80 protein-coding genes (2 of these 80 running past the window's edge) are annotated in these 115,343 nt (G+C 45.4%); 27 read left to right on the top strand and 53 right to left on the bottom strand.

Going from position 1 to position 115,343, the window contains the following annotated elements:
* The 9 genes from HYN43_RS03890 to HYN43_RS03850 all read left to right on the top strand — a co-directional run.
* Positions 1 to 2,767, top strand: the 3' portion of a protein-coding gene (locus tag HYN43_RS03890; protein ID WP_119408210.1) for a SusC/RagA family TonB-linked outer membrane protein. 311 nt of this gene lie to the left of the window's left edge; the window shows 2,767 of its 3,078 coding nt (coding positions 312-3,078); its start codon lies off the left edge, out of view; the stop codon is at positions 2,765 to 2,767.
* Positions 2,768 to 2,778: 11 nt separating this feature from the next.
* Positions 2,779 to 4,146 carry a RagB/SusD family nutrient uptake outer membrane protein gene (locus HYN43_RS03885; RefSeq protein WP_119408209.1) on the top strand — a complete coding sequence of 456 codons (1,368 nt, stop codon included), beginning with the start codon at positions 2,779 to 2,781 and terminating at the stop codon, positions 4,144 to 4,146.
* 93 nt (positions 4,147 to 4,239) lie between these two features.
* Complete coding sequence (locus HYN43_RS03880) at positions 4,240 to 5,832, top strand: flavin monoamine oxidase family protein (protein ID WP_119408208.1); 1,593 nt, start codon at positions 4,240 to 4,242, stop codon at positions 5,830 to 5,832.
* A gap of 44 nt (positions 5,833 to 5,876) precedes the next feature.
* On the top strand, positions 5,877 to 7,175 hold the full coding sequence (locus tag HYN43_RS03875; protein ID WP_119408207.1) for an aspartate aminotransferase family protein: 1,299 nt from the start codon (positions 5,877 to 5,879) through the stop codon (positions 7,173 to 7,175).
* A 95-nt stretch (positions 7,176 to 7,270) separates the two neighbouring features.
* Positions 7,271 to 8,701 carry an NAD-dependent succinate-semialdehyde dehydrogenase gene (locus HYN43_RS03870; RefSeq protein ID WP_119408206.1) on the top strand — a complete coding sequence of 477 codons (1,431 nt, stop codon included), beginning with the start codon at positions 7,271 to 7,273 and terminating at the stop codon, positions 8,699 to 8,701.
* Between the two features lie 312 nt (positions 8,702 to 9,013).
* Complete coding sequence (locus HYN43_RS03865) at positions 9,014 to 10,384, top strand: Na+/H+ antiporter NhaC family protein (RefSeq protein WP_119408205.1); 1,371 nt, start codon at positions 9,014 to 9,016, stop codon at positions 10,382 to 10,384.
* A gap of 12 nt (positions 10,385 to 10,396) precedes the next feature.
* On the top strand, positions 10,397 to 11,056 hold the full coding sequence (locus tag HYN43_RS03860) for a GNAT family N-acetyltransferase (RefSeq protein WP_119408204.1): 660 nt from the start codon (positions 10,397 to 10,399) through the stop codon (positions 11,054 to 11,056).
* 136 nt (positions 11,057 to 11,192) lie between these two features.
* A complete protein-coding gene (locus tag HYN43_RS03855; protein WP_119408203.1) occupies positions 11,193 to 12,536 on the top strand; it encodes an aspartate aminotransferase family protein in 1,344 nt (447 codons plus the stop codon).
* Positions 12,520 to 14,169 (top strand): amidohydrolase, encoded by a 1,650-nt coding sequence (locus HYN43_RS03850; protein WP_119408202.1) that lies wholly within the window; start codon positions 12,520 to 12,522, stop codon positions 14,167 to 14,169. The genes HYN43_RS03855 and HYN43_RS03850 overlap by 17 nt, the downstream gene beginning before the upstream one ends.
* 31 nt (positions 14,170 to 14,200) lie before the next feature.
* Here the strand turns inward: HYN43_RS03850 and HYN43_RS03845 are convergent, their stop codons facing one another.
* The 22 genes from HYN43_RS03845 to HYN43_RS03740 form a co-directional block, all read right to left on the bottom strand.
* Positions 14,201 to 15,247 carry a glycoside hydrolase family 43 protein gene (locus tag HYN43_RS03845; protein ID WP_119408201.1) on the bottom strand — a complete coding sequence of 349 codons (1,047 nt, stop codon included), beginning with the start codon at positions 15,245 to 15,247 and terminating at the stop codon, positions 14,201 to 14,203.
* A 209-nt stretch (positions 15,248 to 15,456) separates the two neighbouring features.
* Positions 15,457 to 16,485, bottom strand: coding sequence for a LacI family DNA-binding transcriptional regulator (locus HYN43_RS03840; protein ID WP_119408200.1), 1,029 nt, complete (start codon positions 16,483 to 16,485; stop codon positions 15,457 to 15,459).
* 134 nt (positions 16,486 to 16,619) lie between these two features.
* Positions 16,620 to 17,285: an O-methyltransferase gene (locus HYN43_RS03835; RefSeq protein WP_119409242.1), complete on the bottom strand. Its 666-nt coding sequence runs from the start codon at positions 17,283 to 17,285 to the stop codon at positions 16,620 to 16,622.
* Between the two features lie 103 nt (positions 17,286 to 17,388).
* Positions 17,389 to 19,059, bottom strand: a complete 1,671-nt coding sequence (locus HYN43_RS03830) for an amidohydrolase (protein WP_162996302.1) — start codon at positions 19,057 to 19,059, stop codon at positions 17,389 to 17,391.
* A gap of 16 nt (positions 19,060 to 19,075) precedes the next feature.
* Entirely contained in the window at positions 19,076 to 19,831 is a 756-nt protein-coding gene (locus tag HYN43_RS03825) for a metallophosphoesterase (RefSeq protein ID WP_119408198.1), read from the bottom strand.
* Between the two features lie 73 nt (positions 19,832 to 19,904).
* The gene (locus HYN43_RS03820; protein ID WP_119408197.1) at positions 19,905 to 21,098 is read right to left on the bottom strand and encodes an alpha-D-ribose 1-methylphosphonate 5-triphosphate diphosphatase; all 1,194 of its coding nucleotides are present in this window, start codon (positions 21,096 to 21,098) and stop codon (positions 19,905 to 19,907) included.
* 298 nt (positions 21,099 to 21,396) lie between these two features.
* Entirely contained in the window at positions 21,397 to 22,209 is an 813-nt protein-coding gene (gene phnE / locus HYN43_RS03815; RefSeq protein ID WP_119408196.1) for a phosphonate ABC transporter, permease protein PhnE, read from the bottom strand.
* Positions 22,206 to 23,006: a phosphonate ABC transporter, permease protein PhnE gene (gene phnE / locus HYN43_RS03810; protein WP_119408195.1), complete on the bottom strand. Its 801-nt coding sequence runs from the start codon at positions 23,004 to 23,006 to the stop codon at positions 22,206 to 22,208. The genes phnE (HYN43_RS03815) and phnE (HYN43_RS03810) overlap by 4 nt, the downstream gene beginning before the upstream one ends.
* Positions 23,003 to 23,803, bottom strand: coding sequence for a phosphonate ABC transporter ATP-binding protein (locus HYN43_RS03805; protein ID WP_119408194.1), 801 nt, complete (start codon positions 23,801 to 23,803; stop codon positions 23,003 to 23,005). The genes phnE (HYN43_RS03810) and HYN43_RS03805 overlap by 4 nt, the downstream gene beginning before the upstream one ends.
* A gap of 138 nt (positions 23,804 to 23,941) precedes the next feature.
* Entirely contained in the window at positions 23,942 to 24,868 is a 927-nt protein-coding gene (locus HYN43_RS03800) for a phosphate/phosphite/phosphonate ABC transporter substrate-binding protein (protein ID WP_119408193.1), read from the bottom strand.
* A gap of 25 nt (positions 24,869 to 24,893) precedes the next feature.
* Positions 24,894 to 25,814: a phosphate/phosphite/phosphonate ABC transporter substrate-binding protein gene (locus HYN43_RS03795; RefSeq protein WP_119408192.1), complete on the bottom strand. Its 921-nt coding sequence runs from the start codon at positions 25,812 to 25,814 to the stop codon at positions 24,894 to 24,896.
* A 1-nt stretch (position 25,815) separates the two neighbouring features.
* On the bottom strand, positions 25,816 to 26,730 hold the full coding sequence (locus HYN43_RS03790) for a phosphate/phosphite/phosphonate ABC transporter substrate-binding protein (protein WP_119408191.1): 915 nt from the start codon (positions 26,728 to 26,730) through the stop codon (positions 25,816 to 25,818).
* A gap of 12 nt (positions 26,731 to 26,742) precedes the next feature.
* The gene (locus HYN43_RS03785; protein ID WP_119408190.1) at positions 26,743 to 27,390 is read right to left on the bottom strand and encodes a DapH/DapD/GlmU-related protein; all 648 of its coding nucleotides are present in this window, start codon (positions 27,388 to 27,390) and stop codon (positions 26,743 to 26,745) included.
* Between the two features lie 15 nt (positions 27,391 to 27,405).
* Complete coding sequence (locus tag HYN43_RS03780; RefSeq protein ID WP_119408189.1) at positions 27,406 to 28,212, bottom strand: hypothetical protein; 807 nt, start codon at positions 28,210 to 28,212, stop codon at positions 27,406 to 27,408.
* The gene (locus HYN43_RS03775; RefSeq protein ID WP_119408188.1) at positions 28,202 to 29,419 is read right to left on the bottom strand and encodes an alpha-D-ribose 1-methylphosphonate 5-triphosphate diphosphatase; all 1,218 of its coding nucleotides are present in this window, start codon (positions 29,417 to 29,419) and stop codon (positions 28,202 to 28,204) included. The genes HYN43_RS03780 and HYN43_RS03775 overlap by 11 nt, the downstream gene beginning before the upstream one ends.
* Positions 29,420 to 29,632: 213 nt before the next feature.
* Positions 29,633 to 30,340 carry a phosphonate C-P lyase system protein PhnL gene (locus HYN43_RS03770; RefSeq protein WP_119408187.1) on the bottom strand — a complete coding sequence of 236 codons (708 nt, stop codon included), beginning with the start codon at positions 30,338 to 30,340 and terminating at the stop codon, positions 29,633 to 29,635.
* 27 nt (positions 30,341 to 30,367) lie between these two features.
* Positions 30,368 to 31,216, bottom strand: a complete 849-nt coding sequence (locus HYN43_RS03765; RefSeq protein ID WP_119408186.1) for an ATP-binding cassette domain-containing protein — start codon at positions 31,214 to 31,216, stop codon at positions 30,368 to 30,370.
* The gene (locus HYN43_RS03760; protein ID WP_119408185.1) at positions 31,206 to 32,111 is read right to left on the bottom strand and encodes an alpha-D-ribose 1-methylphosphonate 5-phosphate C-P-lyase PhnJ; all 906 of its coding nucleotides are present in this window, start codon (positions 32,109 to 32,111) and stop codon (positions 31,206 to 31,208) included. The genes HYN43_RS03765 and HYN43_RS03760 overlap by 11 nt, the downstream gene beginning before the upstream one ends.
* 11 nt (positions 32,112 to 32,122) lie before the next feature.
* Positions 32,123 to 33,253, bottom strand: a complete 1,131-nt coding sequence (locus tag HYN43_RS03755; protein WP_119408184.1) for a carbon-phosphorus lyase complex subunit PhnI — start codon at positions 33,251 to 33,253, stop codon at positions 32,123 to 32,125.
* Positions 33,254 to 33,256: 3 nt separating this feature from the next.
* Positions 33,257 to 33,865, bottom strand: a complete 609-nt coding sequence (phnH, locus tag HYN43_RS03750; protein WP_119408183.1) for a phosphonate C-P lyase system protein PhnH — start codon at positions 33,863 to 33,865, stop codon at positions 33,257 to 33,259.
* A gap of 1 nt (position 33,866) precedes the next feature.
* The gene (locus HYN43_RS03745) at positions 33,867 to 34,286 is read right to left on the bottom strand and encodes a phosphonate C-P lyase system protein PhnG (RefSeq protein WP_119408182.1); all 420 of its coding nucleotides are present in this window, start codon (positions 34,284 to 34,286) and stop codon (positions 33,867 to 33,869) included.
* A gap of 219 nt (positions 34,287 to 34,505) precedes the next feature.
* Complete coding sequence (locus tag HYN43_RS03740; protein ID WP_119408181.1) at positions 34,506 to 35,216, bottom strand: response regulator; 711 nt, start codon at positions 35,214 to 35,216, stop codon at positions 34,506 to 34,508.
* Between the two features lie 284 nt (positions 35,217 to 35,500).
* Here HYN43_RS03740 and HYN43_RS03735 point away from each other — a divergent pair, with 284 nt between their 5' ends.
* Genes HYN43_RS03735 through HYN43_RS03720 form a run of 4 tightly spaced genes read left to right on the top strand, consistent with a single transcriptional unit; the run spans position 35,501 to position 40,360 of the window.
* A complete protein-coding gene (locus tag HYN43_RS03735) occupies positions 35,501 to 36,295 on the top strand; it encodes an endonuclease/exonuclease/phosphatase family protein (RefSeq protein WP_119408180.1) in 795 nt (264 codons plus the stop codon).
* Positions 36,296 to 37,087: a bifunctional hydroxymethylpyrimidine kinase/phosphomethylpyrimidine kinase gene (locus HYN43_RS03730; protein ID WP_119408179.1), complete on the top strand. Its 792-nt coding sequence runs from the start codon at positions 36,296 to 36,298 to the stop codon at positions 37,085 to 37,087.
* Positions 37,084 to 37,641: a phosphonate metabolism protein/1,5-bisphosphokinase (PRPP-forming) PhnN gene (gene phnN, locus HYN43_RS03725; RefSeq protein WP_119408178.1), complete on the top strand. Its 558-nt coding sequence runs from the start codon at positions 37,084 to 37,086 to the stop codon at positions 37,639 to 37,641. Before HYN43_RS03730 ends, phnN begins: the two co-directional genes overlap by 4 nt.
* A 7-nt stretch (positions 37,642 to 37,648) precedes the next feature.
* Positions 37,649 to 40,360: a bifunctional YncE family protein/alkaline phosphatase family protein gene (locus tag HYN43_RS03720; protein WP_119408177.1), complete on the top strand. Its 2,712-nt coding sequence runs from the start codon at positions 37,649 to 37,651 to the stop codon at positions 40,358 to 40,360.
* A 3-nt stretch (positions 40,361 to 40,363) separates the two neighbouring features.
* On the opposite strand, the gene HYN43_RS03715 is transcribed toward HYN43_RS03720, so the two are convergent.
* The 5 genes from HYN43_RS03715 to HYN43_RS30150 all read right to left on the bottom strand — a co-directional run bounded on the left by HYN43_RS03715 (position 40,364) and on the right by HYN43_RS30150 (position 44,196).
* On the bottom strand, positions 40,364 to 40,807 hold the full coding sequence (locus HYN43_RS03715; RefSeq protein WP_119408176.1) for a GNAT family N-acetyltransferase: 444 nt from the start codon (positions 40,805 to 40,807) through the stop codon (positions 40,364 to 40,366).
* A gap of 265 nt (positions 40,808 to 41,072) precedes the next feature.
* The gene (locus tag HYN43_RS03705) at positions 41,073 to 42,446 is read right to left on the bottom strand and encodes a COG3014 family protein (protein WP_245447148.1); all 1,374 of its coding nucleotides are present in this window, start codon (positions 42,444 to 42,446) and stop codon (positions 41,073 to 41,075) included.
* A gap of 117 nt (positions 42,447 to 42,563) precedes the next feature.
* Positions 42,564 to 43,157, bottom strand: coding sequence for a penicillin-binding protein activator LpoB (locus HYN43_RS03700; protein ID WP_119408173.1), 594 nt, complete (start codon positions 43,155 to 43,157; stop codon positions 42,564 to 42,566).
* A gap of 51 nt (positions 43,158 to 43,208) precedes the next feature.
* Positions 43,209 to 43,628 carry a hypothetical protein gene (locus tag HYN43_RS03695; protein WP_205589863.1) on the bottom strand — a complete coding sequence of 140 codons (420 nt, stop codon included), beginning with the start codon at positions 43,626 to 43,628 and terminating at the stop codon, positions 43,209 to 43,211.
* A 427-nt stretch (positions 43,629 to 44,055) separates the two neighbouring features.
* Complete coding sequence (locus HYN43_RS30150) at positions 44,056 to 44,196, bottom strand: hypothetical protein (RefSeq protein WP_162996301.1); 141 nt, start codon at positions 44,194 to 44,196, stop codon at positions 44,056 to 44,058.
* A 70-nt stretch (positions 44,197 to 44,266) separates the two neighbouring features.
* Here HYN43_RS30150 and HYN43_RS03690 point away from each other — a divergent pair, with 70 nt between their 5' ends.
* A complete protein-coding gene (locus HYN43_RS03690; RefSeq protein ID WP_119408172.1) occupies positions 44,267 to 44,764 on the top strand; it encodes a nuclear transport factor 2 family protein in 498 nt (165 codons plus the stop codon).
* 78 nt (positions 44,765 to 44,842) lie between these two features.
* Here the strand turns inward: HYN43_RS03690 and HYN43_RS03685 are convergent, their stop codons facing one another.
* The 8 genes from HYN43_RS03685 to HYN43_RS03650 form a co-directional block, all read right to left on the bottom strand.
* A complete protein-coding gene (locus HYN43_RS03685) occupies positions 44,843 to 46,507 on the bottom strand; it encodes a hypothetical protein (RefSeq protein WP_205589862.1) in 1,665 nt (554 codons plus the stop codon).
* 163 nt (positions 46,508 to 46,670) lie between these two features.
* Positions 46,671 to 48,497, bottom strand: a complete 1,827-nt coding sequence (locus tag HYN43_RS03680) for a glycoside hydrolase family 35 protein (protein ID WP_119408171.1) — start codon at positions 48,495 to 48,497, stop codon at positions 46,671 to 46,673.
* Positions 48,498 to 48,544: 47 nt separating this feature from the next.
* The gene (locus HYN43_RS03675) at positions 48,545 to 50,983 is read right to left on the bottom strand and encodes a glycoside hydrolase family 2 TIM barrel-domain containing protein (RefSeq protein ID WP_119408170.1); all 2,439 of its coding nucleotides are present in this window, start codon (positions 50,981 to 50,983) and stop codon (positions 48,545 to 48,547) included.
* A 16-nt stretch (positions 50,984 to 50,999) separates the two neighbouring features.
* Positions 51,000 to 52,532, bottom strand: a complete 1,533-nt coding sequence (locus tag HYN43_RS03670; RefSeq protein WP_205589861.1) for a glycoside hydrolase — start codon at positions 52,530 to 52,532, stop codon at positions 51,000 to 51,002.
* 48 nt (positions 52,533 to 52,580) lie between these two features.
* Positions 52,581 to 54,083 carry an RICIN domain-containing protein gene (locus tag HYN43_RS03665; RefSeq protein WP_119408168.1) on the bottom strand — a complete coding sequence of 501 codons (1,503 nt, stop codon included), beginning with the start codon at positions 54,081 to 54,083 and terminating at the stop codon, positions 52,581 to 52,583.
* 72 nt (positions 54,084 to 54,155) lie between these two features.
* A complete protein-coding gene (locus HYN43_RS03660; RefSeq protein ID WP_119408167.1) occupies positions 54,156 to 55,859 on the bottom strand; it encodes a RagB/SusD family nutrient uptake outer membrane protein in 1,704 nt (567 codons plus the stop codon).
* Between the two features lie 13 nt (positions 55,860 to 55,872).
* Entirely contained in the window at positions 55,873 to 59,055 is a 3,183-nt protein-coding gene (locus HYN43_RS03655) for a SusC/RagA family TonB-linked outer membrane protein (RefSeq protein WP_205589860.1), read from the bottom strand.
* An 836-nt stretch (positions 59,056 to 59,891) separates the two neighbouring features.
* Complete coding sequence (locus HYN43_RS03650; protein ID WP_205589859.1) at positions 59,892 to 64,103, bottom strand: hybrid sensor histidine kinase/response regulator transcription factor; 4,212 nt, start codon at positions 64,101 to 64,103, stop codon at positions 59,892 to 59,894.
* Between the two features lie 313 nt (positions 64,104 to 64,416).
* Here HYN43_RS03650 and HYN43_RS03645 point away from each other — a divergent pair, with 313 nt between their 5' ends.
* From HYN43_RS03645 to HYN43_RS03635, 3 genes are all read left to right on the top strand, one after another.
* Positions 64,417 to 67,242, top strand: a complete 2,826-nt coding sequence (locus HYN43_RS03645; RefSeq protein WP_119408166.1) for a TonB-dependent receptor — start codon at positions 64,417 to 64,419, stop codon at positions 67,240 to 67,242.
* 12 nt (positions 67,243 to 67,254) lie between these two features.
* The gene (locus HYN43_RS03640; protein ID WP_119408165.1) at positions 67,255 to 68,682 is read left to right on the top strand and encodes a hypothetical protein; all 1,428 of its coding nucleotides are present in this window, start codon (positions 67,255 to 67,257) and stop codon (positions 68,680 to 68,682) included.
* Positions 68,683 to 68,746: 64 nt separating this feature from the next.
* Positions 68,747 to 69,304: a histidine phosphatase family protein gene (locus HYN43_RS03635; protein WP_119408164.1), complete on the top strand. Its 558-nt coding sequence runs from the start codon at positions 68,747 to 68,749 to the stop codon at positions 69,302 to 69,304.
* Positions 69,305 to 69,356: 52 nt separating this feature from the next.
* Here the strand turns inward: HYN43_RS03635 and HYN43_RS03630 are convergent, their stop codons facing one another.
* A complete protein-coding gene (locus HYN43_RS03630) occupies positions 69,357 to 69,983 on the bottom strand; it encodes a DUF4159 domain-containing protein (protein ID WP_119408163.1) in 627 nt (208 codons plus the stop codon).
* A 164-nt stretch (positions 69,984 to 70,147) separates the two neighbouring features.
* Here HYN43_RS03630 and HYN43_RS03625 point away from each other — a divergent pair, with 164 nt between their 5' ends.
* The 9 genes from HYN43_RS03625 (at position 70,148) to HYN43_RS03585 (ending at position 83,122) form a co-directional block, all read left to right on the top strand.
* Positions 70,148 to 71,143, top strand: a complete 996-nt coding sequence (locus tag HYN43_RS03625) for an AAA family ATPase (RefSeq protein ID WP_119408162.1) — start codon at positions 70,148 to 70,150, stop codon at positions 71,141 to 71,143.
* Between the two features lie 132 nt (positions 71,144 to 71,275).
* A complete protein-coding gene (locus HYN43_RS03620; RefSeq protein ID WP_245447146.1) occupies positions 71,276 to 72,151 on the top strand; it encodes a DUF58 domain-containing protein in 876 nt (291 codons plus the stop codon).
* A gap of 19 nt (positions 72,152 to 72,170) precedes the next feature.
* Positions 72,171 to 73,676, top strand: a complete 1,506-nt coding sequence (locus tag HYN43_RS03615) for a BatA domain-containing protein (protein ID WP_119408161.1) — start codon at positions 72,171 to 72,173, stop codon at positions 73,674 to 73,676.
* A 181-nt stretch (positions 73,677 to 73,857) separates the two neighbouring features.
* Positions 73,858 to 75,801: a DUF4175 family protein gene (locus HYN43_RS03610; RefSeq protein WP_162996300.1), complete on the top strand. Its 1,944-nt coding sequence runs from the start codon at positions 73,858 to 73,860 to the stop codon at positions 75,799 to 75,801.
* Positions 75,798 to 77,615 carry a hypothetical protein gene (locus tag HYN43_RS03605; RefSeq protein WP_119408159.1) on the top strand — a complete coding sequence of 606 codons (1,818 nt, stop codon included), beginning with the start codon at positions 75,798 to 75,800 and terminating at the stop codon, positions 77,613 to 77,615. Before HYN43_RS03610 ends, HYN43_RS03605 begins: the two co-directional genes overlap by 4 nt.
* 73 nt (positions 77,616 to 77,688) lie before the next feature.
* Entirely contained in the window at positions 77,689 to 79,326 is a 1,638-nt protein-coding gene (locus HYN43_RS03600; RefSeq protein WP_119408158.1) for a TldD/PmbA family protein, read from the top strand.
* A gap of 5 nt (positions 79,327 to 79,331) precedes the next feature.
* A complete protein-coding gene (locus tag HYN43_RS03595; protein ID WP_119408157.1) occupies positions 79,332 to 80,663 on the top strand; it encodes a TldD/PmbA family protein in 1,332 nt (443 codons plus the stop codon).
* Positions 80,664 to 80,876: 213 nt separating this feature from the next.
* Entirely contained in the window at positions 80,877 to 81,230 is a 354-nt protein-coding gene (locus HYN43_RS03590) for a VOC family protein (protein ID WP_119408156.1), read from the top strand.
* Positions 81,231 to 81,400: 170 nt separating this feature from the next.
* A complete protein-coding gene (locus HYN43_RS03585) occupies positions 81,401 to 83,122 on the top strand; it encodes a sensor histidine kinase (protein ID WP_119408155.1) in 1,722 nt (573 codons plus the stop codon).
* 363 nt (positions 83,123 to 83,485) lie between these two features.
* Here HYN43_RS03585 and HYN43_RS03580 read toward each other — a convergent pair whose 3' ends face one another.
* The 8 genes from HYN43_RS03580 to HYN43_RS03540 all read right to left on the bottom strand — a co-directional run bounded on the left by HYN43_RS03580 (position 83,486) and on the right by HYN43_RS03540 (position 95,392).
* Positions 83,486 to 84,022 carry a hypothetical protein gene (locus tag HYN43_RS03580; RefSeq protein WP_119408154.1) on the bottom strand — a complete coding sequence of 179 codons (537 nt, stop codon included), beginning with the start codon at positions 84,020 to 84,022 and terminating at the stop codon, positions 83,486 to 83,488.
* Positions 84,023 to 84,104: 82 nt separating this feature from the next.
* The gene (locus HYN43_RS03575) at positions 84,105 to 85,094 is read right to left on the bottom strand and encodes an amidohydrolase family protein (RefSeq protein WP_205589858.1); all 990 of its coding nucleotides are present in this window, start codon (positions 85,092 to 85,094) and stop codon (positions 84,105 to 84,107) included.
* A gap of 613 nt (positions 85,095 to 85,707) precedes the next feature.
* Complete coding sequence (locus HYN43_RS03565; protein ID WP_119408152.1) at positions 85,708 to 86,601, bottom strand: glycoside hydrolase family 16 protein; 894 nt, start codon at positions 86,599 to 86,601, stop codon at positions 85,708 to 85,710.
* A gap of 50 nt (positions 86,602 to 86,651) precedes the next feature.
* Positions 86,652 to 87,701, bottom strand: coding sequence for a family 16 glycosylhydrolase (locus tag HYN43_RS03560; protein WP_119408151.1), 1,050 nt, complete (start codon positions 87,699 to 87,701; stop codon positions 86,652 to 86,654).
* Positions 87,702 to 87,705: 4 nt separating this feature from the next.
* Positions 87,706 to 88,605 carry a PKD domain-containing protein gene (locus tag HYN43_RS03555; protein ID WP_119408150.1) on the bottom strand — a complete coding sequence of 300 codons (900 nt, stop codon included), beginning with the start codon at positions 88,603 to 88,605 and terminating at the stop codon, positions 87,706 to 87,708.
* A 9-nt stretch (positions 88,606 to 88,614) separates the two neighbouring features.
* Positions 88,615 to 90,714 (bottom strand): hypothetical protein, encoded by a 2,100-nt coding sequence (locus tag HYN43_RS03550; protein ID WP_119408149.1) that lies wholly within the window; start codon positions 90,712 to 90,714, stop codon positions 88,615 to 88,617.
* Positions 90,715 to 90,739: 25 nt separating this feature from the next.
* Positions 90,740 to 92,251, bottom strand: a complete 1,512-nt coding sequence (locus tag HYN43_RS03545; RefSeq protein ID WP_119408148.1) for a RagB/SusD family nutrient uptake outer membrane protein — start codon at positions 92,249 to 92,251, stop codon at positions 90,740 to 90,742.
* An 18-nt stretch (positions 92,252 to 92,269) separates the two neighbouring features.
* Positions 92,270 to 95,392, bottom strand: a complete 3,123-nt coding sequence (locus HYN43_RS03540; RefSeq protein ID WP_119408147.1) for a SusC/RagA family TonB-linked outer membrane protein — start codon at positions 95,390 to 95,392, stop codon at positions 92,270 to 92,272.
* A gap of 411 nt (positions 95,393 to 95,803) precedes the next feature.
* Between HYN43_RS03540 and HYN43_RS03535 the strand changes: the two genes are divergently transcribed.
* Positions 95,804 to 98,728 (top strand): ligand-binding sensor domain-containing protein, encoded by a 2,925-nt coding sequence (locus HYN43_RS03535; RefSeq protein WP_119408146.1) that lies wholly within the window; start codon positions 95,804 to 95,806, stop codon positions 98,726 to 98,728.
* A gap of 115 nt (positions 98,729 to 98,843) precedes the next feature.
* Here the strand turns inward: HYN43_RS03535 and HYN43_RS03530 are convergent, their stop codons facing one another.
* From HYN43_RS03530 to HYN43_RS03490, 9 genes are all read right to left on the bottom strand, one after another.
* On the bottom strand, positions 98,844 to 101,201 hold the full coding sequence (locus HYN43_RS03530; protein WP_119408145.1) for an alpha-L-rhamnosidase-related protein: 2,358 nt from the start codon (positions 101,199 to 101,201) through the stop codon (positions 98,844 to 98,846).
* Between the two features lie 252 nt (positions 101,202 to 101,453).
* On the bottom strand, positions 101,454 to 102,476 hold the full coding sequence (locus tag HYN43_RS03525; RefSeq protein ID WP_119408144.1) for a LacI family DNA-binding transcriptional regulator: 1,023 nt from the start codon (positions 102,474 to 102,476) through the stop codon (positions 101,454 to 101,456).
* Positions 102,477 to 102,599: 123 nt separating this feature from the next.
* On the bottom strand, positions 102,600 to 103,832 hold the full coding sequence (fucP, locus tag HYN43_RS03520) for an L-fucose:H+ symporter permease (RefSeq protein ID WP_119408143.1): 1,233 nt from the start codon (positions 103,830 to 103,832) through the stop codon (positions 102,600 to 102,602).
* Between the two features lie 241 nt (positions 103,833 to 104,073).
* The gene (locus HYN43_RS03515; protein WP_119408142.1) at positions 104,074 to 106,995 is read right to left on the bottom strand and encodes a discoidin domain-containing protein; all 2,922 of its coding nucleotides are present in this window, start codon (positions 106,993 to 106,995) and stop codon (positions 104,074 to 104,076) included.
* A gap of 55 nt (positions 106,996 to 107,050) precedes the next feature.
* Positions 107,051 to 109,333 carry a GH92 family glycosyl hydrolase gene (locus tag HYN43_RS03510; protein ID WP_119408141.1) on the bottom strand — a complete coding sequence of 761 codons (2,283 nt, stop codon included), beginning with the start codon at positions 109,331 to 109,333 and terminating at the stop codon, positions 107,051 to 107,053.
* A gap of 104 nt (positions 109,334 to 109,437) precedes the next feature.
* Complete coding sequence (locus tag HYN43_RS03505; protein ID WP_119408140.1) at positions 109,438 to 110,100, bottom strand: SGNH/GDSL hydrolase family protein; 663 nt, start codon at positions 110,098 to 110,100, stop codon at positions 109,438 to 109,440.
* 988 nt (positions 110,101 to 111,088) lie between these two features.
* Complete coding sequence (locus HYN43_RS03500) at positions 111,089 to 112,291, bottom strand: DUF4185 domain-containing protein (protein ID WP_119408139.1); 1,203 nt, start codon at positions 112,289 to 112,291, stop codon at positions 111,089 to 111,091.
* Positions 112,292 to 112,321: 30 nt separating this feature from the next.
* Complete coding sequence (locus HYN43_RS03495; RefSeq protein ID WP_119408138.1) at positions 112,322 to 113,488, bottom strand: prolipoprotein diacylglyceryl transferase; 1,167 nt, start codon at positions 113,486 to 113,488, stop codon at positions 112,322 to 112,324.
* A 58-nt stretch (positions 113,489 to 113,546) separates the two neighbouring features.
* Positions 113,547 to 115,343 carry the 3' portion of a SusC/RagA family TonB-linked outer membrane protein gene (locus HYN43_RS03490; RefSeq protein WP_119408137.1) on the bottom strand. Its footprint extends 1,332 nt past the window's final position, so 1,797 of the gene's 3,129 nt are visible here — the last part of the coding sequence; the start codon falls outside the window, past its right edge; its stop codon occupies positions 113,547 to 113,549.

Genomic DNA, 115,343 nt, shown 5'->3' with positions numbered 1-115,343 from the left:
AAGCCAGCTGAATGATGTGGTGGTGGTGGGTTACGGCACGCAAAAAAAATCAAACCTCACATCGGCCATCAGCACCATCAGCAATAAAGATTTCAGAGATCAGCCGGTATCCAACCTGGCCCAGAGCATTGAGGGCAAAATACCCGGCATTTTGGTAACCACCCCATCGGGAACGCCCGGTGCCGGTTTATTAGTAAGCGTGCGCGGAGCCAGTAACCCCCTCTATGTGGTTGACGGGATCCCGATGATCAGCGAAAGCAATTCTTCACTCTCCACCTCCTACACTACTGATGGTACGGTTGTTGGCCAAGGCCAGAATATCAGCTCGATATCCGACATCAATCCCGACGATATCGAATCGATGCAGATCTTGAAAGATGCTTCGGCAGCGGCTATTTATGGTGCGCGGGCGGCCAACGGCGTTGTGCTCATCACCACCAAACATGGCAAAAACGGCAAAACCGAGTTTAGTTTTGATAGCTACAGCGGCGTACAACACGTAGCGCATACCATCCCGTTTTTGGATAACCAGGGTTTTGTAGCTTTGGAAGAAGACGCCCGCAAGCAGGATTTAAAGCTTTACAACCAGGATCCAACCCAGTTTCCGGATGGCTTTAACCCGGCGGTGCTTACCAACCCGCTGCCCAATAACTGGAAATCAAAGGTAAACACCAACTGGCTCGACCAGATTTTGCGTACCTCCCCCATCAGTTCCATTCAATTATCGGCACGCGGCGGCAGTGATAAAACCAAATTTTTTATCTCGGGCAGCTATTTCGACCAGCAGGGTATCGTGATAGAAAACTATTATAAACGGGCTTCGTTTCGCTTTAACCTGGATAACAAGGTGAGCGAGCGGGTAAGCATCGGCACTACATCATCATTCACCTATGCCAAAAACCGCCGCAGTTTTAATGATGATACCTATACCGGTATTGTAACCAACGCGCTGGGTGCATCGCCTTTAATGCCGGTTTACAATAAAGACGGCTCATACGCCGACTATACCCAGTACGAAGCCAGCTGGCTGAGCGACAACCCCGTAAAATCCGCCAAAGAGATCCAGGCATTTACCAAAAATTACCGTTTTTTGGGTAGCGTATTTACCGATATTGAGGTATTAAAAAACCTGAAATTCCGCGCCTCATTCAGCACCGATTACACCAGCCTGGGTGATGACCAGTTTTTTGACGCCATCACATCCGATGCTTCGGCCGTGGGCGGCAAGGCTATCAAAGGCACCTATACCAATACCACGCTTATTAACGAGAATACCCTAACCTACCAAAATACATTCGCCCAAAAACACAGTATCAATTTACTGGGCGGTTTCACCGCACAATCAACCCGCACCGAAAACACCTCCATCAACGCGCAGGGATTTCCGGAGGGTACGGGGCTTACCAATATTTCAAGTGCATCAACCATCACCGGTGCCACCGGCCTGCATTCGGGGTGGGGCTTGTTATCATTCCTGTTTAGGGCCAATTATGCTTATGATGATAAATACCTGATCTCGGCCAGCATTCGTGATGACGGTTCATCCCGTTTTGATCCTTCCCGGCGCTGGGGATTTTTCCCTGCAGTATCTGCCGGCTGGGTTATCTCTAAAGAGAAATTTCTTGATGGCTCCAAATGGCTCACCAACCTCAAGCTCCGTTTTAGCTACGGCCTTAGCGGCGACCAGGAAATAGGCGATTTTCAGTATCAGAGTTATTATCAGCCCAGCCGCTATGATGGCGTGTCGGGTTTAAAACCGCGCAATATAGGTAATCCTGATTTAACCTGGCAGCGCAATAAAATGATCAATGCCGGTTTGGATTTTGAGTTGTACGGTGGTAAAATAAGCGGATCAATAGAAGCCTACAAAGGTAACCGCACCGAATTATTGAGCGAAGCGCCGCTGCCGGCTACCTCCGGTTTTGCAACGCGTACCATTAACGCCGGTAATATTCAGAATACGGGTCTGGAGTTTTCGGTAAGTGCTTACCCCATTAAAACCGATAAATTTAGCTGGACCACCACCCTTAACGTAAGTTTTATCAAAAGCAAAATACTGGAGCTATCATCAGATAACCAACTGCTGTTTGCCTACAGCGACCTCTTCCCTACCCACATCCTTAAAGTTGGCGAATCGGTTGGTTCATTTTATGGCTACAAATACTTGGGGGTTGATCCGCAAACAGGCTTACCTAAATTCAGCAACGATCAGCAGGTATTGGGTAAAGCCACTCCCGATTATTTTGGCGGCTTTACCAACAATTTGCGCTATGGCGATTTTGATCTGAATATATCAACCCAGTTTAGCGTGGGTAACAAAGTGTACAATCTCATCCGCTCAACTTACCAAACCCTGGGCTGGAGCGATGGTGGTTATGACGACCAGTACCTTTACCAGGTGTATGCCAACAATGCCACCATAGTTAACAAACGCTGGCGAAATCCGGGGGATATAACCGATATTCCGAGGGCATCCATGGTGTTTCAAAACTACCTGCAAAACTCATCGCAGTTTATTGAAAATGCCTCGTTTTTAAGGATCAGGACCGTTAACCTTGGTTATACCATCAGGCCGAAGCACCCTAAGGCATTTAGCTCGCTGCGTATTTATTTAGAGGCCCAAAACCTGGCCACCTTTACCAAATACTATGGCTTCGACCCGGAAGTGAGCTCGAACGGGGGTAGCTCGCCAACTACGGCGGGGGTTGATTACGCGGCCTATCCGCAGGCCCGCACAGTTTTATTGGGTGTAAACTTTAAATTTTAATTGAACCGGTTATGCGAAAATATATATCAATTATTCTGTTGCTGATAGCAGTTGCCCAAACATCGTGCAAAAAGGTGCTGGATGTAACCTCGCCTAACGAAGTTGCCGATGCCACAGTGTTTAAAAACGTTGCCGGTTTGCGCAGTGCCCGCATAGGCATGTACAGCACGCTGCAAAGCAAAAATTATTATGGCGGTTACTACCCGCTGCTGGCCGAATGCTACTCAGATAACGGTACCACAGGTGGCTACGATGTAATCGATTTAACCGATATCGCCAATAAGGCCGTATCGCCAAGCAATATTTACACTTCGGCCATTTATATCCAGATCTATAACTCCATCTACGCCGCCAACAAGATCATCGAAAACGCCGACAAAGTGCCCGGCACCGATGCCACCGAGCTATCAAACATAAAAGGCGAGGCCTACTTTATCCGCAGCCTGGCATCGTTTGATTTACTGCGTATGTTTGGCGAGCATTGGGATAATGCCTCGGCTTTTGGTATCTCGATAGTGACCTCAACGGCTAATCCGGCAACACCTGTTAAACGGAGCAGCGTAGCCGACTCATATAAACAGATCATTGCCGATGCCCAACAGGCCGTTAAACTGTTAAATACTGATAATGGCAGTAAATACGCCTCGCAGGCTGCGGCCAATGCTTTATTGGCCAGGGTTTATCTGTACCAGGGCAACAAGGCCGGTGCCGCTACCACTGCCACTCTGGTTATCAACAACAGCAATTATGCGCTGCTGGCAACGGCCGAGTTCACCAAGATCTACACGCAAAAAAACACCGGAGAAAGCGTATTCGAACTGGTTTTCGATCAGCAAAATAACAGCGCCTATAACGGCCTTACCTATGTACGCGATGATGCCTTGCGCACCGATGTTACCTTCCTGGCTGCCGAAGACCTGAACACGTTTTTTACAGGTCGGCCTACCGATGCCCGCTCGGCCCTGGTTGATTATGAAAATGTTGACCAGAGCATTCAGCCCGATGGCCGCACCGAAAAATACCGTGGCGAAACCACCAGGGATAACTCGGCCTATATTATTCGCCTGGCCGAGGTTTACCTGATCCGCGCCGAGGCTCTGGGCCGCACCGCCGGTCTGGCTGATCTGAACTACGTTCGCCAACATCGGGGTATGGCTAAACTTACTGCAGCAAACGTACCTACCGATGAGGCTTACCTGAACGCCGTACTAAACGAACGCCGGGCCGAACTGAATTTTGAAGGGCACCGCCTGTTTGACCTGGCCCGGACACAAAAGGTAGCCGATGTTTTAGGTGATGAAGTAAACCCGATTATGCCTATACCGCAGGCCGAGATCAGTGCGACGGGTGGTGTGGTAGTACAGAATAAGGGATATTAAATTATTTAGAGAATTAGTGAGTTAGTGAATTAGCGAATTAAAAACCCGTTATCCCTCACTAATTCACTAACTCACTAATTCACTAATTGCTCTATGCGTAGTCCGTTAGTTCATCTTATAAAAAAAGCTTTCTTTTCCTCGTTGAGGGAAGCGGATGGCCTTGCTCCGGCAGACGAGGGCAGACGCCGCTTTTTGCGTGATGCCGGGTTGGTAGCTGGCGGATTGGCACTGGCACCTGCTTTGAACGCTTTGGCCATTGATGATAAACGGCGTAATATAGTTATAGTGGGTGCCGGCATGGCCGGATTAAATGCGGCCTACCAGTTAAAAAAGAAAGGGATAAACAGCACCATTTACGAAGCCTCGGGCCGTGCGGGCGGGCGCATGTTTACCCTCCGCGATAAATTTGGCAAAGGCATCACCACCGATATAGGCGGTGAGTTTGTGGATACCGATCATACAGAAATTTTTGCCTTGGCCCGGGAGCTTGGTGTTGAGTTTTACAATCTGAAAGAGGATAAGCTCGACCCAAAAACATTTTACTTTGAAGGCAAACACCTCAACGGCGAAGACCTGAAAACAGCCATGCGGCCTTTTGTTAAACTGATAGAAAAAGATGTAAAATCGTTACCCGAAAAAATCGACCATACCACGGGTCATTTGTTCAGGCACCTTGATGAGCTTTCTATTGCCCAATATCTTACCCAAATTGGCATTACCGGTTGGCTATACAGGCTTTTGAATGTAGTGCTTACCATGGAGTACGGCATGGAAACCACCGAACAATCGGCCCTTAACTTCCTCATAATGTTTACCGAACCGGTGGCTGCCGAAAAGGAATATGAGCTTTTTGGTGATGAGCACGAGGTGTTTAAAATAAAAGGCGGCAGCGGGCATTTAACCGATAAGCTTTATGAGCAGGTTAAAGCCCAGGTTTTAACCGGGCATAAGCTTACAGCCATCAGCCAAAATAAAACAAACCAATATCAATTAAGCTTTGAGCACCGCGGTGCTGTTAAAAAAGTAAATGCCGATTATGTAATTATGGCCATACCATTCACCATACTGCGCAAAATAAATTTTGATGTACCCATGCCTTCCGCCAAACGCAAAAGTATTGATGAATTAGGCTACGGAAACAGCGGTAAGTTTATTATGGGTTTTAACGATAAGGCCTGGCGCAAAGCAGGCAAAACAGGCTATACCTTTACCGACCTGGAATTGGGCTGCGGATGGGACAGCAGCCAGATGCAATCACAAAGCGAAGCAAGTTTTACCCTGTTTGGCGGCGGCCATATCATCAATACACTTAACAATGAAAAAATTGAGGATTTAACCAGGCGAATAGTGCCCCAATTGGAAAAAATTTATCCCGGTGCGCAAAAAGGCTTCAACAGCAAAACAGTGAAATTTTTATGGAGCCAGTACCCATACAACATGGGTGGTTACAGCACGTTTAAAAAAGGGCAATGGAGCACTATAGCAGGCTGGGAAGCCGTGCCCGTAGGCCAGATCTATTTCGCCGGCGAACATGTAAGCCTCAACTGCCAGGGATATATGAACGGCGCGGCGCAAACCGGTAGGTTAGCGGCAGAAATGATTACAAAACTGGTGGCAGCCCCACCCAACCCTCCCCGGAAGGGAGGGCTTTCCTTATCACACAAAACCAAACAAAAATCATTATAAACAAAAAGAATTCTCCCCTACCGGGGGAGATTGAGAGGGGGCTTATGAGCAATTCAGAACAACTGTTAGCTAAAAGAAAAAAATACGTACCCAACGCCATCGGTATCTTTAACCCATCAACGGCGGAGCATGCCAGCGGGGCGATTATAACCGACGCGGATGGCCGGGAGATGATTGATTTTGCCGGAGGAATAGGTGTGGTGAACGCCGGGCATTGCCCGCCGCCCGTGGTAGCCGCCATTGCCGAGCAAGCGGCAAAGATGATCCATTGCAGCTTTAATGTAGCCACTTACGATTTGTACCTGCAACTGGCCGAAAAACTGGCTACGCTACTACCACACGGCGATAGCACCAAGGTAATGCTCACCAACTCGGGCGCCGAAAGCGTTGAGAACGCCATTAAAATTGCCCGCCAGGCAACAGGAAGACCAGCCGTGATCTGTTACGAAAGCGGTTTCCACGGCCGTACCATGATGGCCATGACCTTAACCTCCAAAGTTGGCTACAAACTGGGCTGCGGCCCCTTTGCGCCCGAGGTTTACCGGATCCCATTCCCTGATTATTATCGTTATGGCAAGGATCTGAGTATTGATGATTTCTCAGATGTGCATTTACGCGAGCTGGAAACATTTTTTCACACCCATGTACCTGCCGACCAGGTTGCCGCCATTATTATGGAGCCCGTACAAGGCGAGGGCGGCTTTAATGTGGTACCGGCAAAATACCTGCGCGGCCTGCGCGAAGTATGCGATAAATATGGCATTTTATTGATTTTGGATGAGGTGCAAAGCGGCTTCGGCCGCACCGGTAAATGGGCTGCTTATGAACATTACGGGGTAACGCCCGATATTTCAACCTGGGCAAAATCGATGGGAAGCGGTATGCCCATCGGCGCGGTTATTGGCAGGGCACATATTATGGATGCCTGTAAACCATCAACCATCGGCGGCACCTATCCCGGTAACCCGGTTTGTTGCGCGGCCTCGCTGGCTACCATCAAGTACATGGAGGAGATTGACATCAATGCCCTCGGTACAAAAGTTGGCGATATCGTACGCTCTCGTTTTGAAGCCATGAAGGCAAAGTACAACGCCGTTGGTGATGTACGGGGCCTCGGTGCCATGATGGCTTTTGAACTGGTTATTGATGGTGATCCTTTTAAACCGGATGATGTTCTCTGCAAAAAACTCATCAGCTACTGTGCCCAACACGGCGTGATTGTAATAAACGCCGGGGTTAACGGTAATGTGATCAGGGTGCTTAGTCCGCTGATTATTGATGAGGCTTTGCTTAATGCGGGGCTGGATGTTATTGAAGCTGGATTGGCGGAGTTAACGGCATAATTTTTTTTGACCAATTATAAAAACCTCTTGTTAAAGCTCTACGAAGTTTTAAAAACCTCGTAAGGCCGGCACTGGGGAAAAATCATAAATACAACATGAAACAACAATTCATCAATGGCGAATGGGTAGTAGCGGCAGATAAAAACGAGATGGATTTAACAGATCCGGCTACCGAACAGGTTATTGATACGCTAAGCGCCGGCAACGCTGCCGATTGCCGTGCGGCTATCGATGCTGCGTATAAAGCCTTCGGTTCGTGGAGCAAAACCACACCATACCAAAGGGCCGAGATCCTAAAAAAGGCAGCTAACTATCTGCGCGAAAACCTGGATAACATTGCCCGCGACATGGTACTTGAAAGCGGCAAACCCCTGCCCGAAGCCAAAGGCGAGTGGACCGTTGCCGCCAACCTTTTTGAGTGGTACGCAGAGGAAGCCAAACGCGCCTACGGTCGTGTAATCCCCACCAACAGGCCGGATAAGCGGAGCTCGGTTATTTACCAGCCCATTGGCGTTACGGGCATTATTACGGCCTGGAATTTTCCGGCTTACAATCCCGCGCGCGCCTGGGCAGCCGCGCTTGCTGCAGGTTGTACAGTAGTAGCCAAACCATCCGAAGAAACGCCGCTTTCGGCAATCCACATGGCGCAGGCGCTTGTAAAGGCAGGTTTGCCGCAGGGTGTATTAAATATTGTTTATGGCGATGCGGCTGCCATTGGCGATGAAATGCTTGGCAACCCGCTGCTAAAAAAAATAAGCTTTACCGGCAGCACCCGTGTGGGTAAAATACTGATGGATGGTGCATCGCGCACGCATACCAAACTCTCGCTCGAGCTGGGCGGAAACGCGCCGGTGCTGGTATTTGATGATGTGGATGTTGATGCTATAGCCAAAGCCACCGCCATTGCCCGCTTCAGGAACAACGGACAGGTGTGTATTTCGCCGCAACGCATTTATATCCATAAAAACATTTACCAGCAATTTGCCGATGCCGTAACCGGCTACGTAAGCAAACTTAAGGTGGGCAATGGCTTTGAGGAGGGCGTTAACGTAGGGCCGCTCATCACCAAAAAACAAAAAGAAAGCGTGCAGGCGCTAATTGATAAGGCAGTTAACGAACAGGCCGAGATCTTTACCGGGGGCGGCATGCCTGCGCATCTGCAATCGGGTTATTTTTTGCAGCCTGCCGTGGTGGGCAACCTTAAACAAACCTCGGTGCTTGCCCAAAATGAAATTTTTGGTCCGGTGCTGCCTTTATTTTCTTTTGATGATCTGGACGATGCCATTGCCAGGGCAAACGATACCGAATACGGGTTGGCATCCTTTGTTTTCACCAACAATTTAAAAACATCCATTTATGCATCTGAACGGCTGGAGTTTGGTATTGTAGGCATCAATGAATGGGCCCCACATGGCACCGAATCGCCTTTTGGAGGATGGAAACAGAGCGGACAGGGGCATGAAAGCGGTAGTGAGGGGTTGTATGAGTATATGGAGAAAAAGCTGATAAGTATTGGGGGATTGTAAGGGAAAAAGTAAGGATGTATGAAGTAAACGCTGTGTTGCTGCAAGCCTTTAGTTGCAAACTACAGGCTTAGCATATCCGAAGTCGGAAACTTTGGACAGCGGAGAAACGCAGCGTCCAACGCGGCTCATCTCCTACCGTCATGCCGAACTTGTTTCGGCATCCCACGGGACAGGTAGCCATTTTGCCTGGCATGGTTGGTTAGCGAGTGGGTGCTGAAACAAGTTCAGCATGACCTGATTTTTAATTAAGTTATAGGTAGGGATAAGCAAAAAATGGATAAAACATAATACAATTAAACAACAATATAACGCATGACATACGGTGCACTCGCATTAATCCCACCACTGGTTGTAATAGTACTGGCAATTGCCTTAAGGGCATCGTTCGAGGCCTTACTGCTGGGTTGTATTGTGGGTTTTATTATCATCGGTTATCATGATCACACTAATTTTTTCAGCGATTTTATTGCCACCTTTTACAAGGTAATGAAAGACGACAGTACCGTTTGGGTGATACTGGTTTGCGGCCTGTACGGCTCATTGATAGGCCTCATGGTAAAAAGCGGCGGTGCTATGAAATTTGGCGAAGACGCCCTCAAATACATCAAAACCAAACGTGCGGCACTTTTTGGCACCTGGTTTTTAGGTTTATTTATTTTTCTGGATGATTACCTGAGCGCTTTAACCGTAGGCATCACCATGAAAAAAATAACCGACCATTTTAAGGTATCGCGCGAGTATCTCGCTTATATTGTTAACACCACCGCGGCTCCCTGGTGCGTTATTGTACCACTTTCCACCTGGACGGTGTTTATCGGTTCTATACTCGAAAAATGCAATTTCGCTGCTCTTGGGCAAGGCAACCATGTTTACCTTTCGGTTATTCCGTATGTTACGTATGGCTGGGTATCGGTGTTCATGATCCCGCTGGTTATCATGGGGTTGGTGCCGATGATCGGTCGCATGCAAAAGGCCGAAGCCCTTTCGTTGAACAATGTGGTAGCCCTGCCAACTGATACCGAAGAGATCAATATCCAGGCATCGGGGTTCGGGAACGGCAAAAAGGCCAGTTCCATGTATTTTATTATCCCCATAGCTATAACACTCATCTGTACTTTTTTAATGAACTATGATGCACTTAAAGGCATTATGATAGGTGTGGCATTTACCTTTGTGTATTACCTTATTATCAAACTGGGCACCTTTCAGCAATTGAGCGAAACCATTTTTTCGGGCTTTAACAGTATGGTTTATGCCTTGGCCCTGGTAGTGATGAGCTATATTTTGAAGGATGTGGGCGATAAAATGGGCTTAACAAGCTATGTCATCAACGGCGTTAAACCCTATATCAGTAAAGAGCTTTTGCCGGCCATTATTTTTCTCTCTATCACGCTTATCACCTATACAACCGGTTCATCATGGGGGGTATACGCGGTGGTTATCCCTATTGTTATTCCGCTGGCGCATACGCTTGGGGCCAATGTACTGATAAGCGTTGGCGCGGTAGTAAGCACCGGGGTAGTGGGTTCAAATGCCTGCCTGTATAGCGATACCACCATACTTACATCGCAAAGTACCGATATCAGCAACCTTAAACATTCGTTTTCGCAACTGCCTTATGCGCTTATCGCGTTCGCAATATCAACCATTATTTACATTGTTATGGGTTATACCATTGCTTAGCCATTAAACATCATGACAACAGAAAAACCTGCATATTACGAAGTTTTACCCAGCGGACTGGTTGTGCAAAACACCCGCACCGAACACGTAAACCAACTGGAAGAACTGCAGAAAATAGTATTCCCCACTCTATCGGCCAACGAGCATATCAGGGCGGTACACTACCTGCGCCACCTCGAAGTTTTTCCGGAGGGGCAATTTGTGATTACCGACCAGGACGAGGTGATAGGCATGACCAGCACCATGCGTACCGATTTTGATTTTGCCAACTATCACCATACCTTCAGCGAAACCATCGCCGGCGGCTGGCTCAGTAACCATAATCCCGATGGCAACTGGCTTTACGGCCTTGATATGGGCATCCTCCCATCCTACCGCGGCCAGGGCCTGGCGCGCAACCTTTACCGGGCCCGCCACCACATGGCCCGGCAGCTCGGCTTAAAAGGCCAGCTTACCGTGGGGATGATGAGCGGCTACGGTGCTGTTAGCCAACAAATAAGCGGCGAAACCTACTACCAGCAACTACTGGAAGGCAAACGCAAAGACCCAACCCTAAGCAAACAAATGAAAATAGGCTTCGAACCAATAGCCCTGATGCCCGAACACGTAAACGACCCGGTTTGCGGCAATTACGGGGTATTGATTAAGCTGGATATTGAAAAAGTTGTCTGAATCAGAATTTACAGAATTTTAGAATGCTCAGAATTAGAACAGATAGATTCTGTTAATTCTAAAATTCTGTAAATTCTGATTCAGACAAAAAATCGGTGTAATCAACAACTAATCGGTGTAATCCCAAAAAATTAACATGAAACACATACAATTAAAAACAGCATTACCCGGCCCAAAAAGCCTTGAAATATTGGAACGCCGGAAGAATGCCCTGCCTGCGGGACTGGCGAAATCGACAGAGGTGGTAGTTGAGCGCGCTTCGGGGGCTTTGGTTTGGGATGTGGATGACAACCAGCTTATTGACCTGGCGGGCGGCATAGGCATGATCAATGTGGGGCATTGTAATGATGCCGTGGTTGATGCCATAAAGGCACAGGTTGACAAGTATATTCATACCTGTACGCTGGTTACCACCATGGAACCTTATGTAGAGTTGGCCGAGCTGCTGAACGATATCACTCCCGGCGATTTTAAAAAGAAAACCCTGCTGGCCAATTCAGGATCGGAAGCAGTGGAAAATGCCGTAAACGTGGCAAAATATTATACCAAACGTAATTCGGTACTGTGTTTTGAGGGGGCTTATCATGGCCGTACACTTTTAACTTTAAGCCTTACCAGCAAATACTCCTTGTTTAAAAAAGGAATGGGGCCCTTTGTATCTGATATTTACCGCATCCCCGCGCCTAACCTGTACCGCAAATTGCCGGGGATGACCGATGATGAATATGTACAGTATTGCATCAAACAACTGGATATTGCGTTTATTTCGCAGGTTGATCCCGAATCGCTGGCGGCAATAATTATTGAGCCTGTTATGGGCGAGGGCGGTTTTATACCTATGCCTAAAGCCTATCTGCAAAAAATACGCAAGGTATGCGATAAATACGGTATTGTGATGATTGCCGATGAAATACAATGCGGGGCCGGGCGTACTGGAAAATTTTATGCTGTAGAGCATTTTGATGTGGTGCCGGATGTGGTGGTGAGCGCCAAATCGATAGGTGCAGGCATGCCCATCAGTGCAACTACCGGCAGGGCCGAAATTATGGATGCACCACATCCCGGCGGTGTGGGCGGCACTTATGGAGGTAGTCCGGTAGCTTGCGTGGCTGCTATCGAGGCTATTAAAATTATTAAAAGCGAAAGCTTCCTTACACGTGTTAACCAGGTTGGCGAACTGATGCGCAGCACGCTTGAAAACTGGAAGAAAAAATACGCTATTATTGGTGATGTAAGGGGCCTTGGAGCTATGCAGTTGGTTGAATTTGTGAAAGATCGCGACAGCAAAGACCCGGATATGGATGTAACTTTAGAGATTATCAGGGATGCGGTAAGCCAGGGCCTTATCATGATTCGTGCGGGCTTGTTCAGCAACTGCCTGCGTTTGCTGCCCCCCATTGTAATTACCGATGAACAATTAACCGAGGCCCTTGGCGTTTTGGAAGAAGCCATTAAACGGGCGGATGATAAAAGAAAATAAGATGGACGGGGACCAATCAATACCAGCAGATTTTTCTTCCCTCAAAACAGGGAGCGGGGATCTGCTGATCTATAATGCTCGCATTTTATCATTTCAGGATGGATTTGACAATAATGCTTATGATACCCTTGCCATAAGCGGTAACCGTATAAAAGCAATTGGGCGATTTGGTGATTTGCAATCGCTCATCCAGCCTGGCACACAGGTGATAAACGCATTGGGCAAAACGCTGATGCCGGGTTTGAACGACAGCCACATTCATATCTGGAAAGTAGGCAATCTGAAAACCTACATGCTTGATGTACGCGGAGCCCAAAGCCTTGATCATTTGCTGCAAATGCTTGCCGATTATGCTCTGCAATACCCCGAAGCAGCATGGATAACCGCACGGGGTTTTAACGAAGCCGCATGGAAAAACGGGCAGATCCCCACCAAAACCGATCTGGATAAGGTAATAAAAGATCGTCCGGTTTATGTTATCCGCACCTGCGCGCATATTGCCGTTTGCAACAGCAAGGCTTTGAAGTTGTGTAATATAACAGCTAATACTCCGGTACCTGATGGCGGCGTGATTTATCAAGGTGATGATGGCAAACCCAACGGCATTTTCTCCGAAACAGCGCTGGGCCTCATCACCAAAAATATCCCGCCCTATACCAAAACCGAGCTAAAAACGATGGTGCTTGCCGCCCGTGAAGAACTTTACAAATACGGTGTTACCTCGGCTACCGATCCCGCGGTTGATCCTTTGTTACTGGATACCTATTATGAAATGCATCGCGAAAACCGGTTAGGTTTCCGGCTTAATGCAATCCCCATAATTTTGCCCGATGGCGGCGACCAGCCTTATCCCATTCCCGATTATTACACGTCGGATGAATTTAATGTAAATACCGTTAAATTTTTTTCGGACGGGGGGCTGAGCGGCAAAACGGCTGCGCTTAAACGCCCTTATAAAAACTCGGCAGAGCAGGGTGTTTTACGGCTAAACAAGGATCAGTATATTACCCTCGCCTCGCAGGCATCTGCAAAAGGCCTTAGTATTGCCACCCACGCTATTGGCGATGCCGCTATTCAATTTGTTATTGATAGTTATAAGGAATTAAAAAAGCTGTTTCCTGATATTAAAAACCGCATAGAACATCTTGGTTTACCCGAAACTAAGCATCTGGAGGCAATGCACAAGTATGAGATAGCCACCTCCATGCAAAGCATTTTTATCAGCGAGCTGGGCAAAAATTTTATTAAATATCTGGACGAGGACTATCTTAACCGATGCTACCCGGTTAAATCGGTCATCGATAACAACATCTTAATGGCCCTGTCATCGGACGCCCCGGTCGTAAAAAACCTTAATCCGTTTAAAGGTGTACAGGCAGCCGTTACCCGAACAGACGATGAGGGCAGCATTATAGCCGCCCACGAAGCCATTACCGTGGCCGAAGCGCTGAAAGCTTATACTTATAATGCCGCCTTGATTAGCAAAACGGAACAAACCGGCAGCCTCGCAGCAGGTAAATTTGCTGATTTTATTGTACTGGACGGAGATCCTTTAAAAATCTCGCACGAGCAACTCAATACCATCAAGGTTAAACAAACTTTTGTTAACGGGCAATCGGTTTACAGTGCATAAAGCCATCACATACCCGCTTGTCTAACGCTATCTATTTAGTACCCGATGGCTTAACCAATGGCTGTCCATCCTTAACCGGTACGCCAAAATTTGGCGATCCATCCTTATTCCAGCTAAACTTTTGGGCACGCGGCGAGCGTTTATTACCGCAGCCCTCGTTAGGGTTTGAGTTGGCATGATAAATAATCCAATCCTCCCTCCCATCCGGCGATTTAAAGAATGAATTATGCCCCGGCGCATACACACTATTTTCGGGCGATTGTTTGAATACCGGCTGATCTGATTTTTTCCAGGAAGCAGGATTTAACAGATCACTGTTTTTATCGGCGGTAAGCATCCCCAAAGCATAAAAATCAGTCCAGCAGCCGCTGGCCGAATAGATGAGGAACTGTTTATTGCCATGTTTTAATATTTCGGGGCCTTCGTTTACGCTAACGTGCGTCAAATCACCGTCGCGCAAATCACCGTTAGTTTCCCAGGTGTAAGTTGGGCTTGATACTTTTACACGCTCGCTGCCAATGGTTAAAGCATCCTTCATTTTTGCTATATAGATATTCTGCTGCCCGTTATGGTCGCCTTCCCAACCCGACCAGATCATGTACCAGCTGCCCTTGCTTTCAAACACAGAGGCATCGATGGCCCATTTATCGGTGCTATCAGCTATTTTACCTTTAAACTCCCAGGTGCCCTGAGTTGGATCTGCTGATGAATTTTCAATTACATAAATGCGGTGATTGTTGTTATCGCCATTATCGGCAGCAAAGTATACATACCACTTGCCATTTATAAAATGCAACTCAGGCGCCCAAAGATCCCGTGAATAAGCCATACCCGCGGGCGGCGACCAAACAGCTTTTTTAGGAGATGTACTTAAAGCGGTAATATCCTTTGTTTTCCAGATCACGATATTACCTCCGGTCGAGTTGGTGTAATAATAAAATCCATCTTTTTGAATAACCCATGGGTCGGCCCCCGAAGGCATTAAGGGGTTGGTGAAGGTTTTACCCGTGGTAGTTTGGGCTATAGTAGTTCCGGAAAATAAAAGCAACAGCAGGCAAACGTTAAACAGTTTTCTCATAGCGCTGAAAGGTTTTAGCTTGGTTTATAACAGCGCTAAAAGTGAATAAAAGATTTTAGAAAAGCAACAAATGTTATAATTACATTTATTAAACATTTTATTCGGAAATGACTGAGATAGGTTTAAAGTTGTTATTGCAACCCCGCCGTCATTGCAATAACAACTCAATTATACCTTTATAATTTGTTTAGCCTTAACTTCTAAGCCTCCTACCTCTGCGATGAAGCCCTGATAAAAACCTCGGTGGGCAACACTGCAGTTTCAAACTCGGTTACCGGGTACCTGCTTTCAATAACGCTGATCAGCATTTCGGTGGCTTTTTTGCCCATTTCAAAGCCTGGCTGATATACCGAGCTTAGCGGCGGGTTTAAAACTTCGGCCAGTTGGGTATTGGTAAAGCCCAGCAGCGCAATATCTGCAGGAATTTTAAAACCTAATTTATGCAAAAGAGATAATGTTGTGGTGGTGATCCTGTCGGATGCCGTAAAAATGGCATCGGGACGGTTCTCGTTATGAAATAATTCACCCAAGGCGTTCTCTATTTCGTTAAGATCCTTACCGCCATGAGGGCAGTATTTAATCAGCGTTTCATCATCTTTAATATTGTTCTGCGCTAAGGCTGCGCGATAGCCTTTTAAACGTTCGGCAGTGATGGATACATTGACCGAGCTGGTGATATGCGCTATTTTACGGTAGCCGGCATTAATAAGCTGGGTTGTGGCATCATAAGCACCTGTATAGTTATCGGCCACTACCTTATGTGTGTCAATTTCATCGCTTACCCTGTCAAAAAAAACTATAGGCAAGCCTTTGCTATGGAGTTGTTTAAGATGATCGATATTTTGAGTTTCGGTTGAAAGTGAGATCAGCAGCCCGTCGATAGAACGGAATGTAAGGTGACGAACGTTTTGCATCTCCAATTCGTACGATTCGTGGGTTTGGGTAATTATAACATTATAGCCCCTGCTGTGTGCAACCGATTCGATCCCGTTAATTACCTGCGAAAAAAACTGGTTATCGATAGTGGATACCACAATGCCTATCGATTTGCTGTTGCCCTGCTTCAGGCTCTGCGCGTTAAGATTAGGCTGATAATTAAGCCTCTTGGCGCATTCCAACACCAATGCCTTGGTTTTTTCGCCAATTTCGTGACTATCTTTTAACGCCTTTGATACCGCGGATGGTGAGATGCCCAGCTCTTTAGCAATATCCTTTATAGTAACCCCGCCAAAATTCATTTCTTCCCTTACTTTTCTTAATTTGTTAACCCGGTTTTATATCGGATAGTAAACATAAAAAAAAATAAGAGCTATACGCAGAAGGATGGATTATTAACGCAGAAATAATATTGATCAGGCAGTGATTTCGTTTATCAATTCACCACAATAATAGCCATACCATCGTGCTCTTTAGTGCCTACTGTTTGCATAATGGTTGCTGTTACCTGTTTATTGGCGGCAACAGCTTTGTTAAAACGCTGTACGCCGGTAACGCGTTCGTCTTCGTGAGTATCTTCAAGCACTTTACCCTCGCAGATCACGTTATCGGCCACAATCAAAGTACCCGGTTTTGACAGTTTTAGCGCCCATTCAAAGTATTCGGTATAAGGCGGTTTATCGGCATCAATAAAAATCAAATCAAAAGGGCCTTCATCTTCGGCATCAAGTTCGGCCAGGCTATCCATCGCCTTGCCCACTTTAATATCGACGACAGGATCCAAACCTGCTTTAATAATGTTCTGGCGGGCAACATCGGCATAGCTTTGCTCCAGTTCGAGGGTGATGAGATGACCATCATCAGGTAGTGCACGGGCCAGCCAAATGGTGCTGTAACCGCCAAGCGTACCTATCTCCAATATCTTTTTTGCTCCTTTTAAACGAGCGAGTACCTGTAGAAATTTACCCTGGTTAGCCGAAACATTGATGGCCGGAATGCCTGCATCCTTCATCGATTTCAGGGCGCTTTTCAGCACTGCATCCTCGCCGCCAAGCAGGTTGCTTATATATTGATCAACAGATTCAAAAAGTGAAGTATCCATAAGTTTATTTTTTTGGTGTGATAAAATTATATAAAACCAATCGGCATTTATTATAAAATCAGCCAATAAAGCTTTAAGCCTTCCGCTTTCAGCTCAAACAAAACTATTTACCGAAAACCACTTTACCGCCGGCAATGGTCATTGCTACTTTAATATCATAGATTTTTTCAGGATTGACGGTTGTGGGATCACTATCCAAAACCACCATATCGGCCAGCTGCCCGGCCAGCAGCTTGCCTTTTTTTCCTTCTTCAAAAGTAGCATAAGCGCCGCCATAAGTATAGGCTTTAATCGCTTCCTCGGCATCAATGCGCTGGTTTGCTCCTATCACTATGCCGCCATCTTTGGTTTTACGGTTAACCGCGCTGCCCAAACGGATCATAGCCGGATAGGGTGAAATAGGCGCATCCGAATGCAGGGCGTAGGTGATACCCATATCCGTAGCTGTTTTTGTTGGATGCAGCATGCTCATGCGTTTCTCCCCATAAACCTGCATTTTATCGCCAAGTTCGTACATATAGCAATGAAACACGGGGACAATACCATCGGCTTTGATCTTATCCAAAATGCCCTGGTTGGTGATACTGCAATGCTCAATACGGTGGCGGGCTGCGCCGCGAGGATAAGCTTTCTGCGCTTTTTCGATAGCCGAGATCACCATATCAATTTCCCTGTCGCCGTTGGAGTGGCAGGCAATTTGCAAACCGGCTTTGTGAATGGCCAAAAACAAGCTATCCAGCGAAGCCTGGCTGCGCGCCGGCGGAATACCATAGTAATCTTTTTTGCCAGTGGTTGGGTTGATCATATCATAAGGCTCATACAACCAGCAGGTTTTACCGCTCAGGGAGTTACCATGTACCACCTTTACGCCTTCTATGCGTAAATGATCGGTGTTGCTGCGTTTTATTTTTCCGCTGATGAGATCGGCGGCATAAGGTGTGCCCATCAATACGTTAAAACGCATTGGGAAACCTTCGGCTACCAGTTTACGGTAAACCACCACTTTTTCTGGCGTTGTCCAGGCGTCGCCAATGCTGGTGACGCCACTTGCCAAAACCTGGTTAAAGTATAGCCGGTAACCCTCCATTTCTTCAGCAGCGGTAGGTTGAGGCGGGTATTTGATCTGTTTTGATTTATGCAGATAGGAAGCGGCTACCTCCTTGCAAATACCATCAGGGCGTTTACTATTGGGATAACGTTCAAAAGCACCACCAGCCGGATCGGCAGTGTTTTCATCAATGCCATTCATTTCCATCAACATTGAATTAGCTGCCGAAAGATGTCCGCTCACATGCGAAATAATAATAGGATGATCAGGCGTAGCTTTATCCAGACTATCGCGGATAGGTTGACCGCCCAATTTAGTTTCGTTATAGCCCACTCCTCTTATAAGCATTCCTTTCGGGGTAATAGCCGCTTTGCGCTTAAGCAACGCAATGAGGTTTTTCATTGATGTTACCGTATCAAGCTTAAGCGTGGCGTAAGGCTTATCAAAAGTATATAGCGGTGCCGGGTGCTGGTGCACATCATTAAAACCGGGCATTACGGTTTTGCCTTTTAAATCGATAACTTTTGTTTGTTTGCCAATGTATTTGCTGATGGCTTTTACCGGGCCTTCGGCAATAATCTTATCGCCGGCAATGGCAACGGCCTGCGCACGGTCGCCTTTTTGTTTTAGGGTAATGATGTTACCGTTGGTTAACACCAGGTCGGCCTTTTGAGCGAAAGCGTTAAAGCCAAACAGCAGAAAAAACAAAGCGTAAAAATATCTCATGATCAATAGTTTATAGTTAAACAAAAAGCAAGGGAACAGCCTCGATTGTAAATTGTTCCGGATCAAACACCATAACACCGTTATTGAAACTGCTGCGGGCAACACAAGGGCCATAGAGCCACTGTACCTGATTGGCCAGGCGATATTTGCCAAAGGGGTTGCGCTCGATATGCTCATCATTACAAATGCTCACACCCTCAAAATGCATGTGACCGCTAAAGCCGGTACGGCAGCCATTTTGTTCAATGAAGCCTAAATGCTCATGGTAAGCCTCGGCTACCTGCGGAAAACTGGCTTTTACGCCATGCAGATCGGGATAAGCAAAGTGCGAGAAGAATACTTTATGCCCGTTAAAATCACGGACAGCAAAATCAGGAACTGATTCGAGCCAGGCTTTATCTTCTCTCGTCATGAGGGCGTTGAGCTGTACTTCTTCAAAAAGCAGCACCCTGCCATCGCTCCATTTTTTGCGTTCAAAAAAATCAAGCTCATACCAGTTTTCCGGGAAACCAAGGCCGCCATCATATTTGGGGAGTTTTTTAACCTGGTATAGATCATTATTGCCGATGACAACCGTACTGCAGTTAGCGCGGATCATGGCGATGCACTCGTGGGCACTGCGAGTATCTAAATAGTAATATGTATTTACCCTGTACCCCACAATATCCCCAAGACAAATCACCTCGGTGCAACCTGCTTTTTCCAATACATCAAAAGCTTTCTGTAACGCTATGATATCTTCATGGATATCGCCTAAAATACCTATTTTCATTTTTGAGCTTAGCTTTTTGAGCTGAAAGCATAAGGCTTAAAGCCGAAAGCTTTCCTCTCCCGCTTTTATAATTTTATACGCCGGTGTTCAGCGTGTTCAGTTCAATTCGCTCGGCAGTTAGTGGTTGTACAGTTGTGCTGTAATCTGCCTTGTATTTAATAATACCATCCACTAAAGCATATGATACCGCGGCGAATGATTTTTCGCTGCTGAATGCTACCAGATCGGCTTTTTTGCCTACCTCTATACTACCGGTTTCGGCATCAAAATTCAGTAGCCTTGCCGGGTTAAGGGATACCATGTTTACTGCTTTGCCGGGGCTGATACCGTTTTCAATCATTTTAACCACACTGCCCAGCATAGTTGGGAAATGGTAATCACTACACAGGATGTCGCAAAGATCTTCGGCAATGGCATCATGGCTTGATAGGTTACCGCAATGCGAGCCACCGCGGTAATAGTTAGGCGCGCCAAGGCAAATCCACAAGCCAAGTTCCTTTGCTTTACGGGCCGCTACCAAAGTGGTTGGCATTTCGGATAAGGTGGCACCATAATATTTGCCTTCCTCCACATGCTCAACTGTGGTATCATCATGGCTGCCAAGGATGTATTTATCTTTAAAAGCTTCGTAAATCTGTGCGCGGTTGTTGATCTTACTGGTTTTATCAATTTGCTTTTGCAGCTTCTGCATGGCTTCTTCGGGCGTAATGCCGAAGGCTTTGGTGCGCAGCTCAATCTGCTGTTGTATAGTATATTGCCTCTGGCCGGGGATATGATCGTTATAGATAACCATGTACAAACTTTCCAGCTGGCGCATCGGCTCTAAATAATCTAACAACCCTTCCGAATTTGGGTCGATCCGGGCATGCAAAAAATGGCGCACCAGTAAGGAATGGCGGGTAGCATCAATTTGTTTTGAAAGTTCCATCGCCTCGGCAAGGCTACGGTTTTTCTCTTCGTTATCAGTAAAACTCACCGCGCTAAACACCGTGGTAATACCACAAGCCGCCGCACGGGCATCCATAAAATGCAGTGCGAAGGGTAATGGGAAACCTGCGCCTGAACGTGGGTATAACTCTTTTTCTAAATAATCGGTGTGAATATCTATACAGCCCGGAATAAGCCATTGCCCTTTCAAATCAATACCTTCTGGGTAATATTTATCTTTTACTATTTCGGAGATAATACCGTTTTCAATGATCACCGAACCGGTAAAATCTTCGGTTGGGGTTACAATACGCGCGTTGGTGAGCAGGTGCGTGTTCATTTTTATGGGTATATGTTATGATGGGTAAAAATATAGGGTGATTGTTAGCGGGAGGTTAGGGAGGGGTGAGCAGTTGATTGGGTTGATTAGGAGAGTGGTTGTGTTTTTAGTGAATGGTTGATTGAGTGAATGGTTAAGGATGGCATAGCGGCGAAGTTGTCTGAACTCGAATTTGGGGGAATTAATGAATTAACAGAATGCTAAGCAAATTCGAAAAATTCAAATAATTCCCCCAAATTCGAGTTCAGACAAAACAACCACTCACCTAATCAACCCAATCAACCACTCACCTAAAAAATCAACTCAACTTCCCATCACCCAAAATCTTCATCCTTAGATAATCAGATAGCTTTTCAACCAAAATCACCAATACAACAATGATGGTAACAAGTGCCATCACGTCTTTATAATGCAGCACGCTTTTGGCCATTTGCAACTGGAAGCCAATACCACCTCCGCCAAAAATGCCCAAACCGATAGCGGCCCGTATGTTCACATCAAAAGCATACAAAAGGTTGGCAATAAATGATGGCATAATTTGCGGGATAATGGAATACCTGATTACCTGCAACCTGCTTGCCCCTACCGAAAAAATGGCTTCTCCGGGTCCGGCTTCTACATTTTCGATAGTTTCTGTAAAGAGTTTGGCAAATGAGCCTATCGTAACCACAACCAGGGTTAAAACTCCCGAAAAAGATCCGGGGCCAACGGCTATTACAAATATCAGTACCACAACCAATGCCGGCACCATTCTTAATACAGATACAAACACCTGTGTAATAACGCGCACGGCTTTATAAGGCATTGTATTGGTTGCCGCCAAAAAGGCAAGTAAAAAAGCAATGATGCCGCCATACAGTGTACCCAAAAAAGCCATCGACAAAGTTTGCAGGATAGAAAGGCCTGTTGAAGTATTTTCATACAACATTTGATAATTAGGCATAAACATCTCGCCAAGCAGATCCCGCACAAAATGAAATTCGGTAAAAAACATTAGGGGATTAAAATTGAGATAGATACAGGCCAAAAGGATAAAAATGGCCGACACCATAAAAATTGTGGCCTTTTGCCTGTATCGTTTGGATGGCATAATGATTTCAATCGTACTCATTGCAAAGCTCCCTCTACTTTAAACTTCTTTCTTAATAAATACGATAATCGCTCAGTGCCAAATATCATCACAATAACTACGATCATGGCTGTAAAAGCACGGTGATATTGAAGCATGCTGAAAGAATAGTCGAGTTCATAGCCTATGCCCCCGGCACCTATCGCTCCCATTATCACCGAAAGGCGGATGTTAATCTCTAACCTGAACAACGCGTATGAAATAAGATTTGGGATGATTTGCGGTATCACCCCAAACCAGATGATCTGCATTTTATTGGCTCCCAACGACTCCATCGATTCAATAAGCACCGGATCTATCTCCTCAATAATATCAGCCAGTAGCTTGCCCAGCATCCCTATACAACCTAAAGATAAAGATATAATACCTGGTGTTGCCCCTAAGCCAAAGGCGGCAATCAGTAGTAACAGGATAATAATTTCAGGAACCGAACGCTCCAGCGCAATAAGCACACGGGCGGTATTGCGCACCCATTTATTTGAAATATTTGAAGCAGCCAGCATGGCAAATATCACCGAAAGTATGGTGCCAAATACAGTGCCCAATAAAGCCAGGAGCATCGATTGTAGCGCGGGCTCAAGCATATCTTTAAATGCCGTCCAATCCGGCGGTGCCATAAATCTTAAAAAGGCGAGACCTTTTAAAATACCTGTACGCAATTTGAATAAAGTAGCATCGCAAACAAACGAAGCACCGGCCGTTACTATTATAAGCGAGATAAGCGGGAGCACAAATTTGCGGTACCGTTTAAAACTGTAGGTGTTTTGTCCTATTATCATATCCTTACTATTTCGGGCGTGGATGCAATGTGCTCGTGCTGCTCTATCTGGCTCAGTTCTTCACCGTAAATATCTGCAAGCGTTTGATTCGATAGCTTAGGGTCGCCATCGTAAGTAACCTGGCCATCCCTTATGGCGATAACGCGTGTGCAGTATTTGGCCGTCATCTCGGGCTGATGAAAAACGCCTACTACCGGAATATTTTCTGATAACGGGCGAATCAACTTCATAATCACCTTGGCATTACTCGGATCGAGATTGGAAATAGGCTCATCAGCCAACAACAAAGTAGGCGATTGGAATATGGCCCTTGCTATGGCCACCCGCTGCATTTCACCACCGCTTAAACTCCCCGTACGGTTTTGAGCCAAATGCGCCATCTTCACTTTTTCCAAAGCCAGCAAAGCTTCTTCAGCTTCCTTATCAGTAAAACCATAAATAAGGCTGCGCAAAGTGCTGATCTGGCCCAATCTACCAATCATCACATTCTCCAACACCGAAAGGCGTTTCACCAAATGATATCCCTGGAAGATCACCCCTATCCGCTCACGCACATGGCGCAGTTCTTTCTTACTGATCTGGCAGATATCGTGTTTTTTGCCCTGCTCATCCTCCACCAAAACTGAACCCGAATCAGGTTTTAGCAAACCGTTCAGGCAGCGCAGAGTAAGCGTTTTACCGGCCCCGCTCGGTCCCAGGATACCTACAAACTCTCCCTTTTTCACTGTAAAATCAATGCCGTTTAACAGTTTCCTACCGTTGGGTAATGTTTTGGTCAAACCTTTTACTTCAATCATCGTGCTTTGTTTTTAGTTCATGGTCGATAGTCCATAGACCATAGTTTATGACTCTTATAGTTAACCTTTTGAATGAGGAAAACCTATCCCTATATATTTCCTGCAATGGTCTATGGACTATGGACCATCAACTATCGACTATTTAACAACATTCAAATCCTTAATTCCGGAGGCGATAGCCCTGATACCGTTATACATCGAATCCTGAACGGGCAGGTATGAGTAGCGTTCGGGCTGAGCATGCAACAGCCGTATGTACGGCAAAAAAATACCCGGCTCATCTTTGGCCAGGTTCAGGTACAGGGTTTGGATTTTTTTAACAAAATCCTTATTCAAATCATTACGGGCAACAATCGGGCTGCTCACTATGGGCTGTGATTGCCACAACACCTTAATATCTTCCTTTTTCACTACGCCCTTGCGTTCGGCAATCTCCAAACCGTACTCGGTAGCCGAGCAACCAACATCTACCTTGCCCGATGCCGCGGCCAGTACCGAAGCCACGTGGCTGCCTGCAAAAATGGTTTCCTTAAAAGCGTTTTTATCTGGATCTAAACCAAGAGTGGTTAAATAGGCGCGTGGGATGAGATGGCCTGAAGTTGAAGCCGGGTCGGCAAAGCAAAGCGTGATGTTTTTGGCGCGGGTTTTTAAATCGGCAATGCTGTTGATGCCGGTATGTACGTTGGTGAAAATGATACTGTGATACATGCTTTGCCTGCCATCTTCGCCGGTGGTTATTATAGGGGTAATATCATGTTTTTGCGAGGCCAGCACGTACGAAAACGGGCTTAGATAGGCCAGATGGGTTTTCTTAGCCCGGATGGCCTGAATAACCGATGTATAATCGGTAGTGTAAATAAACTCTACGGGCATGCCGAGTTTGCTTTCCAGGTATTTTTGAAAAGGTTTTACCGCGCCTTTCAAAGCGCCGGGATCGTCGGTACCATACATGGTGAAGATCAGTTTGCCCGGAATGCCGTTAGCATCCAGGTCGGCACTGTTGCCGCAACTGCCAAATATGAGCAGCATGATTAAAAAACACAGGTTTGTTATCAGTTTTCTCATCTTTACAACTTTTAAAACCGCTTATTTACTTCTGTTTCAGATCTTTAATTTTTGATGCGATCCTGCGCAGCGAGTTATACGCCGAATCCTGCACAGGCACGTACGACATTTGACGCGGATCAGCCCAGTACAACAGCACGTACTTTTTAAAAGCCTCATAATCGTCGCGGTTGGCGTTAACGTAGGCTTGCTGCACTTTTTTGATAAAATCTTTGTTGAGATCGGTGCGGATAGCGATGGCATCATTAATAATAGGCGGCGATGTCCACAGTATCACAATCTCATCGCGCTTAACCGCACCCTCACGGATCAGTTTATCTAATGCCAGTTCGCTCGTGGAACACCCTATATCAACCTTTTCGGATTTAACACTTAAAATTGCCGCGGCATGGCTGCCCGCAAAAATGCTTGCTTTAAAAGCCTTATCCGGGTCGAGGCCGATAGAATCAAGATATCCCCGCGGCACAAGATGCCCTGAAGTAGAGGCCGGATCGGCAAAGCAAAGGGTGAGGCTTTTGGCGTGGGCCTTAACATCGGCCATGGTTTTTAGCCCCGTTTTTTTATTGGTGAAAATTATGCTGCTGTACACCGTGGGCTTACCCTTAATGCCGAGTGTAACCAAAGGTTCCAAACCCGGCTTTTGCGTTGCCAGAATGTAAGCGTAAGGTGTAAGGTGAGCCATGTGGATTTTTTTTGAACGCATGGCTTCTATCAACGCGGGATAATCAGTCGTATAAAAAAACTCAACCTCCATTCCTAATTTTTTCGAGAGATAAGCGGCAAAAGGATCCAGCGTTTCGCGATATTGAGCCGGGTTATCACCACCATACGATCCGATGAGCAGTTTGCCGGGAACACCATTGGCATCAAGGGAGGCCTTGTTTTTACAGGCACTAATGGTCATTGCAACCAAACCTGCCAACAGCAAACGAATAAACGCTTTCATATCAGTTTGCCTTTAAGCTTTTAATACCACCTGCAATTTTGCGCAGGCCGTTGTACAGAGTATCGTTGGATACCATGTAGCTGCGGCGCGTGGTATCTTTAATAAAGATTTTTACATAGGCTTTCAATATCTCAGGGCGTTCCTTATTCATGTCGAGATAAGCCTGTTGGATGCGTTTTTGCAGATCTTTATTTAATTCGGCCTTGGCAACTATAGGGTCGCTCACGATGGGGTCGGATGTCCAGAGAATACGGATATCGTCATCGTTTATCATTTTGGCCTTGGTCATCAACATAAAAATGAGGTTGGTTGTGCAGCCGATATCTGTTTTGCCCGATTTTACTGATAGTACCGAAGTAAGATGGTTACCCGCAAAAATGGTTTGCTTAAAAGCTGTGTCCGGGTTTAAACCGATGCTGTTTAAATAAGCCCTTGGGATGAGGTGGCCCGATGTTGATGCGGGCTCTACAAAACCAAGCACCAGGTTTTTTGAATGCGCCTTCACATCATCCATAGTTTTGATATTACCGTGCGCGTTGCTGATGATGACGCTTTTATAGGTTACCGGCTTACCGTTATTGCCCAGCGTAACCAGTGGGTTAAGCTTCATGGTACGGGTAGCAATAACGTAGGCGAAGGGCTGGATATCGGCAATGTGGGCTTTGTTGGCACGCAAAGCCTCGATAACGCCGGTATAATCGTTACTGTAAACCAATTCTACCGGCATATTCAGTTTCTTCGACAGGTAATCGCGCATTTGCTCCCGAACCTGTTTTATTCCTTCCACTCCTTCCGATTGAACTACGCCAATGGTAAGGGTTTCAGGCACGCCGTTGCTATCCAGCGCGGTTTTGTTTTTGCAGGCCGCAAGTGCCGTTAAAGCGATGAACGCCGCGGCGGTGATCAGTTTTTTCATAGGGGATGATGATTAACAATATTTATCGATGAATACTTCTAAATTGAGCAGATCGTCAAAATTTTGTTCGAGGGTTTCGCGGTCCCAGTTCCACCATTGGCTGGCTAACAGTTTTTCGATAGTGGCATCGTCAAAGCGTTTTTTAATCACTTTGGCAGCAACGCCTACCGCTATTTCATAAGGGCCAACATCTTTGGTAACCACTGCGCCCGAGCCTATGATCGCACCTGTACCGATGCTAACCCCTGGCATAATCACCGCGCCATGACCAATCCACACATCATGACCAATGATACATTTATGCTCCCTGCGCCATTGAAAAAACTCCTTGTCATCCTCACCTAAACCATAATGAGACCGGCGATACGTCATGTGGTGCTGTGTTACACGCCATTTCGGGTGGTTGCCCGGATTGATGCGCACGCTGTTGGCGATGGAGCAATATTTACCTATTTCGGAGTAGATGATCTGTACGTTGCCTGCGGTATAGCTATAATCGCCAAACGTTGATTCAACCAGCCAGGTACCGGCACCGAGGGCTGTCCACTCGCCAAGGCAGCTGTCTTTCACCATACAACCGGGTTGGATATAGGGTTCCCGGCCCAACTGGTGTACTTGCTTTTGTTCGGTAACCGGAGGGAAGTTTTCAAAATATTTCATCACTAAAAAAGCTGATTAAAATTGATGAACGGGGTAGTTATCCTTCTTCATAAAATCGGCCAGGTGGTGGTATCTCCGCAGGCCGGTTAGCGCTATATTGAAATAGTTTTCCTCCATAGCCAAACCTTCATTAATCTCGTTAACCACAGTAGCCAAATGTTCTTTCTGGTTTTTATTGAGGTTTTGTTCGATATAACTTAACGTGATATGACCGATGAAAGGGCGGGTCATCCTCACATCCAGCTTAGCCAGTTGTTCATCAGCATAAAAAGCCGAGCGAAAATTGACTATCTGGCTATAATCACCCTCGTCTTCAAAAACACCCAAAATACCTATAGCGGTGCCAAACACACTCAAACCCGCCATTTTCATGCGGATAAGCGATTCGCCCTCGGTTGAGGGGATGCGCTTAAAAGCGTTGGCAACAATGGATGGATAAGTTTCTTCGAGCCCGGCATTGAGGATGTGTTGCTTAAACCTATCGGCAGATAAAGTATTGGCTACGGTTTGATGAAAACTCTGTGGCGGGAGCTGGTAAAAAGCGGTACGTGGCGAGAGGTTTAAACTCAGCTCCTTTTGTACAGCGATGAGGCGGGCGGTAAGCGGTTCGTTGCCTGGGTTTTCGCTCAGCATTGACACAACGGCAAAACCTTCATATTCCAAAGGTTGCCAGCCATCGTTTTTATAAATGAAATTGCCTGCAGGGCGGGCATCCAAAGCCCGTTCCCGGTTCCTTTCGGTCGAAATTTCGTGGAGCTGCCTTTGGTTGTAATCCTCAAAGGTTAGGTCCATAGTGCCCGCTGTTGCCTGCTTATAGCTCATTGGTTAATGATAAATTATTATCGGGTTGATAGTCCTTATTATAATTTATTTTGTTGCTGGCCTGTGCCACCATATGGCCGCGTACAATGGTGTGCGTTACCATGGGGATGCCGTCAAGCAGTTTTACAATCACCAAATCGGCGTCTTTACCGGTTTCAATACTGCCGGTATGTGTGCTGATGCCAACCGCTTTGGCCGGGTTAAGGGTAGCCATTTTCACAGCGTCGGGCAGCGGCATACCCTCTTCATTATATAACTTAAATATAGCATGAATAATAGCCGGCGGGTAATAATCAGAACAAAGCGAATCAACCGCGCCCTGCAAAACAGCATCCTTCATGTTCAGGTTGCCCGATAATGAACCGCCTCTTAAAATATTGGAAGCACCGCCAACTACGTGCATGCCCAATTTGGCGGCATGCTTAGCTGTCTCCATAGTAATAGGAAACTCGCAGATATCGATGCCTAAACCGCGCATATAATTCACTTTCTCCACGCTGTCGTCATCGTGCGATGCTACGGGGATGTGCAGTTGTTGCGCGTGTTTGATCATCGCTTCCAGTTTTTCTTCCTTGATAATTGGCATGGCCAGTTTATCAATAAAAGCCTGTTCGGCTTCCTCGGCCGATTTGCCCATTTTTATGGCAAAAGCTATAAAATATTCCTTGCTGATTTGCCCCTGGCCCGGTGTATGATCCATTACCGATAACAGTTGCACATAGCCTTTATCCATCAGCTCAAAGCAGCTTTCGTAAGCTTTTACGCCCGATAGTTCGAACCTTAGGTGGATCTTGTTATTTAAAAGCGTACTGCCTTTTGCCGCGCGATGGACGGTTTCAAAAACCTCATCACGGGTGTATTTGCTGCGCGAGTGCATTTCGGCCATGTCATAACCCAAGTGCATGGAGTGATAAACGGTAGTAAAACCACAACCGCTCATTTTTCGCTCCAACTCGCGGAAGGCCACATTGATAGGGATATCGGCACCTGTACGCGGTACAATTTCGGCATCCATAGCATCGGTGTGGATATCGATAATGCCGGGCATCAGGATATCACCCTGTGCATCAATAGTGTATTCCGCAAGTTGCTCATCAATTTGCGGGGCTATGTGGGTAATAATGCCATGTTCTACCAGTACCGAAGTATTTTGGAGCACTTCGGTTGGAGTGATTACTGTGGCATTACTGATAATGAATGATCTCATTTTGTTTATTTTTTTATTCCCTCCCGGGGGGGTGTGTTGGATTGTGTTGTGGCAGGGAGGGGTTTGTACGTCTTGCTTATTCGCTATGCCTGGCGATGAAACCCCTCCCTACACCCTCCCAAGGAGGGAATCGCACAATCCCGTGCTTTTCTTATTTCGTTCTTTGTAAAACAACCATTCAACCAATCAACTTAATCAACCACTCACCTCCCCTCAAACAACCTCCACCTCATTGATCCTGCCAAACTGCAGATCGATCCTTCTGTCGCACAATCTCTCCAAAGTATATTCATCATGTGAGATACAAAGCACCGAAGTACCGTTTTGCTTCAATCCCAATATCATATCAATCACTACATCCTTGGTACGGGCATCAAGCGAAGCGGTAGGCTCATCTATCAACAAAAACCGTGGTGAGGCGATGATGGCGCGGGCCACGTTAATGCGCTGCTGTTCGCCGCCGCTAAAGGTTACCGGAAAGGCATCAAACAGTTCGCCGGGGAGGGCCAGCTCTTCCAGCATTTCTTTAGCTTTGCTGCGGGCCACTTCTTTATTTTTTTCTACTCTGAACAGATTTTCACAAACCACATCAACGGCAGTTACACGGGGAATTACGCTTAAAAACTGTGAGCAGTAGTTTATCTCGGTTTTACGGAGCTCAATAACCCTGTGGTCATCAGCTTTTACTAAATCAAGGCTGCCATCGTTCGATTTGTAAATAATTTCGCCCGATGAGGCCAGGTACGTGCGGTAAATGCACTTCATCAAACTCGATTTCCCGGAACCCGATTTACCGGTAAGCCCAATGATCTCGCCCTCCTTCATCGTAAAATTGATATCGGCAAGGGCCTCAATTTTTTTATTGTTAAGGATATGCAGGTTGAATACCTTGCTCAGGTCGTTAACTTCTAATATGTTCATTACTTTATATCAGCCTGTATGTGTTTATTATAACAATGAGCTTACCAGCAGTTGCGAATATTCGTGCTGCGGATCCTGTAGGATCTGGTCGGTTAAACCGCTTTCTACAATGCGGCCGTTTTTCATTACCATCACCCTATCGGTAAGCATGCGGATCACCGACAGATCATGCGATACCACGATCATGGCAATCCCCAAATCGGTTTGCAACTCGCGGATCAGATCCAATACTTTAGCCTGTACCGATACATCCAAACCTGTAGTTACCTCATCCAAAAACAACAACGGCGGATTATTGGCTATGGCTTTAGAGATCTGCACCCTTTGCTGCATACCGCCACTGAATGTACCGGGGCGGTTATCCATCCGTTGCACCGGAACTTCAGTTTTGTTAAGGAGATCAGAGGCCCTTGCGCGGATATTGCCAACGTTCATCTGCCCGGCCATGATCAGCTTTTCGGCAATGTTGCCGCCTGATGAAAAGCCGAAGTTCAACCCGTCGCGCGGGTTTTGGTACACCATGCCCATCAGGTTGTTACGGATGTATCGTTTGCGCTGGTTCGATTCCTGAAGAATATCGCTCAGTCCATCGTTGTAAGGCTTAAGCCAAGCCGCGCCAAAAGTTTTTTCCAGATCGAAGTACAGCATTTTCACCACCGTGCTTTTGCCCGATCCGCTTTCGCCTACTATGCCCAGTACTTCACCGGGATATAAGTCGAAGCTGATATCAGCACATGCCACAATACTCTCGGTTTCGGGGCAGATGTTGGAGCCAAACTCCGGACCGGTTTGCGCCAGTGTCCGCTCATTTGGTTCGCCGTATATTTTGGTCAGGTTGCGCACGCGCAGCAACCAGTTATCCTGGTTAAAGGCCATATTCTTGCAGTTGGTCTATGTATTTATTGCTGTATTGGTGGGTTTCCTGCTTTTCGGTTTTCTTATCCAGGAAGTTGCTGTCGCTGATCACAAATTTGCGGCTGCCATCGTCCGAGTAGATCTCATCTAAAAACGCTTTCTTATACCCTGTTTTATAGCACTCGCTTTTGCTGAAATCTTCTATCTCAAAGTTTACATCCTCAAACTCCAGTGGCTCTACATCAGTAAAAGGTGGTACCGCGTACAGGCGCTTTTCCCGGCCTGCACCAAATAAAAACAAGGTTTGTGCCTGGTTCAGGTTCGGTGTATCCCAACGTGGGATCGGCGATGGCGACATGATATACCTGCCGTTCACCATAACCGGGTAACCGGCACCCTGCATAATAGCCCCGTGACGCACGTATGATTCATATAGCGATACGTACATTTTGGCGTAATCCGCCTCGGCATGCATTTGCAGGGTTTTGTATTCGTAGCGCTCTACCATACGCAAAGGCTCGGGCAATGGCACCTGGAAAACAATGATCTGCTTATCGGTCAGTTCCTCCTCGGTAATACGGTGGCGGGTTTGGATCAGGGTGGCTTCAGCGGTATCGAAAGTGGTTTTGCAGCCGGTCATCCCGTTTACAAACTCGCGCAGGTTACAGGCGTTTACGCTGGCATCGCTGCCCTGGTCAATAATTTTAAACACATCTTCCTTACCAATAACGGCGAGGGTAATGTGCAAACCTCCCGTACCCCATCCCCGCGAAATAGGCATCTCGGGCGATGAATACGGCACCTGGTGGCCGGGGATCGCTACAGCTTTCAGCAGCTTGCGGCGGATCTCCTTTTTGGTAGCCTCATCAATAAAGGCAAAATTGTATTTGTTGGCGTACTTGGTATTTTCAATCATGATAGGGTGCTTTAAACCGATGCCATCTGGATCATTTGCTGTTCAACCTCTTTGTTATTTTGATTGCTCCGCTCAACCGCCGCGCGGGTATTGCTCAGGCTGGACTGGAAAGTAACATAGTGCGGCAGCTTGAGGTGATTGGTAAAACCCATGGCCTCAACGCCTTCGGTATGGTATAGTACAAACTCCTGATCGTTTGCAGGGGCACCCATTTCGGGGCGGCGCATAGCGCTATCCAGTGTGCTCATACAAATTACCTTAGTTTCGTTATGGCCAAAACACAGGCCGTACCCAATGGTAAAGTATGGCGGAGCACCTTTTTTGGCGGCTTTGCTACCGGTTATCATCTCGTTTTCGGTAACCTCAATTTTGCCGATGTAGCGTTTGCGGCCGCTGGCATCTTTTATATGCACAGGCACGGTGCCGTAGCGCAATTCACCAACGGTTGGATGTACGCTGCCAAAGCCACGCTGGCTGCTATAACCCAGAGCCATCAAACCTCCTGTTTCGGCACGGGCCATCATCTGCAACCTTGCCGAGCGCGGGGCCGGGAATTTGATCGCTTCGCGGGTAATATCTATCAGCCGGCGATCTTCCGTTTCATCGGGCGGGGCTAATAAACTTTCCTGTTGGAGCAGGTCGATCACTTTGCCGAATGTGCTGATCCCTTCCAGTTTTTCAGGATCAATTTTGGCATCAAACCCATCTAAAAAGGTATTTATATCTATAGCAGTTTCGGTAGCCTTAGCGGTATCAAGTGTACGTTGAGTATAATCGCGGGTTGGGCCAAGAATTTGCCCGCCAGGAATTTCCCGGAAGGATGCCGAGATTTTGCGTTTCACAAACATCTCGCGGGTATTGATCACATAAGAATAATAATTGCGTTGTAAGGTTGTACGGAAAGCCCTTAAAATAAACGCGGCTTCGTATACATCGCCTTCGGCTTGTTTCAGGGCTATGGCCGCGTACTCGGGGGCGTAGATACCGCCCTCGCCCATCACCTTATCAATAGCCAGGCGCATCTGCGCCCTAATCTGTTTAATATCAATCGGGGTAGTATCGCCCTTTACACGGTAAAACTCCGCCAGTTCGCCTGCATTGTGAATGGCTTCGGTACCGCCCTTTACTGCTACGTATCCCATGTTTTAGTTAGTTTTAGTGTAAGTAAACTTGTTGCTGCGCGGAATGCAGAGCAGGTTGTTTTGCCTGTCGGTAATAATGAGGTCAATGCCCAGCGGGTATTCGATGTTTTGCTCTTTCACATAATCCAACAATTCAGGGCTGATGCCCTTAACCCATACCACGGCTTCACCATTTACACCGGGGCCTTGCAGATTTATCTTCAAAGAATCTATAATAACTTCAGTACCTATCAGTTCGGCAGCGGCAATCAATGTAGCGCTGTCTTCGGGGTAAACCGGTGTGCCAACGCGAGCTTCTTCTAAACCATGGCCATCATGATTTTCGGGCAAAAAGATATAATCGGCCATATCTATACCCACTTGTTGGGCCGCTGTGTTCACCAACAGGTAAGTAGCAATATCTTCCATGTTTTCACCTATAATGTGATAGTTGGTATCGGCATTCAATAAAGCAAAGCCGGTAAGCGCGGCAGCCTGGTCTAAACCGGCCGGCGGTAAAATATCCGATGAGGAAAAAGTATTTATCTTTCCCGGACGCGCCATGCTATCCAACAGCAAACGAAAATGCTGTTGCGCATCAAAAATGGTATCGTAGTGTAGTTCGGTTTGCATATTATTCCTGTTCCATCAGTTTAAAATCAACGCGGGTGCGCATGATCTGGTTATATTCCAATTGTTCGGCCTTGCGGATCAGTTGTAGCTGTTCATTTAAAAAAGCATATATAACTTGTAAATCGGCACCAGGGAGTTGGGTAAGCGCATCAATAAAGCCAACGCAATAAGAACGGACAGGCTCATCGCCTAAACAAATGCCATAACCACGCTGGCCGTTCACTAAAATCTCACATTCGGTGGTCAGCGCCTCTCCCAGGTAAAACTCCTGGAACTCTACCGAGTCTTCAGCCTGGATCATGGTCATGCAGGTTGAGGGGGCTTTGGCAATGGTTATATCAAAGTTTTCTTCAATCGAGGCAACGAAAGCCTGGAGCGGTTCCAGCTCGCACTCGCATAATATAAAGTCCTGTTCTTCCATCGGGGCTTAATGATTTGAATCAAAATTAGCCCGCAATTATTTGGATATAATTAGGGAAGGGATATTGTTTTGTTAGGGGATTGTTAGGTGAGCCTTCTATCTACCACGTCATTGCGAGGCACGAAGCAATCCCCTATATACAAGGCGAACTTGCATGGCCGCTCTGCTTATCGGGGATTGCTTCGTGCCTCGCAATGACGGCTTTAAGATGGTTAGCGATTAAACAAACCGCTCATTAAACCTATAACCCACCGACCTCACCGTCTCCACTGCATCCTTATACTCGCCTAACTTTTTCCTTAACCCAGCAATCTGCACATCAATAGATCTTTCGGTAGCAAAATACTGCGAGCCATTAATCCGCTCGATGATCTGGTTGCGGGAAAAAACCTTACCGGGTTGTTTGGCTAACAATTCGAGTAGCTTAAACTCGCCAATAGTTAGTTCTAACAGCTCATTATTAATGTACACTTTGTAGCTAACGAGGTTCATGCGAAGTACGCCGCATTCGATGGTTTCTTTAATCTCCTTCCGGTTATTCGTAGTGTCCTCACTACTTTTACGGCGGAGGATTTTTTTTACACGGCTCATCAGTTCGCGCATGCGGATGGGTTTGGTCATATAGTCTTCAGCACCAACTTCGAGGGCGGTTACGGCATCTATCTCGTCGTTTTTGCCGGTGAGCATTACCAGGGGGATATCGCGGGTAGATTGGCTCATTTTGAGGTTGCGGCAAAGTTCCAGGCCGTCCATTTCGGGCAGCATCCAGTCGGTTACCAGCAGGTCGGTGTTATCAGCGTTGATGTATTTGAGGGCATCGACCGCGTTGAAGAACATTTTAACCTCGTAGCCTTCCTGCACCATGTTGTGTTTCAGGATCTCGAGGATATCGTAATGATCGTCGATAATAACAAGCCGGTGTTTTCTCATAAGCTATTTTTACCATCACGATATTAGCGAACACAGTTAAAGTAAAGATTAGCCCATTGTTAAATCCTAACAATAAAAAGCTCATTTTCTGTTAAATCATTTCCCAAAAAACACAAATCAAACCATTTGCTAATCATTGGCTAATATTCACACAATCCTATATTAAAATATCCATCAATCACAATCAGTTTATATCCGTTTGCCTCATGTTTAATATAAAACTAATGCTAACCTAATAATTACTGAATGTTGATTGTACAATTTAGATTCCTGATATTGCCTTTGTGGAAAACGTTAAAATTATAACCATAAACACGTGGAAATGTGATGGTGATTACAGGCTGCGCATGCGCATACTGGCCAGGCAACTGAAAGAATTAAAACCCCATATTATAGCCTGCCAGGAATGTTTTTACAGTGAAGAAGCAAAAGCCGACACCCTGAAATTTTTGGCCGCCGAACTGGATATGAACTACTGCTTTTTACCCGGACGATCAAAAAAACGCCTGTTTGAGGGGCACCTGGTTAATAGTACCTCGGGCCTGGGTGTATTATCGCTTTATCCCCTGAGCAAATTTAAACAGATCGATTTACCTGTTGTTCCGGAAGATAACGACCGTAAAGCTTTTACGGTTTCTGTTAGCCTGCCAGTTGCTACAAACATATTGCTAACCACCACTCATTTAACCCACCTGGGCCACGCCCACGGTTTAAGAGAAAGACAGGCCGAAGCGCTGGCCGCTTTTGTAAGTACAGATGCCAGTCACCCCTATCACATCATCTGCGGCGATTTTAACGCCACGCCAGATTCGGATGAAGTGAAAGCTTTTTTAGCAAAATCACGCGCGATTGATTGTTATACTGCCGGTAATGGTACCGAACCGCATTACAGCCTTACCGACGCTTATTATAAAGCCAATAAACAGATCTGTATTGACCAGATCTTCTCTCTGCCCCTGCCAAACGGTGGTTACCCAACGTTTATTAACTCGGCTGTGACATTAAATGTGCCCGATGATGAAAGCGGCCTTTACGCAAGCGATCATTTCGGCATCACCACAACCCTTGTTATCGATTAGATGAAAAAGGTGCCCCATGTTTTAGCTATCAGCAGTTTCGCCGTTCATGGAACGGCAAGCTTAAAATCTTTCACCACTATTTTGGGAGAGAGGCTGCTGCCGGTACCGAGCCTGCTTTTAAACGGGCTAACTAACATGGCACTCATTAAAAAGTTCGATCCGCCTTTTGCTGAATTGCTTCAGGGCACATTTGAACTGGCTGCTAATCGCGGTCTTGAACTGATTCTTTACATTGGTTACCTGGGCAATGCCGCTCAGGTGGCTGTGATCAGTGAAATGATAAGAACATATCGCCCGATCATTAAAACCATTATTGTGGATCCTGTTTGCGGAGATCATGGCAGGGTGTATGTACCTGCTGATATAATTACGAGATGGCCGGAGCTGATTGCCCAGGCGAATATGGTTTTCCCGAATATAACCGAAATAAAACTGTTAACCGATTATGCACCCGATGCCTCAGATGTGGATGACGTTTGTATCGATCAGTTCAGGCAGCGTTTTCATAAGGCTGATTTGGTCATTACCAGTCTTAAAACCGGCGATGATGCAATTGGGATTCGTTATTACGGCAAAAACGGCTTGTACAATTACCTACATCCGGTGCAGCCCCAAAACTTTGGCGGCACAGGCGATGCATTTTTAGCCCTATTTATACTGCAGCACTTTTTTAATGGTTTAAACACCGAAGATGCGTTAAAACAAGCCGCAGATCAAACGCATCAGTTAATTGGCAACACCATCCAACAAAACTCAACCGACCTTTTACTCTCAACTATCAATAAAATATGAGTAAGTTATTTTACGTTATCGGCCCATCAGGTGCCGGTAAAGATACCCTGATGAACTACGCCCGCCAGCAGATTAACGGATCAGAAAACGTGATCTTTGCCCACCGGTATATCACCCGGCCGCCGTTTGCCGGAAGCGAAAATCATGTAAGCTTAAGCAATGAAGAGTTTGAGCTGATGAAAAAAGGTGGCATGTTTGCACTGCACTGGGGAAGCCATGGTAAATATTACGGCATTGGGCAGGAAATTAACAACTGGCTTAATAAAGGTTTTAACGTAGTGGTTAATGGCTCGCGGGAGTACCTGCCTGTTGCCCAACGCTTATACCCCGATCTGTTTGTAATTTTAATAACTGCCAGTGCCGAAGTGCTCATCAAGCGCCTGGCTGGCCGCGGCCGCGAAACGGATGAGGAAATAGCCGCCCGTATTGCCCGCACTGCCGGGCTCGACGTTAACCTTGAAAACTGCACCACCATACAAAACAATGGAGGGATTGAAGATGCGGGTAACGAACTGGTAAGCCTTCTATCGGCAACTCAAAAAATACTTATCTAAGCAAAATATGAAGATCAGGATATTATCCGTTGTTTTGGCCATATCGGCAATGCTGGGTTCCGCCTGCCATTCGGTTAAAAAAGATAACGGCGCAGAGGTCTCCGAACAAACCAATATGCATAGTGCTTACGATGATAGCACACTTACCAATCGCGTACTGCCGGTTGTGATGCCCTATAACCGCATTATTGATCCGGCAGGAAAGGTGATTAGCTTTGGTGATCCTAACCTTGAAAATCATAGCCTCGACGTAAAACTGATCCCCGAAAGCACCATACTGGCAGTTGAAGACCGCTATGGCATCACACTGATTGATACAGTTAAAAGCAAAGTGATAGCCAAATGGACTTTCACCGGCGATAAGCAATACAACGGCCTGATGAGCACTTATTCGGGCATTAAAGTTTTAAAAAAGGGCGATAAAACGCAGATCTTCTGGAGTGCATCAAACGGCGGCAACCACAAATCGTTTGTAATGCAGGCCGCCTGGGATGGCGAGAAGATCAGCATAGAAAATGCGTTTCCGTTTAGCCCGGTGGCACCTTCACCATTGGCACTGCCTAATGAACTTATTATCAACAACGAAAACGGAACCGATTACCTCTATGTAGCGCTGAACGGTAATAACCAACTGGTTAAAATTGATCTGAACACCCGTAAAACTATATGGACAAAGCCAACCGGCGTGGCACCTTACGGCTTAGCTATTGTTGGCCGGCATATTTTTGTTACCAATTGGGGCGGCCCGATGCCTACCGATACCGTAAGACGCGAAACAGCCGGCGTTCCTTACGGAAACACTTATGTTGACCCTAAAACGGGCGCAACCCTATTGGGAACCGTGCAGGTTACCGATATCAATACAGGTGATATGGTAAAAGAAATCCCGGTAGGTTTACACCCCAATGTTATCATCAAAAGCAACGACAATCGCTTTTTATATGTAGCCAATGCCAACAGCGATAATGTATCGGTGATCAGTATCCCCGATTATAAAGTAGTTGAAAAAATCCCGGTACAACTTACAACAGCTAAAAACAGTTACATAGGCGATTCGCCCAATGCGCTGGCCATCAATGATGAGGGCACAACCCTGTATGTTGCCAACGGACTTGATAATGCAGTGGCGGTAGTTCAACTGGGTGCAAAAGCCTCAACTGCAGGTGCCGGCAAATCAACCATAAAAGGTTTCATCCCTACCGAAGCTTATCCGGGCGGTTTACTGGTTGATCACAACTCGCTGTTTGTAACCAATTTGGAAGGTGAGGGTTCACGCATCAGCACTAAAGAATTTAAATCGGAAGTTCCGGATAAGGTTACGGCTTATAACTCGCACCATGAAAAAGCTACCATTTCTGTCATCCCGCTACCTGATGAGCAAAAGCTAAATCAATATACAGAAAAGGTAAAAGCGCTTAACCTCACCTTCAGGCAAGAGATAGCCCAACAGCTACCACGTAAAAACATTGCCCCAAAACCGATGCCCGAACGCATTGGCGAACCATCGGTATTTAAACACGTGCTATACATCATCAAAGAAAACCGCACGTACGACCAGGTTTTAGGCGACCTGCCACAAGGCAAAGGCGAACCGTCACTATGTATTTACGGCGATAAAGTAACTCCCAACCAACACCAGATAGCCCGCGATTTTGTACTGATGGATAACTATTATGCATCGGGCAAATGCTCGGCCGAAGGCCACCAGTGGACGGATGCCGCCATGGTTACCGATTATGTGGCTAAAAACGTAAGGGCATGGTTCAGGAGCTACCCCCACGTACAGGAAGACGCGCTGGTTTATGATAGCAAAGGTTTTATCTGGAATAATGCTGCCGATCATGGTAAAAAAGTAAGGATCTATGGTGAAGCTTCAACGCCGCATTACGATGAGAAACTAAGCTGGACGGAGATCTACAACCAGTACCAGGCAGGCACACCATTTAAATTTCATAATACCAGCACCATATCGAGGGTAAGACCCATGCTATCGCAAAACTACCCCGGCTCCGACGAATTGAAAATAACCGACCAGATCAGGGCTTCGGCATTTATTAAGGAATTGGAAGGATATGAAAAACAACCCGGCGACGAACTGCCCGAACTAATGGTAATGGCCCTTTCAACCGATCATACCCAGGGTACCCGCCCGGGCTTGCCTAAACCTGAAGCCATGGTAGCCGATAATGACCTTGCTTTAGGCCGCATTATTGAAGCGTTGAGCAAAAGCCGTTTCTGGAAAAATACAGTTGTTTTTGTTACCGAGGATGACTCGCAGGCCGGCTGGGATCATATTTCTGCCTACCGCACTACCGGCTACGTGATCAGCCCGTACAGCCAAACGCAAAAAACGGTATCAACCAACTATAATCAAACCTGCGTAGTACGTTCTATCGAACAGATATTGGGTATCCCGCCTATGAATATCATCGACGCAACAGCCCTGCCAATGTTTGATTGCTTCGGACCGAAAGCATCATCATATACCTATAAGGCAATTCCTAATCGTATCCCGCTTAATGATATGAACCCAAAACTGGCTTCATTAAAGGGGCCGGCATTATATTTTGCCAAAGCATCATTACGGCCCGAGTTTAACCATATTGACGGAGGCAACGACGATTTATTGAACCGCATTTTATGGTACGCCGCCAAAGGTAAAAAGGTATACCCGGCGAAGCTTACAGGCAAACCTGTAGCCGACGACGATGATGATTAATACTTAAAACGACTTCACAAATCCAGATGATTTGATCTCGTAGCCCATTTTTTTATAAAAAAGATGGGCTATTTTTCTGTCATCCCGGTTACCGCTATTGATAAGCACGGTACGCAGGCCCTGTTGGGCGGCGTAGTCTTCCCAGGCTTTAACCAATATTTTGCCTACGCCAAGGTTACGGGCAGTTTCCTTAACCACAAAAGCCAGTACGCGCAGATAGTTGCCATTTTTTTCGTAATACAAACCCTTTTGTAAACCGGCCAGGCCTACAATTTCATTGTTATAAACAGCCAATAAAGTTCTGTAATCCGGGTGGGCGAATATGGCTTCCATGCGGGCCTGCATATCGGCAAGGCTGGTAGGATAGCTCATATCGGTCATTAACTGGGCTATGGTTTCAATATCGGCCGGGGTGGCGTCTCTTAGCGTTATCTGATCGGCGGGCATATTGCAAAATAATAATTATGGCAGGTTAAAACTCCGTATTAATTATTAGCGGTTTGTTAGCGGGGATTTAGATGTGGGTAATGGGAGGAAAAATAGCAATTCGCATAATTTACTCACCCGGTCTACGCTTCGCCGGACCACCCTCTCTTCGGCAAGCCGGAAAGAGGGTTGGGAATATAGAAATTATAACTATTACGTTTCCCCTCTTTGCGCTTGCACAGAGAGGGGTGACGAGCGCAGCGATGTCGGGGTGAGTAATCTTCGCTTACCTCAACGTAGCAAAATTATAAAACTGCAACCTACCTGTACCCTGTACATTAATGGTTTTAGTTTCACTTGCACCCTGTGCATTTTTCAGCGTAATACTGATCTTATTATCCCCCTTTTGCAGCGGGATCCGGGTATAGGAAATGTAAGCCGGCAAACTTTGCCAGTTACGGGTATCGGCTTTTTCGGATAACAAGCTGTATAACTGTATACCATAACTCAGGCCTTCCAGCCAGCCATTGGTTTTTCCATCGCTTTTAGCTGCGGCCCTTACCGAGTATTCGGCCATTTTTTTAACGGCAACCCGCGATAAGATCCCTCCCAGTTCTTTTAAGGCACGTTGCTGAAGCGTTTTAAAAGCCAGTTCGTTAATGTTTTCGGCCTGGGTTAAATAAGCTTCCTGCCCGTTGTTAGTGATTGTGGCACTGGTATAGTACGGTGTTTGAGCTACATATTTAGGATAAGCCACGTTCAGGCTTTCAACCGATTTGGTGTTTACCTTCCCTCTGTCGCCGGTATAGTTAAATGGGACTACAATACCGCCTCCAGCATCAGAGAAAAACAGATCGCCATCGCTGTTCCTGATCAAACTAAAAAACATATTAACCTGGGTTTTAACAGGCGCGAGACCATTCTCCCAAAAAAATATCAGGTCGCCGCCTTCTGATGGTTTGCCGGGCTGATAGCTGATGCCGAATGTTTTTTCAAACTCATCGGCTTCGGTGGTAAAGCCGTTCAGTTTAGCGGTGCGGATCACGTCCTGCTCTAAACCTACCGGTATGGTAGTACCGTAGTAAGTTTTATCCGGGCTTTTGAGGTAGATCTCGGCAGCATTACGGTATGATATAAAAGCGTTGTTAACATCGTTATTGGCCTCGTAAAGCATTCCCTGTAGCATCAACGAAAAAGCATCGTCGGTGTAGCGGTTATCTTTATTATTGAATTTATCACCCTGTTGCTGCGATTGTAATGTAATACGGCGGGCCTCAACAATGGCTTCATCCGTTTGGTTCAGGTAAATATAGTTGAGCGCCTTATAATAGTGGATCATGAATTTTTCAAAATCCTCGCCTTTATAGTTTTGTGAAGCGGAGTTGAGCAAAACGCCAACGGCCGCGTCAGACGCGCCGCCCAAGCCCTGATCCAATAGTTGATCGGCCTCGTTAAAATATTTATTGCTGTTATCGTATTCGCCCCTTAGGTGGCTGATGCGGCCTTTCTCCATCAGGTATAACAGCTTGTTGCGCGGCTTCTGGATAAGGCTGTTGCCATCGAGGTCTTTTTCGGCCTGGGTATAATTACCGGCCGATACGCTTTTATAGTAAGGTGCCACACTTTGGTTATAGGTGGCGCAGCCCGATAACCAAAACATTAGCCCAATAAAAGCAAATACCCGGCAAATATGCGTACGTGAATTGATCATTATATGATGCAAACAGCCCCGAACGCAGGCAAACCGTGTTCGGGGCGCTATGATTGGTATGCGGAATTAATTTTTTACGTATTTGGCAATTTTCTTTTCGCCTATCCAAACTACTTCGTTTGTCTGGATATTGGTAAGCTCGAGGTTTACCTGGTAGTAAACCACTTTCTGGCGTTTGTGGGCATCAACAATGGAGTTGATTGAGCCTTGCAAAATATAATCGGCACCATTTTCCATACCGAATTTTTTCATGCTCGATACGGTGGCGTTGGTTTGCTGGTCGGCTTTTTCGGCACGCAGTTCTTCACGTTTTTTACCGCCCTGTACCAAACGTACTTTTTGCGATTGGATGAATGAACTTTCAATATCAGTTAAGAAAGTTTCGGCATCAATATGTTCGTGGCTTTTGTTTTGAACAAAGCCAACTATTACCACGGGGCGTTTACCCTGATGCTCGTTCATGTGGGTATCTATCCAGGCGGCACCTAAAATTTTGCCGGTCAGCTCGTCGGCAGCCATGCGGGCATCGCTGTTGTTCCAGTTGCCGCTTACGTCGATAGTTTCATCGGTACTTACGCGGGTAACCTGGCGCGAGCATGAGTTAATTAATATTCCTGAAAAAGCGATGGCAGCAACTGCTATGATCCTGTTAAATTTCATCTGTAGTATATTGTAAATTATGATATGTTAGATTGTGTATTAGCGCAATTGTTACCAGCCGAAACCGATACCAATACTGGTGCGGCCTCCCCAGCCCCAGCGGCCACCATAGCCACCCCAGCGGTTGCCCCAGCCGTAGTTTAAAAAAGGAGAGTACGAGTAACCACCGTATAAACCCCATGATGGTGAATAATCATAATAACCATTCATGCGCTCCTCATGCCTCCACTGGCGGTTTTGGCGGCGGCGTTCTAACTTAGCCTCGTACCAATCATACGCTTTATAGGTATTTTGAATGGTAACGCCATGTAAACTGTTTAAAGTATCGGCCACACGTGCATATTTAGCCTGGCTTTCGGCGTAACGCGGGTTTTGATCAGGAAGTAATGCTGTTTGTTGCTGGGCTTTCACTATGCCGCCAAATAAGCTGCACACAAGTACGCAAGCCGCAATAATGATATTATTTTTCATTGTGATTAATTTAATAAGTAAAGTTACGCAAAAGCGGCACCAAATATTACAGCGCAACCCTTGGTAAATGTTAAATTATGTTAGATTGATGGGATTTTGACTTTGGTGTGAAGGGAAGGTTTATTCTGAACCATGATTTTATTTGGGGGGATTACACCGATTGATTTTTATTTTTTGGGATTACACCGATTAATTTTTGATTACACCGATTTTGATTGTTGATAGTTTTGATTGCGCGGATGTCTGAACCGGGATTTGGGTGGATTTTTGGGATGGGTAGGATTTTTCTTTTTGTCTGAACTCGAATTTGGGGGAATTTTTAGAATTTTTCGAATTTGATTTGCATTCTGCTAATTCCTTAATTCCCCCAAATTCGAGTTCAGACAAAAAATCAGCGCAATCAACGTAATCATTTTACATCAACGGTTCAGATAACTGCAAACTGCCTACTCCTTACTGCCAACTGAACAAGGGTGTTGCCTGCGGCCCGGGCTTTACGCTCATACTGCACAGGCCTTAGCCACAGGCCGGTATCCGCTTCAATCCCTAACACAAAATCCGTTTTCATTTTAGCTTTATTCCTGTAACAAGTATGTCCTGCCGGGCGTCAATGCATTATATTTAAACTTATAAAGTCTATGAAAAAATTAGTCCAAAATATACTCGCAATAACCATCGCAACCGTTCTCATTAACGCGTTTTCATTAACCTCAGCTAAAGCGCAAACCACTGCTTTCAAACCCAAAGATCCTCAACTATTTAACACTATTGCCCACATGGACAGCGTAATGTTTAACGCCTTTAACAACCGCAAACTCGATGCGATGAAAACCCTCTTCACTCCTGATGTTGAGTTTTACAACGATGGAAAAGGTGTTACCGGTTACGATGCGACCATGGCCGGCTTTAAAGGCATTTTTGAAAACAAACAAGCCGCCGACTTACGCCGCGACCTGGTAAAAGAAAGCCTGGAGGTATACCCCATGCCCGGCTACGGCGCTATTGAAATGGGTACCCATATTTTTATCCATACCGAAAACGGGCAGAAAATAATTGGCACAATGAAATTTGTACACATCTGGCAGCTAAAAGATGGACAGTGGAAAGTGGCGCGGGTAGTGAGTGTGGGGCATTAGCCCCTCCCAAACCCTCCCCGGAAGGGAGGGCTTAAAAAGTAAAAACATATCCCAAAAGTCTCCCCTGCCGGGGGAGATTTAGAGGGGGCTTGAACAATCAAACAAAACAACATTCTCCTCCGGTTTCAACCTGAACACAATCCCTTCTCCCGGCTTACTAAAAATACCTTTAACAGCCTTGAAAGCATAGCTTGTTCCTTCAAATTTGCTGTTTATTTGTTTAGCTCCAATAGATGTGTAGGGTAATGTAGCACCCGAAGCAGTTGTCATATCAAAATACCAGTTCAATTGTTTATCGCTTACCAAACGCATTTTAATCTGCTTTTCATCCATATCAACCTCTAATGATCCTTTTACAGACGTAAGCGGCCATGAAATGTGCATTGAACCGGCTGTTTTGTTGCTAAATACCGGATCGCCACCTTGCAGCAGGATCTCCTTACCATCAATAACCGACTTTAAGCACAAACCACCTATTTCATTAGGCTTACTCCATATATAGCCATCAACAACCGGCAGGGTAAAAAATGTACACTCGTTTGAGGTAGCCACCTGTTGGGTATAAACCGAAGGGAAGTTTTCATCAAACAAATGGATGTCGCGGATGCGGAGATTGCCGTTTTCCCAAAGCATATTGATGCGGTAAAAGCGGCTGTTAAACCAGGCTGTTTTCAGGTTGCTGCCTTCAATATCCTTACTTACGGTAAACGAGGTTGGCGGGGTAACTTTATATTTTTGTTTAAACCAAAGTCCAGATTGTTCCAACGTCTCCACTTTTATTTTATGTTCATTTCGTAGACGGGCCAGCAGCGGCATCTGTATTTCGAAACCTTTGGCCATGGCATCCCAGGTAAAGGAATTTTCCTGCCCGGCCTGGGTATAATTAAAGCCGAGTGCTTTATCTTCCGTAAATGATTTTAAAAACCAGTTAACCCAGGTCGAATCGCCGCCGCCAAATTTATAAACGGGTTCGAGCGTAACTACACCCTGACGCGCTGTGCCCAGGCCATTATCATACTGGCGGATGGGATCGCTGCCCAGCATCCTGAAAATGGGTACCGGGATCTGGTTCTGTACATGCTGGGCCGGCATATACGAGTTGATTTTACTTGGATAATAAGCCTGGTTCCAGTAGCCGCCCCAAAGTGTATAACCATCGGTACCATATTGATCTTTACAATTTGCCGATGCCACAATACGATATTTGCGGTACATATAATCCAAACTATAGCTATCAATAAACCAGGAGGCTACCGATTTGGGGTAATAACCAAAAATCTTTTTAAAATCGGCCATGTAAACATCGATCAGTTTTTCGCGCTCTTTGGGTGTATAACCGGTTGCGAAGCCGATATTGGCACGCCAGTCCCAGGGGTAGCGGCCACGCCACTTCAGTCCGGCTTTTTCAACCTGTGGCTGCGGGATTTCCCACCAGGCACCTATTTCGAACGAGTTGCGGGGTAAGGCTTTGAGCAGTTTCTGATATCTTGGGTCGATCAGGGCATCATACTGTAGTAAAAATGTACCGCCGAGATGATATTTTTTCATGATCTCTACCTGTTTAACCACCGTTTGATATAATACATCTTCGGTAATAGCAGCATCACGCGGCTCAAGCAGGCGGATAAAGTTGACGATATTAACAATTTTAGGCGATGGTATTTCTGTGGGCTGTTTGTACGCTAACGCATTTAACGAAAATAAACAACACAGTATTGTAGAAAAAATGAGGCGATGTTTCAAGGCTTATAATGATTTTTGTGGTAACTGATAAAAGTACTCATCGCCTAAAAGTTCACTGTCCTCCTCTGTCTTGTTAACCTCTATCGTCCAGGCACCATGTGCGCTTAAAACAAAAAAGGAGCAAGCGTGAATGCTTGCTCCTGCATAAATTCATGAATTGAACCTATTTTTTCAACTCACTCAAAACAGGCTTCGCAAGCGAAGGCAAAACATTCTGATCGGTTTTAATCAACTCCAAAACCTCAATCTCATTATTACCGGCCTTCAGCCACTCCACCGGTGCATAAACCGTTTGCTGCGGACCAACATTCCAGTAACGACCAAGGTTATGTCCATTTAACCAAACCGTACCCTTGCCCCATTTACTCAAATCAAGATAGGTATCAACCGGCTTCTTCAGGTCAAACACCGCTTTTTTAATTACCGGTTTGCCCCCGGTTATTTGCAGGCCTTTCCCGGCAAGGTTTAAAGTATTTAACGGTAAACCGTAGCTATACCAGTTTTTTACTTCGGTACCATTCAAAGTAACTTTGCCGGTAATACCTTTTTTGTTTTTAAGCAGATATGGGCCAAAGTTGATGCGGCCAAGGTTCTCCACCAAAATCTCCAGTTTAACTTTGCCTTTAGGCAGCGTAATTTGCAGGCTATCCTGTTTCAAACGCCTGTCGAGGATGCCCGCACGTTTACCGTTCAGGTAAATAATGCCATAATCGCGCAGGCCATCTATTTTAAGCGTGGCCGTTTTGCCACCGGTAACCGTAGTGCGGTATAAAGCAAAACCATAAGCCTGGTTCAAATCCTCGAAAGTTTGGGGCGCTGCATGCAAAACCGCTTTTGGCAGATGATCAAACAAACCGAATGTTTGTGTAAAACGGATAGTCGGGATAGCTTCGGATGGTTTAGCGGCCGGAACTTCGGGCAGGGTTACACCAGCGGGCAGGTGTTTTTTGATCACTTCCCTGAATTTCATATACTTATCGGTAGGGTTACCGGCTTCATCCAACGGCGCATCATAGTCATAGCTACTGATCTGCGGCTCGTAAGGGTTTTGATCATTAAAGTTTGCACCGTTCATGAAACCGCGGGTTGTACCACCGTGAAACATGTACATATTGATCGAGATCCCGGCAGTAAGCACTGAATCAAGCGGACCAACATATTTTTCGGCCGGAACGGTGTGGTGGGCTGTTCCCCACCAATCAAACCAGGCCGGATACCATTCGGCAATAAAATAAGGGCCTTTGCCGCCATGATTTTCATCGATGAGTTTTTTCACTTTGGCTACGTTATCAACCCCGTTTATAGCAGGCAACAAACCCGGCAAGTGACCATCTTTAATAGCAGCCTCAGGATCGCAGGTATAAAGCTGGCCGTCAAAACCGGCTTCGATAAACATTTTACGGTTCAGGGCGAGATAATCTTTATCAGCACCGTACGATCCGTATTCGTTCTCTATCTGTACCATTAAAACGTTGCCGCCGTGGTTTATTTGTAGTGGAGCCAGTTGTTTGCCCACCTCCATTATGTATTTATGATAGGCGTCGAGGTATTTAGGCTCTTTACTGCGTACCTGCAGCCCCTCTTCTTTCTCGAGCCAGTATGGGTAGCCTCCAAATTCCCACTCGGCACACACATAAGGGCTTGGGCGAAGAATTACCCAGAGCCCTTCCTCTTTGGCTATTTTCACAAACTCGGCAATATCATGGTTGCCACTAAAATCGTAGTGGCCTTTTTGCGGTTCGTGCACGTTCCAGAAAACGTAAGTACCTATGGTATTTAAACCCATAGCCTTAGCCATTTTCATACGCTGGCGCCAGGCCTCGCGGGGCACGCGGGTATAATGCATCTCGCCCGAAATGATCTGGAAAGGTTTACCATCCAGCAAAAAAGCAGTATCACTTAGCGCGAAGGTATGTTTCGCATCCTGGGCCGCGAGCCTACCGGTTACCAATAGAAAAAAGAAAAGGGATAACAGTTTTATAAACTTCATATATTAAAAATGCAGGGGTGTAAATTTTTATCTTGCTGTGCCTGTGCCTATTTTGCAGTTAATGTTACAGTTGATGATTTAAGCTTACCGGCACTAAATTGTACCTGTACCTTGCCGGGAGTACCGTTAGTTTGAACATAAGCCAGCAAGCGCCCATGCAAGGCCTTACGCTGGTTCGCCTGGTAACTTTCATGACTGCTGGTGCTGCCACTTTCCAAACCCAATAATTTTGCCGGGCCTGTTACAGATACAGTAATCTCATCATCGGCCGCAAATACAGGGTTGCCGTCTTTATCGGTAATATAAACCTCTACCTGGCTCAAACCTTTTGTTTTGTGGCCAAAAGTTGTGTTATCGGCTATGGTTTTAAGCTGATAAGCCTCACTCGTTGTTTTGATACTATTGCTGCTAACTTCGGTACCGTTGTTATAACCTTTAACAACCAACTCGCCCGGTTCATAGTCAACCTGCCATGACGGGGTGCGGCTACGGGCTTCGCTTAGTTTTTGTTTGCCTAATGATTTACCGTTTAAAAACAGTTCGGCTTCCTGGCAATTGGTAAAGCAATCCACCTTTATTTTACTGCCGGGTTGCCAGTTCCAAGTGGGTTCGGCGGTGCGGTGGCTCCAGATGCCGCGGTCTTCGGTGCTGGTGATAGCCCGTGCACCTATGTACACCATCGGCTTATCGGCCCATAAACTCTGCCTGAAAAAGTATTCGGGCTTTTTAAAGCCTGCCAGATCTATCAAACCTGCGCCATTGCTGCGTTGCGGCCATTTTCCGGCCTCACCCAGGTAATCGATACCGGTCCACAGATATTGGGCTGAGATGTATTCGTTGCTATCAACCGCATTCCAGGCTTGCTGTTGCATGCCGTTCTCACTGCCATAAATAATTCGGTTAGGATATTTTTTATGATCTTCCGGATAGCGGTACTCCTGGTAGTTATAACCTACCACGTCCAATACCTCGGGGTATCCCACCTCGTTCGACATTACTACACCGGCCAGCGCGGCGGTTACCGGGCGGGTGGTATCAATATCTTTTACAGCTTTTACCAATCGTTTGGCTATCGGGGTTAAACCGCTTGCCGCCGGATGATCGGGCAGATATCCTTTGCCGTAGATCTGCGGGTTTCGGCCCGTATTCAGCACCTCGTGGGAGTAAGGGTCGTTAGGATAATCAATCTCGTTGCCAATGCTCCACATAATGATTGATGGATGATTGCGCGAACGTAAAACCATATCATGCACGTCCCTATCAGCCCATTCTTTAAAATATTCGTGGTAACCATTTTTTGATGGGGTGCCAACATTCCATCCGGCTACCCATTTGTTTTTGCCTATCTCCCACTCGTCAAAAGCTTCATCCATTACCAGGAAACCCATTTTATCGCACAGATCATACAAATAATCGGCATGCGGGTTATGGCTTAACCTGAGCGAGTTTACACCCGCATCTTTTAATATTTTCAGCCTGCGCACCCAAACTTCTTCCGGAACAGCAACACCCAAAGCGCCTGCATCATCATGGATACAAACGCCTTTCAGCTTGGTGCTCTTTTCATTTAAAAAGAAGCCTTTATCCTTATCAAAACGAATACTGCGGATACCTACCAACTGAGTTATCTCATCAACCTTTTTCCCATTGCGGTTAAGCACCACTTTTAATTGATACAGGTTGGCATTTTTAGTATCCCACAATTGCGGCGAGATGATTTGTTGCTCAAAATCAACCTGCTGTTTGCCCGGCTTTACTTTTACTTTTACTTGTTTTTGCAGAGAAGAGGCGACTTTACCTTTATTATCAACCAGGCTTATATTTACAGATACGATGGCCGCTGTTTTTGTGCTGTTAGTTATATCAACTTTAACTTTGGCCGAGGCTTTCTCTGCCGATACTTCAGGAGTTGTGAAAGCCAAATCCCAGGGCCCGATATGCACCGGATCTTTAACGATCAGGTAAACGTTACGATAAATACCCGAACCGGTGTACCATCTCGAATCGGCAAATTCGCTATGGTCAACTTTTACCGCGATGGTGTTTTTACCGGTTAAATTCAGGTACGGCGTTAGCTCATATTCAAAAGCGATAAAACCGTTTGGACGTTTACCCAATAAATGCCCGTTAAGCCATACTTCGCTGTTTTTATAAACACCATCAAAATAAATGTATACCTGTTTGCCTTTCCAGGCGGTATTGCCTGCAAAACTTTTCTTATACCAGCCTATGCCTCCGGGCAGGTAACCTGTGGCGCTTGCCCATTCATCGCTAAAAGGCCCTTCAATACTCCAGTCGTGTGGTAAATCGACCGTTTTCCAGTTTGTTTCGGTTGCGAGGCCGCCGATGTTGTTATTGATGTCTCCCTTGTGAAAACCCCATGCCGCGTTAAATACGGTTTTACCACTCATATCCTGGGCTTTTACCAGACCTGGAACCAGCGCGAGGAAAGCAAAAAGCAGAAACAGGTAATTTTTATTTTTCATTTGGCGATAGTGTGTTTTAATTGATAGTTCCGGTAAAAGTGATTACCGAGCGGGCCGGGATAATTTGTTTTGGTACCGATGCCTTGCCTGCTTTCAGTTCGGCATTTTGCGATGTGAGATAGGATGATACCAGTTTTAGTTTATTATTTCCTCCATTAATATCCGCGCTAACGTCATTTGCCGAAGTGTTTACCACCACCAAAACAACGTTTTTAGCATTTTTATAAGCCGATACCAACAAAGACTTATCTGTTGATGAGGCTTCAGCGTTAACCCTTATTGCTCCGGGCTTAATGAAGCGGCTGTAGTTGCCCATAGCCCAAAGCATTTTGCTGGAGTAAAAATTGCCGTCGGTTTTATCTCTATCTACATAAACTAATCCGTCTTTATAATCATAAGCCGAAATAGCCGTCCACCATTGCCAGGCAGAGGCATTGGCCACCGCGAGATCGGTATGGATAACCGATGCGAGGTATAAAGCCGCATCAATACCGAGGTCACGCCTGCTTCCATTTATCTCACCTGCATTATCGCCTAAAATGCAATATTCTGATTGCCACAAGTTGAGGCCTTTAACGGTAGCAACCGTATCAGCCAAAGCAGTACGGGCTTTTACCGATGAAGCCATTGGCGAGGTACTGAAATAGCTATGCGTAGCGATGGTTTTGGCTACCGATGGCAGATCGCCAATGTAATTTGCAGAACCGGGTTTAAAAAAATCGCTGATCTGGCTGCCTTTTCCGGGTTTATCACCTTTGGTAAACAAATAGTTAATGCTGCCTGCTTCGCCAATTAATATTTTTGAGTTGATCTTATTCGCTGTAAATTCTTTATCAATGGCGCGGGCTACTCCTGCTATCTCGGTATTATTATAAGGTGCACCTTCCTGCCCGCCATCGCTCCAATCCCATTGCGGTTCGTTTATCGGGCTGATGTAGTTGAACTTAACCCCGCTTGTTTTTTCAACGCCTTTCACAACATCGGCCAAAAACTTAGCATACGCATCATATTTACCAGGCGCGATGTTCACTTTGCCGCCATTTGCATAACTTTTACCGTTTACCGTAAACTGCACCGGCGGACTGTTATTAAATCCTAAAAACTGATTCACGCCACGTTGCTTCGCCGCCTTTAAAAACCACACCTGAGCAGCCTGGTTTTGCCAGTTATAGCTACCATCCTCATTTAAAAACGATTCAGCACGACGCCACTCGTCTTTTATACCACTCGCGTCTCCCTGCTGGGTGCTGCCCGCGCCAATATTGAATCGCCACATAGACAGGCCGATCCCTTTTGGTGAGCCATCGGCATAAGTTTCCCGGCTAAAAAGCCAATCGGCAATCTGGTTGCGTTTGGCATCGGGCCAGTTGCCCACAAACTGGCACGACCATGCATCTGAAGCAGCAAAATTATCAATGGTTTGATAAGTTTTTGAAAGATCAATTTTGATGGTAACCTCCTTCACCTGCCCAATAGCTAAAGGGATTTGAAGTCCCAAAGCAGCAGCAAAAGGAAGGATTTTTTTTATAGTAGAGTTAAATGTCATCATTCTAAAATCAACATTACAACCTGCAATGCAGCAGGTTGTAATGTATTATTACTGTTGCACAATTTGCCATTGCTGATTATTACCACCACCGTAGACATATTGTATAATGTTTGCTCCATTTGCGGTTGAAGCACCGTTTACATCCAAAGCCTTGCCGCTATTGCGGTTAATGACTTTGTAAATACCGGTGCCGGTACTGGTAAGCTGCCATTGCTGGTTGTTACCACCGTTCCATGGGTATTGTATTATTCCGGCGCCGTTAGCGGTCGAGCTCATATTTACATCGAGCGCCTGGCTGCTGTTGCGGTTGGTTATTTTGTAATAACCCCCACCGTTATTGGTTATGATCCATTGCTGGTTATTACCACCGTTTTGCGGCCATTGAATAATGCCTGCTCCGTTTGCTGTTGAAGCTCCGTTAACGTCAAGAGCCTGACCGCTATTCATGTTTAAAAAGCGATAATATGCACCGGTATAAAAAGCATCGGTACCACCCGCGCCTACACCCCAGGCATATTTAATTCGGCTTAAGCCCGATGCATTGGTTGTTGATACGGTATAACTTGTACCTGTGCCATTTAATTGCTGTATGGCGTAGCTATCGCCGGTGCGTATGCCCGGCCAGTAAACCGCGCCCATAGTATATGCCCGTACCTGGTTGGTTAAACCTTGCAGGTAGGCAATTTCCTGATCGGCATTGATGGCCCCGGTATAGTTTTTACCACCCGTCATCGGGATACCGAACTCGGTTAGCACTGCCCGGCTGCTGTAAGCGCCAATGTTGCCTTTAAAACGGTTTTCCCATTGCAGGGCGGTTGTTAAAGTACCGTTACTGAAAAAGGTATAGTCATGTATCGACAGCAAACAGCCTGAAAAACGGCTATCAGCACCTACCCCGGTAATATCCTGCGAGTATGACGTTCCGCTGATGAGGATGCGGCCTTGCGGTACCGATGGATAATTGCTTAGCCATTGGGCGCAAATGGTGGTCCACTCGCTTAAAGTGTAGCCATGCGGCTCGTTAAAAATTTCAAAGTACACATGGGCATTGCCGCCATATTTGGTTACGATGGTTTGCCACATCGACCAAAACTCGGTGGTATTGTCGATTTTTCCATCTTTGGATGAATTGGCTTCCCAATAGCCTAATATAACGTTCATCCCCTTGCTAAGCGCCTTGTCTATAACGCCGGTGTATGAATTCCACCAGGTTTGTGATACAGTTGAATAGTTTACCGGTATCCTCAGCGTATTGGCACCTGTATTGGTTTGGATGCCGGTTAAAACAGCATCGGCCTTGCTTGATACGGTGGCATAACTATCTGTTGAAGCCAATCCGCTCAGCACCAATATACCATCGCTAAAATTATCTCCATCTGCCGCCCAGTTCACGCCTTTCAGGGCGCTTGCCGGTGTCGAATCGGTGGTAACGATATCGTTTCCGGGTTTTGTTTCATCTGTTGTTGCTGGTTGATTTGTTACAACATTATCTTTCTTACATCCGGCCATTAAACAACATATCGCTACTAATAAAAAACTCAGGTTCTTCATAATTTGCTATAGGTTAATAATTGGATTAAAAAAGGGGGAAGAAAGAACTTCCTCCCCCAATATCAGCGATTGTTAATAGCCAGGATTTTGTTCTAACAGGTTACCCGAAGCCTGAATTTCAGACCTTGGTATAGGCAACCAGTAATGTTGAGGTTTGAATGAGCGGCCATCCAAAGCCACTTTTGGTGTATAAGTAAATGTACCGTTGGCATTTTTAGTAATAATTACACCAGCAGCCGGTTTGTTTTCGGTAACGTCGGCAATTTTCCAGCGGCGTACGTCATAAAAGCGGTGTTCTTCGAAAGCAAGTTCCACGCGGCGTTCATTGCGTATTGCGTTAGTCATATCCGTTTTTGACATGCCGGCTGCCAAAGCAGGCATATTTACACCCGGACGGGAACGGATCTGGTTTATTGCCGTACGCGCAGATAAACTTGAACCAGCAGGGATCACATCGGGACCGTAAGCTTCGTTAGCAGCTTCGGCAAAGTTTAGCAATACCTCGGCATAACGGAAGTAGATCCATGGCTGGAAGCCAGCGTTACCCCATGGGTTTTGCAGCGGATAGGCATCATTCATGAATTTTTTAAGATAGTAACCTGTTTTTGTAGTGTTCCAGTTACTATCGCCATCTTTACTGTCCTTACCACCCGGAATGAAAGATTCGATTGATCTTTCACGGTATGGGGCACCGTTATATAAAACGGTTGCGGCAAACCTTGGGTCGCGATGGTCGTAAGGATGTGTCGGGTCATAACCAGAAGTCGGATCAGTAATGGCTTTACCGTTATCCATTTCATAATCGTCAACCAAATTTTGCAGTGGTGAGTTACCAGCCCAACCGCCGTAGCCGTTAGGGCCGTTGGCAATTTCAAGGTGGGTGTGATTGGCATTTTTGGTGTATAAACGTTCAAAAATGGTTTCGTTGGTTTCATTAACCAAAAACAGGTTACCGTAACCGCCTGCATAAATACCATATTTATTGAGGCTGATAACGGCTTGCGCGGCAGCTACCGCATCAGTCCAGCTACCGGCAGCATATAACGGACTTGCCGCATAAAGCGTTAGCCTTGATTTCAAAGCCAAAGCCGCCCCTTTAGTAGCACGACCTAAAAGCCAGGTACCATCATTATTTAAAGGCAGTTTCGAAGCTGCATCATCCAGCTGAGCCACTGCGTAATCGATACCTTCTTTGATAGAAGCGCGTTTAAACAATGCAGGATCCTGCAAATTATCATTAAGGTTGGTCACCTTATCGCCTATCAAAACAACCTTGCCATAGTTACGGATCAGGTCCTGGTAACGGAAAGCCCTGATAAACTTAAGCTCACCTTCAATACGGGTTTTGTGAGCAGCACTCATATTAATGGTAGGCAACAAGGCAAGTGCCGAGTTACATTCCCGTATGCTACGATAGCTACGCCCCCAAAGCACACCAGCACCACCTAAATTTTCAGGCGCAAGCTGGCCTCTTTGAATCAACCAGGTTGCATCATCATTATTATAGATCGACTCATCGGTTAGTGAGCTCCACATGCTGTATTCAAAACCACGACCAAAACCGGGATTTGAGCCGTCGCCTTCTTTATCCTGTAATTTGGCACCGATATAACGGTTGGTTACGTAAGCTTCAAACACCGCGGTATCCGAAGCAATGGCCGATGATGCGATCCTATCGGTAGGTGTTACATCCAGTAAGTTCTTTTTACATGCTGTGATGCTCAGCATACCGCCCATCATTAAAAATAGTAGCGGGGTTTTATATTGTAATTTCATTATTATCTGTTAATTAAAATTTCACGTTAGCACCTAAGTTTATAATTCGCTGTTGCGGATAAAACTGGCCGCTGCCACTGGTACCTTCTGGGTCATAATCTTTCACTTTTGTAAAGGTTAACAGGTTGAATGCACTTGCATACACCCTTAAGCCACCGATTTTAAGTTTTGACAGGAAAGGAGCGTTGAAATTGTAGCCCAGTTGTACGTTCTTGACCCTCACAAACGACGCATCATTTAACCAAAAAGTACTGTTATACAAGCCGCCGCTTATAGCATTTGATGAACGGTCTGTTACCCGTGGATAAGTGCCGTTAGTGTTTGTTGAGCTGAAACGGTTATCAGCCCAGCTGCTGTAAAAGTTACCCACACTACCAGCCTCCGGCAATACATACTGGCTAACCTGCGCCTGGCCTGAAAGCAATACTGTAAGATCGAAGTTTTTGTATGCCGCGTTTAAAGTAAAACCATAAGTAATTTGCGGGATATTGCCATATTTTGTACGGGTTTGATCGTCGGCATTTATTTGCTGGTCATTATTAACATCACGGTATATCAAATCGCCAACTTTAGCGCCTGTTACGTGCGGCGTTGCATCAAGCTGGGCCTGGGTGCGGAATATGCCTATCGCGTCGTAAAGCAGGTAATTATTTAATGGTCCTCCAGTTGCACGCTGATAGCTTATGGCGCCGGGAGCCTCGTCAATAAATACAATTTTGCTTTTTGCATAGGTAATATTACCGCTTAAGCCCCAGGTAAATTCATGACCGGTGTGGTTATAACCTAAAGTAGCCTCAAAGCCATCGCTGTTAAATTTTCCTATGTTTTCAAGCGGTACTAATGGATCTGATCCGTAAGGGTTAACTATGCCCGATGTTGCCGGAATAGAAGCGTTCCTGGCAGCAAGTACATTACGCCTTCTTTGTTGGAAGTAAATCGCCTCAACGGTAAAATTATGCAGGAAAGTAGCATTAATACCGATATCAAGTTTCTTTGCAGTTTCCCACGTTATGTTAGGATTTGCAAGTTTTGTCAAGGTTACGTTTGGCTGGATAACATTTGATCCGCTACCGGGGTTACTTGCAACAAAGCCATTATTAACAAGGGTATAGTTATTAAAATATTGGAAAGGCGAAATGTTATCGCTACCCAACGAACCATAAGAAGCCCGCAGTTTCAAGTCATCAAAAAAACCTACGCTGTTTTTAAACCAGTCTTCTTTTGTAATTCTCCATCCTATTGAAGCCGAAGGAAAATATCCCCACCGTTTTGCGCCTGGAAATATTGAGGTACCATCCGCACGCATCTGGCCTTCAAACAAATACTTTTCATCATAGGCATAAGTTAAACGGCCAATGTAGCTGGCGCGATTGTAATTTGAGCTCCAGCCCGAGTTTAGATAATCTGTAGCTGCGCCACCGCCTTGCGACAGATCGGGCAATTGTGATGACAAATAGTTAAAGCGAGTGGCATCGAAATACTCGATGTGGTTTTTACTTTGCTCATAACCTACAAACGCGCTAACATCGTGCAAGCCAAATTTATGCGCGTAGTTTAGTTTGATGTTTGAGGTAAGTAACACATCGCTTCTTTGCGATTCAAATAATGTAGCCGCGTTGTTATTGCCACCTACGGTAACGTTATTATAAGTATTTGAACTCGCTGCATAGCTGTATAAAACATAAGGCTTACTGAAGTTTTTATTGAAATTGTATGATTTATCAACAGAGAAAAAACCATCAACTGATAACCCTTCAATACCCGGAATAGCGTAACTTCCTTTTAATATACCGTTAAAAACCTGTTTTGGGTTATTGGATGTTCCACCAATATCGGTTACCTGAACAGCCGGGTTATTATTTTCGATACCTGTAGTTGGCAAACCGTTTGGATAATAAGCGGCTACAATAGGTTTAGCACGATAAACAGATCTGAAAATATCACCGGCACCGGATACAGGAAATTGCCTGTCTTCTTCACGGCCGGAAAGAGACAAACCAACTTTTAAACGCTTGGTTACGTTGGCATCAATATTTGAGCGAAAATTGTATTGGTGATATTTGGTAGCACCATTTTTGTAAATACCGTCCTGATAAAGGGTACCTAACGATACAAAATATTTAACATCATCATTACCACCGGCAATAGAAAGGCTATGCTGGTTTTGCAAGGCATAACTTTTAAGTGTTTGCTTTTCCCAATCGGTGTTAGGATAATTTAACGGATCAGAACCATCACGAAATTTCTGGATCTGCTCGGCAGTATATGATTGATTTAAACCACCCGCCGGATTCGAGTCGTAACTAATCTCATTCATGATTTGCGCGTAAGTGGCTGCATCAGCCATTTTTGGCAAACGGGTTGGTGAGCTAAATCCCTGGTTGTAGCTATAATTAATCGTTGGCTTACCGGTTTTACCACGTTTAGTAGTGATAAGTATAACGCCGTTAGCTGCACGGTTACCGTAAATAGCCGCCGAAGCGTCTTTTAATACTGAAAAACTTTCAATATCATTAGGATCAAGCCTTTCCAAACCGCCTATCTGGGCCGGAACGCCATCAACTACAACTAATACATCGTTATTGGTGCTGGTTGCCAAACCACGCACGGTAATGCCCGAGCCGTCATATCCAGGCTCGCCGCTACGGTTATTAACGATCACGCCAGAAACACGACCAGCAATACCGTTTGAAAGATTGGGCTGCGGGCTTTTAACTAATTCCGAACCCTTTACCTGTGAAATAGAGCCTGTTAAGGTTGCTTTTTTCTGGGTACCATAACCTACAACCACAACTTCGTTCAACGATTTTGAATCGCCCTGTAGTTGTATGTTGAGCGTTGTTTGCCCGTTGAGTATAATTTCCTGCGTATTATAGCCGATGTAGCTAAATACCAATGTGCCAGATGAAGCATTAGGCACGTTAAGGCTAAACTTACCGTTAATATCGGTAACAACACCGGTTGAAGTGCCTTTTAAGGCAACACTCACGCCGGGTAAGGTTTGGCCTTTTTCGTCTGTTACCTGGCCGCTTATACGGGCATCGGGCAGGCGTTGTTCGTTAACACTACCCGCGGCAGCCACGGCAGGCAATTGAGCGGCAACAAAGCAAGCCATAGCCATACTTGTTGCAAGGGCGAAAAAGCGGGGTGTTCTTTTCCGGTGAGGAGAATCCTTTTCGAGTAAATTTGGTTTCATACGGTTTTTAAATTGGTTTTAAAATGAAGTAAACTTCGCCGCGGTTAAGGCATTTCAGTTTACAGGTAAGCAGCAGCGTTGATCCCCGCTTAGTGGCATACCTGCTTTAAATTGATGTACTTTTACTTTAGCTTGGTTTACACCATGATTATTGGTGAGGGCTAAATTGCACGAAAAACACCCTGATAAGTGAGGGGTAAATTCTGATTAAGAGAGGGGGGATTTGATAAAAAAGTGCCGATTTGATGCTTTTTTGAGGCTTTTTGGAGAGGGGGTAAATAATATTGGTAAAATTTTACCAATCCCGATATTGTGTGCCGCGCAAGCGGGGGAAAGGTATTTTTTGTAACAGTGATGACAGCCGCTGTTCGGAATCTCCGACTTCGAATTAGTGTGCCTGGAGTTTGTAACTCCGTGTATTATGGCTTATTTCCTATTCAATCCTGTAGTCGCAGACTATAGGCATATTTGTCCGAAGTTGAAAACTTCGGACAGCGGAACAAGTTGTCATGCTGAGGAACGAAGCATCTTCTACAACTTGCATAAGAGGGCTATACAGGGCGAAGAAGATGCTTAGTTCCTACCCATGACATATTTAAAAATGGATATCATGCTGAGCCCCGTCGAAGCATGGTGGGGAGGGCCTCTGCGCGCGACCCTTCGACAAGCTCAGGGTTACAGGCAGACCCGCCTGATTTTATATAATCCTTCAGTGTCGCCGGATTTTACTTCCTCAGCATGACAATGGGGTGATGTAATATTTTCTTCAGATGTCCCGGATTTTGACTGTTGGAATGAGGACTTTTACAAATTGTAAGTTCTATAAAAACGAATAATTAATTCTCCTTAATCACATCCCGGTTAACATTGTAGTTGTTATGAAATGGCTTACGGTATTTCTTAACATAATCCGAGGGATTAATGCCGAACAGCTTATTAAACTGCTCCCTGAAATATTTCAAATCATTCAATCCTACTTTATACGCAGCTTCATAAACCGTGCTATCCGTGGTTAGCAAAATCTCGGCAGCCTTACGCAGGCGGATAAAACGGATAAAACTATTGGCTGATTGGCCTGAAATAGATTTGATACGTTTGTATAAGTTAGAATGGCTCATGCCTATCTCGGCAGCCAAAGTTTTAATGCTAAAATCGGGATCGGTAAGGTGTTGCTCCACTATCTGTAAACATTTTTCGAGGAATTCTTTGTACTCCTGCGAGATCTTCAGATCATTAGATTTATTGAGGGTGATCTCGTTGTAAAAATACTTTTGCAGGTTGTTGCGGCTTTTCAGGATGCCGTTAACACGGGCTATCAGGATATCCCTGTCAAAAGGTTTACTGATATAATCGTCGGCACCGCCTTCAATACCTTTCAGTTTAATTTCGGGCGATGAGCTGGCTGTGAGCAATATTACCGGTACATGGTTCATTACCGGGTCTTCTTTTATCCGGCTGCATAACTCAATGCCGCTTACACCATTCATCATTACATCGCTTATCACAATATCGGGCATTAGGTTGCAGGCCATTTCAAGGCCCGAGGTACCGTTATCAGCCTCAAATATTTCAAACTCTGCAGAAAAAATCTGTTTTAGGTAAGTTCTGATCTGCTCGTTATCATCAACCAACAGCATGGTTTTGGTGGTTGAACTTAAGGCCTCCTGATTTTTAGCGGGTGCTATAAAATCGGTTTCAGCAGGCACGGGCTCTCCTTTATTCTCCATTAACTCATCTAAAAACACCGAAGTTTCGGCAACATCCTCAAAAATAAATTGCTGACCAAAATGGTCTTTCCCTTTTAATAATGATACAAAAAAAGTTGTGCCTTCGCCCGTTTTACTGGTATAGGTAATATCGCCTTTATGATTTTCAATAAACACTTTTACCAAATACAATCCGATGCCGAAGCCCCCGGTATTTGAAGTTGGATTTTGCAACTGATGAAACTTATCAAACAACTTATCGCCGGTACCTTCGGCAATGCCGCAACCGCTATCTTTTATCGCGATAGTAACACCATCTTCACTATCAGTTATTGTACAGTTCACCACACCTCCCTCGGGGGTAAATTTCAGAGCATTGGAAATGAGATTGAACAGCGCTATCTCCATTTTCTCCTTATCGGCATATACGTCGATATTTTCTTTTTCGGCAATAAAATCAAACTGGATATTGCGGGTACGAGCCTGGTGATTGAAGCACAAAAAAACCTCGTGACAAAGCGAAACGACGTTCAACTTCACTATTTTAAGTTTATCGGTATCACTCTCGGCCTTGCGGAAAAGTAATAACTGATCAACCAAACTCAATAACCGGCGTGCGTTACGGTAAACAATGTGCAGGTTGCCATTATCATCGGGCTGGACGCCTTTGCCAAACAGCATATCTTTTACCGGGTTGATGATTAGGGTTAAAGGGGTACGGAACTCGTGCGAGATGTTAGTAAAGAAGGAAAGCTTGCGTTCGTTTAGTTCCCTATCTTTCTCGGCAGAAAGTTGCGCTACCTGAACCTCTAATTTAAGCTTGGCCTGGTTAATTTTGTATAACCGGTAATAATTGAAAAGGAAACCGGCTGCCGCTATGTAGCAAATGTAAGCCCACCAGGTTTTGTACCATGGCGGCAGAATAGTTACCTGCAAGGTGGCATAATTATTAAACCAAACCCCATCCTGGTTAGATGCCTTTACCCTGAATGTATAAGTTCCCGGATCGAGGTAACGGTATGTGGCCGAACGTTGGTTGCCTACATAGTTCCATGATTTATCCAAACCTTCCATCTTATAGGCAAAATCACCTTTTTGAGGGTAGGCATAGTTAAGCGCGGTATATTGAATGGAAAATACCGATTGATCGGGCTGTAAAACCACTTTCCTGGCCTCGTTTACGGCAACGGGTAAAATTGTGCCGCTTTTATCCCGGTCCCCGGCCTCTACCTGCTTGCCGAAGATCTGCAAGCCGGTTATCACCACGCCGGGCCTGTAATAACTTTTGTTTACCTGTGCCGGATCAAAGGCGTTCAAACCCTCGGTGCCACCAAAGTATATGATGCGATGAGCTGCATCAAATGCCACCGAACCAACGTTAAACTGGCCGCCCTGTAAACCGTCAGATTGATCATAGTTTTCTATTTTATCGGTAGAAGTATTAATGCTGGATAAACCTTTGTTAGTACTTACCCACACTGTACCATTTCTCGCATCTTTTACAGCATAAACAGTATTATTGGCCAGTCCATTTTTTTCGTTAAATACTTTCAGGGATTGATTTTTCAGATCGTATACCAGCAAACCGTCGCCTTCAGTACCTATCCAAAGGCGTTGCGCTACATCATGATACAATGAAAATATCACCGCGCCGGGCAGATATTTTTTCTCATCCGCTGTTTTTAAAAATTTGGTGAAGCGTTTTGCGCCGATATCAAAATAATCCAGCCCGCCACCGTAAGCGCCTATCCAAAGATTGCCTTTTTCGTCCTCGGCAATAGCCCTTACATCGTACGAGCTGATATTGCTGTTGGCCGGGTTATAATTTTTGAACGACCGCGTTGCGGCATCGTATAAGCTCAAACCGCCTCCGTTAGTACCTATCCACAAGCGTTTATGTGCATCCTGATAAATAACCCGTACATCGTTGCCACCTAAACTATTAGCTATGCCGGCAGTATGACTAAAATTGGTAAAAGAATCAGAGGAGCGATTGTATAAAAACAAACCTTTAGCGTAAGTGCCAAGCCATACATTGTTATTACTATCGGTAAATCCGCTTAAAATGGCATTATCGGTTAAGCTTCCGGCTTTGCCATCGGCTCTGTATTGTTTGATCAGGGTTCCGTCTGGCCGGTTTTTGAGCAGGCCATCACCATCTGTTCCAAACCATAGGGTGCCGTCTTTATCGATGGTCATGCCATAAAAACGCACCAGGTTTTCACCTTCTTTATCGGTATGCTTACGTTGTATGCGAGTAAACTTTTCGGTTTTGTTGCTCACCATATAAATACCATCACCATAAGTACCCAACCAGGTATTTTTATCTCTGTCGATATAAAGCGTTTGCACCGAGCGCGGGGTGAGGTTGAAACCGTCATCGCCGGTAACGGGTTCCAATACAAAACTGTTAACATTGTAGTTAGCGGACGTACCCAGATCAAGTTTATATAAGCCGCCATCCTGCAAGCCAACCAACAGTTTTTTATCTGTACCCTCATTAAGGGCGATGTACCGTTTGCTTTTAATGCCGCTCTTTTCGTTGGGTAAACTGTAGAATTTAGCCGATTGTCGGTTATACCAGGCCAGCCCGTTACCGGTAGCTATCCAAACGTTATGAAAATGATCTTCAAAAACATCATTGATACGGCCGGATGGCGGTAAATTAATATCGAGTTTTTTGCCGATAACGCCATTGGATTGTGTAAATACGTTAAGCCCCCCCTCCTGCGTACCAATCCACAGTAAACCTTGCGAATCTTCAAGAAGAGAAATGATCCTATCGTCGGTTAATGCAGGGAGTATTTTTTGTTTGTAATTGGTGAATTTTGCAGTTTTGGCATCGTAGTATGAAAAGCCGATACCATAAGTAGATACCCAAAAGTTATTTCCACGGGCAGAAACGATATTGTTTACATCCTCTTTTTGGGTACGACCAACGTTAACTTTATAATGGGTAAAATTTTCGGTACGGGTATCCAACCTGCTCAAGCCATCTCGCGATCCTATCCAAATAAAGCCATCTTTACCGGTAAATACCTTTTCAACATAGTTACTGGTTAACCCGGAGGAATCGCGCTGCTTTGATTTAAATACTTTGAAAGTAGTTCCGTCAAAACGGTTAAGGCCGTCGCTGGTGGCAAACCACATAAAGCCATTGGCATCCTGCGTAATGCTGTTCACGATGCCAAATGAAAGCCCGTCTTTTAATGAATACTTTAAAGCTTTGTTTTTTATAGGCGATTGCGCATGCAAACCCGCAAAGCAAAGCTGCAAAAGCATTAACACCGAAAGCCGGGTCAAAAAACAAGCATATTGTTTACGAGGTAAAAGTATCAGCATTCAATTTTCTTTAATATCAAAAAAGCCTAAAGGCTTATCAAACTCAGTTTACAACCGTAAATCAGTAAAAAATTGGGCGGATAGTGTTTTAGATGATCTAAGCGCCTGTTTTGATGGTTTATAATTGAGAAGCAATATAGAAATTAATTGTAAAAAAAACACTTAAAGAGAAAAATATTTTGGCTAATCGTAAAAACCTTCAAAGTACATTAACTCAATATTAAGCTTTTATTATGGAATAATCTCAGAGCTAATTATTCAAATTTCCTCCAAATTTCGGCGGGTTTCTTTGCGGAAAAATCACCCGTTGCTCATGAAACACTATTACTTCCGTTACAGGCTTTTGCTCTTCCTGGCATTAAGTCTGTTGTTCTCTGTTAACTCAATCGCCCAAACCATCAGGGGTAAAGTAAGCGATTTTAAAACCGGCGAACCCCTGGTTGGTGCTACCGTGCACTTAACCCAAGCCGGTGCAAGCAGATTTGTAGCCGTATCCTTAAACGGCTCGTACAGCTTTAAAAATGTAAAAAATGGCGCTTACCAACTACAGGTAAATTATGTTGGCTACAGCACATCGCAAGTGTATGAAGGCTCCATTACATCGGCAGACGAAACCAAAACCATCAATGTAAGCCTGCAGGATGCCAGCCAGCAAATGACCGAGGTTAAGATCACCGCCTCAACCGGCAAAGAATCCGACCGTGCCGTGCGTACGATAGAAAAAACATCGCCTATGGTGCTCAATATTCTATCGGCAAATACCATTAAACTTTTGCCCGATGTTACCGTGGCCAATGCTTTACAGCGTGTAAGCGGCGTTACCATACAACGCTCGGCAAGCGGCGAAGGCCGTTACGCCATTATCCGCGGTATGGACCAGCGCTATAACTCAACCCTGGTAAACGGCATTAAAATACCAAGCCCCGATCAGCAATACCGTTTTGTGCCGATGGACCTTTTCCCATCAGAAATGCTTGAACGCCTTGAAGTGATCAAAGCCTTAACCCCCAACATGGAAGGCGATGCCATTGGCGGTGCCATGAACCTGGTAATGAAAAGCGCGCCAAGCCATTTTACCCTCAGCGCCAACGTATCGGGCGGTTTTTCGGGCCTGTTTTCGGATGGCCGTTTGTTTAACGCGTTTAATGCTTCGCCTAACAAACAATCGCCGGCTATAGTTAATGGCAACAGCTTCGCGGCTACTCCTGCCGATTTTAACAATAAAGCGATAACCAGCGGTCATAGCCTTAACAACCCGTTCAGCTCAACAGCGGGTTTAACCATTGGCGATAGGTTTGCCAACAACAAATTAGGCGTTATTGTGTCTGCCAGTTATCAAAACGTATATCGCGGTTCCGATTCAAAACAGTTAACACCCAACGCGCAGCCAACGCCGGTTCCGTTGCCAAACTCGCCACAGTTTTCTGATGCTTATGATCGTACTTACTCAACACAAACCAAACGTGTAGGGATCCATAATAAGATAGATTATGTGATCAACGATAAAAACAAGCTATCGTTATACAACCTGTATATCCATCAGGATGAATCAGAAGCACGTTTTACAGCCGATACTTTGGGCCTGGGCCTGAACACTACTGCTTTAAACAAGCAGATCACTATCTCAAACAGGAGCACTTTAACCCAACAATCTATTTACAACTCAACCCTTCACGGCGATCATATCCTAGGTAAAAAGTTTGTATTTAACTGGGACGGTGTTTACTCGGTTGCCAACAGGCACGTGCCAGATCGTACTGAATTTTCATACGATGCCAATAAAACATTAAACACCGCCGGATCTGTTGTTACCGAATACGATAATAATACCGAGCTCATCCACCATTGGGAAAACAACCGCGACCGCGACCTGAGCGGCTACGCCAACCTGATCTTCACCCCTAAAATTGGTAACCGCGATGTAGAATTTGCAGTAGGCGGCCTCTATCGCCACAAAACAAGGGATGCCGACTATATAGACTATAAATTAAAAGGCGGCTTAACTTATTATAATAATAATTTCAACTCGCTTCCTTTTGCTATTAATACGCCGGCAGGTGGTTTGGGCAGCAACAATGATCAGCTTGAAAACAACTACCATATCACCGAAAATGATAATGCCGAATATTTCCAGTTTAAATTTAACCCGGTAGATAAACTGCAGGTTTTAGGTGGTGTTAGGGTTGAGAATACAGATATGAGTTATGCTACCCAATCGCCAATTACGGTGACCGAGCGTAGCGGTAACATCAAATACACCGATGTATTGCCAAGTATCCACTTCAAGTATGAATTAGCCGATAACCAAAACATCAGGGCATCTTACTTCGCGTCTATTAGTCGCCCTGGTTTTGGCGAGATCGTACCTTACAAAATTACCGGCGAGTATTATGACCAGGAAGGCAACCCCCACCTGAAACACATCACTGCCGATAACTACGATTTGCGTTATGAACTGTTTCCGGGCGGAGCCGACCAGTTTTTGATCGGTACATTTTACAAAAAAATCTATAACCCTATTGAGTTTTTCGTGGTACGCGATGGCGGCCCAAGCACCCAGGTAATTAAACCGATGAATGATGCGGGTAACGCCACCAATTATGGGGTGGAATTATTGGCTACCAAGTTTTTTGGTGTGCTGGGTTTTTCGGTTAACTATACTTATACGCACTCACGGATTACCACCTCAAAACTGTTGTACCAGCAAAGTGCCGGCCAGTCGGCCAGTCAGAGTTTGGTTGATGAAACGCGTCCGCTGCAGGGCCAGGCCGATAACGTGGGCAACGCATCGATACTATTTAAAAGCGCCAAGTTAGGTTTAGATATGCAGGCCGCGTTTGTGTACACCGGCGAGCGTTTATTCCAGGTATCGCCATATTACAACCTTGATTTTTATCAACACGCTTATAACCAGCTCGATTTTTCGTTCGAGAAAACCATTACCAAAAAGCTGTCATTTTACGGCAAGATCAATAACATAACCAATGCTGCCGCCAAGATCTATCTGAAATACCCGCATGCGCAGATCGATCCTAAACAACAGGAGTTTTTAGGCAAACAGGATATCACCTCGCAAACCCTGGTTCAGAGCGATTTTTATAAAACCTTCTTCCTGGGCGGTTTCAGGTATAAATTTTAATTAAGTACGATCATGAAAAAATATATAATCCCTATAATTTGCTTAATCATAGCAATAGGCACTTCAGGCTGCCAGAAATGGAAAGGCGAGCACGCTGATATATACACCTATACCACACCGGCGGCAAACCCGGTAAACGATAAAGCCCCCCTATCGTGCAGTGGCAGCGGCACCTCTGTGGTATCGGTAAAAGGCACTATGCTAAGCGGCAAAACCTACACCGTTGAAAATGGATGCGATTTGGTGATCAATCCATTAGACACTTTATTGATGCAACCCGGCGTAACCTTAAACATGGGTACAGGTACCAGTTTGATAGTACTGGGTACATTGGTAAGTAACGGATCAAAAGATGCGCCTAACTGGATCACGGTACCCGGCATTACCAAAAATGATGCGCCCGGAGGTGTAACACCCGCCAACGACCCTGCCTATGCCGGTAAATGGAAAGGCATTGTTGGCGGCCCTACCTGTAACCTGATGGTTTTACGCTGGACACACGTAGAATACGGTGGACTGCAGGAAGGCGATGCCACTTCCAAAATAGCTAATTCGGGTGCGGGCAACCAGTACAGCATTTTGTTTGCCAACTACAAAGGCAACTTTATTATGGAGGATTCATGGCTTTACGGTGGCGTGGATGACCCGATCCGGATCTCGGCAGGCAAGATCGCCATCTTCCGCAATACCTTCGAAAAAAATGGCGTAAGTGGCGGCGATTGTTTGAATGCCAAAGGCGGCACTACCGGTACCATGGCCTACAACCTGTTTATAGGCACGGCTACCAACGGCCAAAAGGCATCAAACAAAGGGCAGGCCACGGGCGCGCCGCAAACCAATATTGTAATGTACAATAACACCTTCGTGAGCGGCGGTTACAGGCAGGTGCAAAGCGGCCGTGGTGGCTGTATTAATTTTGAGGAAGGTGCCGCGGGCATGTATTATAACAACGTGGCTATTAACTGCAGGTTTGGTTTCAGGGTGGTTGGCAGTCCGGTGGCCGATGTGGCGCATCTATCGTACGGCAACAACTATCAGTGGGCCGATTCGTTGAGCGTTGCCAACCAGTTTTATCCAACCGGCTATATCACCCAGCCGCAAACAACCGATATCCCGGCCATCAATACATCGGCCAAATACCTGCCAGCCGGTTATACATTAGGCTCAATTTATGATGGTACCGATGTTGTGCAAAAAAACAACCCGATGTTTACCAACTTCCCGCTGCCAACAACCGGGCATCCGCTGGCGCAATACACGGCAGTAGGTAACTATAACTTCCATTTACAGGCAAGTTCGCCATTGATAGGCAAAGGCAATACCACTATTGCCCCGCTTATTACGGTACCGCTTGATAAGATCTACGGCTTATCTGAAGCTACTTTGCCCGGTGCCGATCTGGGTTGCTATCAACTTAACGGGGGCGGCAACCAACACTAATATTCAATTCATTTACCCAAAGGGCGATTGAGCGATCAATTGCCCTTTTTTATATCGTTTTAAAATGAAAAAAATCATTTATAATATTTTAATCCTGGTTGTGATGGCCCAGGCATTTTCATTAAGAGTTCAGGCTCAATCTGCCGATCTTAAGATCGTATTTATCCGCCACGCCGAAAAACCGCTTAAGGGCGATAACCTTACCTGCGCGGGTATCAATCGCTCATTAAAACTGCCGGCTGTTATCAATGCTAAATTTGGCGTGCCTGCTTACATATTTGTGCCGGGTTTGGGTTCGGGCGAGGCTACCAAACATGCCCGCATGTTTGAAACCATTGTTCCCTTAGCGGCAAAATACAATTTAACCATCAACAGCAGCCGTACCGAAAAGGATTCGTTAGGAATGGCGGCCGATTTAAAAAGCCGCAGCGGAGTTGTACTTGTAAGCTGGGAACACGGCGGCATAGCGCCGATAGTACGATCATTAGGTGTAAAAAAGCAGGGCTTGAAATGGCCCGATGATGATTATGATAGCATTTGGATAGTGAGCTTTAAAAATGGCGAAGCTGTTTTAAATGTGGATCATGAGGGTATAGTACCTGAAACGGGTTGTAGTTTTTAAAGCGAATAAAAAAAGCCGCCGCTCGGCTGGAGTCGAGCGGCGGCGATACCGTTTACGAATTCAACGCGTACATAATAATATTAACCCCAAACTTAGTATTATCCTCAGCCAAAAAGCGCTTGTTCCTGAAATCATAATCCCACTCGCAGCCATAATCTTTGTTGCTGTACAAAACCCCTATCCTGCCGTTAATTTCAATAGCTTTCAGATAATCGTGTACCAGGTCGTCTCCCCAACCGTTCAGTTCAAAACTGGTATTGGGCGGGCCTTTATCAAAGGGAAAAAATGAGTGATAGATCTTATGGTCATTAGGGACCTTTTTTAAAGCCGTAGCCCCAAACAAAGCACTCATCTGCGCCTCGAATGAGCGGGCAAATAGGCCATCGATATCGTGGTTGCAGTCATCGGCAAAAACGAAGCCTCCATTCTCTACGTAGCGCTTAAAATTGACTTTCTCTTTGGCATCAAATTGCACCAGTTTGTGGCCGCTGATGTAGCAGAACGGGGCCGAAAATATATCATCACTGCTTAGGGGGATCACTTTTTCGTGAGGTTCGATGGTGATGGTGGTGTACTCCAGTAAGGAATTAAGCAGGTTGGAGGGCATACGCTGGTCGGTATCCCAGTCGCCCGAGTGATAACTTAATCTTGTGAAGGTAAATTTGCCGCTGTAGCCCATTTTAGTATCCAGATTTTAAAAGTAGCACAATATTCCATTTCAAAGCGGCTTTTATTTGTGTACATTGTAAAGTTTCGGATACTTTATTGCCTTTTTATTAACACTCACCTGTTTTTAGGCAAACGGATGATATATTGGATGACTCATAAAACTGATCTCATATTTTGGAACTTACCGAGAATAACGTAAAAGTATTATTGGCTAAACTGCCATTGCTAAAAAGCGAGATACAAAAGGTAATTGTTGGCCAGGATGCCATACTGGATGAACTACTGGTAGCTTTCCTTGCCGGTGGCCATTGCTTATTGGAAGGTGTACCGGGACTGGCTAAAACGCTGATGGTAAAAACCATGTCGCAAGCCTTACACCTATCCTTCAGGCGAATCCAGTTCACACCAGATTTAATGCCGACAGATATCATCGGCACCGAGATACTGGAAGAAGACCACGCCACCGGCAAACGTTTCTTTAAGTTTAACAAAGGTCCCCTGTTTGCCAATATTGTTTTGGCCGATGAGATAAACCGTACACCGCCCAAAACACAATCGGCCCTGTTAGAGGCCATGCAGGAATTTGAGGTTACTTATGGCGGCCAAACCTACCCGTTGGATAAACCTTTCTTTATCCTCGCCACCCAAAACCCTATTGAACAGGCCGGTACCTATCCCCTGCCCGAAGCCCAGTTAGACCGCTTTTTACTGTTAGTAAAAATGGGCTACCCTACCGAACAGGAAGAATTTGAAGTGCTAAACCGCACAACGGGCACTAAAAAAGCCGACGTAAAACCGGTTATTGATGCCGCGGAAATTCAACAGGCGCAGGCTTTGGTTAGGCAGGTAAATATTAATGATGAGCTGGTGAAATATGTAAGTTTATTTATCCGCGCTACCCGTCCCGATACCAGTACCGTTCCTTATGTAAAAGAATGGGTACGCTGGGGCGCAGGCCCACGCGCCGGGCAGGCTTTAATTTTGACAGCCAAAGCCCGTGCTTTATTAAAAGGCCGGTATGCTGTTTTGATGGAAGACATCCACGCCATGGCCCCGGCCGTTTTACGCCACCGGGTGCTGATGAACTTTAAGGCCGAGGCGGAGAATATTACATCTGATTTGGTTACCGCGGAGTTGATCAAAGCAATTGAACGGCCAAAAGCCATTTAGTTTCTACCTGTAGAGACGCAATTATGCGTCTCCCCGGAGGACATGCGGACTTTACAGGGCCGCCATACCAACGTAAATTGCACGCGGGAAACGCAATTATGCATCTCTACATAAAAAAACCGACCTATAAAAATGCTCGATCCAAAAGTATTAATGACTATTAAAGATTTGCCATTGCTCGCCAAAACGGTGATCGACGGCTTTTTGAATGGTTTTAATAAAAGCAGCATTAAAGGCCCTGGACTCGAATTTAGCCAATACCGCAGCTATCAGCCGGGCGACGATCTCAGGTGGTTGGACTGGCGGATGTACGCCCGATCAGACAGGTATTACATCCGTGAGTCGGAAGTGGAAACCAGTATCGCTGTTCGCTTTTTGGTAGATGCCAGCGCATCGATGGCGCACGATGATCACGGGATCAAAAAAATTGATTATGCCCGTTTTATGGTGGCATCGCTGGCTTATCTCGCAAATTTACAGGGCGATTCGGTTGGTTTATATGTTTTTAGAGAGGGAGATTTGTTTTCGCTGGCCACCAAACCCGATCCTCAGCATTTGCAGCGGTTGTATCATCATTTGGCGCAAATTCAGCCCGCTGGCACATTTACCAATCCTGCTCATTATAAAGAGTTATTTGCAGGCACAAACCGCAAGGAATTATTGGTTTTTATTACCGATATGTACCAAACCAATGGCGAGATCAACAAGCTGCTTAATTCATTATCGGCACACCGGCATGAGATCATTGTTTTTCACTTAATGGGCAAAAACGAGCTTGAGTTTGATTTTAAAGATTATGGAACATTAGAAGACCTGGAAACCGGCGAAACTATTGATATCAACACCACGCAGGCATCAGCCTATCGCAACAAGTTGCAAGAGCATCTTGATAATACGCGAATTAACTTAACCGGCAACGGTATTTTTTACCGGATGATTAACACATCGCAACCACTGGATGAAGCTTTACGCAGCTTCCTGGTTCAGCGTAATAAGAGCAGGTTTTAATCTCATATCAAATTAATTAATGCAGTTTTTAAATCCCATATGGTTGTTTGCAATTGCCGCGGTGAGTATCCCGGTGATCATCCACCTGTGGAATATTAAGAGCGGCAAAACACTGAAAGTGGGCAGCATTTCACTCATCAGCGCAGCGGCAAAAAAAAGCAGCCGGAGTTTGTTGGTGACTGATAAATTACTGCTTGCTATACGGTGTTTATTATTGATTGTGCTGGCGTTACTTTTATCGATGCCTGTTTGGAGGAAACAAACCGATATCTCCAAAGTAAAGGGATGGCTGCTCATCCCCCGTGAAAACCTAACCGAAAGTTACCGAAGGTTTAAACCACAGATTGATTCTTTAATCCACATTGGGTACAAATTCCATTATTTTAATGATGGATTTGCTGAAACGGAAATAGGCAAAGCATTAACCGATACATCCAGGCAACCGCAGACAGACGCGGATTATTGGGGGCTGATCAACAAATTGAACAGGCAGATGTCGGCAGGGTTACCTGTGCACCTGATTACTCCAAACGGTATCAGCCATTTTCAAGGCGACAGACCATCCACAGCTTTAAATCTCAAATGGAAAACCTATACGCCCGATGATTCAACAAGTACATGGATAGCTGACGCCTGGTTCACTGCCGATAATAGCTTACAAGTATTGCAGGGTAACAGCAAACCGGGTGGCACTGGTTTCACAAAGCGTATTATTAACCCGGCTTTAAATAATGACGCTGATTTTAAGTTGAGTACCCGCGATGGTAACGCTTACATCGGCCTAAAAAAGGGAGATACCAGCACTATTTTAATTGATACTGCTACCCTTAAACTTTCCATTTACACAGATAAGTACACCGTTGATGCCGGTTATCTGAAAGCCGCGTTACAATCTGTCGGCAGCTTTAGCAGGCGAAAAGTTATTGTGAAGCAGTATACTCATACAGGCGAAATCCCTTTCGGTCAAAACTGGCTATTTTGGTTATCCGATCAAAAGCTTCCATCAGCAGTGGCAAAAAAAGCAGCCAATGTACTAAGCTATGCACCGGGGCCTATCATCAAAACAAATTCGTGCATCAATGATAAAGGGCCGTTCAATATTTCCGGGCAAACCGATAAACCGGCACTGCATCAACTAATCACCAACAATACAATTGGTGAGCCGCTTTGGACAGATGGTTTCGGCAGGTCAATTTTGAGCAGGGAAATGCCAAACGGCAGCTACCATCTCTATACTCATTTTAATCCCGCCTGGGCAGATCTGGTTTGGAACAATGATTTCCCGCAATGGATATTTCGATTGATTTTTAACGAGCGGCTGCAGGTGACTATTGGTAAACATGAGCGACGGACTATTAGTAACGAGCAACTACTTCCAGATAGCTCAGATAAGAAAAACATGGTTGTGAATACGCAACCGGATACACTCACCGACCTATCCCATTATTTATGGCTGGTATTGGTTGGATTATTCCTTTTAGAGCGTTTTATCGCCAACAAAAACCTCAAACAAACTAATGGATAAACAAGGAGCGGCATCTCAACACATTGGGCGGATACGGCGATTTTATATCGGCTGTAGGCTTGTTGTATGCTTACTGTTCGCCTTATCTATTGCTGTTTTTTGGGGTGAGATATTGATGGCGCTCTTTAGCCTTACATCGTTGTGGGTACCTATCATATTTTTATCAGCATTTGTTTGCCAATTGCTTTATCAAAAACCTTGGATTATCAACGAAGAGACCATTTTAAACTTCCTCAACCTACATTATCCGGATTTACAGGAAAGCGGAAACCTGCTGCTTAAAAAACATGATGAGCTTAACCTGTTAGAGAGGCTGCAACTATCAAAAGTTGAAGAGAATCTTATCAAGATCCCCATATTGCAAAAACAGTTTTTGAAGCCTGTAAAACAAGCCAGTATAGCGTTAGCAACGGCTTTGGTTGTTGGGCCTTTGCTGATAACATTAGTCCATCGTAAACCGGACACGGGCTTATTAGGCGCTGTTCCGCAGGCAGAAAAAGAAAGCAAAACCACAGAAAAAATACTTCCACAAATTACAGGGGTTAAGTTAACGATAACGCCACCTGCCTACACCGGGAAAGCTAAACGCAAGCAGGATAAATTTGCAATAGAGGCTGAAGAAGGCGCGGCAATCTCCTGGGAGATCAGTACCAACACCACCGTTAAACAGGTATCGCTGTTACTTAACAACAAACAGATTATCAGGCTAAAAGCTATTGATGCAGAAAAACAAACATGGGCAGTACAGGCAACTATCAACCAGCCGGGATTTTACCAGGTTAATATTGATGGTAAGCTGTCCGATTTGTATGCTATACAGATTATCCATGATCTTCCGCCGGTTATTCATATTAAAACACCGCAGCCTTACACTTATATCGATGCAGGCGAAGCGCAGCAGGTAAACATCCGGGCTACTATTAATGATGATTACGGCGTCCTCAACGCGCTGATATTTGCCACCGTGGCTAAAGGCAGCGGCGAGGCGGTAAAGTTTAAAGATTATAAACTGGATGCGGGTATCGCATTTAGCAATCGCCTGCCCAATTATGATTTGCAGAAGCTGGTGAAGCTTCCCGCCTTAAACATGGAGCCGGGCGATGAATTATACTTTTATATCCAGGCAACCGATACCCACCAACAACAAAGCCGCACCGATGTCTACACAGTATCCATACAGGATACTGCCAAACTGTTAAGTATGGACGGCATCGTAACCGGTACCGATCAAAAGCCTGAATTTTTCAGGAGCGAACGACAGATCATCCTCGATTCGGAACGGTTACTTAAAGAAAAAGACAGCATCAGCGCCGCGCAGTTTAAAAACCGGAGCAACGATCTGGCTACCGATCAAAAGCTATTACGCCTGCGCTACGGCAAGTTTTTAGGCGAAGAATCAGAATCGGATATTGGCAGCGATGATAACAACGCGGTAAGCGATATCAATAATTTTGGCAATGCCGATGTGATCAAGGATCAATACACTGATAAACATGATAACGCCGAAGACGCGGGATTTTTTGAACCGGGACAAAAAGCACAGCTAAAAGCTACCCTTACCGAAATGTGGAAAGCCGAGTTACAACTCCGTTTATACAAACCGCAGGATGCCCTGGCGTTTGAGTATAAAGCGCTACGCCTGCTGAAAGACCTCCAACAAAAATCGCGGGTATATGTGGCCAAAACCAGCTACAACCCTCCCCCATTAAAATTAGAGAAAAGGTTGAGCGGCGATCTGTCGCCCATCAAATCAACATCGTTAAAACAGGATATTAAGCCCGAAGCAGATCAGTTTGAAAGTCTACGGAAGGCCGCGGAAATATTAGGTCGGTTAAAAGCAGGAGCAAGTATTAACGCTCAACAACAGCAAATGCTGATCCCTGCAAACAAGCAGTTGAGCATCAAAGCGACGACCGAACCGGGCAGCTATCTGGCGGCTATGAATGCGCTAAACAATATCCTATCGCCCGATAAAAAAATAAAACAAGGCGATATTGTTTTGGTGCAGAGGGCTATTCAAAAAGCGCTTCACGCGGCAAATAAAACACCTGCGGCCGGGCAAAACAGTTTGGATATGGGTTTATCGCAACAGTATTTTAAAAACTTAAACCGTAGCCGGCAATGATGCAAAACAACTGGAACATACTTGTTTTAAGCATCTGCCCGCTTATCGCCGCGGTATCGGTATGGAAGGAAATCAGGCGCCCTAATAAAAGGTTGCTTGGCTTGCGTATCATTGCTGTTTTTATGGCGATTATCGCTTTAGCCTGCATTGCTATCCCTATAAAATATCAAACGGATATTACAGCATCCAATCAATCGGAAGCGGTTTTAATAACCGATGGATTTAGCCCGGATAGCCTATCCGCCTATAAAAATTTAAAGCAGTTCACTTTAAATGCCAACATTAAAAAGCGCTATCCTAATTTGGTTTTACTTGATAAATTAAGTCACCTAAGTGCGGATTCAGGTATCACCCGGTTACATATTTTAGGAGATGGCTTAAGCGAATTCGAGTTATCGCAACTCAACTGTTTATCCTTCTCATTCCATCCCGAACAATTTAAACAAGGTGTTACTGCTGTAAACTGGAATTCTCGCATCAAAACCGGCGACGAGTTGAAAGTACAGGGTACCTATAAAAACTCATCTCCCAACAAAATTAAACTACTGCTTGAAGGCCTCGGTACACCGCTCGATTCAGCATTTATAAAACCCGAAACTACGGCCAAATTCGAACTAAAAAATATACCTAAAATTTCGGGAAAGGCAGTATACCGCCTTTTGACTATTTCGGGTGAGGATACCGTTAATAGTGGCAACATTCCTTTCCGGGTTGAAAGCGCCACACCTTTAAAAGTGCTGATGCTTACTTCCTCGCCCGATTTTGAGACCCGTTTCCTGAAAAACTGGCTATCTGAAAAAGGTTATGCGGTAGCCCTGCGCTCCACGATCAGCAAGGATAAATTCCGTACCGAGTTTATCAATAGGCCCGCCATCTCATTGGAAAACATTTCGGGTGCTGTTCTGGATAAATTTGATCTGCTCATCGGTGATCTATCTACATTAAAAGCAATCTCACCACAAAATTCATCGGCCTTAAAAGCAGCGGTAATGCAAAGCGGCTTTGGCGTTATTATCAGGGCCGATAGTACGGCTGGCAATTCATGGTTGCAAAGCAGTTTTAAAACCCTGCCATCGCAAGGGCGGGATACGCTGGGCTACCCAATCCTATTACGAGGCGATCAGAAATCGCTTGCTGCATTAACTATGGGCCAATCGTTTATTAAGCTTCAGGATGATATCCAACCATTGGTTACCAACACACACGGGCATTTGCTCGCGGCTACATCTTTAACCGGTAACGGCAAATTGGTTTACACGGTGATCAACAACTCCTTTAGCTGGGCATTATCAGGTAACAAAGTCGATTACGCAAAGCTATGGTCGGCATTAATTCAGCAAGCTGCACGTAAAGCACCACCTACAGAAAGTTGGGATGTAACCACGGATCTCCCATCGGTTTCGTCGCCGGTTGATCTGCAATTAAAAAGTACAAATGCTACAATTGCGACTGTGGGTGAAGCGGATTTATCGCCCAGCCAAAACCCGTTGCTCCCATTTGAATATCATTATCAATATCGGCCTAAAACAAGCGGATGGCAGTTAATAAAAGCCGGCAACGCTACAAACTGGTGGTATGTTTATGGCGGTAACGAATGGCAAAGCCTCCGCAAATTAAAGAAGCAGACGGATACCAGGCGCTACAGCCTTAGCCATCCGCACACCACCGGTGTAACAAAACCGATACAGAAAAAAGCAACAATTTTGGTATCGAAAATATATCCTTATATTTTGCTCTTATTAGCATGCACGTTTCTGTGGGCCGAAGCTAAAACGGCAAGGTCGGTAACAACCTCTCGCAAAGGGCGGCTATAAACAACACTATTTTAAAATTAAACGCCCGGTTGCCCATTCAGGGAGGCCCTAAAGCGTTAAGGAGGAAAATACTTTGAGAAGACGAGACTTTCTTTATTTATCAGGTATGGGGGCAGGCGCGTTAATGCTGCCCGACTTATCTGCTTTCGGTAAAACGATTGATCCGGCACAAGCCCTCGAGCGGGTGGATGTAGCCATTAAAAAAGAGCTGGCCGATGTAGCGCTCAACACCGCAAAATCTAACGGGGCAACCTACGCCGATGTGCGCATAGGCCGCTACCTGAACCAGTTTGTAGTAACCCGCGAAAACAAGGTACTGAACGTAGCCAATACCGAATCCTACGGTATCGGCATCCGCGTTATTGCCAATGGTTGCTGGGGCTTTGCCGCTACCAACGATGTAACCAAAGAGGGCATGGCCAAAACCGCCCTTAAAGCGGTGGCTGTTGCCAAGGCCAACGCCAAAATTGGCGGCGCGCCGGTACAACTGGCCCCGCAAAAAGGCTACGGTGAAGTAAGCTGGAAAACCCCGCTTACCAAAAACGCTTTCGAAATCCCTGTAAAAGAAAAGGTAGACCTGTTGCTTAACGCCAACGGCATAGCCATGGCAGGTGGAGCAAACTTTGTAAACTCGGTTATGTTTGCCGTTAACGAGCAAAAATACTTTGCTTCAACAGATGGCTCATACATTGACCAGGATGTACACCGCTTACAACCAAGCTTTACCGTTACCAAGATCGATCCTTCGGCAGGTTCATTCGAAACCCGTCGTTCGTTAAGTTCGCCGGTGGGTATGGGTTACGAGTATCTGGATGCATTGGAGAGCGAAAAGGTTGGAGGTATCACCCCCCGCTACAAAAAACGCTACGACATGCTGGAGGATATCAAATTTGCCACCAAGCAGGCCGCCGAAAAAATAAAAGCAAAATCTGTTGAGCCGGGCAAGTATGATCTGGTACTTGATCCATCGCACCTTTGGTTAACTATTCACGAATCTGTTGGTCACCCAACCGAGCTCGACCGGGTATTGGGCTATGAGGCCAACTTTGCCGGTACCAGCTTCTTAACGTTAGATAAATGGAAATCGGGCAAATTCAACTTCGGCAGCAAGGCCGTTAATATTGTGGGCGATAAAACCCAGGTTGGCTCATTAGGCGCTGTAGGTTATGATGACGAGGGCGTAAAATGCAAAAAATGGGATATCATTAAAGATGGTATTTTGGTTAACTACCAGGCCATTCGTGATCAGGCGCATATTATCGGTTTAACCGAGTCGCAGGGCTGCTGTTACTCGCAAAGCTGGCAGGATGTACAGTTTCAGCGCATGCCTAACGTTTCGCTGCAGCCGGGCAAAACACCGCTTAGCGTTGATAACATGATCAAAAACGTAGAAAAAGGCGTTTACATCATCGGCGATGGTTCATTCTCTATCGATCAGCAACGCTATAACTTCCAGTTTGGCGGGCAGCTGTTTTATGAAATTAAAGAAGGCAAAATTGTTGGCATGCTGAACGATGTTGCCTACCAGGCCAATACCCAGGAGTTTTGGAACTCGTGCGCGCAGGTTTGTGATGAAAGTGACTATCGTTTGGGTGGCGCTTTCAGTGATGGTAAGGGGCAACCAGCCCAATCAAGCGCGGTATCGCACGGATCATCAACCGCGTTGTTTAAAGGAGTTAACGTTATTAATACTAAAAGAAAGATCGGATAATTGAAATGGCAATATTAACTAAAGAAGAAGCCCAGGCTTTATTGAAGAAAGTACTTGCTTATTCAAAAGCCGAAGAATGTGAAGTAAGTGTAAACGGCAGCGAAGGCGGCAACATCAGGTACGCGCTGAATGCAGTATCAACCGCAGGCGATATCAGCACAATGGGCCTGGCTGTAACCTCGGTTTACGGCAAAAAAGCCGGAACCGCAACCATTGATGAATTTGACGACGCGGCCCTTGAAAAAGTGGTACGCCGCTCGGAAGAACTGGCACAACTGGCGCCACCAAATCCGGAATATATGCCGATGCTTGGCCCAAGTGAATTTAAGGAAGAAATTACTTTTAACCCAACTACCGGTGCTATGACTCCCGATAGCCGGGCCGACCTGGTAGCTAAAAGTTTGGCGGTTACTAAAGAAGCTAAGTTAACAGCAGCCGGTTTCCTTGAAAACTCAACCGGCTTTAGCGCCATAATGAACTCGAAAGGTTTGTTCGCCTATACCAAAGGTACCGATGTTACTTTCTCGGTAACTACCCGTAACGAGGCCGGTACGGCATCTGGCTATGCTGCACGTGGTTTTACGGATGTGAGCAAACTGGATACATTTTCGGCAACTAAAATTGCTTCAACCAAATGCTTAAGCTCATCGGGCGCTAAAGCTATTGAGCCGGGTAAATATACCGTGATATTGGAGCCAGTGGCGGCTACCTACATGATGGAAAACATGTTCCGTTTTGATGCCCGCAGTGCCGAAGAAGGCCGGAGTTTTTTAAGTAAAAAAGGCGGCGGCACGCGCTTAGGCGAACAACTGGTTGACCCAAAGGTTACCATCTACTCTGATCCTTTCAACCCAGATCTCCCCTCTTCAACCTGGAGCGGCGAAGGTTTACCACGCGAAAAAACAATGTGGATAGATAAAGGCGTAGTTAAAAACCTGAGTTACTCTCGCTATTGGGCCGATAAAAAAGGTGTAAAACCGCTTCCCGGTCCCGGCAATATTATTATGGAAGGCGGTGATGCCAGTATTGAAGATCTGATTAAAAGTACCGAACGCGGTATTTTGGTATCGAGGTTATGGTACATCCGTATGGTCGATCCTCAATCGTTATTATTAACCGGCCTCACCCGCGATGGTACGTTTTATATTGAAAATGGTAAGATCAAATTCCCGGTTAAAAACTTCAGGTTTAATGAAAGTCCGGTAATTATGCTGAACAATCTTGAAGCTTTGGGCAAGCAGGAACGCAGCATTAGCGTTGAAAGCTACCGCAGCTACCTGATCCCGCCGATGAAGATCCGTGATTTTACATTCAGCTCGTTATCTGATGCTGTTTAAATAATACGATCAGCCTGTCGTGTTACAACGGCAGGCTTTTTTAATTGAGATTCCTCCCCGACCGTCATTGCGAGGTACGAAGCAATCCCCGACTTTACAGGGCGGATTTGCTTGGTCGCTCTGCCTATTGGGGATTGCTTCGTACCTCGCAATGACGTGGTGGTGAGATTGGCTTCAAAGCTTCGTTTAAATTACTTTTTATTTTTAAAACCCATGAAATTTCTATCCCTCGAACCATTCGTTCCCTCCGGCAGTAACTTTGAAGGTTCACGCGGTTTCTTCCTCGAATTAGGCTTTCACATCAATTGGGAAGTTGATGGTTACATTGGCTTTCAGCGCGACGAATGCAGGTTTATCCTCCAAAAATTTGAAAATGTTGATTTCGCCCAAAACTTTATGCTGAGCGTAAAGGTGACCGATGTTGATCAATTCAGAAAAGATGTATTGGATAAGCAATTACCTCAAAAATACGGTATTCGAATCGGCGAGATCACCAAAGAACCTTATGGCCGCGAGGTTAATATTATTGATATTGCAGGTGTTTGCTGGCATTTTGTGGAACAATAATTTCGATCATAAATACGCATCAGATATCTTTATAAATCAGGATTGCACTCTCTCTAACGGTGTAAACCAGCCATTCATCATATCATTTTTCTCAATATCTTTGTGCCTGTGCCAAACTGTTTGACATTTAGATTGGTGCGATAACAAATTTACGAACCGGCACATATCTGATGAGCAACCTGATACCTCCGCTAAAAGCTTCCAAAAACCTATATCGCCTGTTTATTATATCCCTGGTATTCACCGCTATTGTCGCGGTAGGCTCATTGATATTAAAATATTCGATAGTTAGAAAGCTGGATAAACTGAGCCGCGAGTTCAGGGAACCATCCAAAACGCAAGACATTAGCAATATTCTTATAGAGCTAAATACAGCCGAAAACGATTTTCAACAGGCTGGTTTATATGGCGATAAAAACAAACTGGATAGTTATAAAAAAAGATTGACAACCATATTCGGCCAGATTCAGGTCATCCTGAAAGAATACCAGGCCGATAGTGCCCGATACTTCCCCGGCACTAAGCAACATATCTCCAGTTCGCTTCAAAACAAATTAATGTTATCAGAGCAGGTATTGGTGCTGAAACATGGTTTTGATTCATTGCTAAATGCCACAACGTTGGAAGGCATCAATGTATCTGCTCCATCAACCCAAAACGTAGGCCTGCAGTTTAAGCAGCACGTTAAGGTAAAGCAAAAGGCAGATACCACGGTAACCGTCAATAAAAATAAAGCCGGATTTTTCAAGCGCCTGCGCGATGCCATCACCAATAAAAACCAGGATACCCGCACACTCACCATCAGGCGCGAAAGGCAGATCAAAGATTCACTTACCCGCTCGCTTAACCGAAAGCACGAGTTTATCATCAACGATCTGTTAAAGAAACTCAACGAAAAAAACAACCAGCTTGTAGGCTCCAACAAACGCCTGGTAGCAGCTAATCTCGATTTTGTATCGCAGATTCGCGAATTATTAAAACAACTGCGGGATATCGACCTTGGTGCCTGGATAAAAGACCGCAGCGAGATCCTGAAACAGTACCAGGCCGCTACCGATGAGATGAACACCTTTACCGGTATAGCCATCATTGTAGTGTTGTTGTTTATCCCACTACTTATTGTATTCATTTTTAGGGCACGCACCGCCGAACAGAATTATCTAACTGAAAATGAAAGAACTGTAGCCTTAGCCGGACAAAAATCTGAAATACTGGCTACCATGAGCCACGAGATCCGCAACCCGCTTACGGTTATCAACGGCGCTATTTATATGCTGAATAAAACCCCGCTCACAGAAGATCAGCAAAAAAAGATAGCCGCTATTAACCATTCTACGGGCATGCTAATGGGCACCATCAATAATATTCTGGACGCCGGGAAGATGGAAAACCAGCAAACAGATGTGCTTACAATAACATCTTTTGCCCCCTGTAAAGAGATCAGCGAAGCCGTAGAGGCCGTTAAATTTATGGCCGAGAACAAAGAACTAACCATCGCCGCCGAATTTACCGGTGATAAAGAAACGCTGGTTAAAGGAGATTCTTTCCGCCTTAAACAGGTGATGGTGAACCTGCTTAGCAACGCCATTAAATACACCGATACCGGCAGCGTTACCGTGCAGGCCATCATCACCCCCATCAACCCGCATAAAGCTGAATTACAGGTAAGTGTTATTGATACCGGCGTAGGCATCCCGAAAGAAAAACAGGATAAATTATTTACCCGTTACTACCAGGCTAACCAGGCCGGCCGTAAACCGGGAACAGGTTTGGGTTTGTATATCTGCCGCGAGATCATCAACCTGCAAAAAGGCAGCATCGATATAGAAAGTGAAGCAGGCAAGGGTTGCTGCATCAGGTTTAAGATAGCTTATGAAAGGGATGAAGCGTAGATATATTTTGTTGCGCTTTTAACAGATTTCGCTGTAGCAGCATATCCCTTATAAAAAGAACGGTCATGCTGAATTTATTTCAGCATCCCATTCGCTAAGCAACCTCGCCAGGCAAAGTGGCTACCTGTCCTGTGGGATGCCGAAATAAATCGGTATGACTGGAGGGGGATATATCCCCTCTTGCTGGTCGAAGTTTAGCGACAGCGTAACTTCGTCCTAAAGTGTCGGAAGCATTCTGCTTCCGGATGCAAAAAGCACATAATATACGGTAAAGTTAAGCTGAAAGCTTAACGCAGTTTGGGTCGAAGTTATGCTGCGCTAAACTTCGACCAGTTCCGAACTAAACCTCGTTCATATCCAATTCTAAATACTGATATCCTTTAACATCCCACTCAATTTCTCCTCAATCTCTTTATTACTCACAATCTTATATTTATTGCGGTTAAAGCTAAATACCCCGTCAATAATCGATGCGTTCCGGTCATAATCTTTCCCCGTTATTTCAATAGCACGATTGGCCGATATTACGCCATCAAGCTTCAGATTAATAGTTTGTTGCCGGTTAGTAGCCAGATTTTTAACCTCGGCGTAAGCTGATGAAGGGTTGATAAACAGGTTAACAGAATAAACAAGCTTCTCTCCTTTCGCAACCGTAAATGAATCCGTTTTAAAATCCACCGCGGTTTTAAAAATTTCCTGCATACCGGGCTTTTTGGTAACGTACATGGTTGATTTTGGATTATTGATATTATCATCAAGCGGGATGTAGTAATCTTTAACCAGGAAGTCGCCGGTTTGGAAGCTTAGTTTTTCGTACGAGTAAAAGGGGGTATATGCTTTAGTTTGTGCCGTGAGGGTAAAAGGCAATAAGGCTATTGCAGCGGTAATTAATGTTTTCATCGATCTGTCGGTTTTAAGGAAGACGACAGATCGATGAAATTAGTTGCAAGCCATGCCGGATTATTCTAAAACAGCTAAGATGCTATTTAAACTTTTCCGGATCAAGCCTGAAAAAGCGCACCGCGTTGTTAAAAAGGATATCTCTTTTTTGTTCTTCGGATAGGTAATCGGCGTTTTCGATGATGCTTAACGAGGTTTCAACCAGCTTTGGCCAGATCAGCATATCCGTACCATACATAATTCGTTTACCAAAGCCGGCCTGCACCAGCCTTTTCAAATAAGCGTTCACCTCTACCTGCGAGTAGCTCCAGATTAAACCGGCCATATCTACATAAACATAGGCGTTGGCTCCCATCAGGGCTATCATATTATCAACCAAGGGATAACCGGCATGCATTACCCACACTTTTAATTTAGGGTGACGGGCCAGTAGGTCTTCCAGTAATAAAGGGTCGCCCATAGATGCGCGGTATTTTGGCGAGGTGAGGTTAGCCATCCCGTTACCGCCGGTACCCATGTGGATGCCTACCGGGATGTTCAGTTTTTCGGCAGCCGCAAAATAACCATCAAGCGACAGATCCGATGGAGAAAGCCCCTGGTATTGCGGGGCCACCTCGCCCATTACCTTGTAAAATCCGGATGAAAGCGAATCGGTAAAAGCCACTACACTCATATCTTTTGGCGAGCTTACACCGATGCCGGGGATGATGCGATCACCTCCCACTTTTTTCCAGTTGCGGATGATGGTGGCGTCGCCGTAAACTACCATGGTCATGTTAAGGCGTTTCATAGTTGCCATGATCGAATCCTGCATTTCTTTATCCGAATGGGCAGCCGGCAGCGGAATAGCGCAGCCGGTACTTAAAAATGATGGCGGCGGCGAATTAGGGTCGCTACCGGGCATATTCCGCAGAAACCCGGGGCATAATGGTGGTATGCCCGGCGATACCTTCATGGCATGCACGTGTACATCAATAATTGGCAACGGCGCACTTTTTTTGGGGGCCGTAACCTGGGCATCTAACAGGCCGGGCAACAGCAACAAGGCGGTAATAAAAGCGGATAATCTCATACTATAGCAAAGGGTTAGTTGGTTGGTAATTATTTACTCTGCTTAAAATTAACGATGCGAAATGCAACTTGCAACATTATAGTAACATTTTGTTACAATAATGTTTAAAGACAGGGAAAATCAAGTTTAATGAATAAAAAATATCCTTTCTATAGAGCTGGGATGGGAAGTAGCACGGGAGCGAAAGAGAAATCTTCTACGCCTTGTAAGGGAAATGGCCCATGAACGGCCGGATGGCATGCCGAAGAATTACTCACCCGGTCTACGCTACGCTGGACCACCCTCTCTTCGGCAAGCCGCAAAGAGGGTAGGAAAAATAAAAACCAAGAAATCTCGTCTTTACGCGCAGCGTAGGAGGGGTGACGAGCGTAGCGAAGTCGGGGTGAGTCAATATGCGGGCGATGATTTTGCATAACGTCTAATGATGGGCTATTACTCTTGTAAGCTGCTATTCATTCGTTAAAGCAGGACGTTCAAGATTTCTCCTCACCCTTGCACGCTTCCCCCCGCTGTTCGTCGAAATGACAATTCGTTTTTACAGTATCCCACCTCATTAAAACAAGAAAGCCGCCGGTAATTACTTACCGACGGCGTTTCCATTCATAAGGGGCTATTATCTTTGGGTTACCCGCACCCAATCCACCAGCATTTTGGCCTGGCCGTTTTTTACCATTTCTACAGAAGATTCGGGCATGCCATAAGGCTTTTTAATGCCGTTTATCTTTACCGGGTATCCTCCGCCTAAAGCAAAATTAAGGATGAGGTATTGCTGATTATCAAATACCCATTTACCATAATGCTGTGCCATGGTTTTGGTTACCCGGAACATCAGTTTACCATCATACTTAAACAGCAATTCATCGGGTGTCCAATCCACCGCGTAGGTGTGCCAGTGGGTTACATCGTTATTGGCATCGAGGTAAAGGCGGTTAACAAACGGTGTTTCGCCACTGTAGCCGCTACCGTGTACGGCTGCGCTTACCCAGTCCTTTTCGCCAATGTACTCCATAATATCGGTTTCGCCGGTGTGGGGCCATTCGCCGGTGCCAAGCAGCCACCAGGCCGGCCAAAAGCCTGCGCCATCAGGTAGTTTAATGCGGGCCTCGGCTGTGCCGTAAGTAAACTGGAATTTGTTTTGGGTGGTCATCCGGCTCGATATAAAATCAAAGTTCTGGCCATCCTTGGTAACAAAGCCCGGTGACGATTGCGGACGGATCACCAAAGCGCCTCCATCGGCACCTTCGGCATCGGCCCCATGCACAATAAATGCTGTTGAAGGCGTATCTACATAAGCCTGCAACTCATCATTAAAATGGTTGTTTTTGCCGGTTATCTCAAAGTTCCATTTGTTGCGGTCTATATTATCGGCGTTAAAATCATCAAAAAAAACCACTTTACCTTTTGAAGTAGCAATGGTAGATTTCTTTTGTGCCGAGCAGCCTGATACCGAAACAGCGGCGAATAAAAGCGCTACAATCCGGTTGTGTCTGTATTTATTTAGTTCCATAAATTATATTAGGGGATTAAATAGCCGGGCCTTGCAGCCCGGCCGTTTTATTAATTTGTTTTATAGAACCTTACGTAATCAACCTCCATTGTACCGCTGCTAAAGCCCGGATCAACTGCGCCGCCCAGGTTGCCACCCATGGCCACGTTCAGTATCAGGAAGAAGTTTTGGTTAAATGGTAGCGTACCGTCATTAGCTACGGTATGGAATACATTACCATCCACCGAGATTTTAATTGTGGTTGGCGACCAATCCAAGGCATACACATGAAACTCGGTTGTAGCGTTGGTGATATCTGTTGCGCCACCATTACCATTACCACCCGAATGACCAGGATAATGTAATGTGCCGAGGATGTGGTTCAGGTTGTTACCAATATGTTCCATAATATCCATCTCGCCGCAGGCAGGCCAGGGCGAAGTAGCGTAGTTGCTGCCCAACATCCAGATAGCTGGCCAGGTACCTTTACCGGCCGGAAGTTTAGCTTTGATCTCTAAACGGCCATATTTAAATACCTGCTTGTTCTCGGTAACTATACGGGCCGAAGTGTAAGCGCTGCCCATGTAATCTTCTTTCTTGGCGGTAATTTTCAAAGTACCACCCGATACAACTACGTTGGTAGCCCTATCGGTATAATACTCCAGTTCGTTATTGCCCCAGCCACCTGCACCAAGGTTATAGCCCCAAACAGATGGGTTAGGCGCGCCATCAGTATTAAACTCTTCCGACCAGGTAGGCGTTGGCCCGCCGGTGCTGGTGAACGATATGTTGAACGATACCGTTTTCGACGCGGTACTGCCTGTGCTGCTTTTGGCCGTCACTTTAACAGTATAGCTACCCTCGGCAAGGTATTTATAGGTGATGGAGCCATTGGTGGAGTTTTGGAAACTGCCGTTGCCCAAATCAAACTCATAGCTTACCGCGTTGGTTGCGGTGGCAGTGAAGGCAACGTTACCGCTGCCATCGGTTGCTACCACGGCTTTCAGGTCGAGCCCTTTAGGCGGTGTACCTACCGAACCCAGTCCCTCGTTCTTTTTGCCGCATGCGGCAAAAAGAACTGAGGCTAACATAATGAATAATGATATGCGTAAATTTTTCATGTTGTTACGGTTTAACTTTTAATTTCTGATACCAGGCCAGGCCGTCGATACCGATGTTGCGCAGGAATATTTGTGTTGAGGTGAGCGACAAGATCTCGTAAGTATTGCCACCGGTACCAAAATTGATCAAACCGTTACCAGGAACCAAAAACTGGTAACCGGTAGAGTTTGTTGAATTTGACCCCGAAGTAGCATTCATAAAGCTAAGGTTCCGAACACCCGATACATCAATATCATAGCAATTATCACCACCCGATTTTCCGTAGAATACGGTTGAAGCACCGATAAAGAACGATTGCCCTTTGTTATTGATGCTCATGCTTACGGTATTGTTGGCGTTTTTGATGAAAGTGATCTCATCATCATACAAACACTCGGCACGCTCATTAGGAGCAGCAGCATAGTAAGAAGGTGTAAAACCATCTGCCGGCCCAACACCTACGTGGCCAGGATTTGTTCTATCGGTAACCCATACTTTTGACGAACCACCAGTTAGGTTGCTCAATATATCCGCAGGGATAACAAAGGCTACAAACACACTCACTTTTTTGCTGATGGTTGAGGTGCTGCCACCTGTACCCACCGCGTTAACTGTAATGGTATAATCGTTTGTACCGGGGCTGTTGTATTTTACGGTAGTTGTACCGGCACCCATCACCTGTGTACGGCCGTCGCCAAGGTCAACCCTGTAGGTGATGGTGTTGTTGGAGGCCAGGGTTATTTTCACCTTCCCACTGCCCATACCTGCCGGGTTGGCGGCATCGGCGCTATCCACCACCACGGTCAGTTTTAAATCCGACGGGCTGGTGAGTTGCCCGAACGAATATTCGGGCTTTTTACAGCTGCTATAACCAATAACAGCCGCTATAATAATTATCGCTATTGCTTTTATGTTGATTTTCATGATCTGTTATTAATTAAGGGTGATATCATCTAACAGGAAAGTATAATTGGCAGATCCATCGCCTTTCGTGCCGTTATCAAAAATCAGCACTATTTTTTGGTAGGATTTTGCCGTGTTGATACCGCTGTAATCAAATGTGAGTTCTTCCCAGGCGTTGGCCGTGGTGGTTGATACTTCTTTTTCAAACGAGGTGCTGCCATCGGTCAAATTCTCTACCTTCAATAATACCTTAGCACCCGCGCGCGGTGAGTAAACCTTCATTTTAAAGGTTTTTTTGGTCGAAAAATCTATCGGGTTATCAAGCGTAATAAAGCTGCCGCCGTAGGTTTCGCCGTTATATTTAACCATTTGTGCAACTTTGGCGCTGGTGTTGATACCGGTTGCGTGCGGGTTATTCACTACAGAAAGTACACCCCCCGCAAAATCAGTAAAGTTGTAGGTTACTGTTGATGACTCGAAAGTAAGCGGTAAACCCAGCACGGTCGAACCAGGATCAGGCGCTATAAACATTACATCATCCCAATAAAACTTCTTGCCGTTGCCTGTATTTCCAAAATCGAAGAAAATGGAAGCTTTATCGTAGTTGGTAGATAAATCAAGCGCCGGTGTACCTGCCGAGTTCTTGGTGAAGTCGAAGGTTAACGTTTCCCATGCATTAGCCTTAGTGGTTAGCACATCGGTTTCTACTGATTTTGCACCATTGGTATGATCTTCCAGTTTCAGTTTAATATCGATACCTGCCGCAGGCGAATATACCCTTACACTCATTTTAGTTGAGGTGGCGGTAAGCGGTACTTTGGCAGAAAAACCGGTTGTACCCAAAGTTGTTCCAGCCCATGTTTCGGCTCCGTTAGGTTTCGTGGTTAATTTAACTTTATTGGCCGCGTTGGTTGGGTCAACTCCGTTAACAGTTTGGTTGTTGCCAAAATCGGTTACAGTGTAGTCAACATCGGTAGCATCAAAAGTTACCGGCAGGTTAATCTGTTTCAGGGTTGGCGGGGCAACTAACATCTGGAAATCATCCGAGTAGAATACCTTACCGCTACCTCCATTACCAAAGTCGAAGAAGATCGAAGCTTTATCATAAGTATACGTGGCGTCGAAGGCCGGTGTACCAGCGGCTTGTTTGCTAAAGTCGAATATTAGGGTTTCCCATGCATTGGCTTTGGTGGTGAGCACATCGGTTTCAACCGCGTGGTTGCCGTTGGCATGATCTTCTACTTTCAGCTTAATATCCAAACCGGCAGCAGGCGAGTAAACCCTCACGCTCATTTTAGCATACGCAGCGGTAAGCGGAATTTTTGTGGCAAAGCCAGATGCTGTACCCAAAGTGGTACCCGCCCAAACTTCGGCACCCGCAGGTTTCAGGGTTTTCATTACCTTATTGGCAGCGTTGGTTGGATCGGCAGCTAAAGATGATTGGTTGTTGCCGAAATCGCTCAGCGTGTAATCGTAATTAGGGTCATCAAAAGTGACCGGCAAATCTAACTGCTTGCCAACTTTAACAGCTTGCGTAAATATAGTTGTTGCCGCGCCGCCGCTAAGTGCTGTCACTTTTACGGTGTAAGTACCGGCACCCGCGTAAGCATGCTTAACAGTCTGGCCTTCTAAAAATGATACCGATGGAACCGGATTGGTAGCTGTCGAATCGCCATAAGCCACTTTAAACAAAGTTTCATAATCGGCAGTGGCAGCAACGCTCAGGTTTAAGCCATCGGTAGCTAAAGTCACCTTTAAGTTTTCAGGTGCCCTGAAAGCTACGGTTAGCGGCTGGGTTAATGTAGTGGTTTTGCCGCTCAGGTTATGACCAACAATTTTAACAGTATAATTACCTTCGGCATATTTATGCTGCGTGCTTTTGCCCGCGGCTACTTTAACATAGGTATCGCCGCCATCGCCCAGGTACACATCGTACGATGACGCGCCTTCGCCATTGGGAGTGATGGTTACCAAACCGGTATTATCATGCGTAATATCAAACAGCACCGATAATTTGCCGGGTTCGGGGGCATTTTTGGCGAATGAGGTATCGGTAAATTCCTCCTTTTTACAGCCTGCCGCTATGGCCAGCATCAGGGAAATACCTAAAATATATTTCATTGATTTCATGATCTTTTTCGTTTAAGGTTAATGATTAATATCCCGGATTTTGTGTTAACCCTGAAATATCCACTTCCTGCTGCGGTATAGGGAATACTTCATTTTTACCGGTTTTAAACCCCGTGATCTTCGCGGCAGCCTGCCCGGTGCGCACCAGGTCGAAAAAGCGATCGCCTTCCATACCCAGCTCCAGCCTTCTTTCATCCCAAATGGCTTGTTTTAAGGTTGCGCCGGTTGAGGTGATGTTATGAGTGGCATCACCAAAAGCACGGGCACGTACCTGGTTCAGGAAGCCTTGCGCCTTGGTATCATTTGGCGAACCTGCGCGGTTTTCAGCTTCGGCAGCCATCAATAAAACCTCGGCATAACGTAATGTCCTGAAATTGTTGAGGTAGTTCAGCTCCACCTGGCCAGATGTTTCACCTTTACGCGGCAGGTATTTGCCATTGTACAAACCTGTGTTTTTATAAGGCGCTACCTGGTAAGTAATGTTGAATGATGGATTGGCATTTTTATAAGCCTCGATATCGAAAGTGGTGATGGCTTTACGTTTATCGCCGGCCGCGTAAGCATTGGCCAGATCCTGCGTAGGCAAATTGGTGCTCCAGCCTGCCGCATAAGGCATATCGGCCGAACCATTCAATCCACGGATGCCGCATTGCTGTACCGAGTAATTACCCTGGCCACGAGTTTGGCCTCCCCAGTTATAATAAGGCGAGTTGTTGCTGTACTGAATTTCAAAAACAGACTCTGCCCCGTTTTCCCCAGCCGCCAAAAATATCGAAGCAAAATCCGGAACTAAAGTAAAGCCGCCATTGCTGATCACACTTTCCAATACTGTTTTTGCATCATCAAACTTATTCTCGTACAAATAAACCTTACCCAACATAGCTTGTGCAGCATATTTGGTAACACGGCCTTTTTGCGATTGGATAGTTGGCAACACAGCGATAGCACTGTTCAAATCGGCTTCAATTTGCTTGTACACATCGGCTTTAGGGCTGCGTTTTAAAGTTTTTGAATCTTTTACCTCTAAACGCCTGTCGGTAAACAAAGGCACATCGCCAAACATCCTTACCAATGAAAAATAGTAGTAGGCGCGCAGAAAAGTGATCTCACCATAAAGCGCATCCTTGCCTGTAAAGCTGATGGCCTGGCCGCCGGGGTTTTTGTCTTTATATTGAGTGAGGTAATTGGTACGGTTAATACCCTCGTACGATACCTGCCATAAATCGGTAAGGGTTGAGTTTACCGGGGTAAGCGTGTAATCGTCAATTTGTTGTAACGACAGTACATCTGATGCTGCCTCGCCGCCTGCTACCGAGTTATCCGAGGCGATATCGCCCACCGGTACCATTTGGTTTAACCATTGCAGCGGGGTGTAGGCACTCACCGCCATGGTGCGGTAATCGGTTTCGGTTTTCAGGTAATCCTGGTCGGTTACTTTGAAATCCTCGTGTGGGTTATAGTCTACAAATTTTTTACATGAGCCGGCCATGGCCATCAGCAAAGCCATACCTGCAAAACGTATATATATCTTCTTCATTTTTTGTCTGTTTTAGGTTTATAGCTTAATGTCGATACCAAAGGCGTACATGCGGGCTTGCGGGTAAGCGCCACGGTCGATACCGGTATCCATTACGTCGCCGGCAATTTCCGGATCGAAGCCTGTGTATTTGGTAAAGGTGAAGGCGTTTTTAACCTGGCCGTAAATGCGGATGCTTTTAAACACATTGCGCCCGAATGATTTTGGCAGCGTATAACCCAACTGGATGTTTTTGATTTTTACAAATGTGCCATCCTCTACATACCTGTCGGATACGCGGATATTGCTGTTCGGGTCGTTAAACGAGTACCTTGGGTAGCGGGCATCGTTGGTTGATCCGGGACCAGTCCAACGGGCCAGCACGTTGCGGAACTTGTTGGTGTAGTTTTGGTTACGCTCATAAGCCCTGTACACATCATTACCTATTGAAGCATAGGTGAAAGCGCTAAAATCAAAGCTTTTGTACGATACGCTCAGGTTCCACCCTAAAGTAAATTTAGGGAAGGGATTACCAATTTGTGTTTGATCGGCAGCCGTAATCTTGCCATCGTGATTAATATCTACATAGCGGATATCACCAGGCTGAGCGCCATCCTGCGTTGGAGCCGCGGCAATTTCGGCCATGCTTTGGAAAATGCCGGCGGTTTTATATCCGTAGAAATAGCCCGGCGTATGGCCTTTTTCAAAAACAGTAACCGTTTGCGACTGGCCGTTAAAGTAGCTGCCACCGGTTATACGTGCAGTACCATCGGTATTGGTTGCCGTAACTATGTTTTTACTGGTTGTAAAGGTGAAGTTATTGCTGAATTTGAGGTCTTTATTAATGGTTTCGTTATAGCCCAAGGTAATATCAACACCATTGGTTTTGGTTGAACCGATATTAGCCGTAGGCGGCGGGATGGTACCCAGGTATAGCGATACTGAAGGGGTGAACAATAAACCGCTTACACGTTTCTCAAAATAATCGGCAGATAAAGAGATCTTGCCTTTAAACAAGGTAAGGTCAAAACCCGCGTTGCTTTGCAACTGCTTTTCCCAGGCCAGGCTGTTATTGGCTGCCGAACCTACAGTTGAACCCGGATAGAAAATATTGCTGAAGTTATAACCGTTACTGTTGGCAGTAGGACCATAATCAGGACCGCCGGTTACTATCGATACATAAACCGGGCTAACGTTTTCGTTACCAGTTGAACCGTAGCTGCCGCGGATTTTCAAGTAATCAATAAAGGGAACTTTAAAGAAATCTTCACTGCTCACTACCCAGCCCAGTGAACCGGCGTAGAAGTTGGCAAACTTATTATCCTTACCAAAAGCCGATGAACCATCGCGACGGGCAGAGAACGACGCCAGGTATTTACCTTTATAATCGTAATTGGCGCGACCGAAATATGACAGGTTGCGTTTAAAATACTGGTAATATGAACCGGTTACAGCGTTCAGGTTATCGGCAGTGTTAGTACCGGTAGCAGCGCTGAAATCGGCAAATTGCCATGAGTTGAAAGGTACATCCTGCCTGCTGGCATTCATGCCGTTTCCGCTGGTTTTAGCCATCGAAAAACCTGCTACGGTTTCAAAGTGATGATCTTTTGCTACGTTAAAGTTGTAGTTGGCAAATGACTCCCAGGTGTAATTAAAATTGCTGTTTTTTGTTTGCGATATGCTGCTGTGCGAACCTGTTACCGTTGTGCCATCGGCATTCATGGTATTGTTCACGTTTTGCGGTCCGTAAAATATCAGCGGGGTAAAGTTTTTCGAGTTGTCATCGTACTTGGTGTAACCGAAACGGCTGTTTAGTTTCAGGCCTTTAATAACATCGTATTGAGCCTCGAATTTACCGTACAGCTTATTGCCTGTATTGCGGTTATAAGTATTATCGAGCTTGGTAAGTGGGTTAAATACTTCCGACAGGATGAGGTTACTGTAACCATATTTACCAACCGTGTTAGGATCGTTATTAGCAACCGGAACAGTTGGGTCAAAGTTTAAGGCGCTGCCCAGGATACTGTTAAATGAGTTTTCCTGTACCGAACGGCCGCTCAGTATAACATCTGTGGCGTTTACCAAAAATTTAAGTTTCGAGGTAAGGTCAAAACTTAAATTGGCTGTAAAGTTGCCCCTGTTAAATCTCGATTTATCGTAACCACCAACAATACCGCCCTGGCTTTGATAACCGGCCGAGATAAAGTATTGCATTTTATCACTGCCGCCACTGGCCGAAAGGTTGTGTGTTTGCATTGGCGCGGTATGGAAAACCTGGTCTTGCCAGTCGGTACCTACACCAAGGATAGAAAGATCAGGGAAAATGACCGGACCGCCTGATGTCACACTACCCTCGTTAACAATAGCGCCGTACTCGGTAGCGTTCAATACGCCAACTTTATGCAGTACGCTTTGTACGCCGTAGTTAGCATTGATACTGATCTGTGTTTTCTGATTTTTACCGCCCGATTTGGTGGTAACCACAATTACGCCGTTACCGCCCTTTAAGCCGTAAATAGCTGTTGAAGCAGCATCCTTCAATACGTTGATGGATTCGATATCCAATGGGTTGATCGAATTGAAATCAGTTAAGGTTTGTACCGAGCCATCAATGATTACCGTTGGGTCGTTACCTGAAAACGACGGGATACCACGTACCTGCACCGTAGGCTTTGAACCCGGCGAACCACTCTGGATCACGGTAATACCTGATGCCTGGCCTTGCAGGGCTTCTTCGGCACGTAGCGGGGTGAGTTTTTTGATATCGCTTGCTTTTACTACCGAGATAGCGCCCGATACATTGGTTACTTTTTGGGTACCGTAACCAACTACCACAACCTCGTTCAAAGCGTTGGCGGCGGCATCTTCAAGGGCGAAGTTCACCTCGCCGGCCTGGGTTACCTGGCGTTCAATAGGCGTCATACCGATAAATGATACTACTATAGTTGCGCCGCCCTGCGGTATTTGTAAAAAGTATTTTCCGTTAACATCAGTAACGGTACCATTGGTGGTGCCTTTAACAGCAACTGTTGCTCCGGGAACCGGATCGCCGGTCTTTTTCTCCGTAACCTTACCAGTTATGCGGAGCGTTTGGGAATAAGCCCTGCCTGCTAAACAGAACAGCAATGCAAGGCATATACAAAAACGTAATTTTAATTGCATAGAGTTTAAATTTTAGGTTATTAATATAATTGGTTTAAGGCCGCTGGGCTGATCGTTACATCCCTTGGGCGGTGCATATAGCACTAAACATATTGGTGGTTTTCATTTTTCAGGGTGGAAAGCTTGGCAATACCTCATGCACAATCGCTACAAAGCAATTGCATGGCTGCGCAAATGCAACACGAGGTTTACATAAGTTTAAATAACTCATTTACAGGTTGATACTTTTGGTTAAATAATAATGCCGGGGCATTGGGTTTATGGCTCCAAATGTATACACCGGTTAACCCACAGTGAAATTTCGGACTACATCACTACCACACACCTTGAAATTTTTGTTGTAATAATTGATATTCGCCGCATCTTTGATACATTTAATAAAATGTTGGGCTTTCGCCTGCAAAAACCTATATGCGTTTACTTATTGTTTTTGTTTTCATACTGCTTGCGGGCAACCTAACCTCGTATTCCCAAACCTATATTGGCCAGCGGGAAACGGTTAACTATGAAAAAAAACAATACAACGCAGGCACCCAAAACTGGAAGATCATCCAAGACGCGCAGGGCCGCATGTACTTTGCCAATAACGAAGGCGTGCTGGTTTTTGACGGAGCTTACTGGCAACTTTACCCGCTGCCCAATAAAACTATTGTATGGTCGATTGAATTTGGAAAGGATAAAAAGCTGTACGCAGGCGGGCAGGACGAGTTCGGGTATTTTTCGCCCGGGAAGAATGGCTTGCTGCAATTTACTTCGCTAAAAAATCTGTTGCCAAAAGCCGATCGGCAGTTTTCGGATATTTGGGATATTGCCTGTTATGGTGATGATGTTTTCTTCCGGTCAAGGAACAAAATCTTCAGATATCATAACGGGAAAATAAATTCGTACGCGCCTTACTCGTCATGGCTTTCATTAGGATCATACCAAAAACAACTGATAGCCCATGATGAGCAGCGTGGCATTGCCACTTTTAAAAACGGGAACTGGCAAACACTGATTGATAAAAAGAACCTACCCGGAGGCTTTTTCATTACCGGCATTACAGCTATCAATAAAGATTCGAGCCTGGTTACTACAGCAAAAAACGGCATCTATATACTAAGCGGTAATAAACTAAGCAGTTGGAATATCAATGGCTTCGGGATTGATAATCATGAGCATTTTTCGGGCGTGGTGATGTTGGGCGATGGGACTTACTTGATAGGCACTTACGCCAATGGTGTTTACCAGGTAAACAAGCGGGGGAATGTAATTGAAAACATGTCCAAAAAAGAAGGGCTCCAAAACAGCAACGTGCGCAGCATGTTTATGGATAATAACCATAATGTTTGGCTGGGCCTTGATAACGGTATCGACTTCATCGCCTATAATAATGCTGTGAAACATATCAACCTGGCGGCGTTCAAAGATGGCGGCGGGTTCTCGGTAGCAGCTTTTGATCATAAGCTGTACTTCGCGCTCTCTAACGGGATTTATGAGCTACCTGCGCTTAATAATATCGATTTGAGTTATACCCCCAACAATTTCAGGGCCCTATCGCAGATCCTTTCCTGGAACCTTTCGGTGGTGGACAACAAATTACTCGCCGGGGCCGATGACGGGGCTTACCAGATTATAAATGGTAAGCTGCAAGCTATAGATAAAAGTTCGGGGTACTGGGTTTACCGGTCGCTTAAGTTAAATGGGGCCGGATATATTGCCTCGGGCAATTACAATGGTGTGCGCTTGTTTAGCGATTCAAATAACACGCTCATTAATAAAGGGAGCGTAAATAACACTTATAGAGAATCGGCTCGCTTTGTGGAGATTGATGATGACAACAATATCTGGACTTCACACCCGTATCGCGGTGTTTATAGATTGGTTCCGGGAGCGTCGAAATTGCGTGTTTACACCCAGGCCGATGGATTACCTTCAACGCTTGATAATTTTGTATTTAAGATAAAAGGCAAGGTGGTGATAGCCACGCAAAAAGGCATCTATGAGTACAACAAAACAACCGATAAGTTCAATATCTCTGCCCAATATAAAAACGTATTCGGCACATTGGGCTTAAGGTACCTGAAAGAAGATCCATCAGGCAATATCTGGTTTGTGCAGGAAAAGAACATCGGCGTAGCCGATTATTCGGGCCCTAAACCAACTATCATCTACATCCCCGAACTAAGCCGCAGGATCTTGAGCGGTTTTGAAAATGTATTTCCGGTAAATGAGAACAATATTTTTGTTGGCGGCGAGAATGGTTTTTACCATATCAACTACGCCCGGTATAAACAAAACATCCATCCGCTTAAAACTTATATACGCAAGGCAAAAGCAAACGCTGGTGCCGATAGCTTGTTATTTGGAGGGTATTTTGGCAATGTAAATGACGATAACAAACAAACGGCCGATGCCATGCCATCCTTAAGTTTCATTTGGAACTCGCTTCATTTTGAATATTCCACACCGGTATTTGAAGAGCAATCTAACATAGAATACAGTTATTATTTGGTTGGCTTTGATAAGGAGTGGTCGGAGTGGTCAAAGAAAACGGAGAAGGATTATACCAACTTATCGGCTGGCAGCTATACGTTTAAAGTAAGGGCGCGTAATCATCATGATAATATTTCGCCCGAGGCTGTTTATTCGTTCACTATCAACCCGCCATGGTACCAAAGCGTGTTGGCTTATATTATTTATCTGGGGATATTCGCTTACCTCATTTATTACTTTTATCGCCTGCAGGAAAAACGGCACATTCGCAACAACGAGAAACGTCTCCTCGCGCAGCAACAAAAAAATGAAGAAGAACAACGCCAGATGGCCTATCAGCACCAGATAAAACTGGAACGATCTGAAAAAGAACTGGTAAAACTCAAAAACGAAAAACTGGAAAGCGAGATTGAGTTTAAAAATTCCGAACTGGCCTCGACGGCCATGAACCTGGTGCAGAAAAAGGAGTTCCTGGTTAAAGTGAAGGAAGAGCTGCAACGGCTGCACAAATCAGGCAAAGAGGTGGTTGAAACATCCGAGATTAAAAAACTACTGCGCCTGCTTACCGAAGAGAATAAGATTAACGAGGAATGGGAGCAGTTTAGCATGCACTTTAATAAAGTACACGCCGATTTTTTAACCGTTATTAAAGACCGCTACCCAACCATCAATCAACAGGAACTGAAGCTTTGCGCTTATCTCATCATGAATTTATCCAGCAAGGAGATAGCACAGTTAATGGCCATCTCGGTGCGTGGAGTGGAAATTAGCAGGTATCGCTTACGCAAAAAGCTGCAAATTCCTACCGAGGTTAATTTGTTTGAGTTTTTGTTTGAGATACAGCGGGAGTGTATGAAATAATACCATTCCACACTACCTAACTATCGCAGGTTTAGCGATATCGTAGCCTGTGGGAACACAATCTACCGCGGGTTTAGCGACAGCGTAACCCGCGGCAGATTAGTAGATTAGTTCGTTAAATCTTAAACGAATTACTGCCCGCTTTCAAAACATACTGCTTTTCTTTCCAAACCAACACACCAGTAGTTCCTTTCGGCAAACTGATATTTATTAGCCATTTACCATTCTCCCATTTATAATCGGCCGCAACTTTGCCCTTAGGATGAGGTATTTCTCCACCAATATTTTTAAATGCACCCAAATGAGGCTCAATCTTCACCTTACTGAAACCCGGCGCATAACTATCAATCCCCAACACCGTGCGAAAAAATTCAATATTCGGACTTGCGCCCCAGGCATGACAATCAGACCGGGAAGTGTTGATATCCGAATACTCGGCCCAGGTGGTTAGGCCCATGGCCATATTTTGGCGGTAAATATCCAGCCAGTTCATATAATCATTACCTAAACCGGCTTTTACCAGCGCCATGTTGAGGTAGTACTTAAAATAAACCGAGCATTGGGTTAAAGAGGTATCGGTAAGCATCCGTTTGGCAACCGTAGTCATCTCCGCGCCGTTGAGCATACCGGTAAGTATAGCGAGGCTGTTTACATGTTGCGAATAACCATTTTTTTCTTTGGTATCGGCATATAGTTTTTTAGCCGGATCCCAGTACTTACGCTGAATAGTAGCTTTTAGCTGAATCGCTTTCTGGTTATAAATATTAGCGTAGTCTTTCAAACCTATCTTTACTTCCATATCGGCAGCCCACTGGTAGGCCCAAAGTAATTGCAAATCGTAGATAGCCGCACTCCCGTCTTTTCCTTTTACCTCGCCCCACATATTGCCGGCCCAATCAACAAATGCCCAGTATGGGGTATTCTTTAATGAGCCATCGGCCTGCTGGTATTTGCTGAAAAAATCAAGCACTCCCCTTTCGCCGGGCAGTTTGTTTTTAATAAAATCGTCGTCGCCACGGTACATCCAATAGTCGTGCAGCATGCCGATGTACCATAGTGAAAATGGCGAGATCACCTGTGTGCCTCTTGAGGGGTAGCAACTGGCCGTTACGCCTTCGGGGAGCCTCGAATGATCCATTTGGGTAAGGGCATTTCGGGCGAGGCGGTTATCGCTTGTATTGTAGTACGATATCATGGCCTGGATCCGGGTATCGCCAATGTACTGCAACTGCTCGTAGTAAGGACAATCGGTATAGGTTTCCCAGGCATTGAGACGCGCCGTACGCCAGCCAATATCCAGCATTTTGTTGATCTCGGTGTTATCGGTATTCAATACCGAACTCCGTTTAAAGGGATAGCCGGTAAAAGTGCCGTACAAGTCGTCGATAATCAGCGGCTCGTTTTGGGTTTTCACAATCAGCCTGATGTACCGATAGGTGCGAAAATTTAAGGTGGTGTACGATTGTCCCGGGCTGCCATCGGATATCAAACTATCTATCCTTGCTACAAACTCCTTACCTTCTACCTCATCGCGGTTGCCTTTAATAACGCCTTTGCTTCCTTTTTTATACAGCGATTCGGCATAACCGAGCGACATTGCAGCATCTTTTCCTCCGCTGAAATTGAGGGTTACATAAGCGTTGGTTTCAAAAGTTTGATCGAGCAAAAGCACCGCCGTTGTATTTGCAGGAATAGTAACAGCGGCTTTTTGCTGAGGAAAAACCGCTGGCACGTCCGCACCAACCGCAGCCCTTAATTTCTGAAGCCGCTGATAGGTCATTTCGCGTGCAGGCAAGGTTGATGGCACCAAAGCCCATTCTATTCCCCAGGCAGTGCCTTTAAGCCTGCCATCGCCTACTTTATCGGCAGTACGCCACAAGGTGTCATCGTAATTAGTTGCTGTCCAATCGCCTTTAACTGCCTGCCTGAAATCTACCATTTCACCTTTACTGGCTGCAAAAAAGTAACCGGGCACGGGTGTATGCCCGTTATCGCGCATACATTTCCAGGTATTGTTAGTATTCAGTACCTCCTCGGCCGGAGAGTTTCCCTGTAAAATAAATCCTGTACGATAGCTGATTTGCGCCGCCGGGCTATATTGCCCTTCATTCCACACCAAGGCGGCTACTGTATTTTCCCCGGCAGATAAATATGGTGCGAGATCAACCGTTTCATAGTTCCAATAATAGGTATCTCCCCTTGCCGGACCAAGTGATACCAGTTTGCCATTAACGTAGAGTTTGTACCGGTTATCTGCCGATACATGTACTTTGAAGCTTGCAGGCTTCAAAGCGAGGTTGATACTTTTCCGAAAATAAAATACGCCATAGCTGGTGCCGTTATCACCCGGAACAGCAATCCATTGTGCATTCCACTGCCTGGATGAATTTTCGGCTTCCGGTGTTTGGGCAAAAGTTTTCCGCGCCGGCAACAAAGCCAGCATGAGTAATATTGACAATAAGTAAGGTTTCATTAATTGGTTGTGTGTATATTTTGAAGCAACACGATCAAATATAAAATCGTTTTAGCTGTCAACTGTCATGAGGTGTCTTGTGGTTAAATAGAATAGATTATTGGGGGCTTTAAAAGATAAAATTGCATGACAACCTGTTTTTAAACATGGCATAGGTAGATAAGAAGCAATCGCGAACTATACAGGGCGGATTTGCCTACGTGCGATTGCTTCGTGCCTCGCAATGACGATTATTATTTTACCAACTGATTATCAGCGACTTTTAACCGACGATTTCCTGATCTTCAACTCCGTTTTCAAAATAACCGATTGCGATTTATTGAAGGACAATTTGTTATTCAATTTCTCCAGCAACACACTGATCACATTATCAGCAATTTCTTCAACCGGCTGTGCTATAGCAGTTACCGGTGGCGAATGGAGGGCAAAAACATCATAATCATCAAAGGAGATTACCGCGATATCTGTAGGGGCTTTTTTATCCAGCTCCTGCATTACTTTTAAACCGCAGGTACCTATATGGTTGGTACCGAACAGTATGGCATCGATTGCGGGATTGGTTTTGATAAACTCGCGAAGGGGCTTCATGATCATCTCCTCGTTCTGGTTAAAAACAATCTCTTTGATATTGGCTTTCAATCCTTCGCTTTTCATGGCATCATGATAGCCCTTTACCCTATCCAGCATCTGGGTTTGCTGCGACGCGAAGGTTACAAAAGCGATATTCTTAAACCCCTGTTCAATAAGATGTTTGGTAGCGTTATAGGTACTGAACAGGTTATTAATTTCGATAAAATCGGTATTTACATAAGGTAAATGCCTGTCGAACAATACCACCGGCAAACCATCGTTGATGAGCGATTCGATCTCCTTTTCAATACCTTCGGGTGGAGCTATGATGTAGCCGTCAACATGCCTGTCTCTGAACATGGTGATCAGATCTTTGGTTTTATTGGTGTCGTTATCGGTACTGCAATAAATGATTTTATAGCCGTTTTTATAGGCCCTGTCCTCAATTAAGCGGGCTATGCTGGCAAAAAAGGGGTTGGAAATATCTTCAACCATCAAACCAATGGTATTCGATTTGCCGGTACGCAAACTCTTGGCCAGCGAATTTGGCTTATACCCTACCTCTTCCACGTATTTCATTACCTTTTCAACCAGGTCGGAGCCAATGCGCTTTTCCTGGGCGCGACCGTTTAAAATAAAGGAAATGGTAGTTTTAGATACGTTTAACGCGTTCGCTATATCAACGATAGATAATTTCTTGTTCACCGGCTTATAAGAGTTGCTTCAAAATAATAGCCAATATAGCAGATTATTAAACAACCCGTGCAGTTAATCGATTTATTTTGACAGTAAATCGGTTAAGTAAACAAAAAATCGTCGTTTTACACCTTATGCCGACTTCTTATTCAACTTAGGATAGCTAAACCCGAAAGCAAATATAACCAGGTAGCAGATAATTGGTAAATAATAAGCATGAGCCACGCTCTGGTTAGCTATTAAACCCATCGCCAGCGGAAACAAACCACCACCAACAACCCCCATTACAATGAATGATGAACCTTGCTGTGTTTTCGGCCCCAGATCTTTCAAACCCAAACTAAATATAGTTGGGAACATAATACTAAAAAAGAAATTGATAAACAGCAAAGCGATGAACGACACCCATCCCAGCCCCTGCGCTACAATTAAACACATCAGGATATTACCAGCCGCGAATATGGATAACAACTTATATGGCTTGATAAAGCGCATTAAAGCGGTACCTACAAACCGGCCAATCATCATCATCACCATGCTTCCCGAAAAAAACAATGCGGCCTTCGAATCGGAAATATGTACCACCTCAGCGCCATAATTGATAAAAAAGGCCCACGTGCCGCCCTGTGCAGCCACATTAAACAGTTGGGCTATCACGGCAAACAAAAAGTGTTTTTGCTTAAAGAGTTTCACATCCGCTTTTTCGGCCCCTGCTACTGCATAAGCATCGTCATCAATAACATGCGGATCAGAAATTGGCGGCACTTTGATAAACGAAAAAGAAAGTGCCACGGCCGCTACTACAAGGCCTATGATAATATAGAGGTGTTTAACCGCCACCAGATCGTTAGAGTGCTCCTGCCCCTTTGCCAATATCACGCTACCTAACAGCGGACCAATAAAACCGCCCACGCCATTGAAAGCCTGGGCAAAATTAATGCGCTGATCGCTGGTGCGCTGATCGCCGAGGGCTGCTACGAAGGGGTGTGCCACCGTTTCTAAAGTAGCCATACCGCAGGCCAGTATAAATAAAGCTATCCTGAAAAAAGTGAACGATTCCGAGTCGGCAGCCGGTACAAACAGGAAAGCGCCGGCGGCATAAAGAGCCAGGCCCATCAGCACTCCATTTTTATATCCAAACCGTTTCATGAACAAACCGGCAGGGATTCCCATAAAAAAGTAAGCCCCAAAAATTGACAACTGTACATAAGCAGAGCGCGATTTGGAGATGTGCAACACATTTTGAAAATGTTTATTAAGCGAATCGCCAAGGGTCATGGAGATGCCCCACATTAAAAAAAGTGAGGTTACAAATACTAATACCACCAGGTACTGGCGTTCGGTAAATTTAGGTTGGGTACTCATTATACAGGAATAGTTTGTTTAATTGGCGCTGTAAATTAGGGCAAATGTTTTTAAATACATAGGCCTAAATCGTTTTATTTTTTGGAGGAAAATATTTGATAAACACCACGTCATTGCGAGGTACGAAGCAATCCCCGACTTTACAGGGCGGATTTGCATGGCCACTCTACTGCTTGGGGATTGCTTCGTACCTCGCAATGACGGCTTTTATACTACATCACTGGAAGCATAAACATATCGTTTACTCCTCCTTCACCGGATCATTATAAGGCTGCACCAACAACACCGGGCTATCATTCCCCAACACATCCGCATCAAACTCAATTTTGATATTTCTACCCTCGCCCCTCATCAGTGAAAAATAGTTATCATTCATTAAGGCAGGTAAAATCTGCTCACCGTTGCTTTTCCTAACCGCCTGCACCCTGATGGCAAACGCTACCGATGGTGATGAAGCCGGATTAGTGATGGTTGCATTAATGTAATATTTCCCTCCTTCCTTACTAATCTTTGAGTTTACCTTCAGGTCAACCTTCGGCAACTTATTCAAAGCCGTAAAATCGGTGCGTTTGTTACCCCGCCAGTAAAAGTTATCAGATATCAGTTTGCCTGTTTTATCGGTCAGTTTTAGTTTGATAAAGTGCACATCACTCAGGCCGTTGCTTTTAGGTTCGCCGCCGTACACTTCAAAATCCCACAGCGAATATCCCCAGCCCGAACCTCGGCGTACGCCCTGCATTTTTACATAACGGGCTTTGGTTTCATCAAAAGTAATTTGCTGCACGCCGGTGTGTCCATCTTCGGTATCATATACATCACGCCATTGTTTGGCATCGTTGGATACCTGGATTTTGAAAGCTTTACCGAAAGCTTCTTCCCATTTTAGTTTTACGCCATTTACGGTCTGCACGCTGCCCAGATCGACATAAATCCATTCATTATCATTTTGCCTGCTGGCCCAGCGGCTGCCGCTGTTGCCATCGGTAGCTAAGGCGGCTTCCATGTTTTCAAATGACGATGCCACGGTGGGTTTATTAAGGGCGAGGTTGGTATGCTCTTCTTTAAATTTGATAGTAAAACAGTTAACAGCAGCATTGGCAATTGCATCTATTGGTTTGCTTTGATGATAATCAGCAACCGGTTTGCCATCGGTATTGTACACCTGTACATCGGCAATCAAATCGTTTACATTAAGCCCTGTAGTATTGATCACTTTTACGGAATTGTTTACCGGGTTCCATTGGATGTGCAGCGGCTCGGAGGCTTTTTTAGCTCCCCAGTACGCCCCTGTTAAATCATAGTAGTAATCATAAGTTTGCCATACCAGCGATGGGTAGGCCGACTGGCTCATCCAGGTCATAATGCCCGATGCATCTTCCCACATATTATCTTCCCAGCCCTCGTACATGGCTTTGTTGGTTTCGATGTTGAGCAGTTGGGCTTTGCGGCAATAATCCTGGATGCCGGTGGCTGTTCCATAACGTTTATTGATGCCATCATCGTACCTATCCGGCCCGGCATTACCTGCCGATGGGCCAAAGAAATGCAGGTTCCACATCTCGTTGCGAGGCCACATTTTATCCTTTGGCATAAACTTTTTAAAGCTATCGTAATTAGTAAATACTGCCGTACCGATCTCGCTACGTAAACCCCAACCCGGCGAACCACCGAAGCCATTAGGATATCTGCTGAAATACCAGCGCGGATCGAAATTTGTCCACGGACCGCTGCCTGTTAAGTTACCCGCGTGCGAGTTGGGTTGATAATACCTGTCGCCGCCATCATAATTGCGGATATCTTCGGCCAGCCAGCCGTTAAGCGGGGCCATGGGTGTACCCTCATTATCCCCACACCAGATGGCAATGGAGGGGTGGTTGCGGAAACGCTTGATTTTTTCGATGGCATTTACGTTAAAGTTATTGACATCGTTGGGCAAATTAGGTATCGAATTCAACCAGAAATCATCCCAAACCATCATCCCATATTTATCGCAGGCTTCGTAAAATTCATCATCAGTGGTAGAACCTATCCAGTTACGCACGATGTTGAAATTCATTTCGCGGTGCAGCTTTAGCTTGGTATCGTACTCGTTGCCGCGACAGCGTAACATATACTCGGCCATGCCCCAGTTGCCTCCTTTTAAAAATATGCGGGTGCCATTTACTGATAAATGCAGCACATTACCAACAGTATCATAACTGTATTTTTTAATGCCGAATTTGATAGTTTGGCTATCCGATACCTCATCGCCTATTTTAAGACTGAGTTTACAGGTATATAAATTTGGCTCGCCGTAACCGTTTGGCCACCATAGTTTAGGGCTGCTGATGGCGAGGGCTTCGAAACGTTTTTTATCAAGTTTTACTTCGGCAGTGCTGTTACCACCCACAAATACTTTTTGCGAGAACTCAATATTGCCCGGTTGAATTACTCCGGTTAACATCCCTGTTTGAAATTTAGATGTACTGTTCTTAACCCCTACCTCAATGGATACATCCGCCCTCGCATTGGTAGGCAAATCGGTACGGATCCAGGGATCTTTTAGGGTGATACTGCCTGTATTTGTCATGTAAACTTTATCAGTAATACCTGAGTTTAGTCCGGGTACATATGGCATCCAATCCCAGCTTGCAGACGGGATATAAGTTGGACTCTCGTAATTAACCAACGGATTATGCGGACAGTAAACCAACACCGCCAACACATTAGGCGTATTTCTGCTCACCAAAGCGGTAACATCGTAATTACCACGCTGCATAAAGCCATCAAGCATCCCTAATAGTTTACCGTTCAGGTATATCTCGGCCTTTTTGTTAATGCCTTTAAAGTTAAGCCAGATCTTTTCTTTGTTAAAATTGGCGGGGATGTTGAACTCGGTACGATACCAAAAGTTACGATCATATTTGGCTTTGTCAACCTTGTAGATGTTATCGCCAAAGTTGGGGTCTTTTTCCAATCCGGCTACCACGTAGGCATTGAAAACGGTACCCGGCACCACGCCTTTAACCCAATTAGCATCATTGTACCGGGGTTTGTAAATATTAACGCTATCCGCGCCAACCTCGGCCTGGGCTTTTACCTTCCAGCTGGTTTGCGGGTTGGAACTGTTGAGGTAAACAGCCTCCTGTGCCGATACTTTTGTGCAGGCAAAAGCACAGATCATGAATACTGATCTTTTAAAAAAACAAGAAAATTTGAAAGACATTATTGCGTAATGTTTAGTTTGCTATAGGTTTTGATAGTGAGAACGGTTTGTCTTCGGCAGCAAGGCCGCGGGTGGTATTGGGCTTGTCGCCCATTTCAAAACGGAGTACGCCGCCGGCCATGATATCGCTGTGTTTGATAAAATTGTGCGTATAAGGCTTGCCGTTCAACGTGGCCGATTGGATGTACACGTTTTGCTTGCTATTGTTATTGGCCTCTATCACAAATTTGTTCCCGTTCTCGAGCGTGATGGTCATCTTTTTAAATGCGGGACTACCTATTACATACTCATTAGTACCAGGGCAAACACTGTAAATACCAGCCGCGCTTAATACATACCATGACGACATTTGGCCTTCATCCTCATCGCCGGGATAACCGTTTTCGCCGGCATTGTACATTTTGTCCATCACCTCGCGCAAGTGTTGCTGTGCTTTCCATGGCTGCCCGGCGTAGTTGTACATGTACAACAGGTGATGGATAGGCTCGTTACCCTGCGCGTATTGGCCCATTTTAAACTCGGCCATTTCGGTCATCTCGTGAATTACCTGCCCGTAGCCGCCAACTTTGATGGTACCCGGTTCGGTGAAAACAGAATCAATTTTAGCGGTGAAGTTTTTGTCGCCACCCATCAGGTTAATGAGGCCTTGGGTATCCTGAAAAACCGACCAGGTCCAGTGCCAGGCATTACCCTCGGTATATGGGCCTCCCCAATCCATCGGATCGAAAGGTTCTATCCAATTGCCTTTAGCATCTTTAGCACGCATAAAGCGGGTTTTCGGGTCGAACAAGTTTTTATAGTTATACATCTGCCTCGAAAACACATTTTGATAGAAGGCATTGCCGGTTTGTTTAGCAAGCTGATATCCGCAGAAATCATCATAAGCAAATTCCAATGTCCAGGCGGTTGAACCTAAAGTTTGCGGCGTATAGGGCACATAGCCATCAGCGTAGTATTCCTTCCATCCCGGGCGGCCGTTGGCACTACCCCATGGACCTTTGTTGGTAGCCTCATGATAATAAGCTTCGAGCGCTTGTTTTGGGTCGAAAGAATGGATGCCCTTAACCCACGCATCGGTTAACAACGAGATAGCATGATTGCCCAACATTCCGCCAGTTTCCGAAGGGAACGACCATGAAGGCAGCCATCCGCATTGCTGCTGCGCATCTAACAAAGCCTGTACATACTGGCCCTGCATTTTGGGGTGGATAATGGTATTTAAAGGAAACTGCGCACGGAAGGTATCCCAAAAGCCATTATCGGTGTACATATAACCGTCGTGCAGCTTACCATCGTAAGGGCTATAGTAATAGGGTTTACCCTCTTTGTTATACTCAAAAAACTGGTGCGAGAATAGGTTAGCGTGGTACATGCAGCTGTAAAAAGTAGCTTTCTCATCTTCGGTAGCGCCTTCAATTTTCATGCGGCCAAGCAGGGTGTTCCAAACTTTATCGGCAGCCTTGCGGGTATCATCAAAGTTTTTGTATTTGCCTATTTCTGCTTGTAAGGTGGTTTCGGCTTGTTCCGGACTGATATAGCTCGATGCCACTTTAACCTGCACCGTTTCCCCATTTTTAAATTTAAGATAGGCGCCTACCCCGTCACCCTCGCCAGTTAGGTTTTTGGCGGAGAGCTGGTTCTTTTTGTTTTCCCAGGTACCGTAATCAGCAAAAGGTTTATCAAAAGTGATCACAAAATAGTTTTTAAAACCCTGCGGTGCCCAGCGGCAATTGTTAACCCAACCGATGATCTTGCGCTCCTGCGGGATGATCTTCACCATGCTTGCTTTGGTGTAACCATCAAGCACCAGGTACGAGGCTTGCCCTTTGGGGAAGGTAAAGCGTAGGTGCGCCCCTCTTTCGGTCGGGGTCATTTCGGTGGTGATATTGTTGTTCAACTTTACTTTGTAGTAACTCGGTCGGGCTATTTCGTTGTCGTGTTTGAAAGCCGCTGCGCGTTCATCTTCATTAACGGTTAACTTCCCGGTAACCGGCATAAATGAAAACACGGCGTAATCATTCACCCACGAACTGCATTGGTGCGATTGCTGAAAACCACGAATGGTATCTTTAAAATACTGATATTTCCAGCCGTCTCCGTTTTTACCGGTTTGGGCAGTCCAGGTATTCATGCCAAAGGGCAGCGCAGTTGCCGGGTAGGTATTACCGTAGCTAAACTCGTATTTGGTATTGGTACCCTGCCGGGTGTTCACATATTTAACCAGGCTTTCGGTTTGGGCGAAAAGCGTGTTGGCAGATAAAAGCGTGATTACGCCGATGAGTAAACGTGATCTCATTTTGGTTTATAATTGGTTAGCAGCTGATAAAAGAAGGGAGTCAGCTTTCTGTACAAATATATTAATTAAATCGATTTAGCAAAATAACATTTAAAAACCTTATTTTATTTAAATAAGGTTTTATAGAAAATATCGGCAACAAACTGGTTACCCTGGTCATTCAGGTGTACACCATCTTTAGTCAGGATACCATCAGCTTTGTTGGTCGGGTTATTTTTAAGATTATAATCATGGCATAAAGTGCGGAAATCAACCAGGTCGCAGTTGTTTTGTTTAGCAATATCGCGGATAATGTTGGAGTAGCGGTTCAACTCGCCATCCAGTTCATTGCTATAATCGGTTTTCTCGCCTACACTGGCAGGGGTGCAGATGGTTACTTTAATATTTTTAGCCTGCAGTTTTTTGATAAGCGCGGTATAGAATTTGCCGAATTTATCCCAATCGGTACCGGTGCCAAACATGCGTTTATGCCAAACATCGTTCACCCCTACCCAGATCACTACCTGATCGGGATTTTTGGTTAGCACATCGTCCTCGTAGCGTAAATACAGATCGTAAATTTTGTTTCCGCCAATGCCTGCTCCGGCAACTTCGTAATCGCTGTCTTTATGCTCGGCTTTTAAACGTTGTTGGATTAGGGTGATGAAACCGGCTGGTTGTACGGCATACTCGGTAATCGAATCGCCAAAAAACACCACTTTGGTTGGCTTTTTAGGTTGGAAACTGCACAGCATAATAATGCCTGCAAACAGTATAAACTTTTTCATTTAAACAGGTTGGCTAAATTGATTTAGCGAAGATAATTGTTTATTGCCAATTTGCAAATGTTGATGGGTAATTATTTTGTTGCGGGAGAATTTGCTTTGTGGTTTTCGGTTTCACGACAACCTTGATCCTATTTAACTTACATCGTCGCCCTCTTGGCCGGGCGGGGCCAGGTACTTTTGTCTTTGACACAAAAGTACCCAAAAAGTCAAGTCAGCAGGAGGCTTCTTTGCCCGCTAACCGTGCGCTATCCCCTCGCTTGCCTTTGCCCTGCAAATCGGGCAGAACCACGGGCTGCTAAATTTTGCCCCGCTGCGTTCGCTCTCCCCATCCCTTCTGCAAAAAGTAGCTATGCCCCTTCCATCGCGCAAGGCCACCATCGTTCTGCCCGCTTTCACCCGAAGCTTCCTGCTGACAGAGCTGCGAAAAAGATTCAGGATAGCAAGAAACAAGATGCAAGAAATTAGACATAAGATGCAAGAGGTTAGACACAAGAACCCTTTGCGCCTTAGCTACTTTGCGTACTTAAGAAATCTAAAACTATTCAACCTTAAAAAATCTTTGCGTCTTCGCGCCTTTGCGTGCCTTAAATCTCGAACTTTTCACGCTTAAAAACCTTTGCGCCTTCGCTCCCTTTGCGTACTTAAAAATCTCAAACTATTCACCCTTAAAAGCCTTTCCGTCTTCGCGTCTTTGCGTGCCTAAAATCTCGAACTTTTCACGCTTAAAAACCTTTGCGCCTTCGCTCCCTTTGCGTACTTAAAAATCTCAAACTATTCACCCTTAAAAGCCTTTCCGTCTTCGCGCCTTTGCGTGCCTTAAATCTCGAACTTTTCACGCTTAAAAACCTTTGCGCCTTCGCTCCCTTTGCGTACTTAAAAATCTCAAACTATTCACCCTTAAAAGCCTTTGCGTCTTCGCGTCTTTGCGTGCCTAAAACTCTCAAGTTATTCAAATCCCCCCCCACGTCTTCAAAAGCCACTCAATAGCCTATTTACCCTTTGAGTTAATCTTCAACCTAATAAACCTCGGCCTATACAAATTAGGATGCTTCTTCAAATCAGCAATAAACTCCAGCGAATTAATATTATAACTAATCAGCAACTCACCAGGAGCAGAAAGGCTTGGATGAGCCTTAGCATTATACACCAAAAAAGTTTTCTCTTCCAAATCCGGCCTGCAATCCCAAACTTTAATAACCGGACCAAAAGGGCCATAAGGAGTAGCACCTATGCGCATACCTACATTGGTGCTCATCCCTCCTACCTGGAAAATCATCGCATAACGACCGTCTGGCAGGGCGGTTAAACTTAGCTCGTTAGATACATTATCAGTAACATCCGCCACCTCGCCCATGTCTTTTACCCAGTTTGCACCATCATAAAAAGTCCATTTGTCAAACTGCTCAAAATCTTTGGGTAATACACGGGCTACCATTACGTTTTTGCCTATTCCGCGTACGCCATAAACGTAAACGTAGCCATCGGGTGCTGGTGCACCGGCTTTTGTTGTATTTACATAAATGCCTGCGCCAAATGAGCCTATATCGCCTTTTTTATCGGTAAGATAAAATGGGGTATCCATCTGTTTCAAATCATGATAAGGTGGCTGTGAGCCGGCCGGGATTTTTATAAGTGTATTGCCTACTTCTTTAAACCCGAATGCCCCGGTACTCACATTGCGCACCCGGTAACCAAAAATATAAACTGCATTACCCAGTTCCTGATTTACAAAGCCATCGCCCAGCCAGTAATAATCAGTGCTATCCGTTTGCGGGGTACGTGGGATGAATGTTGATTCGGCAGCTCCCTTTTTATCGGTATCCCAGCTAAACCGCATTTTTGCAGCAACCGGTTTATTTCCGTTAAGCAGCGCTACCGAGTTATGGATCATTTTATAGCCATCGGCCATTGTACCGTTCTCGATCTTGCCTATCATGCTATCGCTAAAAATAAACAGGATGGGGTCGTCGGGGTTGGCTTGTTTATTTTCGATGCCGTTTAGGGGGATAGTGTAAATGCCATCGCCGCCAAACCAGCCGTTGTCGCGTTTTAAAAAATTGTTCCAATCTGGGGCGGCTTCTACCGTAAAGTTGAGGTCGGTGAGGTTAACCGGTTTTCGATTGGTTTGGGCATTGCTTTGCAGGTTAGCAACAATGCAGTACATTAAAGTGATTACTGCAAACTTTTTCATTGTTTTAGTTTATTAATTGGGCCTTGTAATTTACACAACTGTGTGCCGCCTTTGCAAGTTGTTTTTGCGGTTTTTGATGATAAATGCAAACCCGGTTATCCCACCTAACAGCATCAATAAACCGATTAAGCTTGCTTGCGTAAACATCATTCCTAAAATATTATACCGGGGGTTAACACGGATCATTTCCATCAAAAGGCGTTCGCCGCCATTAAGCACCAGGTAGGTAAAAAACATAACTCCGGGGATGGTGATCTTCTTCCTGAAAACCCACATCAGCATAAAAAACAACAAACAAACCGCGGCTTCATAAAACGGTGTTGGATAAACCCCATGTGCCAGTTGACTACAGTAAAACCCGTTACAACCCGGTATAGGCACGCCCGCATTGATAGCATTATGCGGATAATTAAACGCCCACATCCATTGGGGTATATAACCGGGTTTAGGATGATAATTAACTATACCCCAATCGCCATCGCCGGATAACTGGCAGCCAATCCGCCCGATGCCATAAGCCAGCATCATCCCCGGCGAACCGATATCGGCCAGGTGAACCAGTTTCATTCCTTTTTTGTGGCAGATGTAAAGGTAGGTTACCGAGCCAAATATCAATCCCCCATAAAATGAAAAGCCATTGGACGCGAACAGCACTTTCATGGGTTGATACATAAACTCCTGCCAATGCTCAATGGTATTGAATAATTTGGCACCGATGAAACCGAAAAAGGCCAGCATGAACACAAGGTAAGTGTTTAACTGATAGGGATGTACCAATTTAGTTTCTACTACCGGCTTAGGTAGCTGAGTTTTTTTTCTGTCGATATAAATCCAGGCGGCAAATACTATCAAACCGATTATCCCGGCTATCAAATTTCCTTCTTTAGAAAAAATAAACCCGGTCGGATCGGCCACAAATTTTGAGCGTTCGATAAACGCCCCTATCACCTTAAACCCGAATAAAAAACCTAATAGCCCGTTTATCAAAAGCTCCAGCCATGAGGCAGGCGCGCCAACTACTTCTGTTTCGTTAAAAGCATAAATCAATCCATCAGCCTCCTTACGCTTAAATTCAGATTTGAAAACGTAATAAGGAAGCAAAAAAGCAAGCGCTACAAAAAAACCGAAGGTTTGTATGGGAACGGGGATCCGGATATGGAAAAGATATTCGAAAAGGCTGGAGAGCGTTGGAAACATAACCCGGTTTTTAGTAAAAGCATCCCGGCGTTGGGCCGGGATGCTTTGGTTAAAATTACTAAAATCCTAATTGCAAACCTACGTTTACTACACGCTGGTTGATATAAGCGTCACCCGCGGTGTTACTGGTGATCTCAGGATCCTGCTGGTATTTGTTATAGTTGTTCCAGGTAAACAGGTTGTACGCGCTTAGGTAAATACGGGCATTATTAAGGTGCAATGGCAACATTTTGGTTGGGAACTGGTAACCGATATCCACCGTTTTTAAACGTACATACTTGGCGTTGATCAGCCAATAGTTCGACGGATAGAAAGTCGGGCTGTTAACCGTTGAACCCGATGTTGTTAAACGCGGGAACTGCGCGTTCGCCGCATTTTCAGGCGTCCAGGCCTGCTGATGGATTGGCTGAAACTGGCTTTGGAACGGCTCGATACCTGTACCGGTTACAATAAAGCTATAATTGAACGATCCCTGGAACAGCACGCTGATGCTAAATCCTTTGTAGCTTGCCTGCAGGTTTAAACCCAAAGTTGTATTTGGCAGGTTAGGGTTACCGATAGCGGTTTGATCAAAAATATCTATAAAACCATCGCCGTTTAAATCTTTATATTTCAAATCGCCGGGCTGAATTACTTCTCCGTTGGCAGGTACCGCAATTTGTTTATTGTTTTGGTTGCTGCCGTGTTCGGCCTTGTAAGCATTAATGGCCGCTACATCTGCCGCGGTGTAATACCCTAAACTCTGGTAACCAAAAGGCTGACCGATAGATTTACCCGTGCGGGCCAGCCATGGGTAAGCAGGCGAAGCCTCGCTCATAAACAAGATCTTGTTTCTTGCATACGAGAATACCAGGTTGGTACCAAACTGTACGTTACCTATGTTACTGTGGTAACCAATTTGCCCGTCAAAGCCCTGGTTACGTGTACGGCCCAGGTTAATGGCCGGTAAATCAACACCCAATGTTAATGGTATGTTGTTAGGCGTGATGAGCTGATCGTAGCGGATGTTATGGAAATAATCTACCGTTAATGAGAGGCTGTTATCCTTCAGCATGTTCAAATCCAAACCGATATCCATTTCGCGTTGCTTTTCCCACACTACGCTGGCATTTGGTAAAGCACCCTCATAATAAGTACTGATAGGCGTAGATGATGCGCCAAAGTTATAGCCCCCGCCCTGTAAATAGTTTTGGGCATAAATATACTTGTTGCCCGGAGCCACATCCGAACCAACCAAACCGTACGATCCTCTTATTTTGGCCAGGCCAATGAATGGCAGCGCATCCTGGAAGAATTTTTCCTTGCTGATGTTATACCCTACACCAACCGCCGGGAACCAGCCAAAACGGTGGTTTGCCGCAAACCTGTCGGTACCGTTATAAGCGGCGTTGATATCAATGAGGTATTTACCGGCATAATCGTATCCGCCTTTGATAGAGATGCCCCTGAATTTTGACGGAACACCAACCACCTTAGGATCCAAAAACGGATTGGCGCTAAAGGTTTGCGCGGTTTGATTAAACAATAACAAGCCGGTAACGTGGTTTTTATGAAACGATCTGTCGTAATTAGCAAATAACTGGCTGTTTACGTTGGTAGTATAAATATTGGTATTACCCGAATAATACTGGCTCGGGAAAACGTAATCGCCTGTCGGGTTTTTGGTAGTGGTTTTGGTAGCCGCATCGTAGTGGTACGATGGGATCTCGCCGTAGTTTCCGGTACCCCTTGTAAACTGTTCGGTACTGGCGTAGGCAATACGGCCTGTTAACGATAAGCCTTCGGTTAAGGCCGACAGGTTTTGCGTGATGTTGAACAACACGTTATAATCTGTACGCCTTGAGTTTTGATAACC

It is taken from the genome of Mucilaginibacter celer (genome assembly GCF_003576455.2).
Classification (GTDB): domain Bacteria; phylum Bacteroidota; class Bacteroidia; order Sphingobacteriales; family Sphingobacteriaceae; genus Mucilaginibacter; species Mucilaginibacter celer.
Note: the sequence above shows the minus strand (reverse complement) of the source record. Positions and strands in the feature narration are given on the sequence as shown.

Excerpts from the sequence above, each read along its gene's own strand:
- HYN43_RS03740 (WP_119408181.1), bottom strand. The coding sequence starts at position 35,216 with ATGAGAAAACACCGGCTTGTTATTATCGACGATCATTACGATATCCTC.
- HYN43_RS03565 (WP_119408152.1), bottom strand. The coding sequence starts at position 86,601 with ATGGAACTAAATAAATACAGACACAACCGGATTGTAGCGCTTTTATTC.
- phnE (WP_119408195.1), bottom strand. The coding sequence starts at position 23,006 with ATGATAATAGGACAAAACACCTACAGTTTTAAACGGTACCGCAAATTT.
- HYN43_RS03870 (WP_119408206.1), top strand. The coding sequence starts at position 7,271 with ATGAAACAACAATTCATCAATGGCGAATGGGTAGTAGCGGCAGATAAA.
- HYN43_RS03780 (WP_119408189.1), bottom strand. The coding sequence starts at position 28,212 with ATGAGCTATAAGCAGGCAACAGCGGGCACTATGGACCTAACCTTTGAG.
- HYN43_RS03560 (WP_119408151.1), bottom strand. The coding sequence starts at position 87,701 with ATGAAAAATTTACGCATATCATTATTCATTATGTTAGCCTCAGTTCTT.
- HYN43_RS03515 (WP_119408142.1), bottom strand. The coding sequence starts at position 106,995 with ATGATCTGTGCTTTTGCCTGCACAAAAGTATCGGCACAGGAGGCTGTT.
- HYN43_RS03670 (WP_205589861.1), bottom strand. The coding sequence starts at position 52,532 with ATGATGACATTTAACTCTACTATAAAAAAAATCCTTCCTTTTGCTGCT.
- HYN43_RS03820 (WP_119408197.1), bottom strand. The coding sequence starts at position 21,098 with ATGAACACGCACCTGCTCACCAACGCGCGTATTGTAACCCCAACCGAA.
- fucP (WP_119408143.1), bottom strand. The coding sequence starts at position 103,832 with ATGAGTACCCAACCTAAATTTACCGAACGCCAGTACCTGGTGGTATTA.
- HYN43_RS03705 (WP_245447148.1), bottom strand. The coding sequence starts at position 42,446 with ATGTTTTGGTTATCGGGCTGCGCCACCTATAACCAAAGTGTGGCACCT.
- HYN43_RS03770 (WP_119408187.1), bottom strand. The coding sequence starts at position 30,340 with ATGAACATATTAGAAGTTAACGACCTGAGCAAGGTATTCAACCTGCAT.
- HYN43_RS03775 (WP_119408188.1), bottom strand. The coding sequence starts at position 29,419 with ATGAGATCATTCATTATCAGTAATGCCACAGTAATCACTCCAACCGAA.
- HYN43_RS03545 (WP_119408148.1), bottom strand. The coding sequence starts at position 92,251 with ATGAAGAAGATATATATACGTTTTGCAGGTATGGCTTTGCTGATGGCC.
- HYN43_RS03655 (WP_205589860.1), bottom strand. The coding sequence starts at position 59,055 with ATGAAACCAAATTTACTCGAAAAGGATTCTCCTCACCGGAAAAGAACA.
- HYN43_RS03830 (WP_162996302.1), bottom strand. The coding sequence starts at position 19,059 with ATGAGATATTTTTACGCTTTGTTTTTTCTGCTGTTTGGCTTTAACGCT.
- HYN43_RS03595 (WP_119408157.1), top strand. The coding sequence starts at position 79,332 with ATGGCAATATTAACTAAAGAAGAAGCCCAGGCTTTATTGAAGAAAGTA.
- HYN43_RS03495 (WP_119408138.1), bottom strand. The coding sequence starts at position 113,488 with ATGTTTCCAACGCTCTCCAGCCTTTTCGAATATCTTTTCCATATCCGG.
- HYN43_RS03660 (WP_119408167.1), bottom strand. The coding sequence starts at position 55,859 with ATGAAATTACAATATAAAACCCCGCTACTATTTTTAATGATGGGCGGT.
- HYN43_RS03680 (WP_119408171.1), bottom strand. The coding sequence starts at position 48,497 with ATGAAGTTTATAAAACTGTTATCCCTTTTCTTTTTTCTATTGGTAACC.
- HYN43_RS03805 (WP_119408194.1), bottom strand. The coding sequence starts at position 23,803 with ATGATTGAAGTAAAAGGTTTGACCAAAACATTACCCAACGGTAGGAAA.
- HYN43_RS03720 (WP_119408177.1), top strand. The coding sequence starts at position 37,649 with ATGAAGATCAGGATATTATCCGTTGTTTTGGCCATATCGGCAATGCTG.
- HYN43_RS03880 (WP_119408208.1), top strand. The coding sequence starts at position 4,240 with ATGCGTAGTCCGTTAGTTCATCTTATAAAAAAAGCTTTCTTTTCCTCG.
- HYN43_RS03540 (WP_119408147.1), bottom strand. The coding sequence starts at position 95,392 with ATGCAATTAAAATTACGTTTTTGTATATGCCTTGCATTGCTGTTCTGT.
- HYN43_RS03825 (WP_119408198.1), bottom strand. The coding sequence starts at position 19,831 with ATGAAAATAGGTATTTTAGGCGATATCCATGAAGATATCATAGCGTTA.
- HYN43_RS03505 (WP_119408140.1), bottom strand. The coding sequence starts at position 110,100 with ATGAAAAAGTTTATACTGTTTGCAGGCATTATTATGCTGTGCAGTTTC.
- HYN43_RS03785 (WP_119408190.1), bottom strand. The coding sequence starts at position 27,390 with ATGAAATATTTTGAAAACTTCCCTCCGGTTACCGAACAAAAGCAAGTA.
- HYN43_RS03760 (WP_119408185.1), bottom strand. The coding sequence starts at position 32,111 with ATGATTGAAAATACCAAGTACGCCAACAAATACAATTTTGCCTTTATT.
- phnH (WP_119408183.1), bottom strand. The coding sequence starts at position 33,865 with ATGCAAACCGAACTACACTACGATACCATTTTTGATGCGCAACAGCAT.
- HYN43_RS03715 (WP_119408176.1), bottom strand. The coding sequence starts at position 40,807 with ATGCCCGCCGATCAGATAACGCTAAGAGACGCCACCCCGGCCGATATT.
- HYN43_RS03650 (WP_205589859.1), bottom strand. The coding sequence starts at position 64,103 with ATGCTGATACTTTTACCTCGTAAACAATATGCTTGTTTTTTGACCCGG.
- HYN43_RS03630 (WP_119408163.1), bottom strand. The coding sequence starts at position 69,983 with ATGGGCTACAGCGGCAAATTTACCTTCACAAGATTAAGTTATCACTCG.
- HYN43_RS03855 (WP_119408203.1), top strand. The coding sequence starts at position 11,193 with ATGAAACACATACAATTAAAAACAGCATTACCCGGCCCAAAAAGCCTT.
- HYN43_RS03530 (WP_119408145.1), bottom strand. The coding sequence starts at position 101,201 with ATGAAACCTTACTTATTGTCAATATTACTCATGCTGGCTTTGTTGCCG.
- HYN43_RS03555 (WP_119408150.1), bottom strand. The coding sequence starts at position 88,605 with ATGAAAATCAACATAAAAGCAATAGCGATAATTATTATAGCGGCTGTT.
- HYN43_RS03700 (WP_119408173.1), bottom strand. The coding sequence starts at position 43,157 with ATGAAATTTAACAGGATCATAGCAGTTGCTGCCATCGCTTTTTCAGGA.
- HYN43_RS03615 (WP_119408161.1), top strand. The coding sequence starts at position 72,171 with ATGCAGTTTTTAAATCCCATATGGTTGTTTGCAATTGCCGCGGTGAGT.
- HYN43_RS03585 (WP_119408155.1), top strand. The coding sequence starts at position 81,401 with ATGAGCAACCTGATACCTCCGCTAAAAGCTTCCAAAAACCTATATCGC.
- HYN43_RS03690 (WP_119408172.1), top strand. The coding sequence starts at position 44,267 with ATGAAAAAATTAGTCCAAAATATACTCGCAATAACCATCGCAACCGTT.
- HYN43_RS30150 (WP_162996301.1), bottom strand. The coding sequence starts at position 44,196 with ATGAAAACGGATTTTGTGTTAGGGATTGAAGCGGATACCGGCCTGTGG.
- HYN43_RS03675 (WP_119408170.1), bottom strand. The coding sequence starts at position 50,983 with ATGAAAAATAAAAATTACCTGTTTCTGCTTTTTGCTTTCCTCGCGCTG.
- phnN (WP_119408178.1), top strand. The coding sequence starts at position 37,084 with ATGAGTAAGTTATTTTACGTTATCGGCCCATCAGGTGCCGGTAAAGAT.
- HYN43_RS03790 (WP_119408191.1), bottom strand. The coding sequence starts at position 26,730 with ATGAAAAAACTGATCACCGCCGCGGCGTTCATCGCTTTAACGGCACTT.
- HYN43_RS03550 (WP_119408149.1), bottom strand. The coding sequence starts at position 90,714 with ATGAAATCAATGAAATATATTTTAGGTATTTCCCTGATGCTGGCCATA.
- HYN43_RS03745 (WP_119408182.1), bottom strand. The coding sequence starts at position 34,286 with ATGGAAGAACAGGACTTTATATTATGCGAGTGCGAGCTGGAACCGCTC.
- HYN43_RS03795 (WP_119408192.1), bottom strand. The coding sequence starts at position 25,814 with ATGAAAGCGTTTATTCGTTTGCTGTTGGCAGGTTTGGTTGCAATGACC.
- HYN43_RS03875 (WP_119408207.1), top strand. The coding sequence starts at position 5,877 with ATGAGCAATTCAGAACAACTGTTAGCTAAAAGAAAAAAATACGTACCC.
- HYN43_RS03850 (WP_119408202.1), top strand. The coding sequence starts at position 12,520 with ATGATAAAAGAAAATAAGATGGACGGGGACCAATCAATACCAGCAGAT.
- HYN43_RS03580 (WP_119408154.1), bottom strand. The coding sequence starts at position 84,022 with ATGAAAACATTAATTACCGCTGCAATAGCCTTATTGCCTTTTACCCTC.
- HYN43_RS03640 (WP_119408165.1), top strand. The coding sequence starts at position 67,255 with ATGAAAAAATATATAATCCCTATAATTTGCTTAATCATAGCAATAGGC.
- HYN43_RS03645 (WP_119408166.1), top strand. The coding sequence starts at position 64,417 with ATGAAACACTATTACTTCCGTTACAGGCTTTTGCTCTTCCTGGCATTA.
- HYN43_RS03840 (WP_119408200.1), bottom strand. The coding sequence starts at position 16,485 with ATGAATTTTGGCGGGGTTACTATAAAGGATATTGCTAAAGAGCTGGGC.
- HYN43_RS03535 (WP_119408146.1), top strand. The coding sequence starts at position 95,804 with ATGCGTTTACTTATTGTTTTTGTTTTCATACTGCTTGCGGGCAACCTA.
- HYN43_RS03695 (WP_205589863.1), bottom strand. The coding sequence starts at position 43,628 with ATGAAAAATAATATCATTATTGCGGCTTGCGTACTTGTGTGCAGCTTA.
- HYN43_RS03500 (WP_119408139.1), bottom strand. The coding sequence starts at position 112,291 with ATGAAAAAGTTTGCAGTAATCACTTTAATGTACTGCATTGTTGCTAAC.
- HYN43_RS03765 (WP_119408186.1), bottom strand. The coding sequence starts at position 31,216 with ATGGCCTTTAACCAGGATAACTGGTTGCTGCGCGTGCGCAACCTGACC.
- HYN43_RS03845 (WP_119408201.1), bottom strand. The coding sequence starts at position 15,247 with ATGAGAAAACTGTTTAACGTTTGCCTGCTGTTGCTTTTATTTTCCGGA.
- HYN43_RS03605 (WP_119408159.1), top strand. The coding sequence starts at position 75,798 with ATGATGCAAAACAACTGGAACATACTTGTTTTAAGCATCTGCCCGCTT.
- HYN43_RS03885 (WP_119408209.1), top strand. The coding sequence starts at position 2,779 with ATGCGAAAATATATATCAATTATTCTGTTGCTGATAGCAGTTGCCCAA.
- HYN43_RS03730 (WP_119408179.1), top strand. The coding sequence starts at position 36,296 with ATGAAAAAGGTGCCCCATGTTTTAGCTATCAGCAGTTTCGCCGTTCAT.
- HYN43_RS03755 (WP_119408184.1), bottom strand. The coding sequence starts at position 33,253 with ATGGGATACGTAGCAGTAAAGGGCGGTACCGAAGCCATTCACAATGCA.
- HYN43_RS03860 (WP_119408204.1), top strand. The coding sequence starts at position 10,397 with ATGACAACAGAAAAACCTGCATATTACGAAGTTTTACCCAGCGGACTG.
- HYN43_RS03590 (WP_119408156.1), top strand. The coding sequence starts at position 80,877 with ATGAAATTTCTATCCCTCGAACCATTCGTTCCCTCCGGCAGTAACTTT.
- HYN43_RS03575 (WP_205589858.1), bottom strand. The coding sequence starts at position 85,094 with ATGAGATTATCCGCTTTTATTACCGCCTTGTTGCTGTTGCCCGGCCTG.
- HYN43_RS03865 (WP_119408205.1), top strand. The coding sequence starts at position 9,014 with ATGACATACGGTGCACTCGCATTAATCCCACCACTGGTTGTAATAGTA.
- HYN43_RS03620 (WP_245447146.1), top strand. The coding sequence starts at position 71,276 with ATGCTCGATCCAAAAGTATTAATGACTATTAAAGATTTGCCATTGCTC.
- HYN43_RS03835 (WP_119409242.1), bottom strand. The coding sequence starts at position 17,285 with ATGGATACTTCACTTTTTGAATCTGTTGATCAATATATAAGCAACCTG.
- phnE (WP_119408196.1), bottom strand. The coding sequence starts at position 22,209 with ATGAGTACGATTGAAATCATTATGCCATCCAAACGATACAGGCAAAAG.
- HYN43_RS03510 (WP_119408141.1), bottom strand. The coding sequence starts at position 109,333 with ATGAGATCACGTTTACTCATCGGCGTAATCACGCTTTTATCTGCCAAC.
- HYN43_RS03635 (WP_119408164.1), top strand. The coding sequence starts at position 68,747 with ATGAAAAAAATCATTTATAATATTTTAATCCTGGTTGTGATGGCCCAG.
- HYN43_RS03665 (WP_119408168.1), bottom strand. The coding sequence starts at position 54,083 with ATGAAGAACCTGAGTTTTTTATTAGTAGCGATATGTTGTTTAATGGCC.
- HYN43_RS03800 (WP_119408193.1), bottom strand. The coding sequence starts at position 24,868 with ATGAGAAAACTGATAACAAACCTGTGTTTTTTAATCATGCTGCTCATA.